Here is a 115,343-nt window from a genome sequence, read left to right as displayed (position 1 = left end):
TTGAAATAAAGACCGTCGCTAAAATAGCGACGGTCTTTATTTTTCTAAGCCAAGTGCTTTATTGTTACGATCAATAATACGTTGTAAATTCGTCTCATATAAAGGTATTTCATCTATTGTTAATTGAGATGGTGTTAACTTTGGAGCGAATTGCTGCAATGTTTTTAAAAGGCGCATCATTAAATCTTGTACTGTAATGGTTTCGCCAAGTAATTCTGAAAGTGAAGCCATCGTACTCGGTACAATTTCAGGATAAGTAAAGCGTGTTTCTTCTCCTTGAATGGCTAGGTTGTAGAAATCACGAACAAGTGCGGCACGTTCAGAGCCACTTCCTGTAGCACAGAGATAAATTTGGACAGCGACACCACCGCGAATACGGCGCTGTGAAATACCAGCAAATTTTTGGTCGCGAATACTTAAATCGTAGCTACCAGGGCAGTAAGAACCAACGATTTCTTTTGCCTCAATTGTAACATCGTAATCCTTTAACATTTCCTGAATTAAATGCCACATTGTATCGTATCCAAGATCAATATCGATACCTTTTTCCGTCTCTTGGAATAAAAGTGATACGTTTAACACACCTTCATCAAGTACGACTGCAAGCCCGCCAGAATTACGAACGATAACATTGAAGTCGTTTTCTTTTAAAAAGGAAATACCTTCTTCTAAGTGTGGTAGGCGTGAATCTTGAATGCCAAGAACAATTGTATTGTGATGAACCCAAGAGCGCATTGTTGCAGCTGATTCGCCCTTTCCAATGCTTGTGCATAATGTATCATCCATTGCGAATGATTGAAGTGCATGGAATGTTGGTCCTAAACTAGACTGATCTACAATACGCCACTCTGGCTGAGATAAAATGGAACGGGAATTGCTCATATAACTAACCCCTTATCTTTAAAATGACAATCTCTATTATAGCAAAAAATAATGAAAGTAGTTTTTAAGAGAAAACCTTACTGAATTGTAAGGTTGTTGTAAGGAAAGTGAATTGGTTAAATGATCTAAGATGGCTAAACTAAGAGATGTAATTATTGATTTTAGGAGGCATACAAATGAAAAATGTTAAATTAGGAATCGTAGCGATTATGTCAGCTGCTGTATTTAGTGGCTGTTCTATTATGGATATGATTGCACCACAAGCAACGGGTGTTGTTATGTACGGAGATGAAACAGGCGTTCAACAAACAATGGATCAATATAAAGATAAAATTGAATCTCAAAATAAATTTGAAGCTAAACTAGGTACTGTTAATGAGAAAAAGGTTTTAATCATGAATAAAACAATGGCTGAGAAGATGGTAAAGGAAAACATGCTGAAAAAAGTAGTGAAAGAAGATGTAGAACCTATTAAAGCATTGCCGGCTATTTCTGATGAAGCTGGAATTGTATTTGCTAAAGAGGAACAAAAAGATGTAGTAATTGATGGAAAGAAAATGAAGTACGAAGGCAATGTAGTAATTGGTGATGCGCGTAAATATACAGATATGTATGCAGTTGTTAGTGATGCAGAATATGCAAAAATAAGTGAACCGGTAAAAACAATTGGTTTAGCATCCTTTAAAGAGAATCCAAAGGAAAAGATTTTTCCAGATATAAAGAGGGATTCTAAAGTAGAAGAAGCACATATGGTTGAAGTGAAATAACAAAAAGGATGCATGTAATGCATCCTTTTTACTCTGCAATTTTTTCTAAATTACCGTTTCGATCCATTCGGAAAGATGTTTGAGAACGTTCTTCTTCATCCATGACTGCCAACTTACGAGCGCGGTTCATAATGTTCATAAGTGTTTCGTAATCTTCTTGTACAGTATGAGATTGTTTTTCTAATTTTTCCAGTTTCTTTTCTAGTTCTTCATTTCGAAGGATTTGTGATTTAATTTCTTGTTTCAATCTCGTATTCTCGTTTTCAAGAGCTGTCACTTTTATATTTGAAGATCCGACTGTTTGTAAAAAATAAATAACATCTTGCATTGTCATAGAGCCTTTTGCAGTAGGAACGGTAGTTTCTTGATATGGAGTAGCTTCTTTATATTGTACAATTGATTCCTCTTGTACGAACTCTTCATAATTAGTTATCGAATCTGAAGCTGGTGGTGTATAAAGTAAACGTTTTTTCGCTTGTTCACCACTTGCAGCACGCATTTTATCTTTACGATGTTTTTTTGCTAGTTGAAGAGCTTGTTCATAGCTATAGCGAACAACAGCATTCCAACGGAAACCACAGGCAGCCGATGTACGATTTAATCTGTCTCCTACTTCTTCAAATGCATTTAATTGGGTACTTCCTTCTCGAACGTGACGAAGTACAGTTTCAGCAAGTAATAAATCATCCTCATCCGTCCAAGCATCTTGTCTTACTTTCATAGATTCAACTCCCTTTCTTTTTATGAACTTCCTATTTTTATAATGGGCAAAAAAATGAGCTTTTATACAAAGCTTTTAAAAATATGGTAGATTTCGATGAGAGGTATAAAGTGAAACTTTCATCAGTGGGAGGTTCTTCATCCCCTACCTAACTTCTTTGCTTTCGCTGAATTTTAAGGTGGGGATCTTACTGCCCATTAAAGCGGGATAAATTTTGCCAAGAATGACGGAAGCTGCTGTAGGAAAACATATACATATGTAGCATTATATGTGGAAAGAGCGTCGAAAGGAAACTTGCAACGAGCTTCAAAGAGCGGTAAAATACCATTTAGTGTTTATTTTTAAATGTACTTGAGAAAAGTTTAAAATAGAGGAAGTGTTATATAATGGGAAACGAATTTCGTGTGTGTGATGATTGTCAGGCAACGAACGTTAAAACGCTGATTCCAAAGCTAAAAAAAGTAGATTCATGTGCAACGATTGAAGTTGGATGTCAGTCTTACTGTGGCCCTGGCCGTAAAAAATCATTCGCATTTGTAAATAATCGTCCAGTTGCAGCGCCAACAGAAGACGAATTAATTGTAAAAATTGAAGCAAAGTTAAATAAGTAAGGAAAAGAAGAGTGAACAGATTACTCTTCTTTTTTTATGCCCATAAGAGGAAGAATCTATTCTGAGAAAGCTTAACTGGTGATGATAATAGTTCATGATAGATAGGCATTATCTATTTATTAAGGTCTCGGCCTATATGAATTTGTATTTCAAAATAATGGTTGACAGTCTTTTGAAGCGATAGGTAGAATAGAAGGTGTCTGATTCTGAGAATCATTATCAGAAAAGGGCCGATTCATTTAATTTTTTTATTGCTATTTGAGAATAAATTTCATTTCATTAAATTAAACATATGTTGTTGGTTAGGATGGTTGAGGGATGGAAGCGAGCGCAAGGAGTATAGAACAGCAAGATGTGAATGTTAAAGAGATTAAGAGCAGGCCGCTCATTGCCTCTATTATTTTAGTAGCAGGTACAATTTTGTTAGCTTTAAGCATGGCACTGTCTATTTCGTTTGGTGCTGCAGATATTAGTTTAAAGACTGTATGGCAAGCTGTATTTCAGTTTGACGGTTCTATTACGCATCATAATGTAATTCAAGAACTTCGCATGCCTAGAGCAATAGGGGGCGTAGTAGCAGGTGCCTTTTTAGCGGTATCAGGAGCAATTATGCAAGGTATGACGCGAAATCCACTTGCATCCCCATCGTTAATGGGGATTACAGATGGGGCTGTATTTGGAATTGCAATTATGTATGCATTCTTCCCTAATTCACCTTATTTAATGTTCGTTATCGCATCTTTTATTGGTGCTGCGTTTGGAGCGAGCATTGTATATGGAATTGGATCTTCTTCACCAGGTGGATTAACGCCTGTGAAATTAGCTTTAGCGGGTGCCGCGATTAGTGCTTTATTAGGGGCCATTTCATCTGGAATTGCGCTATATTTCAATCTTGCCCAAGAGGTAAGTATGTGGAATGCAGGCGGAGTTGCTGGAGTGAAATGGGAAAGTATTAATATGTTAGTACCGATTGGTCTAGTTTGTCTCTTCATTGCAATTATGATGTCGAGGTATATTACAATTTTAAGCTTCGGTGAAGAAATTGCGATTGGACTTGGTCAAAATACGACATTAATTAAATTTATCGGGACAGTACTTGTTCTTGTGTTAACAGGTTCGGCAGTTTCTATGGCAGGATCGGTTGGATTTGTTGGTCTTGTCATCCCACATATGACTCGTTTCCTTGTAGGCTCAGACTATAGATGGGTTATTCCATGTTCTGCGGTCTTAGGCGGGCTGTTAATTGAATGTGCAGATATGTTATCTCGCGTTATTAATCCGCCGTTTGAAACGCCAATTGGAGCAATTACAGCGCTAATTGGGGTTCCATTCTTCCTCTACTTAGCACGTAACGAAGGGAGAGGAAAAATGTGAGGACAAGTGTCTTAACAAAAAAGAACGTTTCGGTTTTAACAATTTTAGTAGGATTAATCGTTACTGTATTTTTAGTGAGTTTAAATACAGGGACATTTAAAATACCGCCAATGGACGTATTAAAGTCATTGGTTGGACTCGGGGCTGAAGATCAGTCTGTTATTTTATTTGAATTCCGTATGCCGCGTATGGTCATTGCTATATTAGTTGGATCTGCTTTAGCTATGTCAGGTGCGATCTTGCAAGGGTTATCACGAAATCCACTTGCTGATCCAGGTATTATCGGTATTAACGCTGGAGCGGGATTAACAGTTGTTATCTTTGTCTACTTTTTCTTCGGGAAAGTAGGAACTGGTACATTTTTATCTGTATTCATTCTTCCGTTCTTCGCACTAGTTGGAGCGATATTAGCAGCTGTTATTATTTATTTACTAGCATGGAAAGACGGCGTTTCATCTACTCGATTGATACTTGTGGGTATCGCTGTTGCAGCCGGGTTTGGTGCTGTTAGTTTAATTTTTTCTATGAAGATGACATCTAACGATTTCCGCTTTGCTACGATTTGGTTAGCAGGAAGTCTTTGGGGCACAGATTGGAAGTTCGTGCTAAGTGTCCTTCCATGGATGGTTATTTTCTTGCCACTAGCTATTAGTAAAGCACACATACTAAATGTAATGAACCTAGGCGACTCTACAGCAGTTGGTCTTGGTGTAAACGTAGAAAAGGAAAGACGTAAATTATTATTTATTGCAGTTTGTTTAGCAGGTGCATCTGTCGCTGTTGCCGGAGGAATTGGTTTTATCGGTTTAATGGCTCCCCATTTAGCGAGGCGCCTTGTTGGTGGGAAACATCAAATTATGCTGCCTACAGCTGCACTAATAGGAACGTTTTTACTTTTATTCGCAGACGTAATTTCAAGAAGTGTGTTACCAACTTCAGAAATACCGGTCGGTCTTGTTATTTCTGTAATTGGTGCACCGTATTTTATATACTTACTTATGAGGACAAAGTAAAGGGAGGCTTTTTGTATGGCAACTTTAGCAGTTGATGCGGTATCTGTTGGCTATAATGAAGGGTTAATTATTGATGGATTAACAGTTGAAATTCCGGAAGGGAAAATTACAACAATTATTGGACCAAATGGTTGTGGAAAGTCCACATTATTAAAAACGGCTTCTCGTATTTTGAAAGCAAAAAAAGGTACTGTTTATCTTGACGGAAAAGCAATCGAGAAACAACCAACGAAAGAAATCGCAAAGAAAATGGCAATTTTACCACAGACTGCAGAAGTACCAACTGGCCTTACTGTATTTGAACTCGTTTCATATGGACGCTTTCCTCATCAAAAAGGATTTGGAACGTTGAAAGAAGAGGATTATCGCTACATTCATTGGGCACTTGAAGTGACGGGAATGACAGAATTCGCAAATCGTCCAGCAGAGGCATTATCAGGTGGGCAACGTCAACGCGTATGGATTGCGATGGCTCTTGCACAAGGGACAGAATTACTCGTATTAGATGAACCGACAACGTACTTAGATATGGCCCATCAATTAGAAGTATTAAACTTATTGAAAAAGTTAAATGAAGAAGAAGGTAGAACGATTGTTATGGTTATCCATGACTTAAACCATGCTTCTCGTTTCTCAGATCATATGATTGCATTAAAAGCTGGTAAGTTAATGAAACAAGGAACGCCAGATGAAGTGATGACGAGTGAAACACTTCGTAATGTATTTGAGATTGAAGCTCAAATTGTTCCATGTCCAGTAAACTGTAAGCCAATTTGTTTAACGTATGATTTAGCGATGATTAGTAATCAATTGCGTAAAAAAGCATAAGTAGAATCCCCCTCGTAAAGAGGGGGGGCTTCTAATGGACGTTGAGCTTCTTATTAGTAAATAGGAAGTTGAACACCCGTTAGAACGGGGGCATAAGCAACAATTAATCAATATATATTTATTAATTGTTAACCTTGTTTCTTATAGTTCACTGTAACTTATAAGAGAAATACAGCTAGAAGGAGTGGGAACATGAAGAATTTTAAAATGGCGTTATTAGCAATGGTACTAGTCGTTACTTCTGTACTATTTGCAGCTTGTTCTAACAAAGAAGAGAAGAAAGCAGATGCGAAGGATGCGAAGACTGAAGAGCGCACTGTACAACATGCAAAAGGGGAAATTAAAATCCCTGCAAATCCCAAGAAAATTGCTGACCTTAGTGGTTCAACAGAAGAATTATTAATCTTTGGTATGAAACCAATTATTACTGCTAATACATCTCAAGAAAAAATTGATGCACATATTGAAAAGAAATTAAAAGACGTAAAACCAGTTGGTTCTGCTTGGGGAGATAAAATTAACATCGAAGCAGTAGCTGCTGCAAAACCAGACTTAATTCTTGTAAATAATCGTCAAGAAAAGATTTATGATCAATTATCTAAAATTGCACCAACAGTTATGTTAAAAACTCCATTAGACCAATGGCGTCCAAAATTCGAAGAAGTAGGTCAAATCTTCGGTAAAGAGAAAGAAACAAAAGAATGGTTCAAACAGTATGACGAAAAAGCAAGCAAATTACATGACAAAATCGTTGCGAAAACTGGCGATGCTAAATTCATGAAAATGGCTGCATATCCAAATGCTTTCCGTGTATACGGTGACTACGGTTACGGTAGTGTAATCTTTAATGATTTAAAATTACCAGCAGTTAAAGGTACACCAACTGATAAACCGTTAGTACAAGTACAAAAAGAAGCTTTAATCGATTACAACCCAGATTACTTATTCGTATTTACGACTGGTGACGGTTCTCAGCGCCTAAAAGAATTCCAAGAAGAATCAATTTGGAAAAATATGAACGCTGTTAAAAACAACCACGTATTTACAATTAAAAACGAAGAATTAAACAAAGGTTACTTCCCACTAGGTAAAGAAATGATCTTAGATGAAGTTGCTGAGTTCGTTTTAGGGAAATAATATATAAAAAGAGATCACTTTTACCCCGGTAAAAGTGATTTTTTCTTTATATAAGGGCAATTAATATAGTCTTTCATTTCTTTCTGTTTCCTATTTCGTTTATAATATATAGTAAGAATGCAGTAAAGAAAGGGGGATGTCGGAAAGTGGTATATTTAAACGACAAACTCAGCGAAACAAAAGTGTTTAAAGACCCGGTACATAAATATGTGCACGTGCGCGATCGTGTTATTTGGGATTTAATCGGAACGAAAGAATTTCAACGCTTGCGCCGTATTAAGCAGCTTGGAACGACATTTTTTACATTTCACGGTGCAGAGCATAGTCGCTTTACTCATTCGTTAGGTGTATATGAAATTATTCGTCGTATGATTGATGATGTGTTTGATGGCAGACCGAATTGGAATGCTGAAGATAGATTGTTATGCTTATGTGCGGCATTGCTTCATGATGTCGGTCACGGTCCGTTTTCTCATTCGTTTGAAAAAGTATTTTCATTAGACCATGAGAAATTTACGCAAAAGATTATCGTTGGAGATACAGAAATTAATCGTGTATTAAGTCGTGTGGATAAAGATTTCCCACAAAAGGTAGCCGATGTAATTGCGAAAACATCTACTAATAAATTAGCGATTAGCATGATTTCCAGTCAAATTGATGCAGATCGCATGGACTATTTATTAAGAGATGCGTATTTCACTGGCGTAAAGTATGGAAACTTTGATATGGAACGTATACTGCGCGTTATGCGTCCGTACGGAAATCAAGTAGTTATTAAAAATAGTGGTATGCATGCTGTTGAACATTATATTATGAGTCGTTATCAAATGTACTGGCAAGTATATTTCCATCCAGTAACACGCAGTGCTGAAGTTATTTTAACGAAGATTTTACACCGTGCAAAATCATTGCACGAGAAGTACTATACATTTAAGAATCATCCGGTTCATTTCTATTCTTTATTTGAAGAAGAAGTAACAGTAGAGGATTATTTAAAGTTAGACGAGAACGTTATGTATTATTACTTCCAAGTATGGCAAGACGAAGAGGATCCAATTTTAAGTGATTTATGCCGTCGTTTTATGAATCGAAACCTATTTAAATATGTAGAGTTTACAGATAAGCACGGTTTAGATAATTGGATGGAATTAAGTAGCTTATTTAAAAAGATTGGACTCGATCCAGAATACTATTTAGTAGTTGATTCAACATCAGACTTACCGTACGACTTTTACCGTGCTGGTGAAGAAGAAGAACGTCTACCAATCTTACTTCTTATGCCAAATGGAGAACTTAGAGAGCTTTCACGTGAATCGGATATTGTTGAGGCGATTACTGGTAAGAAGAGAAGGGATCAAAAGCTATTCTACCCGCATGATTTAATCTATGAAGATGGAAGAAAAGGAAAATATAAAGAGAGAATCATCGAGTTACTCGAAGGCAAAAAATAAGAAGCAGCTAAAAGCTGCTTCTTATGAAAGAACTTGAAATTATTTGTCGCTTAAGCGTTTTCCGCCAACTGCATAATGGTTTTTAGACATTTCTTCGATGAAAACAACGATGTTTTCTTCAGGAGCACCAGTTGTTTCGCTTACTGCTGCTGTTACTTTCTCAGCAAGAGCTTTCTTTTGTTCCTCTGTGCGTCCTTCTAGCATTTTCACTGTTACGTATGGCATATATAATCGCTCCTTTTATGTAAGTTACACTCTTATTATAGCGGATTATGTGGAAGAACAATCAAAAAACAAATAATTTCTTTTTTGACATATGGAAGAGGAGATGAAGCATGGATCAGTTATTTAGATACCCGTTGCACCAAATTCCTTTGGTAGCAATGGCCATTATTATCGCATTATCAGTGCATGAATTTGCGCATGCATATGTAGCATATAAATTTGGAGACGATACAGCAAAGAGACAAGGGCGCTTAACTTTATCGCCGATGGCACATTTAGATCCTATCGGGATGATTGCTGTATTAATTCTTGGTTTTGGTTGGGCGAGACCAGTTCCTGTTAACCCATATAACTTTAAAAGACCTCGTCTTGCAGGTATATTAGTTTCAATTGCAGGACCGATTAGTAACTTAATTTTAAGCGCAATCGGTTTAATTATTTGGTATAGCTTATTAACATTTGGTGTATTAGACTCAATTCCATTTGCAGTAGCAGATACGCTAGCTCAATTTTTCCAGATTTTTATTATGTTGAATATCGTTTTACTTGTCTTTAACTTATTACCAATCCCGCCACTTGATGGATATCGCGTAGTGGAGGATTTAGCACCAACAAATATTCGTGCGAAAATGACACAGTACGAAAAATACGGGGCAATTGCTTTATTAATTCTAGTTATTACACCGCTTAGCAATTACACAATCCAACCTATTTTTAATGTTGTCATTCCATACGTATTTGCATTTTTAAACAGTATTATTGCGCCTATCTTTGGCCTTTTATAATCATTAAGTGAGGAGGAATTTACATATGACAGAGAAAAAGAAAAAAATCGGTTTTAATATCGTGAAAAATGATTCAACAGATGGACATGGTGGTTTTGGCGTTGGGGCATTAAGTCTAGAAAACATTTCACCTGTATTTGTCGATGTACTAGAGAAAACAGCATTTGTTGATATCGGTGCGATGCATGCACGTAGTACAGTAGAAAAAGGTATTAAGTTTTTAACAAATAAAGATGAAGTTCCAAACGGAAAACCATACTGGCTTGTATGGGTAACGATTGAAAGAACAGCAACAGGTGCGTATTACGCAGGTGTAACAGCTTGTGAAATGACAGTTGACCGTGAAATTCGCCGCGGATATAAGTCACTTCCAGAGCACGTAAACAAAATGGATAAATCATTGAAGCGTCACATTATGGTTGAACATATGGACGAATCATCTAAAAAAGTACTTGGTACATTCTTAAAAGAACATAATGAAGCGATTTGGAACGAGTCTAGCGAAGAATTGCGCCGTGCTTTATTAAGTGAATAAAAAATAGCTGACGGATGTCCGTCAGCTATTTTTTTTTACCAAGGAAGATATTTTTTCCACCAACTTGTTTTTTTCTTTTCTTCAGTTGTCTTTTCAAATTCCTCTTTATCATCAACGTGATCCATACAATATTCAGTTGGTTCTGTACCTTTTGCAAAATACATTTTCACTGAAATTGGACAATTTTTTGTAGCGATTTTCCCGTTTTCAGGGTTAATATCGACTGCAACGACGTCACTTGGTTGTTTAAACTCTTTTTTAGGCTGTCCATCTAAGCCTTTCTCCATCGTATCAGTCCATATTCTTTTCGCATAGCCTTGTTCTGCTACGTTTGAAATTGATTTAGGTTGATCATATCCAACCCATACGCCAGTTACGAGTTGCGGGGTAAACCCAATCATCCAACTATCTGTTTCGGTAGAACCAGATTTTCCGGCATAGGTTCTTGATAGTTTAGATAACATTGATTGACCAGTTACAGCAGCATAACTGCTTAGTTTTTTATTAAACATGCCTGTCATCATTTCTTCCATCACAAATGCTTTGCTCTTATCAAGAACTTGTTTACTCTCCAAATGAGCATCGTATAAAATATTTCCTTCATGATCCATAATGCGGCGAATGAAAATAGGTTTTACTTCTTTTCCCCCGTTTGCGAACATGCTATAAGCGTTAACCATTTCAATTGGTTTTACAGGAGATGTACCGAGCGCGAGGGAAGGGACATCTTTTAATGCACTTTTAATGCCGAATTGCTTCGCTGTCTTTGTAAGAATGTCTTCGCCTAAAAATAAATTAGTCTTCACGGCATATACGTTATCAGAGACCGCAAGAGCTTGCGCCATTGTTACAAAATCGTCTGCATAATAGTCTTTATAGTTTTTCGGTTTATACTTTGAAACACCGTCACCTAAAGTGAACACGGTGTATTCGCTTTTTAAGCGCGTAGCAGGGGTGAATCCTCGTTCTAATGCCGCATAATATAGAAATGGCTTAAATGTAGATCCAGGCTGGCGAGCGGCCTGTGTAGCCCTGTTAAATTGACTTGTATTATAATCAGTTCCACCAACAAGGGCAGCTACTTCACCTGTTTTTGGATTCATAGAGACGAGCGCAGTTTGTATGTTTGTCGTGTCAGGTATGTGGTCTTTTACAGCTTGTTCTGCAACTGATTGTAATTTTGGGTCTAGCGTTGTATAAATACGCAAGCCGCCTTTTTGTAAGGCTTGCTCATCTAATCCGACATCGCGAAGAAGAGAAGCTTGTACAGCATCTTGGAAATAAGGCGCAACCTCTGCGACTTTTTTCGTATCTAATGAAGCGAAAGTTAGTGATTCTTTCTTTGCTGAAGCTGCTTGTTTCTTCGTAATATAGCCTTGTTCTACCATTTCATCTAATATAAGAGATTGTCGTTCTTTCGCACGATCTTTTTTTAAAAAGGGAGAGTAGACACTAGGTCCTTTTGGTATACCCGCGAGCATACTAGCTTCCGCTAATGTTAATTCTTTTGCTGTTTTATCAAAATATAGACGGGACGCAGCTTCGATTCCATAAGCACCATGCCCGTAATAAATTGTATTTAAATATCCTTCTAAAATATGATTTTTATTATAATTCACTTCAAGACGGATTGTGTACATTGCTTCTAATAGTTTACGTTTCCACGTTTTATCATGATCTAAGTATAGGTTACGGGCATACTGTTGTGTAATCGTACTAGCACCTTGGACTTTTGCCATCGCTTTTAAATCAGCAACAATGGCACCAGCAATACGCTTCATATCAAAGCCATGATGTTTGTAGAATCGTTGATCTTCGATAGATAGTGTTGCCTCTTTTACATAAGGAGAAATTTCATTGAGAGATACATTGTAGCGTTTTTGTACCTGATTACTTTGTCCTATAACAGTGTCATCATTAGCGTAAAAGACACTTGTTTGCGGGACAGCAACAGGAGGAGGTCCCATAATTTTTGCAACTATAATAATAACAAAAAAGGAGAAAACGAAAAAAAGAACAGAAGAAAACATTACGGTGAAGAAAAGACGTTTATATTTTTTAAGTTTTGGATTCATAGTTTGATCCATCTTTTTCAGCCCCTCATTCATACAAACATTATTGTATTAGTATTGAGGGTTTTCGATTATTTTAAACAATGAAATTTCGAAAATAAAGAGCTCCTTCAATTAAGAAAGGAGCTCAAATGCACGTGCTGGCCAATCGGTAATAATGACATCTACGCCATAATCAATCATAGTTTGCAAATCTTTGTATTCGTTAATTGTATAAGGGCGGAAAACGTACCCTTGTTTTTGCGCTAGTTGAACAAATTCCTTTGTTAGTAGTTGAAAGTTTGGATGTAAACCAGTTGCTTCTCTAGTTTTCGCTTCAGCGATAGGATCAGCAAGAGGTGTGTCATATAAAATTGCTCTTGGGATTTCAGGAGCTATTTCTGCTAATAATGAAACAGAGTCGTGATTAAATGAAGAGAATACAATTTGATTAGAAAGATGATATTCTCGAACGAGAGCAACAACTTTTTCTTCAATGTTTGGATAGTGAATGACATCTGTCTTTAACTCAATGTTGAGCTGTAACTTTGTTGTAGATAACCAAATGAATACTTCGCGTAACGTTGGGATTTTTGCTTCATGGAAAGAAGGATCTTTATGGCTGCCGGCATCTAAAGCTTGTAACTCTTTTACCGTTTTTTCAGAGACAAGACCTACATCATTCGTTGTACGATCGACTGTTTCATCGTGAATTACGACAAGTTCACCATCTTTTGATAGGTGGACATCAAGCTCAATTCCATGGGCGCCGATGCGTTCAGCTTCTTGGAAGGCAATCATCGTATTTTCTGGATGTGTTCCTTTTACGCCGCGATGAGCGAAAATAAGTGGTTTACTCATGTGAAATTCTCCTTATCATTTCTTTTCTTTCATTATGAAACTGCTTTTGAAAAAATACAATTTAATATGACAAACATTTACAAAAGTCTAACAGTTGCACAAAAGTTAACGTTAACGTAAAATGTAATAATCGAGTGAAGGGAGGAATAAACATGTATAAGATTGATGAAGTTACAAAGCAAGTTGGTTTAACAAAACGTACACTTCGTTATTATGAGGAAATTGGTTTAATTCATCCCCCAGAACGTAGTGAGGGGAACATTCGCCTGTATACAGACGAAGATATCGCTAGAATTAAAAGAATTGTGGAAGCGAAAGAAGTGTTAGGGATTACGCTTCAAGAAATGCAACATTTTTTATCGTTAAAAGAAAGAATGGAGCAAAGAAGAAATAGTGAGAATCCCCGTGATCGTGAAGTGATTCAAGAAATTAAAGAGATGCTTGAAAAACAAGTGCAAACGCTAGACGAGAAAATGGAGAAAATGCAGCGTGTAAAGGGAGAACTTGAAGACAGCTTACATCGTGCAGTGACATTTTTAGAGAATACAAAAGGAGAGTAATCAAAATGGAGAGCAAACAAAAACTAGGGAGATTGATTACAGTGTTGGCTACTTTCCTTGCCTTTTCAGGTATAGGGGTAGTCGATCCAATTTTGCCAATTATTGCTGAAAAGATTGGTGCATCGCATTGGCAAGTAGAGATGTTATTTACAGCATATATTTTAACGATGGCAATTATGATGTTACCAGCTGGAATATTTGCATCGAGATTTGGTGATAAACGAATGATGACAATCGGTCTTGCCATCGTGACTGTATTTGCGTTTATATGCGGTATATCGCAAACGATTGCTCAGTTATCTCTTTTCCGCGCTGGATGGGGATTAGGGAATGCGATGTTCTTCGCAACGGCGATGACTTTATTGATTGCATTAAGTAAAGAAGTTCATGAAGCAGTAGGGTTATATGAAGCAGCTATCGGTTTAGGAATGGCAGGTGGACCATTATTAGGCGGGATATTAGGTGGACATTCTTGGCGTTACCCATTTTTTGCGACGAGTATTTTAATTTTCTTAGCATTTATTTTAGTTTTCTTCTTTGTGAAAGAACCAGAGCGAAAAGTGAAGCGTAAAGCGGCAGGCGTAGGAGAATTACTTAACCTGGTGAAGTATAAGCCGTTTATGCAAGGCGCCATTTCAGGAATGTTATACTACTACGGATTTTTCGTTGTGTTAGCATATTCACCACTTATTATGCATTTATCTGCTATTCAATTAGGTTTTGTATTTTGTGGATGGGGACTCGCGTTAGCTTACGGTTCTGCAATTTTAGCACATAAGCTAGAAGGGAAATATGAGCCGAAAACATTGTTGAAAGGCAGTTTACTCGTATTTGCGCTATTCTTAATTGCACTATTCTTCGTGAAAATTATGTGGTTACAAATTGTATTAATTGTTCTATCAGGATTAGCATCAGGATTAAATAATGCATTATTTACAAGTTATGTAATGGATATTTCACCTTATGAAAGATCTGTTACATCTGGTGTTTATAACTTCGTTCGTTGGTTAGGTGGCGCAATTGCTCCCATTTTATCAGGGATTATCGGCCACGCTGTTTCACCGCAAAGTCCATTTTTAGTAGGTGGGATTGTTGTATTAGTTGGTTGTGTAATGATTTTAATTCCGATTCGAAAACAGGTAGAAGTAGAGAGAAAAGCCCTTTCTTAAGAAAGGGTTTTCTTTATATGTATATGTTAGAACGCTCTGACTAAAATATATTTTCGGTATTTTTGTACTTTTAACTATACATTTTGGATGTTTTGTTTTATTTTTGTTAGGGGACATTAATGATGTCCCTATTATAAATTTGCATTGAAAGGCGTGATTGTACGATGGAACTATGGTTCACTGAAAAACAAACAAAACATTTTGGGATTACGGCGCGTATTAACCGCACATTACATACGGAGCAAACAGAATTCCAAAAACTTGATATGGTCGAAACGGAAGAGTTCGGAAACATGCTTATTTTAGATGGCATGGTTATGACAACAGAAAAAGATGAGTTCGTTTATCATGAAATGGTAGCGCACGTACCTTTATTTACACATCCAAACCCTGAAAACGTATTAGTTGTAGGTGGCGGCGATGGCGGTGTTATTCGTGAAGTGTTAAAACACCCAAGCGTAAAGAAAGCAACTCTTGTTGAAATCGATGGAAAAGTAATTGAGTACTCTAAACAGTACTTACCATCAATTGCAGGTGCATTAGATAATGAGCGTGTAGAAGTAAAAGTAGGAGACGGTTTCCTACATATCGCAGAAAGCGAAAATGAATATGACGTAATTATGGTAGATTCTACTGAGCCAGTAGGACCAGCAGTAAACCTATTTACAAAAGGCTTCTACGCTGGAATTTCAAAAGCGTTAAAAGAAGATGGTATTTTCGTTGCACAAACGGACAACCCTTGGTTTACGCCAGAACTAATTACAACTGTGTTTAAAGATGTAAAAGAGATTTTCCCAATTACTCGTTTATACACAGCGAACATTCCAACTTACCCAAGCGGTCTTTGGACGTTCACAATCGGATCTAAAAAACATGATCCATTAGAAGTAAGTGAAGAGCGTTTCCACGAAATCGAAACGAAATACTACACAAAAGAATTACACAATGCAGCATTCGCATTACCGAAATTTGTTGGCGATTTAATTAAGTAAGAGAATCGCACGGAACAAATAAAGTGTAAATAGCTCATTTAAGGTGTTTGTCCAGAAGACTTGAACATGCTAGCTATTTACACTTCTGTAAAGAAAATTGTCTTCTTTGTATGAAATAGAAGACCCGGTAAATCGAGAAAGAGGAGCAACTCGCTCCAAATTTGAGAAATAATGAAAGGTTGGGATACCTTAAGTTCCACATAAGGAGGAAAAGAATATGCGTTTTGATGAAGCTTATTCAGGTAAAGTATTTATTAAAAGTCATCCAAGTTTTGAAGAGTCGAAGGTAGTTATTTATGGGATGCCTATGGATTGGACAGTAAGTTACCGTCCGGGATCTCGTTTTGGCCCTGCACGTATTCGTGAAGTATCAATCGGTCTTGAAGAATATAGTCCGTATTTAGATCGTGAACTAGAAGAGGTAAAATATTTTGATGCGGGTGATATCCCATTACCATTCGGAAATGCACAGCGCAGCTTAGACATGATTGAAGAATATGTATCAAAACTTTTAGATGCCGATAAGTTTCCACTAGGTCTCGGCGGTGAGCACTTAGTGTCTTGGCCAATTTTTAAGGCAATGGCAAAAAAATATCCGGATTTAGCAATCATCCATATGGATGCTCATACTGATTTACGTGAATCGTATGAAGGGGAGCCTTTATCCCACTCTACACCAATTCGTAAAGTGTGTGATTTAATTGGTCCGGAAAACGTATATTCTTTCGGAATTCGTTCTGGAATGAAGGAAGAATTTGAATGGGCGAAAGAAGTAGGTATGAACTTATATAAATTTGACGTATTAGAACCGTTAAAAGAAGTATTACCGAAACTTGCAGGACGCCCAGTCTATGTCACAATCGACATTGATGTATTAGACCCAGCTCACGCTCCAGGAACAGGAACGTTAGAAGCTGGTGGTATCACATCTAAAGAATTATTAGATTCCATCGTAGCAATTGCAAATTCAAATATAAATGTAGTTGGAGCAGACTTAGTAGAAGTAGCTCCTGTCTACGACCATAGTGATCAAACACCAGTCGCAGCAAGCAAATTCGTGCGGGAAATGCTGCTCGGTTGGGTGAAATAAAAGCGGAATCCGCTGTAGCTGGATAAAATAAGAGCCCTCTATATGATTAGGGGGCTCTTATTTTGTCGTTATGTGTCGGTAAGTCGATATATTTAAAAAACCGCTGATATAATTCGAGTTACGCTGATATATTTAAAAAATCGCCGATATAATTCGAGTTGCGCCGATATAATTGAAAAACCGCTGATATAATTGTATTTACTATCACGCAACACACAAAAAAGAGCTATTCCCAAACAACGGGAATAGCTCTTTTTCTTATGCAACCTTCTCTTCCGAAGTAATGCCGCGAATGTCATCAGCAGAGCGAATTGGATATTTACGGAACACAATTGATCCGATGTATCCAACAATCGTGGTAACGATTCCACATAATATAGCAGCAATTGTTACTTTTACAACGTCATTAAATCCGAATAAAACAAGAAGTCCTGGGATTGGTGATGCTGTTCCTGGTGCATTATTAACGAGCTGGAACAGAGATGTAATAATACCAGCAAGTGCACCGCCAACGAAGTTTGTCGCATAAATTGGAATTGGATTTGCTGAAACAACATCGGCTTGTGTTAAAGGCTCGATTGCTACAGCAATTGTGTCTTTCTTTGAACAAATCTTTAGTCGTTTAAAGAAAATAAAGTTCATTGGGGCTGAGGCTGCTACGGCAAGACTACCAATTGCCATTGGTAAACCTGTTAATCCAAGCATTGCAGTGAGTGCCATAGAACTCAGTGGAGAGGTAGAAATAACTGTTATTAATCCACCAAGCATAATACCCATGATAATAGGGCTTTCTGTAGTTGCAACTGAAATCATAGAACCAATTTTACCAAGTGTTGCGTTAACGAGCGGATCCATAAGCATTGCCATTCCGCGTGAGATTGGTGCAGCGATAAATAAAATTGCTAAAAACTCTACACCAGCCGGTAATTTCTTTTCGAGAAATTTTACGACGAAGGCACAAACGTATCCAGCGAAAAATCCTGGTAAAATACCAAATCCACTAGTAGCGATACCGATTAAAACAGCATATACGGGGGAAACACCGATTGCTAATGCGACTAAAATCGCTGCTGCGACACCGCTCATACTACCGGAAGCTTCTCCTACTGATTGTAAAAAGTCATTATGAAACATTTCTCCACCTATATAACGATGAAATGCTTCAATAAGAAAACTTGCGATTGCTGCATTAGCTAAAGCACCCATTGCTTTCATGCCGTAAGGAGCACGGTAACTAAAAAGTGTAAATAGACAAAGTACAACAAGTAATAGTGCTAAACCTTGCAAGATAGCCATTTGAAAACTGTCTCCTTTGATTTTTGTAATAAAAATTTGTATCATTCAATAATAATATAAAAGTGTATGAAACGGAAAAATTTTTTCTTGGGAAATTGCTATAAGGTGAAAATGCCTTACAATAATGTAAGGAAAGTGTAAGACTTTTAGATAGAGTATAGTATGCCATTTTTCGTATAATACAAGTATAGATATATGACTAGGGAAAAAGAAGTGCAAACAGGAGGCGCATGTATGAAATTGGTAATTAAAGTTTTAGTTGTATTCGCCATCATTCTAGGTGGAACAGCGTATTATTTGAACACAAAAACAGAAGGTGTACATGCTTTTGTAGACAACTTCTTTTCAAATAAAGAAATACAAGATTATTATGCGGTTATAGATAAAGGTGAGAAAAAAGACGGAGAATACTTGTATACTTTTAAAGGGTATACAGAAGACGGAAAGTTACAGGTTATTAAAAGAATGATGAACCGTGAATTGCATACGGGGGCATTTATAAAAATTTATGCAAAAGGTATGCAAGGAAAAGGATGGGCTGAAATCCCGAAAGAATCAATTCCGCAAAAAGCGTTGGAGAAAATAGAAAAACGATAAAAGGAGCGACCCATTCGCTCCTTTTTTAGTGCGTTAAAATAGTGATAGATGTTTTTTCTTTGTTAGAAATGATTGTTGCACGTCCGCCAATTGGGAAAGTGAAAATCGGGGTTGTATGACCGAAACTTGCGTTTGCAATGATAGGGATATGTGCAAGCTCAGGCTTTGAAGCAATCATTTCTTGCACGTCTTCTATCGTACATTCTGCGCCTTTTTGCATCTTTCCTATAACGATGCCTTTTACATGTTCAAAATCTTGCTGCTGCATAAGAGAATGTAAATATCGATCAAAAGTTTTAAGAGTAGCTCCCCCAGTTAAACTATCCTCTTCAAGAAATAAAATTTTATCCTTTAAGTCTGGCATATATGGTGTACCTTGCAGTAAGTTCAATGTGCTCATATTACCACCGATAATATCTCCCGTAGCTTCTCCTTCGTGAATCGAAACGTATCCTTCATTCTTAATAAACTCTCGATTTTCCTGATCAATGTACCAAGAATCATCACTCCATGTTTCAGATGGTAGGACTTCAATCGGCTCATTAGAAGTTACGCATTTTAAAAAGTAATCTGTTGTATACTCGAGCCCTTTCTCCATTCCAAATGAAGAGAAATGGGGGCCTGAATATGTAACAAGTCCTGTTTTAGTGTAAATTGCATTATTTAGTGCAGTGATATCCGAATAGCCACAGAAAAATTTCGGGTTTTCTCGAATTAAATCGTAATCGAGATGTTTTAATAAGCCATTAGAATTGTATCCGCCAAGTGTCGTCAAAATGGCTTTTACATTCGGGTCTCTAAATGCTTCGTGAAGGTCTTGAACGCGTGAAGAAATAGAAGAGGAAGCAAATCTGTCTATCTCATCAGCATATGTTGAAAATGTAACGTGAAAGCCCATTTCGGTTAACCTTTTTACAGCAAGCTTCCTGTTTTCAGTTGAGACAATACTTAAACTACAAGATGGTGAAATCACTCTAATTTCATCACCTTTTTTCAATTTTGTTGGTAGCACTTCATTCACCTCTTTAAAAGAAAGAATATTTAGATTTAAGAAATATTTTATCATATGAAATAAAGTGAAAGTGAATTATATTTTGAAATGGAGTTTTCCTGATTTTTCAGCAGACAGACAGAGGTTTTTTTTGATATGATAGGAAAAGTGATTTATTATAAGTAGTATTTAATATCTATAACATTTGAAAGGTGTGCAAGACGTGGAGAAACAACTTGCAGGCTTGCCGGTACACGTTCATTTCGTAACAGAAATCCGTGAAGGGGCGAGGAAGGAAACCGTTGCTTTTGAAGCAAATGGTCAATACTATGTAAAAGGTCAAGGTACATATGTAACATTCCAAGAGCCGAACGAACAAGGCGAAGTGAAAACAATTATTAAAATTCAAGATGAACAAGTTCTCATTATGCGTTCAGGTGCTGTTTCGATGCGTCAGACGCATGTGAAAGGTGAATGGACAACTGGTACGTATACGAGTGAACTTGGTACGTTTGCATTGCAAACAAAGACTGATAACGTTCTTTTTAAATGGTCGGATGAAAAGAAAAAAGGACAACTCTTCTTAACGTACGCATTGCTTCTAAGTGAACAAGAAGCTGGCAGATATACAATTACGATTAATTTGAAGGAGGCAAAATAATGAATTCTTTAGAACAAGTAAAAGGATTGATTAAAGAAGAAATTCAAGCTGCTGTATTAAAGGCAGAATTAGCGACAGAAGAACAGATTCCAAATGTAGTATTAGAATCTCCAAAAGATAAAACAAATGGTGACTTCTCTACAAATATGGCAATGCAACTTGCACGTGTTGCGAAAAAAGCACCTCGTATGATTGCAGAAGAATTAGTTGCAAACTTCGATAAAGCAAAAGCTTCTATTGAAAAGATTGAAATCGCAGGTCCTGGTTTCATTAACTTCTACATGGATAATAGCTACTTAACAGACTTAATCCCAACGATCGTTAATGCTGGTGAAGCTTACGGTGAAACGAATACTGGTAAAGGTGAAAAAGTACAAGTTGAGTTCGTATCTGCGAATCCAACAGGTGACCTTCACTTAGGACATGCACGTGGTGCAGCAGTAGGTGACACGTTATGTAACTTATTAGCAAAAGCAGGATATGATGTATCTCGTGAGTACTACATTAATGATGCTGGTAACCAAATCCATAACTTAGCTCTTTCTGTTGAAGCTCGTTACATGCAAGCTTTAGGCTTAGAGAAAGAAATGCCAGAAGACGGATATCATGGTGCGGACATCATTGCAATTGGTAAACGTTTAGCAGAAGAGTTTGGCGATCGTTATGCGAAAGCTGATGAAAAAGAAAGCTATGAATTCTATCGTGAGTACGGTTTAAAATATGAGTTAGCAAAACTTCAAAAAGACTTAGAAAGTTTCCGTGTTAAATTTGATGTATGGTTCTCAGAAACATCATTATACAAAAACGGAAAAATCGATCAAGCTCTTGCTGTATTAAAAGAGCGTGACGAGATTTTTGAAGAAGACGGTGCAACTTGGTTCCGCTCAATGACTTACGGTGATGATAAAAACCGTGTATTAATTAAAAACGACGGTTCTTACACGTACTTAACGCCAGATATCGCGTATCACCGTGATAAATTAGAGCGTGGTTTCGATAAGTTAATCAACATTTGGGGTGCTGACCACCACGGTTACATTCCACGTATGAAAGCTGCTATTCAAGCGCTAGGTTACGATAAAGAAACACTTGAAGTAGAAATCATCCAAATGGTACAACTGTATCAAAATGGTGAAAAAATGAAAATGAGTAAGCGTACAGGTAAAGCAGTTACACTTCGTGAGCTTATGGAAGAAGTAGGTGTGGACGCAATGCGTTACTTCTTCGCAATGCGTAGCGGTGATTCTCATTTAGACTTCGATATGGACTTAGCTGTATCAAAATCTAACGAAAACCCAGTATACTATGCACAATACGCTCACGCTCGCGTATGCAGTATCCTTCGTCAAGGTGAAGAATTAGGATTAGCTACAGGCGGAGACGTGAACTACAAACTTGTTACTTCTGAGAAAGAAGTAGAGTTACTGAAAAAACTTGGTGAATTCCCGGCAGTAGTTGCGGATGCAGCACAAAAACGTTTACCACACCGTATTACAAACTATGCATTTGAATTAGCAGCAACATTACACAGCTTCTACAATGCAGAAAAAGTATTAAACCAAGATAACTTAGAATTAAGTAAAGCTCGCTACGAGTTAATGAAAGCAGTACGCACTACACTTCAAAACGCATTAGCAATCGTAGGAGTATCTGCGCCAGAAAAAATGTAATTAAGAAAAGCGGAGCCGACTGTTTAGTCCCGAAGGCTAAGGTTCTTTCCCACAGAAGATGCATTTTATCTTCTCGTGGGGAAGGTTCTTAGACGGAAGGGGCTAGGAGGCAGAGCTAGACATAAAGAAAAGCGGAAGCGGCTCGTTCAGAATAGGAGGGGGATGGAGCTCCTGACAGAGAGGCGTACTTTGCCTCGGAGGAAGGCGCGAAGCCACCGAGTATTCTAGCCGCTGGAGCTGGACAATAGAGAAAAGCGGAGCCGATTTTTAGCTTTCAGTAAAAGGCAATCACAAGATGTTGTGATTGCCTTTTTGTATGGAAATAATAAAAAAATAAAATTTTATCAAACAAAAGGAGAATTTGCGTCGTCTTATATAAATGACAGGAGGTTTATGATGGAAGAAAAGGTAGAAGAATTGATTGACATATATAAGCAGCAAATATATTCCTTATGCTATAAGTTAGCGAAAACGAAAGAAGATGCGGAAGATATTTTTCAAGAGACATGGATAAAAGTTTTTTCATCGCGGCACCAACTTTCTTACGTGGAAAATTATAAAAAGTGGATTACTACGATTTGTATTCGTACGTTTTATGATTTTTATCGTAAAAAGAAAAGATGGAAAGATCGTGTATTGGATTTATTTCATAAAGAAGATGGCGGAGAAATTGAGCATGCAGATGATGTGAATATATCAGAAGAATTTATTCAAAAAGTCGAAGCAGAAATGATACGAGAAGTTATACAGTTATTAAACGAAAAATATAAAACAGTGCTCGTACTCTACTACTATGAACAATATTCTTACAAAGAAATGAGTGAAATATTAAATATACCAATTGGTACGGTGAAATACCGCCTTAATTATGCGAAGAAGCAAATGCGAGAACATTTGGAGGGGTTCGTTTATGAAGGAAGACAAATTTGATCAAAAGATAAAAAGTAGTTTAGCGGAAGAGATGATTCCTAGCGAAGAGCTAATAAATAATACGAAGCAGGGCATGCGAAATGCTCGGAAATTAGAGAAGAGATGGGTTGTTTTCATTCATGCTATTTGGATGATTGTATTAACAGTCACCCTAGAGCAGTTTGTTAGTCATTTGGAGCATAAAATATCTGTCATTATAACGATAGTTATTATGATGCACCTATACATTCCGATATATGTTGTAATACATTCGTTTTTAAAGAAGGAGTATAAATTACATGATAGAGTTCGCTAACCCGTTTGTAATATTTGAAGTAGCTGGAGTGACAATGCTTTTAGCTTTTATAGCACTGTTAATATGTGTTGCATCATGGGTATATACAGATGCGAAAGCACACCAAATGAGTAAAGGGTGGAGTGTTTTAGCGGTTATATTGCCATTCTTTATTGGATTTTTATTATATATGGTAAGAAGAAGTAAAAAGAAAGTTGAAGGAGAATATAAGATGAATTTTGTTAAAAAACAGAAGGTAACATTAGTTGCGATATTGGCAAGTACAATGTTTGTATTACTTAGTGGTTTTACTTTTGCACAAACGTTAGATGATGCGTGGAGAGCAGGAGATATATATTTAGAAAATGAGAAGCAAGGGGAAACAAGTTACGAGGCAAAATTTTCATCATGGGATATTGCTGGGAAGGAAATTGAATTTGAGTATGCAAAAGATACAGAAGTAACATTTTCTTATGAGACGGATGCAAAACGTGGGAATTTATGCTTTAGCTTGTATGAAAGGAAAGGAGAAGGAGAAGGTATAAGGGAGTTAAAAGAAATCTGTGAATCAAAAAAAGGTACTTTTAAAGCTACATTGAAAGCGAATGAAAAGTATGTATTTAGTATAAGTGGTTTAATGGTGAAAGATGGTTTTGTAAAAGTGAATTGGGAAACAAAATAAAGGCCCTTGGGAAGGGCCCTTTATTTTATCGGATTGTATACGTAACCGAAAAGCTAACAGGACTATAGTAAACATAAGGTGCATGAAATTGAACGTACATATTCCCATCTGCTTTTGCAGTGAAAATTCGACCGTAGCCATCAGAATAACGTCCAATAAGGTTATGATTTGAGTCATAAACACTATAACTAGGGGTTTTGCTGTTAGGTTGAATTGTTAACTCTTGTCCCTTTTGAAGGAAAACAGGTTCTTGTTCAGAACTACTTCCAGTTTGCAAAGAATAAAATTTTGTAAAGCTTTGTTCTTGAGTAGCGGCAGCGGCCTTTGTTTCAGGAATAAACGCGGTAGCACCAGTAATTCCTGCTAAAGTTAATGCACCGGCTAAAATTATTTTTTTCATAGTAGAAAAGCCTCCTTAATTGTTGTAATCATTTTTGTTACAGTTAATATTGTATACGATAATGAGTAGGAGGAAATATGCTTTTATGCATATATGTATTTTCTCAATAAAATGTCACCACTTTAAAGTGAGTTATTTTTAATATAACTAATTATTTTTTCTTTTGGACTGACAACACAAGATAGATAAAGACTTAATTATATGTTTTTTTATTTTAATTAATTTATATTGAGAAATAGAAAAGTGAATTATTTGCATATTTTTAATGAGGATATAGATGTTATTACTTTTAAAAGAAAGGTAGGCTTTTCTGAAAAACATACATATATAATGTTTTATAAATTAAGGAGAATTCTATGAGGGTGGTCAATCTTAGCCAAAATATGATATGTAAAATAGGATAATCGGTTAACCTAAAGGTGCCTTATAATAATGAAGTAAAAATGGGGGAACAACAATTAACTATTGATTTTTGGTAACAATTCTAGAATAATAGACTATGGAAAAAATTTGTTGTTTTTTGGGGGAATTACGAAAAAAAGCATATCTGTACTATTTATTAATGAAATGCTAATAGGAAATGTTGTAATTGCTTTAAATAATGTTATTACAATTAAGGTAAGTGTACTTACATTTATAACTACCTAACAACTGAGTAGGTAATCCTCAAAACTTCTTATTTATTTAAAGAGTTAGGGATTTGGTGCTAATCAACTTGTTTTTTAGATTAGATAAAAATAATGAGGAGATATACACCTCTTATTTTTGATTCAACACCACTTATATATATATATTAATACATAAATGTATATAAGTACATATAAATATTTTATTATTCGTAAAGAAATTAAAAGTTCCTAGCGGATAGATAATATGTAGGTTTATTTTAATTTTTTGACATAGATCTAGAATCAGATCTATCAGGAGAAACCCTTTTTCCTGACACCCAGTTATATACTCCAAAAATGAAAAGACTGATTCCCGTATTTCTGCAAAATTTACATGAAATCAGTTGAAAATCACAATCGTTTTTATTTACCCCCAAACTTGTTCCACTTTATTCAGATTTGGAGAATATTTCTTTTATCTTCATAGACAAACAATACTTCGTCCGTAATATTTTAATTATATAACGCTGATATTAAAATGTTTTTTGCATCAACTTATTTCGGTATTTAACTAAATATCAAATGTTTTAATACATGGACATTATCAGCCGTACTTATGATGGCAGAAAGCTTATCTTCTAATGATATTCTGTAAAATATGAGTATTTTATAACTCGTTCCACATTTATAAGCTTTTTTGCTGGTATGCTGAATGCGACTATAATCCGTAATTTTCGTTCTTTTTTCAGAACGATAAGTATGGAAGTTGATAGGATGCATATTTGCTGTGAAGTAGTTAGTCTATATTTGCCCGCACTAAAATCTTTTACACGTAGAATAATCATTTTATAATTCCTAAGGCACAAAAAGAAGACTGGTTGTCATGAGTTTCGTCTGGAATGCGTTTTAAATCATTTTTTTCTGATTTTAAATGTATTCCAGTATCTGTCGTCTATATGTATTTATTATTTAAACTTCCTTATTAAGGTTTATCTATGTTCCTATTAAAAAATATAGGTCAAAAGTACATAATTGTAGGCGTGTTGAAAATGTTAGATACACTTATAAAAAATCAAGTTTCAAGTTGTTAAGTAGTAGTGAAGGGGGAAGAGAAATCATAATAACTATCAAAAATACGTAGGTAAAATGGTTGGATAATAGAATTTTCGACATAACATGTTTGTACCAGAAACTATTTATATTTTAAATTATGGGGAGGCTAACATAGAGTATGTATTTGAAGAGAATTACTTCGATTTTTTCGATTATAATGATTTTTATATTTACTATAGGTCAGAGTCTTTTGCCTATAGTGGCTAATGCACAAGAATTAAATACCACAGGGATTGTAGATAGCTTTACGTTCAATAAAGAAAAATTAAATTACTTTGAACGAATGGGAATAACAGTGAATTTTAGTGAGAAACCTGGAAATAAGATAAAGCCTGGAGACACACTAACGTTAACACTACCTCCAGAATTAGAAGGATTTAGGGATACGATTCAGTTGTTAAATCCTAATAAAATTACTTATGGTACTTGTGAAATAAATGCAGGTACTGTGGTATGTACATTTAATGAAAAGGTAGAAACAGAGACTAATATTAAGGGACATTTTTATTTTACAGTTCAATCCACTTATATGGAAGAAGATAAAGAGCAAAAAGTTGAAACAAATTTAGGTACAATTTTAGATAAGCAATCTGTCACGGTTACTGGTCCGAGCAGTGGTGGTACAGATCCTGGAAATGGTCCCTTTTCCTACAAAGCCGGTGAGATCCGACCAGGAAACACTAATGAAGTGAACTGGTATTTAATTGTAAATTATAACAAAGAAGTCTTAAGTAATAATATTAATTTGACTGATACCTTACAGGGAGGCCAAACGCTTAATAAGGATAGCTTCTATTTTGATTATGATAATGGTAAGCACGAAGACCGTAAAACTTTATCATTAGAAAAGTTCATAGCTGAAGGTTATGGAAAGATTCATTTTAATAGTGACGAAACCTCTTTTGACGTTGAGATTGATAAGGCTAAAGCAAGTGGTAACACAGTTACAATTGGCTATAAAGCTAACATAACTGAGAGCGGAAAGGGCCAAAAGGAACTTGAGAATAAGTATACGATTAAATACCAAGTTAAAGACGGGGAACAAATTTCCGATTCGGATAGTCGCACAGTTGAAAATATAATATCCGGAGGCGGCGCTGAAGGTAATAAGACTACATCAGTTTCAGGAACTAAAAAGTGGAATGATAATAACGCAACAGATCGACCAACGACAATCAAAGTAGACTTACTACAAAATGGTGAAGTAGTAGATACGAAAGAAGTAACAGCAGAAAAAGATTGGAAGTATGAATTCAAAGAGTTAGCAGTGTTCGATAAAAATGGAGCAGCATACGAGTATAAAGTGGAAGAACAACCGGTACTAGGATATGAATCCAAAGTAGAAGGTTATGACATTACAAATACAAAAGTAGTACAAACGACAAACATTTCGGGAACAAAGAAATGGGAAGACTACAACAATAAGTTCAACACACGTCCAGAAAGTATCACAGTACAATTGCTTCAAGGTGATAAAGTAGTACAAGACAAGACAGTGAAAGCTGATGAAAAAGGCAACTGGAACTTCAGCTTCAAAGATCTACCGAAGTATGATGGACAAGGAAATGAAATCAAGTACACAGTAAGTGAAGTGAAAGTAGACGGCTACGAGACAAAAGTAGACGGAACGACAATTACGAACACATACAAAAATACAGACAAAACCGAAGTAAGTGGTAAGAAAGTCTGGGAAGACTACAACAATAAGTTCAACACACGTCCAGAAAGTATCACAGTACAATTGCTTCAAGGTGACAAAGTAGTACAAGACAAGACAGTGAAAGCTGATGAAAAAGGCAACTGGAACTTCAGCTTCAAAGATCTACCGAAGTATGATGGACAAGGAAATGAAATCAAGTACACAGTAAGTGAAGTGAAAGTAGACGGCTACGAGACAAAAGTAGACGGAACGACAATTACGAACACATACAAAAATACAGACAAAACCGAAGTAAGTGGTAAGAAAGTCTGGGAAGACTACAACAATAAGTTCAACACACGTCCAGAAAGTATCACAGTACAATTGCTTCAAGGTGACAAAGTAGTACAAGACAAGACAGTGAAAGCTGATGAAAAAGGCAACTGGAACTTCAGCTTCAAAGATCTACCGAAGTATGATGGACAAGGAAATGAAATCAAGTACACAGTAAGTGAAGTGAAAGTAGACGGCTACGAGACAAAAGTAGACGGAACGACAATTACGAACACATACAAAAATACAGACAAAACCGAAGTAAGTGGTAAGAAAGTCTGGGAAGACTACAACAATAAGTTCAACACACGTCCAGAAAGTATCACAGTACAATTGCTTCAAGGTGATAAAGTAGTACAAGACAAGACAGTGAAAGCTGATGAAAAAGGCAACTGGAACTTCAGCTTCAAAGATCTACCGAAGTATGATGGACAAGGAAATGAAATCAAGTACACAGTAAGTGAAGTGAAAGTAGACGGCTACGAGACAAAAGTAGACGGAACGACAATTACGAACACATACAAAAATACAGACAAAACCGAAGTAAGTGGTAAGAAAGTCTGGGAAGACTACAACAATAAGTTCAACACACGTCCAGAAAGTATCACAGTACAATTGCTTCAAGGTGACAAAGTAGTACAAGACAAGACAGTGAAAGCTGATGAAAAAGGCAACTGGAACTTCAGCTTCAAAGATCTACCGAAGTATGATGGACAAGGAAATGAAATCAAGTACACAGTAAGTGAAGTGAAAGTAGACGGCTACGAGACAAAAGTAGACGGAACGACAATTACGAACACATACAAAAATACAGACAAAACCGAAGTAAGTGGTAAGAAAGTCTGGGAAGACTACAACAATAAGTTCAACACACGTCCAGAAAGTATCACAGTACAATTGCTTCAAGGTGATAAAGTAGTACAAGACAAGACAGTGAAAGCTGATGAAAAAGGCAACTGGAACTTCAGCTTCAAAGATCTACCGAAGTATGATGGACAAGGAAATGAAATCAAGTACACAGTAAGTGAAGTGAAAGTAGACGGCTACGAGACAAAAGTAGACGGAACGACAATTACGAACACATACAAAAATACAGACAAAACCGAAGTAAGTGGTAAGAAAGTCTGGGAAGACTACAACAATAAGTTCAACACACGTCCAGAAAGTATCACAGTACAATTGCTTCAAGGTGATAAAGTAGTACAAGACAAGACAGTGAAAGCTGATGAAAAAGGCAACTGGAACTTCAGCTTCAAAGATCTACCGAAGTATGATGGACAAGGAAATGAAATCAAGTACACAGTAAGTGAAGTGAAAGTAGACGGCTACGAGACAAAAGTAGACGGAACGACAATTACGAACACATACAAAAATACAGACAAAACCGAAGTAAGTGGTAAGAAAGTCTGGGAAGACTACAACAATAAGTTCAACACACGTCCAGGAAGCATCAAAGTACAACTGCTTCAAAATGGAACAGAATTTAAAACAGAAGAAGTAAAAGCAGATAAAGAAGGCAACTGGAACTTCAGCTTCAAAGATTTACCGAAGTATGATGGAGAAGGAAACGAAATCCAATATACAGTAAGTGAAGTGAAAGTAGACGGCTACGAGACAAAAGTAGACGGAACGACAATTACGAACACATACAAAAATACAGACAAAACAGAAGTAAATGGTAAGAAAGTCTGGGAAGACTACAACAATAAGTTCAACACACGTCCAGGAAGCATCAAAGTACAACTGCTTCAAAATGGAACAGAATTTAAAACAGAAGAAGTAAAAGCAGATAAAGAAGGCAACTGGAACTTCAGCTTCAAAGATTTACCGAAGTATGATGGAGAAGGAAACGAAATCCAATATACAGTAAGTGAAGTGAAAGTAGACGGCTACGAGACAAAAGTAGACGGAACGACAATTACGAACACATACAAAAATACAGACAAAACAGAAGTAAATGGTAAGAAAGTCTGGGAAGACTACAACAACAAGTTCAACACACGTCCAGGAAGCATCACAGTAAAGTTACTTCAAAATGGAACTGAGTTCCAAACAAAAGAAGTGAAGGCTGATAAGGATGGTAACTGGAGTTTCGACTTCAAAGATCTACCGAAGTATGATGAAAAAGGCAATGAAATCAAGTACACAGTAAGTGAAGTGAAAGTAGACGGCTACGAGACAAAAGTAGACGGAACGACAATTACGAACACATACAAAAATACAGACAAAACCGAAGTAAGTGGTAAGAAAGTCTGGGAAGACTACAACAATAAGTTCAACACACGTCCAGGAAGCATCAAAGTACAACTGCTTCAAAATGGAACAGAATTTAAAACAGAAGAAGTAAAAGCAGATAAAGAAGGCAACTGGAACTTCAGCTTCAAAGATTTACCGAAGTATGATGGAGAAGGAAACGAAATCCAATATACAGTAAGTGAAGTGAAAGTAGACGGCTACGAGACAAAAGTAGACGGAACGACAATTACGAACACATACAAAAATACAGACAAAACAGAAGTAAATGGTAAGAAAGTCTGGGAAGACTACAACAATAAGTTCAACACACGTCCAGGAAGCATCAAAGTACAACTGCTTCAAAATGGAACAGAATTTAAAACAGAAGAAGTAAAAGCAGATAAAGAAGGCAACTGGAACTTCAGCTTCAAAGATTTACCGAAGTATGATGGAGAAGGAAACGAAATCCAATATACAGTAAGTGAAGTGAAAGTAGACGGCTACGAGACAAAAGTAGACGGAACGACAATTACGAACACATACAAAAATACAGACAAAACAGAAGTAAATGGTAAGAAAGTCTGGGAAGACTACAACAACAAGTTCAACACACGTCCAGGAAGCATCACAGTAAAGTTACTTCAAAATGGAACTGAGTTCCAAACAAAAGAAGTGAAGGCTGATAAGGATGGTAACTGGAGTTTCGACTTCAAAGATCTACCGAAGTATGATGAAAAAGGCAATGAAATCAAGTACACAGTAAGTGAAGTGAAAGTAGACGGCTACGAGACAAAAGTAGACGGAACGACAATTACGAACACATACAAAAATACAGACAAAACAGAAGTAAGTGGTAAGAAAGTCTGGGAAGACTACAACAATAAGTTCAACACACGTCCAGAAAGTATCACAGTACAATTGCTTCAAGGTGATAAAGTAGTACAAGACAAGACAGTGAAAGCTGATGAAAAAGGCAACTGGAACTTCAGCTTCAAAGATTTACCGAAGTATGATGGAGAAGGAAACGAAATCCAATATACAGTAAGTGAAGTGAAAGTAGACGGCTACGAGACAAAAGTAGACGGAACGACAATTACGAACACATACAAAAATACAGACAAAACAGAAGTAAATGGTAAGAAAGTCTGGGAAGACTACAACAACAAGTTCAACACACGTCCAGGAAGCATCACAGTAAAGTTACTTCAAAATGGAACTGAGTTCCAAACAAAAGAAGTGAAGGCTGATAAGGATGGTAACTGGAGTTTCGACTTCAAAGATCTACCGAAGTATGATGAAAAAGGCAATGAAATCAAGTACACAGTAAGTGAAGTGAAAGTAGACGGCTACGAGACAAAAGTAGACGGAACGACAATTACGAACACATACAAAAATACAGACAAAACAGAAGTAAGTGGTAAGAAAGTCTGGGATGATAACAATGCAATAGATCGTCCGCTATCCATCAAAGTAGACTTATTACAAAATGGAAAAGTTATTGACACGAAAGAAGTAAGTGTGGCAACAAAATGGAAGTACACGTTCGAAAAACTACGAGTATACGATGCAAATGGAGTAGCATATAAGTATGAAGTGAAAGAACAACCAGTAGCGGGATACAAGTCCGAAGTAAATGGTTATGACATCACAAATACAAAAATCAAGGACGATCCAAAAGATCCAAGTACAGATCCGAAAGATCCAAGTACAGATCCGAAAGATCCAAGTACAGATCCGAAAGATCCAAGTACAGATCCGAAAGATCCAAGTACAGATCCAAAAGATCCAAGTACAGATCCGAAAGATCCAAGTACAGATCCAAAAGATCCAAAAGATCCAAGTACAAACACAAATAACAATAGCGATTCAAAAGTTCCACCTACTACAGAAAATGATAAGCAAACCTTACTTCCTAACACAGGAGGAACATCAGCAGAAATGAGTTCAATTCTTGGAGGTATGGTATTGTTCCTTTTAGGCGGAATCCTACTCACTCGTCAGCGAATTAAATAATAAAAAAGCTTTAGATTATTAATTACACTGTAATCTAAGTAGCTGACAAGTTAAAAAATTACTATTGATATTGCTCCCTTTAGGTAAGTATTCAAAAACACTTCACGATAAAGTGAAGGGAAGAATGCAGCCTGAAGGGTTTTTTTATAGAAAAAAGAGAACAATTTTAAGGTGGACCCAATCAGCGGCTCTAAAGCGATAACAAGACCGTTTTTAAGAAGCCTATTATAATTGGACCATAAACTTAGAGCAGGGTATCTCATGTAATTTAAGCTCAATGCCATGTTTCATTAAGTTTTGGATAAATGCATAGCCATTTTTATGGCTAATTTAGAAATAGCATTTTGTAAAGTTTTGTTCTTGAATAGCTGCTGCCATGTTTATTTTAGGAATGAAAGCATTAGTTTCTGCAGTTCAAGTTGACAAAACTGCAAGAGCAACCTTTTTGTAATTGAAAAATATTCTCATTAGGTGTAATCAATATTATTACAATTTTTATTCTACGTAATGCTATAAAGTTTATGTATTTTATTTATATATTACGATTTAAATTATACAGCATAATACCATGTAATAAATATGCTTTTATGCATATTTATTTTTTTCTCAATAAACAGCCACCGATTAATCGGTGGCTTGAAAATAGTATTAAGCGGCTTTTTGTCCTGTTTTTACGGTGGAATGAAGGCTGTTATAGACACCAGTACCAATGACCTCTAATGCCATTTTCATACGTTCTAGCGAAATGTTTTCTAATACGTTATCTTGAGGTGTGTGATATACCTTTTCGATATGATAGATTAATGGATTCCAACTATCGACACCCATCCAAATAAATAGAGCGGCAGGAATCCCAACTTCAGCAAATGGTACGTGATCACTAGAGCCGAATTTTCCTTGCAGTACAAGGTCATTATTTAACTGTTTACCTGCTTGCAAGGCTGCATCTGTTACAAGGTTTGGAGAACCGTTAGGCGTCATAGCATATAAATTCTTTGCTTTATCGTAATTTGTTGCGACCATGTCTGCGTTAAAGACACCTAAAATTCGATCGCGTTCTTTTTGGGATAAACTATTAACGTAATAATCGGAGCCAAGTAAGCCAGTCTCTTCAGAACCGAAAGCAATAAAACGAATTTCTTTATCAGTTTCTACATTTTGAAAAGCACGAGCTAATTCTAATACTAATCCTGTACCAGAAGCATTATCATTTGCTCCAGGTGCTCCAACGACACTATCGTAGTGTGAACTTACAACGACAGCTTTTTCATTACCTATACTGTTTTTTGGTTTCTTTTTAGCGATGACGTTTAATGATGTTAAATTAGATTCATGTCTCGCTTTTAGGGAAAGAATTGTTGTTCCTTTTTTAGCGATTTCTTCTTTAAATGCATTTCCTTGCGCATAAGCAAGACCAAAGACAGGGATAGATTGCTTTTTCGTTAGGCGAGGATTGAAGGTTTGTCCATAATTTCCGCGTCCGCCAATTAAACTGTATAAAAGAACTCCTTTTGCTCCTTTACTAACAGCATTTTCAACTTGTTTATTATAGTCAGCAACTGTTGTTCCTCTTTCAAATAGAACAATTTTTCCGTTTACTTCATTTGGGATATCCTCTAATTTTGTTCCACCTTGAACAAAGATAAGAGGGGCTGTAACAGCTTCTGTAGAAATTAGTGCGTTAGGAGCAGCACCAGCTTGCCAATTACGCTTTGTGGATAATGGTGATTCTATAAATCCAACGTATTGATCGGGTACTTGAAATGGTTGATATTCTACCTCATAGCCTATTGATTTAAGCTGCATACCAACGTAGCGAGAAGCCCATTCTTCTGATTTTGTTCCACCAGGGCGAGGACCAATTGTTTCGGATAAGAAACGGATGTGTTCGATAGCGCGGCTTGCATCAACTTGTTTTGTGATAGGTGAAGTTTGTGTGATTTCTGACGTGGAATCAGCTTTGGCTTGTCCGACTGGAGCTATGCTAACAGCGAGTGATACAGCAAGCAAAGAGCTTACTATTTTTTGTTTCAAAGATTTTTTCATTTTTTCCTCTCCTATTCTTCTATTCTCTCTGACTGACAAAAGAAGACGGATAACGACTTCATTTTACCTTTACCCTTATTAATTTTCAATATTCTGACATTGAGAAATAAAAAATAGTGTATGCATATTTGCATATTTTTGATGGAGACATGTATGCTATCATTTTAAATGAAGGTTCGCTTTCTGCTTGGAAAGCTCCTACATTGCATGAATCTAGTGTACCCAAACTTTAGATTATGTAGAGAAAAGAATCCACTGTAGGGTTTCTTTTCTCATGTTTGAATCATGTGATGATAAATATGTTTCCGCATTTCATACTTATTATCAGTGATATATGTAAGGCATCCATATGAAAATACGAGGCTGTTCAAAGGTTTTCCGTACTTTTGGACAGCCTCACCCCGTTAAAAGGACGATACTTTATGTATCGTCCTTTTTCAGGCTGTGGAGAAAATCTTTTCTACAGCCTAAAAAAGAACCGCTTCCTACTAAGAAGCGGTTCTTTTTTATACTTCTGTTAAAATAATCGGTTCGCCGCGTGTTACGACAACTGTATGTTCACATTGTGCAACAAGGCTTTTATCAGGTGTAACGAATGTCCAACCATCATCGCCACGTTCGATAATGTGATCAGCTTTCATAGAAATGAATGGCTCTACAGCGATAACAAGACCGTCTTTTAGAAGCGCATTATCCATTGGATCAAAATAGCTTAAAATGTGGTTTGGTGCTTCATGTAAGCTAAGACCAATACCGTGACCAGTTAAATTTTGAATAACATTGTATCCATTTTTATGTGCAAAGTTTGAAACGGCACGACCAATTTGGTTTTGTTTTGAACCAGCTTTCACCTTTTTCATTGCTGCCCAAAAGGCATCAACAGCTGCTTGGCAAAGCTTTTCTTTTGCTTCATCTTCTCCAAGTACAAATGAAATACCTGTATCTGCATAATAACCATCAAGTGCTGCAGATACGTCGACATTTACAAGGTCGCCTTCTTTTAATACACGATCACCTGGAATACCGTGAGCAACTTCTTCATTTACACTGATGCAAGTTACGCCAGGGAAATCATATTCTTTTTCAGGCGCAGAAATAGCACCATGCTCATCTAATACTTTTTTGCCAATCAAATCAAGCTCTTTCGTTGTCATACCTGGCTTCGCTTCTTTTTTCATTTCTTCACGTGCAAGCGCAACGATGCGGCCGATTTTTCGTAAGCCTTCTAAATCTTGTTCATTACGAATAATCATGAAAACCACTGTCCTTCCTCGAATATATATCTTACCCGATTGTATCATGTTTATTTTCGTCCTGCTACTCGCTTGCAGTATGGTGGATTGATTCCTCTCATAAAGAATACATGACAATTGTCATATCGATGTCATGACGCATCATACTGTTTCCTAAGTTTTCCAAGGAATACAATGTAAATATAAGAAACAGCGGGGGTGGAGAGATGGAAAAGATTATTGAAGTAAATAGTGTTTCTAAAACATTTAAACATAAAAAAGCAGTAAATAACGTTTCATTTCATGTGAATAAAGGAGAAATCGTAGCATTGCTTGGACCGAATGGTGCAGGGAAAACGACGACGATGTCGATGATGCTTGGATTAAAGGATCCAACGGAAGGAACGGTTTCTATATTCGGAAAGAGTCCAAAGCATAGAGATGTTCGTAATAGCCTCGGTGCGATGTTACAAGAAGTAAGTGTCATTGATAGCATTACAGTGGAAGAAGCAATTGAGTTATTCCGTAGCTATTATACGAATCCGGTAGCGAAAGAAACGTTACTACAGTTATCAAATTTAGAATCGGAGCGAAAGCAAAGATGTGAGAAATTATCAGGAGGTCAAAAGAGAAGGTTAAACTTTGCACTCGCACTTGCAGGAAATCCAGACTTGTTATTTTTAGATGAGCCGACAGTTGGAATGGATATTACGTCTCGAAGAACGTTTTGGGAAACGATTCGAAAGTTAGCAAGTGAAGGGAAAACAATTATTTTAACGACGCACTATTTAGAAGAAGCAGATGTATTGGCAAATCGTATTTTACTGTTTGCGAATGGAAAGATTATCGCAGACGGTACACCAGATGAGATGAAAGCAACGATTTCTCGAAAAACGATTTCGTTTTATTCGAAAGAAAAAATTCCTAAGAGTGTACTAAAGGAGTTGCCGAATGTAACAGAAGTACAGTCAAATGAAGGGCGTTTCATCTTAACAACTGAGGATACCGATGCAACTTTACAAGCAATTTATAAAAAGAATTTACCTGTAACAGACGTTTCCGTTGAACGTGGAAGGCTTGATGAAGCATTTGAACAGTTTGTCGCAAATCAGAAGGGAGAAATAGCATGAAAGCACTATGGATGCAATGCAAAATAGAAATTTTACGTACATTCCGTAATAAATTATTTATCTTTTTCTCATTATTAATGCCAGTTATGTTTTATTACATTTTCACAAACGTTATTCAAGTACCGCAAAACGGTGATGCATGGAAGGCGCATTATTTAATTTCAATGGCAACTTTCAGTATTGTAGGGACTGCGTTGTTTAGTTTCGGTGTAAGAATTTCTCAAGAAAAAGGGCAGGGATGGACACATCTTTTAAAAATTACGCCACTTCCAGAAGGTGCATATTTAACAGCAAAGATCATTGCTCAAACAGTAGTAAATGCTTTTTCAATATTAGTTATCTTTATTGCAGGGATATTAATTAATCATGTGGAGTTAACGGTAGGGCAGTGGATTGGTGCTGGATTATGGTTATTGTTAGGGGTAACACCATTTTTAGCATTAGGAACAGTAATAGGTTCTATTAAGAAGGCTGATGCAGCTGCTGGCTTAGCGAATATTTTAAATATGAGCTTAGCTGTAATTGGTGGGCTATGGATGCCGATTGAAGTATTTCCAAAAATATTGAGAACAATTGGTGAATGGACACCGACATATCATTTCGGAAGTGGTGCGTGGGACATTGTAGCTGGAAAATCAATTGGATGGGAAAATATCGCGGTACTAGGAGGTTATTTCCTTATATTTGTTGTAGTATCAATATATATAAGAAAAAGACAGGAAGCGGTATAAATGACAGAGAAGAAGAGGATTGAGATTTTTCCGAAACATATGGGAGTCTTTCCGTATATGTGGCTCGTTTATTTGTTATTTCCAATTTATAATTTAACACAAGTATCGGGATGGAAGCTTGTAATAGGAAGCGGTATGTTGATAGTTTTCATGATCACATACCGTCAACTTTATTTTGTTCAGAAGACGTTCATTTTGTGGGCTTGTATTCAAATGATACTTACGCTTTTATTTGCTTTATTTTATAATCCCTTCATGATATTCTTTGGCTTTTTCACAGCAAGTGCAATGGGGTTTGCACCAAGTAAGAAAGTATTTCGGATATTACTATGTTTGTTAGTTGTAATGCTTGGAATATTTGTATTTATAAATATGAATCAACTAACACCGACAAGTTTAGTAAATATCGTTCCGATGTTTATTTTAATGCTTCTTACACCATTTGGTATGCGCAATTTTAACCAGAAAAAGATGTTAAGAAATCAATTAAACGAAGCGAATGAGCAAATTAAGGACTTAGTAAAACGTGAAGAGAGGCAGCGTATTGCAAGGGATCTTCATGACACGCTCGGGCATACGCTATCTCTTATTACGTTGAAAAGTCAGCTTGTTGAAAAGCTAATCGTCAAAAATCCAGAGCGCGCAAGTACGGAAGCGAAGGAGATTACACAAACATCCCGAACTGCTTTAAAACAGCTAAGGGAATTAATTTCTGATATGCGCATGATTACGGTAGAAGAAGAGCTTGAGCAAATAAAAGCGATCTTACAAGCTGCTAATATTGAATTAGAGATCAAACAAGAAACGAGTGCAAGTTCGCTATCACCCATTGAACAAAATATTTTAGGAATGTGTTTACGTGAAGCTGTTACGAATGTTGTAAAGCATAGTAAGGCGACGCGGTGCATAGTTTCTGTACGAGAATTACAAGGTGAATTGATTTTGACAGTAGAAGATAACGGAATTGGTTTAGCGGATCAAAATCACGATGGGAATGGTATTCGTGGTATGAAGGAGCGAATCGCTCTTATTGATGGATTTGTTGAACTGGGTACGATTAATCCAGGAACACTATTAACAGTAAAAGTTCCAGTTGTTATTAGAACAGGAAAAGATGAGGTGAAGGCATGATTCGAATTATTATTGCAGAAGATCAGCGAATGCTTCGTGGTGCGTTAGGAGCCCTACTCGATCTAGAAGATGATATTGAAGTAATTGGGCAGGCTGCAAACGGGGAAGAGGCGCTAAAACTAATTGAATCGTTAAAGCCTGATGTAAGCATTATGGATATTGAAATGCCAATTCAAAGTGGATTAGATGTTGCGGAAACGTTAAAGAAAGAAAATTCAGCGTGCAAGGTAATGATTTTAACGACATTTGCGCGTCCTGGATATTTTGAACGAGCAATGAAAGCTGGTGTGCACGGATATTTATTAAAAGATAGCCCAAGCGAGGATTTAGCTGCATCGATTCGCAACGTAATGAAAGGTAAACGAGAGATTTCTCAAGATTTAATGTTCGGCTTATGGCAGGAGCAAAATCCGTTATCAGATCGTGAAAAAGAAGTATTGCTACTTGCGAAAGAGGGAAAGACGGCAAATGAAATCGCAAAGGCACTTTATCTTTCGCCAGGTACAGTACGTAATTATATTTCTGAAGTATTAACGAAGCTTGATGCGAAAAATAGAATTGAGGCAATTACAATTGCGGAAGAAAAGGGATGGATATGAAAAGAAGTTTACCTATGAATGGTAAACTTCTTTTTTCTTATAAACAAGTATTTCAATAGAGAGTTTCGTCACAGTCGCATCGCTCAGGATTTGAAGTATATCGTGTAATTTAGATTTTACTTCATTTTTCGACAAAAAATTTGTTATAGTAAGATTAGGTTGTTGATCTAAGTTTTGGACAACTTTACCACTAATAGTTGTGATTACTCCATTTTTATCTACTTTTACAATGAGATCTTGGCCATATACTTTATAGTTTTTATATGTTTGTGCAAGGCGAGCTTCGGTTTGATTTTCTTTTGTTGCTTTATTTGTAGGTTGGGAATCGATATTCATTTTAGTTGTCATTCACTTTTGTTGAGCTTCTGCCTCATTTATCTCACCTTTTAAATACTTTTTCAGTATGTTTTTTTCGTATCATTTTGAGGTTGTGTAATTTTTTAAGCGTTAAATTAGGCTAAGTAATTTCAAATTTTACTTCATTTCTGTCTAATTCTTGGGTGTGAATAACTTCTGCTACTGCTAATAAAGGAAAAAGAAGACCGAATGTAACGAAGGCACGGACGAATCTTCTATAATTTATTTATAAAACTACTAATCTATTATTATATGTGAGACGAATTGTATGAAGAATTTGCCGAATTTTATATATATTATGCATTATTTCATGTCAAAAATTGTCGAACTCACATTATTGTAGTGGTATGACAACTTAACAAATTATATTGTTATAATGGGATGGTGAGTAAGTATGCACGCAGAAAAATTAGGAAGTGAAATTAAGAAAATTAGGGTAATGCGGGGATTAACACAAAAACAGTTATCCGAGAACATATGTCATCAATCGGAAGTGAGCCGAATTGAATCAGGCGCAGTATACCCAAGTATGGATATATTGCAAGGTATTGCAGCAAAGTTACAAGTTCCCATTATTCATTTTTATGAGGTACTCATTTATTCAGATATTGAGAGAAAAAAGCAGTTTAAAGATCAAGTCATTACGCTATGTAAGCAAAAAAAATATAAAGAGATTTATAATAGAGTATGGAATGAGCTGAAAAAGGAAGAATATCATCCCGAATTCCAGCAGTTTCTTCAATGGCAATATCATGTAGCAGCTTACATGTTGAAGAAAATTGATTACGAATATTGTATTTTAGAATTGAAAAAATTGTTAAACCAACAACTAGCTGGAATAGATGTATACCAAAACCTCTATATAGAAAATGCAATCGCAAATATTTATGCTGAAAATGGCTATTTTAAGAAGAGTATTGAGTTATTTGAAGGTATATTGAAACAATTAGAGTCATTGCATGATAATGAAGAATTCGACGTGAAGGTAAGATATAATCATGCAAAAGCACTATACTTAGATAATCAATATGAACAAGCCTTATATCAAGTGAATAAGGCGATTGAAATATCTTGCCGAATTAATAGTATGGCATTAATTGGGCAGCTGTACTATCAAAGAGGTGAATGTCTAGAAAGGTTGGAGTATGATGAGGCAGAGATTGAAGATACATATAAGAAAGCAAGTTTCTTTTTTGATATATTAGAAATGCATGCATATAAAGAGGCAATCGTAAATAAAATCAATGAATGAATAAACCTAAAAAATGGATATGCATAATTGCATACGGCATGGATAAACTTTCATGATATATTAAAAGAAAAAATGTGGGTGATGGAATATGAAAAAATTACTTATTGGTAGTTTATTAACGTTAGCAATGGCATGGGGTATTTCATTAACAGATACAGCTTTAGAGAAAAGCCAAGTAATTTCTCATAATGATCAAGAGGTACAATTAGCTTCGGACCTACCTTTTGAATATTAAAAAAACAACCGTCTTACTTAGACGGTTGTTTTTTTGTGGAGTAACCTCCAAACGTCTTTACTAGAAACGGGCTTGCTAATAAAGAATCCTTGAATGTGGTCACAGTTTTGCTCATATAAAAACTTCCATTGTTCTTCGGTTTCTACACCTTCTGCGATAACTTCTAAATTTAGTTCTTTTGATAGTGTAATAATGGAAGAAATAATCGCTTCCTCTAAAGGACTAGTTGTAATTCCGCAAATAAATTCTCGAGCAATTTTTAATGTGTTAATTGGATATTTTGTTAAATAAGCTAAAGAACTATAACCAGTTCCAAAGTCATCAATTGAAATTTGAATACCGAGATTTTGAAGTTGTTCTAGTTTTGCAACTACAGATTGATTTTGGTTAATGGCGATACTTTCTGTAATTTCGATATCTAGTGCTTCTGGTTGTAACTCTGTTTCTTCTAAAACTTTTGAAATAGTTGGGATTAAATCTGCATGATTAAATTGAACTACAGATAAATTTACACCGACTTTTAAGTGAGAGAAACCTTGATTATGCCATCTTTTCGCTTCTAAGCAAGCAGTACGTAAAATCCAATTTCCAAGTTCAATAATGAATCCAGTTTCCTCTGCTAGAGGGATAAATTGGGCTGGGGATACGATACCGAGCTTTGGATGTTTCCAACGAATTAATGCTTCAAAACCAATAACTTGTTTTGTTTTTGTGCTTACTTGTGGCTGGTATTCAAGGAAAAATTCATTTTGTTGTAATGCTTTTGAAAGTTCTCCTTCTAAGAAGTTACTCTCATTTTGAGCGATACTCATTTCTTTTGAGAAGAAAACAAATCGGTTTTTTCCATTTGCTTTCGCGCGATACATAGCCATATCAGCATTTTTCATTAATGCTGTTACATCAGTTCCACAATCAGGGTACATTGCAATTCCGATACTTGGTGTAATAGACAGTTCTTCATCTTTAATGAAGAATGGTTTGTTTAAAATATTTAAAATCTGTTCAGCTATAAAGGCCGCACTTTTTTCTGAGTACATATCTGGTAATAGAATTGTAAACTCATCTCCGCCTTGGCGAGCAACGACATCTTTTGAACGTAGGCAACTGCGTAATCGTTTTGCTACTTCAATTAATAACAAGTCTCCGACGTCATGACCGAGTCTATCGTTAATTTTTTTGAATCGATCTAAATCAAGAAATATGACGGCAACATCATTTGCGCTAGCCTGAGCGGTATTTAAAATGTTTTTTAAATCTTTTTCAAACTTACGGCGATTTGGTAATCCGGTAAGTGCATCATGAAAGGCTAAATGTTCTACTTGTTTTTGTTTTTCATATAAAGTTGTAATATCACGTGCTATGCCAAACATCCCGACAACTTCCTTGTTTATGAAAGTAGGGATGAGTGTAATGTGAAGGTAATAGTAGTAACCTTCTTTTTCCTTTGTGCGAACTTCTAAAGTTTGTGGTCTACCTTCTTTCGTTAGTTGTAAAGCTTTCTTTAGTAAATCATGGTCTTTTGAGTCAATAAAGTGTAAAAGGGAATAGCTTTCTACTTCACAATAGTAGGCAGTAAATAAGCTTTCGCAAGCTGTATTAGACTGCTGGAAAATACCATACATATTTAAAGAGAAAACAGCATCCGGGTGATCTTCGAATAAAGATTTATAACGTTGTTCACTTTTTGATAAAGCAGATGCACCTTCTTCTACTTTATCTTCTAGTTGTGTAGTCAACTGCTCGTATGTATCGATTAGTGCCTGATTATCTTTCCACATATAAAGTTGTCGTAAGAATAATAAGATAAGAGATAATACTAGACCGATCAACATGAACTTATCATCCCAAGGTTGAAAGATAATAAAAGAAAAAGTAATGATTATACTAAAATAAGGTAATATAAAGCGCACATAATCAAACCGATAATATTTTGTTTTCGTTTCATGCTGTATTGGTTTATCTAAAATATATAGTATGGATGACAAACCAATTAATAAAATCGAAGCAGTATGTATTAAGTAAGAGACTTCAGAAGAAGGTTTTATCCCTGCGTTTAATTGAAACAGGTGTATATATCCGTACACGAGTATAATAGTAAAGCCAATAATTAATGAAATTCTGCTAGAAGAATATTCTTCTCTTCTATATAGACTAATTACGGCGTAGATTACTAATGATTGTGCAATAAAATATCCAATTAAAACCCAGGTATCTGTTGTTAACATACGAAAGCTTGAAATGTCCAAAATAAAAGTTAAGGTAAAATAAATATTCATAATAACGATAAAGATGCTATCGAATGAAAATTGAGCTAGTCCTCTAATAGAGTAATGCTTTATGAACTTTATAGCAAAGCCAGAAAAGAGCAAAATATATTGTACGATAAAAAAGGGCAATGCCTTATACGAGAATATGACTTGGTCATATATAGAAAGTGAATGAAGAAATAGAGTTATCTCCATTGTCAATCCACATAGGCAAGTGCATAGTACTAAAACCCAAAATAATTTGTCACCGCGCTTCATTTTCTTAATTGCTTTATATAGGCAATAGCAAGAAAAGAGTGTAGCGAAAAAAAATAAGAAGAGAATTCCAATTTCTTTTATATTTAAGTCCTTAGGGATAAGAAATATCCAAAGAGAAAATATAATTATGTACATCGTGACAAAGTGTACGTATTTTTTTTGATTAATCATATTATGACTCCGTTTCAATAAAGTTGAATCACAGGTGGAAAATGCTAATTCCAATCATAGCATATAAAATAGGGTGTTTTTTACTAAAAAAATTACTTTTTTTGAAAAAAATAGCTCAACATTACAATTTACCATTGTAATGTTGAGCTACTTATTCTTTTTACCCCTCTTATAGAGGATAATTCATGTATGAATTGCAGCATCGCTAAATCTTTCTGTTTACTTTCAATCATAATATCGAAATTATGATTGATTTTTTTTGCAACGTGTAAGAAAGGTTTAATAAACTCTAAATCAATATATTCCGCGTGAGCCCTAAATTCTTTTTTTGATTTAGGAGAGGAAATGTGAACTTTAGGAACGATATTTGTATGTGACCAAGTTTCAAAAATTGCAGGAAGTAACTCTTCTAACGGTTCTTCGCAAAGATTTGCCATGTGATGGTGATAATCAAATACGAATGGGATCTTTTCTTTTTGGCAAATAGATAAAGTTTCAGCAGTTGTATATGTTTTATCATCATTTTCAAGTGTCATTTGCCTCTTTATATGTGCAGGAAGTTTTTTTATGTTGTCATGGAAACGTTCAACCGCTTTTTCTTTATTTCCGTAGGCACCACCTACATGGATGTTAATATAAGAAGAATCTGCAATGCCTATTGCATCTAATACTTTATAATGATAGGTCATATCTGTAATAGCGTTAGTCGTAATGTGTGGTTTGTCGCTTGTAAATAGTGTAAATTGATTCGGATGAAAACTTACTCGTAAATTATGTTCTTTAATTAATGCCCCAATTGTACGCCAAAGCGGTGTGAACAATCCGATGTAATCAAACTCGACTTCGGGATGTGTTGCAAGTGGGACGATGGAAGAAGATAAGCGATATAATGGAATTTCATGCGCTATATTGTAATGAAGAATACGTATTGTATGCTCAAGATTCTGTCGCGTAACATCGTATAATTTATCTTCTCGTTCTTGTTTACTAAGCTTTTGAAAGCTTGTAAATGTCATCGTTTTAGCCGGAGAACAGTCCCAGAGTGCCATTGCATGTGAGACATATCCGAAACGCATAATCATAATGAATACATCTCCTTTATGCATTATCTTTCCTATAGGAAGAAAGCAAGTATTGTTCCTATCCATTCTTTGCCTCTATTAATGAGAGAATTCGGACTAACATCTTTCAAGGAAAGTAATGACGCATTTTCTAGATCTTCGTGGAATTTATTTTTTACTGTTTGTATAAAATGTTCATCATATAAAAGGCAGTTGATTTCATGGTTAATATATAAACTTCTCATATCAAAGTTTGCAGTTCCGATATCACAGATATAGTCATCAACTATAATAACTTTAGCGTGAAAAAAACCTTGTTGAAATGCGTAAATATTACAGCCAGCTTGTATTAACTTTCGGCAATATGGGAATTTTGCTTCTCGAACAAGGGGGTGATCCGCTTTTTCTGGAACGAGAATCGTGATTTGAACCCCGCGTTTTCGTGCTTCTAATAATGCGTTCATAATTTTTCTTCCAGGAATGAAATAGGGTGTACCGATAAAGAGTTCTTTTTTTGCACCTTCAATTAAATGTAAAAAAGTATGTTGTAAATAGGCACCATCAGTTGGAATAAATTGATGTTCGATAGTACCGGGTTGCTGTTTCGGAAAATAAAGAGAAGCGTCCAATAAATTTTGGTTTGTATCATCAAACCAGTCATGTAAAAATTGCTTTTGTAAATCTTGTACTCCTTCGCCTGTAAGACGTAAATGATAGTCCCTCCATAATCCTAACCGCTCATTATGTCCCAAATACTCTTCACCAATATTAAATCCCCCAATGTAACCAATTTTCCCGTCGATAACTGTAATTTTTCTATGGTTTCTTTGATTTGCAGAAAAGAAAGGAAAAGGAAACTTTACTTTGTGACAAAATGAAAAAGAGACACCATGTTTTTGTAGGGAGCGAACGGCCTCGTTTGATAAATGATGGCCCCCCAATCGATCGAGTAGAAGTCTTACTTCAATTCCTTCCTTTGCCTTATCAATAAGTAACTTTAAAAATTCCCGGCTGATTGTATCGTTTTTTACAATGAAAAACAAAACGTGCACATGGTGTTTCGCCTGTTTTATATCAGTAAATAGAGCGTCATACAAATCTTTTCCGTATGTATAAAGGTGAAAATCACTTTGACGTAAAGGGAAAGAACGAGAACGTACACGCCTTAAATGAACAATTCTCCCATAAGAAAGATCAATTACAATCCAGAGAGCAATACCTATTAATAAGAGAGATAAGAAGAACATGAGTAAATTCCCTCCTTCACGGTCTTTTCACCATTTGTTTTTTATAAATCAAACATTCATTTTATTCGGTTATTTGTGGGCTAATAATTAGTAGGGAGTAAATAACTTCTAATGATTAAAGTTTCACTTTATAGTTTCACCGAAATAAACAGCTTTATTAAAAAATATGTTGTTGTATAACAAAAAACTGTTGACTGAATGCTCACTCATTATATAATGAAGGTAGGGGATAAAATTCAGAAAATTATATGTTTTTGAAGATTCTAAAAAAGAAAGAGGGCTTACAAAGAGAGGGGTAGCATAAAAATGAATAGCTTACTGATCATGAATTGGCTGGCTGCCATTGCTGTTATTGCTTATGCGGGATATTTGTTTGTGTATCTTATACGAACGAGGATGGCCTACATACAGTTAGGAAAAAAGATTGAGTTTGACCGTCGTTTTAAAGAGCGTTGGGATCTCCTTAAGGTCAATGTTTTCGGTCAGAAAAAGCTGCTGAAAGATAAAAAGAGCGGCATTATTCACGTTATGTTCTTTTACGGATTTATTCTTGTCCAATTTGGAGCAATTGACTTCGTTTGGAAAGGACTCGCACCAGGATCACATCTTCCACTTGGACCACTATACCCTGCATTTACATTCTTCCAGGAAATTGTCACACTTGTTATTTTAATTGCAGTCTTTTGGGCTTTTCATCGACGTTATGTTGAGAAGCTAGTTCGTTTAAAACGTAATTTCAAATCAGGCCTTGTTCTTATCTTTATCGGTGGCTTAATGATTTCTGTGCTACTCGGTAATGGGATGGGAATTATATGGCATGGCGAGGAGCTTTCATGGAGTGAGCCAATCGCTTCTGCAATCGCTTACGTTTTCTCAGGGATAAATGAAACCGTAGCCATTTCTGTGTTCTATTTCTCTTGGTGGGTGCATTTACTAATTTTGTTAACATTTTTAGTTTATGTTCCACAATCGAAACACGCGCATTTAATTGCGGGACCAGCTAACGTTTTCTTCGGCCGTCTTTCAAATCCAGGGAAACTTGAAAAGATTGACTTTGAAGATGAAACACAAGAAACATTTGGTGTTGGTAAAATCGAAGATTTTAGACAAAATCAGCTTATTGACTTATACGCTTGCGTAGAGTGTGGTCGTTGTACAAATATGTGTCCGGCAACAGGAACAGGTAAAATGTTATCGCCGATGGATTTAATTTTAAAACTTCGCGATCATTTAACTGATAAAGGAGCTGCAGTGACATCAAAAGCACCGTGGGTTCCAGTAGTTGCTTTTAATAATACACAAGGAAATCAGTTAGCGATGATGGCAGCTGGAAAAGGGCAACAAGAATCAGCGGCTGCAACACTCGCTTACGATCCGAGTTTAATCGGAGATGTTATTACAGAAGAAGAGATTTGGGCTTGTACAACGTGTCGTAACTGTGAGGATCAGTGTCCGGTTATGAATGAGCACGTTGATAAAATTATTGATTTACGCCGCTATCTCGTTTTAACAGAAGGAAAGATGGATGCGGAAGCACAGCGTGCGATGACAAATATCGAGCGTCAGGGGAATCCGTGGGGTCTAAACCGTAAAGAGCGTGAAACTTGGCGCCAAGGTGATGATGAAGTAACGGTTCCAACTGTAAAAGAAAAATCGAAAGCTGGTGAGGAGTTCGAATATTTATTCTGGGTTGGTTCAATGGGATCATATGATAATCGTAGTCAGAAGATTGCGATATCGTTTGCGAAGTTGATGAACGAAGCAGGCATTTCATTTGCGATACTCGGTAATAAGGAAAAGAACTCTGGAGATACACCGCGCCGCCTTGGAAATGAATTTGTCTTCCAAGAGATGGCGACAAAAAATATCGAGGAATTTGAAAAAGCAGGAGTGAAGAAAATCGTTACGATTGACCCTCATGCTTATAACACATTTAAAAATGAGTATCCGGACTTTGGCTTGCAAGCAGAAGTCTATCATCATACAGAACTGTTAGCTCAGTGGGTGAAAGAAGGACGCTTAAAACCGGTTCACGCTATTGAGGAAACAGTTACGTACCATGATTCCTGCTACTTAGGAAGATACAACGAAGTATACGAAGCCCCGCGTGACATTTTGAAAGCAATTCCTGGTGTGAATCTTGTAGAAATGGCACGTAACCGTGAAACGGGAATGTGCTGTGGAGCAGGTGGTGGCTTAATGTGGATGGAGGAAACAACAGGTTCACGCATTAACGTTGCTCGTACAGAACAAGCATTAGCTGTACAGCCATCCATTATCGGTACAGGATGTCCGTATTGCTTAACGATGATTAGTGATGGGACGAAAGCGAAAGAAGTTGAAGAGAAAGTTCAAACTCTCGATGTAACAGAGATTTTAGAACGCTCAGTGATTGGACAGAAGAAAGAAGCAATCTAGTTTGTAGGAATGCATACAACTTTAGAAAGAGGTGCAATGATTGCACCTCTTCTCAACGTAGGGATACCGAGCGAGCGCTCAGTGTTAAAAAATGAAATGGGGGAAAGAAACATGAGTAAAACAGTTATTTTAAGTGCTGCAAGAACACCAGTTGGAAAATTTGGAGGATCTTTAAAAGATGTAAAAGCAACAGAACTTGGAGGGATTGCAATTAAAGCGGCGCTTGAAAGAGCAAATGTTTCTGCTAGTGATGTTGAGGAAGTTATATTCGGAACGGTTATTCAAGGTGGGCAGGGGCAAATTCCATCGCGCCAAGCGGCGAGGGCTGCTGGAATCCCTTGGGAAGTGCAGACGGAAACAGTGAATAAAGTTTGTGCATCGGGGCTTCGTGCGGTTACGTTAGCGGATCAAATTATTCGTACTGGCGATCAATCATTGATTGTAGCTGGTGGTATGGAGTCGATGAGTAACAGTCCTTACATTTTACGAGGAGCAAGATGGGGATATAGAATGGGCAACAACGAAGTCGTTGATTTAAACGTTGCTGACGGTTTAACATGCGCATTTTCAGGTATACACATGGGTGTTTATGGCGGAGAAGTTGCGAAGGAAGATGGAATTTCTCGCGAAGCGCAAGATGAATGGGCATATCGTAGCCACCAGCGTGCGGTTTCAGCACATAATGAAGGACGTTTTGAAGAGGAAATCGTGCCAGTAACGATTCCGCACAGAAAAGGCGATCCTATTGTCGTTGCAAAGGATGAGGCGCCACGCGCGGATACAACAATTGAAAAGTTAGCAAAATTAAAACCTGTATTTGATAAAACAGCGACAGTGACAGCTGGTAATGCACCAGGCTTAAACGATGGTGGTGCTGCACTTGTATTAATGAGCGAAGACAGAGCGAAGCAAGAAGGAAGAAAGCCGTTAGCGACAATTTTGGCACATACAGCAATTGCAGTGGAGTCTAAAGATTTCCCGAGAACGCCAGGTTATGCGATTAACGCATTGCTTGAAAAAACAGGCAAGACAATTGAAGACATCGATTTATTCGAGATTAATGAAGCATTTGCAGCAGTAGCAATTGCAAGTACAGAAATCGCAGGAATTGACCCAGAAAAATTGAATGTAAATGGCGGCGCAGTAGCGATGGGACATCCGATTGGAGCAAGCGGAGCGCGCATTATCGTTACACTAATCCATGCACTTAAGCAACGCGGCGGTGGAATTGGAATTGCTTCGATTTGTAGTGGTGGCGGTCAAGGCGATGCAGTGATGATTGAAGTTCACTAATTAAGATTAGAAGATATATAGTTTATTAAAAATTAAGGGGGAAGAAGAAATGGGTGTACAAAAAATTGTTGTAATTGGTGCAGGACAAATGGGATCAGGAATTGCGCAAGTATGTGCAATGGCAGGATACGATGTGAAGGTACAAGATTTAAAACAGGAGCAATTAGATAGAGGATTGGCTATTATTACGAAAAACTTAGCACGCCAAGTAGAAAAGGGGCGCATGAAGGAAGAAGAAAAGGAAGCGACATTAAACCGTCTTGCAGTAACGCTTGATTTAGATTGTGTGAAGGAAGCGGATCTTATTATCGAAGCAGCTGTCGAGAAAATGGATATTAAAAAGAAAATCTTTGCGAATTTAGATGAAATTGCTCCAGAACACGCAATTTTAGCGACAAATACGTCATCTTTGCCAATTACAGAAATTGCCGCGGTAACGAAACGTCCGGAAAAAGTAATCGGTATGCACTTTATGAATCCGGTTCCGGTTATGAAACTTGTTGAAATTATTCGTGGTTTGGCTACAGATGATGCGGTATACAAAACAATTGAAGATATTACGAAGAAAATTGGCAAAGTACCAGTTGAAGTAAATGATTTCCCAGGATTTGTATCAAATCGTATTTTATTGCCGATGATTAACGAAGCAATTTATACGTTATATGAAGGTGTAGCGACGAAAGAAGCGATTGATGAAGTAATGAAACTTGGTATGAATCACCCGATGGGTCCTTTAACGCTCGCTGATTTTATCGGTTTAGACACGTGTTTATATATTATGGAAGTGTTGCATGAAGGTTTAGGTGATAGTAAATACCGCCCATGTCCATTACTGCGTAAGTACGTAAATGCAGGATGGTTAGGACGTAAAACAGGTCGTGGTTTCTACGTTTACGAATAAATCCCCCTTTGTTACAAAATAGTGGTCTTACCAAATTATTAAAAGGATTTATAGCAAATGGAGGCGGAGTATATGAACTTTCGTTTTAATGAAGAGCAACAAATGATGAGAAAAATGGTTCGAGATTTTGCACAGAAGGAAATTGCTCCCTTTGTTCCTAGTATGGAACAAGGGGTGTTTCCAAAAGAGATTTTGCAGAAGATGGGTGAGCTTGGATTAATGGGAATTCCAGCGCCTGCAAAATACGGCGGGGCAGAAATGGATTTTATTTCTTACATTTTAGCAATTGAAGAAATTTCAAAGGTAAGCGCAACGGTTGGTGTAATTTTAGCTGTACATACGTCAGTTGGAATGAACCCGATTTTATATTTCGGAACAGAAGAACAGAAAGAGAAATACGTTTCTAAACTTGCGACTGGTGAATATTTAGGTGCATTTGCATTAACAGAACCAAATGCAGGATCGGATGCAGGAAGTTTGAAATCAAGAGCTGTGAAGAAAGGCGATCATTACATTATTAATGGATCGAAGGTGTTCATTACAAATGGTGGTGAAGCAAGTACATATATTGTATTCGCTTCTACAAATCCAGAGGCAGGAAAGAGTGGGATTTCTGCATTCATAGTAGAGAAAGATACACCAGGCTTAATTATCGGTAAAGATGAGCATAAAATGGGACTGCTCGGTTCTCGCACTGTACAACTTACGTTCGAGGATATGAAGGTACCGGCTGAGAATTTACTTGGTGAAGAAGGACAAGGATTTAAGGTAGCAATGGCGAATTTAGATGTTGGAAGAATTGGGATTGGGGCGCAAGCATTAGGGATTGCTGAAGCGGCGCTTGAATGTGCGATTGATTATGCGAAAGAACGTGAGCAATTCGGAAAGCCAATTGCGGCGCAGCAAGGGATTGGCTTCAAACTTGCAGATATGGCAACTAGTGTAGAAGCGGCGCGATTACTCGTATATAGGGCGGCATCGCTAAGAGCGCAAGGATTACCATGTGGTAAGGAAGCATCTATTGCGAAATTATTCGCTTCTAAAACAGCTGTTGAAGTTGCGATTGAAGCGGTGCAAGTATTTGGGGGATACGGTTATACGAAGGACTATCCAGTAGAAAGATTTTTCCGTGATGCGAAAATCACGCAAATATATGAAGGAACGAGCGAAATACAGAAACTTGTTATTAGCCGAGCTTTATAAAAGCACAAGGGGGAGACGGGCATGCATTTTAAACTATCAGAAGAACATGAAATGATAAGAAAAATGGTTCGAGACTTTGCTAAGAATGAAGTAGCACCGACGGCAGCTGAGCGTGATGAAGAAGAGAGATTTGATCGTGCAATATTTGATCAAATGGCCGAGCTTGGTTTAACTGGTATTCCGTGGCCTGAAGAATACGGCGGAATTGGAAGCGATTACTTAGCATATGTAATTGCTATTGAAGAATTATCGCGTGTATGTGCTTCTACAGGTGTAACATTGTCTGCACATACTTCGCTTGCTGGTTGGCCAATTTTTAAATTTGGAACAGAAGAGCAAAAGCAAACATTTTTACGACCGATGGCTGAAGGAAAGAAAATTGGTGCGTACGGCTTAACGGAGCCAGGGTCTGGATCGGATGCTGGTGGAATGAAGACGATCGCCAAAAGAGATGGAGACCATTATGTATTAAATGGATCAAAAATATTTATCACTAATGGTGGTATTGCTGATATTTATGTTGTTTTCGCATTAACTGATCCTGAATCGAAGCAGCGTGGCACGAGTGCATTTATAGTGGAAAGTGATACACCAGGATTTTCAGTTGGGAAGAAGGAGAGTAAATTAGGGATTCGCTCTTCACCAACAACTGAAATTATGTTCGAAGATTGCCGTATTCCTGTAGAGAATTTACTAGGGGAAGAAGGACAAGGGTTTAAGATAGCGATGCAAACATTAGATGGTGGCCGTAACGGTATTGCGGCGCAAGCGGTCGGTATTGCACAAGGGGCTTTAGATGCTTCCGTAGAATATGCAAGAGAGCGTCATCAGTTTGGGAAGCCGATTGCGGCGCAGCAAGGGATTGGCTTTAAACTTGCAGATATGGCAACGGATGTGGAGGCGGCGCGTCTTCTAACATATCAAGCAGCTTGGCTGGAATCGGAAGGGCTTCCGTATGGGAAAGAGTCAGCGATGTCAAAAGTATTTGCAGGTGATGCAGCGATGAAGGTGACGACGGAAGCGGTACAAGTATTTGGTGGTTACGGTTATACGAAAGATTATCCAGTAGAGCGATACATGCGAGATGCAAAGATTACACAGATATATGAAGGAACACAAGAGATTCAAAGGCTCGTAATTTCTCGTATGTTAACGAAGTAGGATCAAAGGCGTAGGTATTTTCCTACGCTTTTTCCTTCCAAAAAATAATAGAGAGGTGAAGGGGATGGTTAAACATAATGTGCATGCATCAGTGAAAGATGAAAAATTAGTTGCGTTAAGGCGTGAACAAATGATTAAAGGTGCAGTACAACTGTTTAAACAAAAAGGATTTCCGCGTACAACAACGAGAGAGATTGCAAAGGCAGCTGGATTTAGTATTGGAACGCTTTATGAATACATTCGTACAAAAGATGATGTTTTGTATTTAGTTTGTGATAGTATTTATGAACATGTAAAAGAAAGATTAGAGGAAGTAGTTTGTACGGAAAAAGGAAGTGTAGAAAGTTTAAAGATAGCAATAACGAATTATTTTAAAGTGATGGACGAATTGCAGGAAGAAGTATTAATAATGTATCAAGAGGTACGCTTTTTACCGAAAGAATCACTCCCGTACGTATTAGAAAAGGAGTTTCAAATGGTAGGAATGTTTGAGAATATTTTAGAACAGTGTACGGAAAACGGAACATTTACATTAAATAAAAAAGAAATACAGCTTCTTGCGCATAATATTTTTATACAAGGACAGATGTGGGGATTTCGACGTTGGGCGTTGCAAAAGCTATATACGCTCGAGGAATATACAGACATGCAAATTAGGTATGTATTACAAGGGGCCCATATGCTTCCGAAATAAGGAATGCACAAATTATAATTTTACTACCCTATAAAAGTTTCCCGTTTTTTTTGTAGCATATTTGTGCGACTTTTGTTTATAATGAATAGTATGGATTTTTTTAAGCAGGCCGTTATATATAAGGTTATATTTGATGAAAGGAAGTGCCGCATAAGTGGATTTTAAGCAATATTCACCAGAAGAGCTAAAAGAATGTTCAATGATTGAAGTTGTACATAGCGTTTTAGGGGATAAAAAACAAGCAACGACATTCAACGAGTTGGTTCAAGAAATCGCTCAAGTGCTGGGACTATCTCAAGAGCAAGTTAATGCGAAGATCGCACAATTTTATACAGACTTAAACATCGATGGACGTTTCATTAATTTAGGAGAAAATCGTTGGGGATTACGTAGCTGGTACCCATATGAGCAAATTGATGAAGAAATCTTGCCTCAACCAAAACCGAAGAAGAAACGTAAAGTTGAAGAAGACGGTTTTGACGACTACATTGAAGAAGATGAAGATGACTTTGATGATGTAGACGGAAATGAAGACGAAGATGATGATGTAGAAGATTTGGACAAGGTTCTTGAAGACGAAGACGGAGACGACGATGATCTTGATGATTTAGAGGACGATGAAGATGACTTCGCTGAAGAAGAACTTGAGTATGATGAAACTGAAGAAGAAGAAGAGGAAGAACTGTAGTTCTTGACTTTTCATTATCGTCCATGTAGAATCATTTTTGGGCTCTTTAAAAAAGGACGATAATACTTTTAAAGTGTAAATATAAAAGAAAATTGCTCCCTACTTATTACTTTATGTGATGAGGGGAGCAATTTTCTTTTTTGTTTTTTGTTTAGAAAATAAAAAGAGTCTAACAATAAGATGGATACAGTGTTATCTACATACGTTGCGCTTTGCAACGGTGATTATATAACAGCAAAATAGAAGGGAGCTTTTTCATGACTAAGTATATTTTTGTAACAGGCGGTGTAGTATCGTCTTTAGGTAAAGGTATTACAGCAGCATCTCTTGGAAGACTTTTAAAAAATCGTGGTTTAAACGTAACAATTCAAAAGTTTGATCCATACATTAACGTAGACCCAGGGACTATGAGCCCATACCAACACGGTGAGGTATTCGTAACAGATGATGGTGCAGAAACTGACTTAGACCTTGGTCACTATGAGCGTTTCATCGACATCAACTTAAACAAATACAGCAACGTAACAACAGGTAAAATTTACTCTTCAGTTCTTCAAAAAGAGCGTCGTGGTGAATACCTAGGAGGAACAGTTCAAGTTATTCCTCACATTACTAACGAAATTAAAGAGCGCGTATACCGTTCTGGTCGCGAAACAAACGCGGACGTTGTTATTACAGAAATCGGTGGAACTGTTGGTGACATCGAGTCTCTACCATTCTTAGAAGCAATCCGTCAAATTAAGAGCGACATCGGTCGTGACAATGTAATGTACATTCACTGTACGTTAATCCCGTACTTAAAAGCAGCGGGTGAAATGAAAACAAAACCAACGCAACATAGCGTTAAAGAGCTTCGCAGTTTAGGTATTCAACCAAATATTATCGTTGTTCGTACAGAAATGCCTGTTTCTCAAGATATGAAAGACAAGCTTGCATTATTCTGTGACATTGATACAAAAGCAGTTATTGAAGCACGCGATGCAGATACTTTATATGCAGTTCCATTATCTCTTCAAGAGCAAAATATGGACCAAATCGTTTGCGATCACTTAAAATTAGACAATCCAGCTGCAGATATGACAGAGTGGACTGCGCTAGTTGAAAAAGTGCGTAACCTTTCTAAGAAAACAAAAATCGCTCTTGTTGGTAAATACGTAGAGCTTCAAGATGCATACATTTCTGTTGTAGAAGCACTTCGTCATGCGGGTTACTCTTTCGACACAGATGTAGAAGTGAAATGGGTAAATGCTGAGCACGTAACAGCAGAGAACGTACAAGAATTAGTAGGAGACACAGATGGTATCCTTGTACCAGGTGGCTTCGGTGATCGTGGTGTAGAAGGTAAAATCGTTGCAATTCAATATGCTCGTGAAAACAAAGTTCCATTCCTAGGAATTTGCTTAGGTATGCAACTTGCATCAATCGAATTCGCACGTAACGTATTAGGATTAGAAGGAGCTAACTCTTCTGAAATCAATCCTGACACACCTTATGCAATCATCGACTTATTACCAGAACAAAAAGATGTAGAAGACTTAGGTGGTACACTTCGTCTTGGTCTATATCCATGTAAGCTTGCTGAAGAAACAAATGCATACAATGCTTACAATGAGCCGGTTGTATATGAGCGTCATCGTCATCGTTATGAGTTCAACAATCAATTCCGTCCGGATATGGAAAAAGAAGGATTTGTATTCTCTGGTACAAGCCCAGATGGCCGTCTAGTTGAAATCATTGAATTAAAAGATCACCCTTGGTTCGTGGCAGCACAGTTCCACCCAGAACTTGTTTCTCGTCCAAACCGTCCACAGCCATTGTTCCATGACTTCGTAAAAGCTTCTATTACGAATAAAGAGAGCAAGTAATAAAAAAGCGCCTGAAATAGGGCGCTTTTTTTAATATTCATTTAACATTTCATCGATTGTAAATTTGATTCCGTGATATGCAAATAAAGCTATCATTAAGCTTGGGAATCCGTAGCGATTACCTTCATCGTCTGGAATAAGCCCTTTTAACAGTTTTGTATCAATATGTACATCTGTATATTGTTCTAGTGATTCATTGCCTTCTTGAATAGCAGAGATGCCGACAATAGAGTGTCCATCTGCTTGCAGTTTTTTTGCTATTGCTACAACTTCTTCATCTGTTGAAAAACGGCTAATAAGAAGCACACGATCTGCAGAAGTTACTTCTACTTCTTTACCATTTTCAAAAAATCGTTTTGCTTGCTTCATTGGTTCAGCACCGAATAGTGCTTCAGCAACAACGCCCTCCATTTCATTTGTACCATGTAAATAAATGAAACCTTCGCCAACTAATGCTTGAGCAAGTAGACGGGCGCTATCTTCTATATTCATTTCCTCTTTTTGAGAAACTCTGGAGAAATAACCGCTTAATTGGGTTGAAAAAATTTTTAACATAATGTTACTCCCTTCGTACGTGTTTACCGGCTTTCATTATAGTTTATTTTTTTAGAAAGGTGAAATCGAAGGTGGCATAACAAAATAGGAAACGGTAAAATAAGAAAGAAATAGGAAGGAATTTGGTAAAGAATAGCGAAAATTAATCGTTAAGATATAAGAAGCTTTAAATCTTGTACTTACACAGAAAGGTTGGGAGTTATGGAAGGGAAAATTTTAATCGTTGATGATCAATATGGCATTCGTGTGTTATTACATGAAGTGTTCCAAAAAGAAGGTTATCAGACATTCCAAGCAGCGAATGGATTTCAAGCTTTAGATATCGTGAAAAAAGATAATCCAGATTTAGTTGTGTTAGATATGAAAATTCCAGGTATGGATGGTATAGAGATTTTAAAGCATGTAAAAGAAATTGATGAGAGTATTAAAGTGATTTTAATGACTGCTTATGGAGAGCTTGATATGATCCAAGAAGCAAAAGATTTAGGTGCTTTAATGCATTTTGCTAAACCATTTGATATTGATGAAATTCGTCAAGCGGTGAGAAATGAACTCGCTGTAGAGGCTTAAAAATGAATTTTTTATAAAAAATATGGAAAAAAGCGTTTACATGGACTATTGTGCAGGTGAATACGGTTGAGTTTTTGAGTACAAGTTGTTATCCTATTGAGTGTAGAAAAAAGTCCGGTATGTAGATATACATATTTTACCTTATTCTGGTCATACTACCAGCGATAAGAACTTATCGGATACAAAAAACGTTTTTTAGGAGGATTCACCATGCCTTTAGTTTCTATGAAAGAAATGCTAAACAAAGCACTAGAAGGAAAATACGCAGTTGGTCAATTCAACATGAACAACTTAGAGTGGACTCAAGCTATCTTAGCTGCTGCGGAAGAAGAAAAATCTCCTGTAATCCTAGGTGTATCTGAGGGTGCAGCTCGTCATATGACTGGTTTCAAAACAGTTGTAGCTATGGTTAAAGCTTTAATCGAAGAAATGAACATCACTGTTCCTGTAGCGATTCACCTTGACCATGGTTCAAGCTTCGAAAAATGTAAAGAAGCAATCGATGCAGGTTTCACATCTGTAATGATCGACGCTTCTCACCACCCATTCGAAGAAAACGTAGAAACTACTAAAAAAGTAGTAGAATACGCACACGCTCGTAACGTATCTGTTGAAGCTGAGCTTGGAACAGTTGGCGGACAAGAAGACGACGTAATCGCTGAAGGCGTAATTTACGCTGACCCAGCTGAGTGTAAGCACCTTGTTGAAGCAACAGGTATCGATTGCCTAGCTCCAGCTTTAGGTTCTGTACACGGTCCTTACAAAGGTGAGCCTAACTTAGGATTCGCTGAAATGGAACAAGTTCGTGACTTCACTGGCGTACCTTTAGTATTACACGGTGGTACTGGTATCCCAACTGCTGATATCGAAAAAGCTATCTCTTTAGGTACTTCAAAAATCAACGTAAACACTGAGAACCAAATTGAGTTTACAAAAGCTGTTCGTGAAGTATTAAACAAAGACCAAGAAGTTTACGATCCTCGTAAATTTATCGGACCTGGCCGCGACGCTATCAAAGCAACTGTTATTGGTAAAATTCGCGAATTCGGTTCTAACGGTAAAGCGTAAGAATAAAATTCCGTTTTGGAAACCGTCTACTCTTTTAGACGGTTTCCTTTCGTTGTATAATGAAAGCGTGAACAAGTCTAAAGATTTTATCATTTTGTTTTTGAAATAGAAAATAATGTGCATAGTCCTATTAATAAATGTGATAATGTATCTAAATTGATAAAGTAAATTCGATAAATAGTTAATCTTTATCTTTTTGTATTACAGGAGAAATGAAGATGATGGTTTCCTATTTATTGAGTGTTAGGGTGGAAAGAGTGATTGAGATTCTTAAGGGGGAGCTTTCTATAAAAATATAGAAAGTAAATACATTCACAAGAAGGGAGCTCAATATGGAAAAATTGCTAATTGAAGGCGGAAGAGCTTTAAATGGAACAATTCGTGTGAGTGGTGCAAAGAACAGCGCCGTTGCACTAATTCCAGCGACAATTTTAGCAGATACTCCAGTAACTATTGGTGGTGTCCCTAATATTTCGGACGTGAAAATGTTAGGAGACTTACTAGAGGAAATTGGAGGAAGAGTAACGTATGGACAGGAGGAAGAGATGGTAGTCGATCCTTCTAACATGGTTGCAATGCCTTTACCAAATGGAAAAGTGAAAAAATTGCGTGCTTCTTATTATTTAATGGGTGCGATGCTTGGCCGTTTTAAAAAAGCTGTTATTGGGCTTCCAGGTGGATGTCACTTAGGACCGAGGCCGATTGATCAGCACATTAAAGGATTTGAAGCGTTAGGTGCACATGTTACGAATGAACAAGGTGCTATCTATTTAAGAGCAGATGAACTACGAGGGGCACGTATTTATTTAGATGTTGTTAGTGTAGGAGCTACGATTAATATTATGCTAGCAGCTGTACGAGCGAAAGGTAGAACTGTTATTGAAAACGCAGCGAAAGAACCAGAGATTATTGATGTAGCTACATTGTTAACTAGCATGGGAGCACGCATTAAAGGTGCTGGTACAGATGTAATCCGAATTGATGGTGTGGATTCATTGCACGGTTGTCATCATACGATCATTCCAGATCGTATTGAAGCGGGTACGTATATGATTTTAGGTGCTGCGTCAGGAGGAGAAGTAACAGTTGATAATGTTATTCCTCAGCATTTGGAGTCAGTTACTGCAAAATTAAGAGAAGCTGGTGTCCAAGTTGAAACGAATGATGACCAGATTACAGTGAACGGTGATAGAAGATTAAAAGTAGTTGATATAAAAACGCTTGTATATCCAGGTTTCCCAACAGATTTACAACAGCCATTTACAACACTTTTAACAAAGGCGCATGGAACGGGTGTTGTAACGGATACGATTTATGGCGCACGTTTTAAACATATTGATGAATTACGTCGCATGAATGCGCAAATTAAAGTAGAAGGTCGGTCAGCTATCGTAACTGGTCCTGTTTTATTACAAGGTGCAAAAGTGAAAGCGAGTGATTTGCGAGCTGGAGCAGCTCTTGTTATTGCAGGATTGATGGCGGATGGAATTACAGAAGTAACCGGACTTGAGCATATTGATCGTGGCTATGAAAATATAGTAGACAAGCTTAAAGGGCTTGGTGCAAACATTTGGCGAGAACAAATGACAAAGCAAGAAATTGAAGAAATGAAGAACGCATAAGTGATACTTCCGCGAGGGGGAAGCGAAGCATCACTACTTGCGGAAGTACACTTTATAGAAAAACACGGTTCACAAAATACGGCAGAAATATAAAGACTTAAAGGAGAGGGATTATCGTGGAAAGAAGTTTATCTATGGAGTTAGTACGTGTAACAGAGGCTGCAGCTTTATCATCAGCGCGTTGGATGGGACGCGGGAAAAAGGATGAGGCAGACGGTGCAGCAACATCAGCTATGCGTGATGTATTTGATACAATTCCGATGAAAGGTACAGTTGTAATTGGTGAAGGTGAAATGGATGAAGCACCAATGCTATATATCGGAGAAAAATTAGGTACAGGATATGGTCCGCGTGTAGACGTTGCAGTTGATCCTTTAGAAGGGACAAACATTGTAGCAGCTGGTGGATGGAATGCTCTTGCTGTTATTGCAATTGCAGATCATGGTAATTTGTTACATGCTCCTGACATGTACATGGATAAAATCGCGGTTGGCCCAGAAGCAGTTGGGGCGGTCGATATTGATGCGCCTATTATCGATAACTTACGTGCAGTTGCGAAAGCGAAAAACAAAGATATTGAAGATGTTGTAGCGACAGTTTTAAACCGTCCACGTCATCAAGCAATTATTGAAGAAATTCGTAAAGCTGGTGCTCGCATTAAATTGATTAATGATGGAGACGTAGCTGGTGCAATCAACACCGCATTTGATCGTACAGGTGTAGATATTTTATTCGGCTCTGGTGGCGCGCCTGAGGGTGTGTTAGCAGCAGTTGCATTAAAATGTTTAGGTGGAGAAATTCACGGGAAATTATTACCACAAAACGAAGCTGAATTGGCGCGTTGCAAAAAGATGGGCATAGAAGACATCAACCGCATCCTTCGCATGGAGGACTTAGTAAAAGGTGACGATGCAATCTTCGCAGCAACAGGCGTAACAGACGGAGAACTACTACGCGGCGTTCAATTTAAAGGTAGCGTAGGAACAACACAATCCCTTGTTATGCGCGCAAAATCAGGCACAGTACGCTTCGTAGACGGACGTCACAGCTTAAATAAAAAACCGAACTTGGTTATTAAGTAAAAAGCGGAGGTGGCTTGCTCAGAAGGGGAAGGCATTGGAACTCCTGACGAAGAGGCGTTTTGTGCCTCGTAGGAAGAAGTGAAGCCACCGACCATTCTAGCTGCTGAAGCTGGATTAAATAAAAAGCGAAGACAAATTTTCTTGTCTTCGCTTCTTGTATTTGTGTTTCAACGTATTGATTAAAACTAGATAAAAGGGTTACAATAGTGAATATTACCCTACTTGAACTTATTGCCTTTCATTATTAATTATTTGCCTTCCGTATTTTTTCCCTTTACCCATGTGAAAAGAGAATAACGTTAAAGTGTGGTGTCTGAATGAATTTGTCAATTGCAGCATTAGAAAACATGAAATTAAAAGAGTTATACGAGCTTGCGAAAGAATTTAAAATTTCGTATTATAGCAAATTAACGAAAAAAGAGTTAATCTTCGCCATTTTAAAAGCTCGAGCAGAAAAAGAAGGTTTCTTCTTCATGGAAGGCGTATTAGAAATTATTCAATCAGAAGGATTTGGATTCCTACGTCCTATCAACTACTCTCCAAGCTCAGAAGATATTTATATCTCAGCTTCGCAAATCCGTCGTTTCGATTTACGTAATGGAGATAAGGTTTCTGGTAAAGTACGACCTCCGAAAGAAAATGAACGCTACTTTGGGTTATTACAAGTTGAAGCTGTAAACGGAGATGATCCAGAGTCAGCAAAAGAGCGTGTGCATTTCCCTGCATTAACACCATTATACCCAGATCGCCAAATGAAATTGGAAACGGAACCGAAAAAGTTACCGACACGCATCATGGATTTAATTGCACCAGTTGGATTTGGACAACGTGGTTTAATTGTCGCGCCTCCAAAGGCTGGTAAAACTAGTCTATTAAAAGAAATCGCACACAGTGTTACAACAAATCATCCGGAAGCTGAATTAATTGTCCTTTTAATTGATGAGCGTCCAGAGGAAGTAACAGATATTGAACGTTCTGTTAAAGGAGATGTTGTAAGCTCTACTTTTGATGAAGTACCAGAAAATCATATTAAAGTAGCAGAACTTGTGTTAGAACGTGCAATGCGTCTTGTAGAGCACAAAAAAGATGTTATCATTTTAATGGATAGTATTACCCGTTTAGCGCGAGCTTACAACCTTGTTATTCCGCCAAGTGGTAGAACATTATCGGGTGGTATCGACCCAGCTGCCTTCCATAGACCGAAGCGTTTCTTTGGAGCTGCACGTAATATCGAAGAAGGCGGTAGCTTAACAATTTTAGCAACAGCTCTTGTTGATACAGGATCTCGTATGGACGATGTAATTTACGAAGAATTTAAAGGAACTGGAAATATGGAACTTCATTTAGATCGTTCATTAGCTGAGCGTCGTATCTTCCCGGCAATTGATATTCGCCGTTCTGGTACACGTAAAGAGGATCTATTAATTCCGAAAGAACATTTAGACAAACTATGGGGTATTCGTAAAACAATGCGTGATACACCAGACTTTGTTGAAGGTTTCTTACGTAAACTTCGTCAAACAAAGACAAATGAAGAATTTTTACAAAACATTGTTGCAGATTCGAAAAGATATGTAACAACGAAGTAAAGGGAAAAGATTGGGACTCGCTTATTTTATGGTAAGCGAGTTTTTTATGTTTTTTAGGTGATCTTAAAGAGAGATGAGCGGCCTCCATTTTAAGATAATATCCAGCTTCAGCGGCTAGAATCTCCGGTCATTTCACTCTCTCGCTCGAAGCAAAAAGCGCTTCAAGGTCGAGAGTTCCAAATAGCCTGCGATTCTGAGCGAGCCGCTTCTGCTTTTAAATGATATCCAGTTCCGGTGGCTAGCTCTTCGCATCTAAGAACCTTCCGCCCGAAAGGTAAAAAGCACCTTTAGGGCGAAAGAACCTTAGCTGGTCAGAGCTGAGCGAGCCCCCTCCACTTTAAAGATAATATCCAGCTTCAGCGGCTAGAATGGTCGGTGGCTTCGCGTCTTCCTACGAGGCAAAAAGCGCCTCTACGTCAGAAGCTCCATCCCCCTCCCATTCTGAACGAGCCGCTTCTGCTTTTAAAATTAAAAAGACAAAAACAGGTAGTTGCAAAATGAAGTTAGCCTTGTTATAATTTCATCATATGTGTTTCATCAATATAGTTGTGTATGCAGCTGAAGATGAAAAACTCTGTTTCGAAAATGATTCAGGGCGGAAGGAGATGAAAAGAATGAAAGCAGGAATTCACCCAGATTACAAGAAAGTTGTATTCATGGACACAAACACAGGCTTCAAATTCTTAAGCGGATCTACTAGAGGATCTAACGAAACTGTTGAGTGGGAAGATGGTAACACTTATCCATTACTAAAAGTTGAGATCAGTTCTGATTCTCACCCATTCTACACTGGACGTCAGAAGTTTGCTACTGCAGACGGACGCGTTGACCGCTTCAATAAGAAATACGGTCTTAAGTAATAAAAACATAAAACAGGCAAGTGTATCTATTCGCTTGTCTGTTTTTTTTGCGAAAATATTATACCTTTACCCTACTTTTAATTAAAAAGTAGATGAAAGGAGAGCTTCATGTACTTAATAAATCAGAACGGTTGGATTGAAGTGATTTGCGGTAGTATGTTTTCTGGTAAATCAGAAGAGCTTATCCGCCGTGTGCGTCGTACGCAATTTGCGAAACAACATGCAATTGTATTTAAACCATGTATTGATAATCGCTATAGTGAAGAAGACGTTGTATCACATAACGGATTAAAGGTAAAAGCAGTTCCTGTTTCAGCTTCAAAAGATATATTTGAACATATCACTGAAGAAATGGATGTAATTGCAATCGATGAGGTGCAATTCTTTGATGGGGACATTGTGGAAGTGGTGCAAGTATTGGCAAATCGTGGCTATCGTGTCATTGTAGCTGGTTTAGACCAAGATTTCCGTGGTCTACCATTTGGACAAGTTCCTCAGCTGATGGCGATTGCTGAACATGTAACAAAACTACAAGCAGTATGTTCTGCATGTGGATCTCCGGCAAGTCGTACACAACGATTAATTGATGGAGAACCAGCGGCATTTGATGATCCGATTATTTTAGTTGGTGCTTCAGAATCGTATGAACCACGCTGTCGTCATTGTCATGCAGTTCCTACAAACAAAGATAAGTAAAACTCGCTGCGCAAGGCGGGTTTTTTTCAGAATAGAGAGTGTGAGTGGTGTGAGCCACTTGCGCTTTAAGCTGTAATATCTAGCTCCAGCGGCTAGAATCTCCGGCCATTTCACTCTCTCGCTTGAAGCAAAAAGCGCTTCAAGGTCGAGAGTTCCAATGGCCTGCGATTCTGAGCAAGCCGCTTACGCTTTTAAATATAATTTGCGTTTTTTTGAGTAAGTACCATATACTATTTGTATTAGATACTAGGATGTAGAGGTGAATGATGTGTTAGATCGTTTGCAAGCTGTAGAAAATCGTTATGAGAAGTTAAATGAATTGCTAAGCGACCCAGCAATTATTAGTGATTCAAATAAGCTTCGTGAATATTCAAAGGAACAGTCTGATATACAGGAAACGGTAGAGGTGTATCGTGAGTATAAGGATGTTCGTGAGCAATTAAAAGATGCGAAAGCAATGTTAGAAGATAAGTTAGACGCAGAAATGCGTGAAATGGTAAAAGAAGAGGTTTCTGAGTTAGAATCACAAGAAAAAACATTATCAGAGCGTCTGAAAATTTTACTTGTACCAAAAGACCCTAACGATGATAAGAACGTTATCGTTGAGGTTCGTGGAGCTGCTGGTGGCGACGAGGCCGCTTTATTTGCTGGTGACTTATATCGTATGTATAGCCGTTATGCTGAGGTGCAAGGTTGGAAAACGGAGATTATCGAGGCTAGCTATACAGAGTTAGGTGGATATAAAGAGATTATCTTTATGATTAACGGTAAAGGTGCTTTCGCGAAGCTGAAATTCGAGAATGGCGCTCACCGTGTACAACGTGTTCCTGAAACGGAATCTGGTGGACGTATCCATACATCTACAGCAACTGTAGCTGTATTACCAGAGGCAGAAGAAGTAGAAATTGATATTCATGAGAAAGATGTTCGTGTTGATACATTCGCTTCTAGTGGACCTGGTGGACAGAGCGTTAATACAACGATGTCAGCGGTACGTTTAACGCATTTACCGACTGGTGTAGTTGTATCATGTCAGGATGAGAAATCACAAATTAAGAATAAAGAAAAAGCGATGAAAGTATTACGCGCACGTGTTTATGATAAGTTTAGACAAGAAGCACAAGCTGAGTATGATCAAAACCGTAAACAAGCTGTTGGTACGGGTGATCGTTCAGAGCGTATTCGTACGTATAACTTCCCGCAAAACCGTGTTACAGACCATCGAATCGGTTTAACGATTCAAAAGTTAGATCAAATCTTACAAGGTAAGTTAGATGATTTCATCAATGCCTTAGTAATGGAAGATCAGGCTCAAAGGATGGAGGCAGCTGAGTAATGCGTGTCTATGAAGCCCTGAAATGGGCTTCTTCTTTTTTACAGGAGAATGGACGAGATGAAAATGCGGGAGAAATTGTCCTTTGTCATGTATTAAAGACGAATAGAACAGGATTATTGATGAACATGCGTGAAGAAATAACTGCGGAACAAGAAAAAAGTTTTACAGAGTTTATCCACAAGCATGTAGAAGGTATTCCTATTCAATATATGATTGGTCATGAAATGTTTTATGGAAGATCGTTCTTTGTGAATGAAGAAGTATTAATACCAAGACCAGAAACAGAAGAGCTTATAGTAGGAGTGTTAGAAAGAATCGAGCGTCATTTTGGTGATGAGAAAATACATGTAGCAGATATTGGTACAGGTAGCGGAGCAATTTCGATTACACTTGCTTTAGAAAATAAAAATCTTCATGTGTATACGGTAGATATTGCGCAGGAGTCGATTGAAGTTGCAAAAGAAAATGCGAAAACTTTGGGCGCAGAAGTAACGTTCTATCATGGTGATTTATTATCACCATTTTATGAAACGGGTCAAAAGTTAGATGTTGTTGTTTCAAATCCTCCATATATACCGGAAGAAGATTGGCGTGGTCTTTCTCCAGTGGTGAAAGAGCATGAGCCAAAGAGAGCGCTTGTTGGTGGTGAAGACGGATTAGATTTCTATCGCCGCTTTATGGAAGAGTTGCCGAATGTGTTGCAGAAGAAAGCAATTGTCGCATTTGAAATTGGAGTAGGGCAAGGTGAGGACGTGAAAGGGCTGTTACAACAAGTATTTCCACATGCTCATGTTGAGGTTGTTTTTGATATTAATGGAAAAGATCGTATGGTATTTGCGGAGATGGAGTAAGGTTTACACCTTACTCTATTTTTTTTGTGGAAAAATTCATATAGATTTTGAATTTAATAGTTTAGAAAGATGAAAGTCTGTCCACACTGTTTGTAGAAGGGACGGTGGAGGAAATGAAAAAACAAGTTATTGCTTATCTTCTTCTATTATTAATTGGTGCACAGTTACTTGTGCAGTTTGGATATATGAAAGCTGATGCGAAAGGGCCTTCAGTTATTCCGAAAGAGGCCGTTCGATTACGGATTTTAGCAAATAGTGATTCAGATAAAGACCAGGCGTTAAAGCGCAAAGTGCGTGATGAAGTAAAAGCACAAATTGATGGATGGGTAGCTGATTTAACTTCATTTGAAGAGGCACGCAAGGTCATTCAAAGTCATATTCCAGAAATCGAAAAAACAGTAGCAAATACGTTGAAAAAAGAAGGAAGTAAAGATTCATTTCAAGTGAAATTCAGTAAAAATGTAAAGTTTCCTACAAAGGTATATGGGAATTTTATTTATCCGGCAGGGGAATATGAAGCAGTCTTAATTACAATTGGGGAAGGTGAAGGGGCAAACTGGTGGTGTGTACTATTTCCACCAATGTGTTTCTTAGATTTTTCAAGTGGTACAGCTGTAAGGAAAGAAGAACATGTTGTGAAGGCTGAATCTCCTGAAGAGGAGCAAGTGAAACAAATAGATGATGAAGAAGTAGTAAATGCAGAAGAGAAAAAAGGGGATGAGGTGAAAGAAAAGAAAGTTGTAAAGCAGGAAGTCGCAAAAAAAGTAACAGCTTCTGAAAAAAAAGTAGTAAAAAATGAAACGAAAGTAGAAGAACAACCTGCAAGTAAAGAGGAAACAAAAACTGTGGAAAAAGTGGAGAAACCTGTGGAACAAAAACAAGAAAAGCGAAATGAGTATGTAAAAGTAGAAGAGGAAGAAGAAAAGCCGGAAGTTAAGTTATTTATTGTAGAAGCTTTTACATCTTTATTCTCTAAATAGTACTATTCGTAAATCCCTTCTCATATATAAAAAAGAGGAGGGATTTATTATGAAGAAGGTATATTTTGCGACGAAAGCAGATGTGGAAAGATTGCATTCTTTTTTCGGACAAGCTAATAAAAAAGATGATAAAATAAATGAGTTGTACGCACAGTTTATGATTTTGGAAGAGGCGGAAGAAATACGGGCAGTCATTGGATATGAACAAAGTGAAGAAAACGCACTTATTCGTTCTTGTTTATTCACACCTAATGTGGATAAACAGACTTTCTTATATTTTTTTGAAATGTTTTTGCAGTATATGAAAGAAAAAAATATTCGACAATTGTACTTACTAACAAATCATCCACAATCTATAACGATCTTTCAGTTTTTTGACTTTGTTACGATAGAGAAAGAGAACGTACCAGAGGGAATTCGACAGTTAGAACACTTTTGTAAAAATATAAAAGAGCCAAATGCAATAATACTAAATTGTCAGCTATTCACAAAGTTATCCACGGATTAATTAGGTTTATCCACATTTTGTGGATAAACCTTGTTTGTCTTTTGGATAAATCTCATAGTAAACTAAAAATAGACAAGTATTTCAGGGTAGAAAAGGACGTGGGAAAAAATGCATACAAATATGTGGGTTGTGGATAATGTTGTGGAAAGAAAAAAATATTATCCACAGTTACAAGAAGCAGCAAAATTATTAAGGGAAAATGAGGCGATTGCCTTCCCTACAGAAACGGTATATGGACTAGGTGCAAACGCGATGAATGATGAAGCGATTGCGAAAATTTTTGAAGCGAAAGGAAGACCGAGTGATAATCCACTTATTGTCCACATCGGTACAAAATCGCAGTTAGATGGTATTGTGAAGGAAATTCCGCCAGTTGCAGAACAGTTAATGGAGCATTTTTGGCCGGGCCCTTTAACAATTATTTTACCTAGAAAAGAAGGGATTTCAGAGAAGGTAACGGCAGGACTTAATACGGTTGGAGTAAGAATGCCTGATCATCCGGTAGCTCTTGCTCTTATTGAAGAGGCAAATGTACCTGTTGCAGCACCTAGTGCAAATCGTTCAGGTCGTCCAAGTCCGACGTTAGCATCTCACGTATATGAAGATTTAAATGAGAAAATCGCAGGTATTGTAGATGGTGGTGCAACAGGAGTCGGTGTTGAATCGACTGTAATTGATTGTACGAGCGCTGTTCCAACGATATTACGCCCAGGTGGAATTACGAAAGAACAATTGGAAGCGGTGATTGGCACGGTTTCTTTAGATCCGGCTCTAAAGGATGAGAAGGAAAAACCGAAATCACCTGGAATGAAATATACACATTATGCACCGAAAGCGCCGCTAAGTATTGTTGAAGGTTCACGTGAATTTATTCAGCTTATTGTGGATAAGAAAAAGGAAGAAGGATTCAAAGTCGGTGTATTAACGACAGAAGAGTATCAGCATGTATATAGCGCGGATGTTGTATTATCTTGTGGTGTTCGAAGTGATTTAGCTAGCGTTGCGACTAAATTATATGATGTACTTAGAACATTTGATGCAAGTGAAGTGGATGTTATTTTTAGTGAATCATTCCCGAATGAAGGAATAGGGAATGCCATTATGAATCGTTTAACAAAAGCGGCAGGACATCAAATTATTACTGAATGATAAGGTACGATTAGCAAACAGAATATTTCTCCTCGGATAAGCATATTGTGAAGTAGCACGTCCGAGGAGGGACATGAATGACGTTTGAACAGCTAATACCTTTAATAATTATGGCGTTCGCCTTAGGGATGGATGCATTTTCGGTGAGTCTTGGTATGGGAATGATGGCCTTAAAGATAAGACAGATCCTGTATATCGGTGTGACGATAGGGATATTTCATATTATCATGCCATTTATTGGGATGGTATTAGGTCGTTTTTTATCAGAGCAGTATGGAGACATTGCACATTTTGCAGGTGCTATTTTATTAATAGGACTAGGATTTTATATTGTGTATTCCTCTATTTTAGAGAATGAAGAGACTAGAACAGCCCCTATTGGAATTAGTTTATTCGTATTTGCATTTGGTGTTAGTATAGATAGTTTTTCAGTAGGGCTTAGTCTTGGTATTTACGGAGCACAGACAGTTATTACGATATTACTCTTTGGATTTATTAGTATGTTATTAGCGTGGACTGGTTTATTCATTGGTAGGCATGCGAAAGGTATGCTCGGTACATATGGTGAGATAGTAGGTGGTATCATTTTGGTTGGATTTGGATTATATCTCCTTTTTCCTATATAATTTTAGGGGGAGGGCGTTATGAACAAATTATTGGAATGGTATATTCGATTTGTAACTTTTTTTCCGAGATGGTTACGACTACTTGTTATTTGGGGTATTATTTTACAAATTTCAATTTTAGGTTGGATTAAATTAATTCGCGAATGGTAAGATAGTTCCTTTCTGTGCATAGTTTTGTTTGTACTATACTGATTGCGCTAAAAAATTAAACATATAGAAAGGATGAGATGGATGACGAGATTGAAGCAAGTTTTTGGTATTATTATTAGTTTTTTTGTTTTTTGGTTTAGTATGCTCGGTGTACAAATGTTTGCTGAGTTTTTAGATATTGAGTCATTGAAGTTTGTTGCGGGGAAAACGGAGGCAGCGCGTGCCTTTTATTCTCCGTATCCATTTATAATTGTTTTTCTTATTACATTGCTTTCCCTATATTTCTTAGTCATTAAGCTTGGGAAACCGAAAAAAGAGAAAGTACCTACTTTAGAGGAGCAGAAAGAAGAGATATAAGGGGGATACTATGTCTAACATTTCTTTGGCAGAAGCTGTAAAATTAAAAAGTGTATTATCGAAAAGAATACATGAATTAGAAGAAGAGATGAACCAAATTGGATTTGTTGAAATTGAAAAAGGTGATACACTTCCAAAACAGACGCGTACATTGGTACAAGTTGAACAGGAGCTAGATGAAGTTCGCGCTGATTTTCGTCTTTTAGATAAATTAATGTATGAAGCAAATATCCGAAATGAAGTGAATTTCAACGGAGAGAATATAACGATTGTTGAAGCGATAGAACTTGCAACGCAGTTACGTGCAAAAGCTCGAAAGTGTAAAGAGTTTGGCGTGAGTAAGAAAGAAGAACATGTATATTCGTACGGTGAAACATCGTCGCTTGTAAAAGTAGCCATGTTTGATCCTGAAGTATATCGTGTAAAAGGTTTAGAGTTAGAGAGACAAGCTAATAGGTTATCTAACTTAATTAATGTGAAAAACTACGCCATTGAACTAGACTTTGATGGTGAAAAATACTTTTAAACCTTGAAGTGGTGAGACTCCGCTTCAAGGCATAGAAGAAGACCACTTTTGTAAAAATGAGATTTGTGATGGCCAAAGGACAACCAATCATCCAATAACCAATCACACTGTTACTTTTTACCGATGACCAATAATGGGAAAAGAGGTCGATGACCAATAATGAAAAATTATTTTTCTTCTTCTATGAAAAGGGTGTACCAAATTAATTTGGTACACCCTTTTATATTATTGTTACTTCTATTCTGAACGAGCTGTTTTCGCTTTTAGTTGTTATCCAGCTCCAGCGGCTAGAATGGTCGGTGGCTTCGCGTCTTCCTGCGAGGCAAAAGGCGCCTCTACGTCAGAAGCACCATCCTCCTCCCATTCTGAACGAGCCGCTTCCGCTTTTAGTTGTTATCCAGCTCCAGCGGCTAGAATCTCCGGTCATTTCGCTCTCTCGCATGAAGCAAAAAGCGCTTCATGCGAGAGAGTTCCAAATAGCCTGCGATTCTGAGTGAGCCGCTTCCGCTTTTAGATTGGCCTCACTAATTCAAATTGTTCTCCTAGTTTTGCGTAGTTGTGTCCTGCTAGGCGGCTTACTGGTTTTAGTCCTTCGGCATGAATGCGTCCTTTTTCGTATAGGTGTTCTGCGACGTGGAAGCGAACGACGCGTCCGATTAGTAAATCGCAAGCTGGTGAGTCTTCTGTTCCGCCAAGGGGGATTGCGCGTTCTAGTACGCATTCCATTCGAATATTTGCTTCTTTTACACCTGGAACGGAGATGACATCACTTTCAATTGGTGTTAATTTTGCTAATTCAATTTCACTTTCATTTGGAGGGAGATTTGCTGCTGTTTCGTTAATTGCCGCTACATATGATTCATCAGAGATATGTACAACAAATTCTCCTTTTTCAATTGCGTTTCGAGAAGTGTCTTTTCTTTCTCCAGCTTTTCGTTGTACAGAAACTGAGATAAGTGGCGGATTAGCAGCAACAATATTGAAATAACTATATGGTGCTCCATTTAATACGCCGTCTTTTGTTACAGAAGTAACGAATGCGACAGGGCGTGGAATAATACTTCCTGTAAGTAATTTGTAATTCTCTTTTTCCGATTGTTCATTTGGATTAATGGATAACATGATTGAAATCCCCTTTCTAAATATGACGACTTATTGTTTGTTTACAAGATGTTAGTGGAAAACTCCTGCTGAAAATAATATTTTTATTACATAAAAAGAACTTACTTCAACCACAATGAAGTAAGTTCCACCTAAATAATCTCGAATTCAAGATAAAAATTATAGTAAAACGTATGCGCCAGGACCGATTAAAGCTACACCGATAGCAACAGCGATTAACATTAAGTTATATTCATATCCATTTTGAGTTACCCAGTAACCGTTTTTTCCATGAACAGTGAAGATCGCCATTAACATTGTTCCAACAATAAATAATGAACCGATTGCAGTGAAAATACCTGATGCGAATAAGAAACCACCTAATAGTTCAGTTGCACCAGCCATAAATGCCATAAATACACCAGGGCGTAAACCGATTGATTCCATCCAGCCACCTGTTCCTTTTAAACCGTAACCGCCGAACCAACCAAATAATTTTTGAGCACCATGACCCATGAATGTAATACCTATAATAAGACGAATAATAAGAAGACCGAAATCCATCATTTTTGAAAACCTCCTAAAAGTTATTAACTTACCTTACGTAAGTAATAATAAAATAGTTACTTACTTTAGTCAAGTGGATTTCGAAAAAAGTTTGAAAAAAATTTTACAAATTAACAACAAAAAATAAAATGTAGTAAAGACCTCTAGACAAGTTAGGTAAAAAAAGAGAAAATATAAGTAGAAGTTAACTTCTTATTGTTATTCAGACAATCAGAATTGACTGGAATTTTGTGAGACGCTACAATAAGAGTCTAGTAGTAATGACGTAATTTATTTCGAAAGCGTTTTTACAGTATAATATTCGAAGTATGAAGTCTTACGTTTATTCTGATCTTTAATAGAGATTGCCCTATAAACTTTTAGGTAAATTATAAGGAGGACTATCCTATGTTTAAAAAATTATTCGGTCTTGGTTCAAAAACAAATGAAGAAACAATTGTAGCTCCATTAACTGGAGCGGTGAAAAATATTGAAGAAGTACCAGATCCAGTATTCGCTGGTCGTATGATGGGTGACGGTGTTGCAATCGATCCTACTGAAGGTGTAGTTGTATCTCCAGTTGATGGCGAAATCGTACAATTATTCCACACAAAACATGCAATTGGAATTAAAGCGAAAAACGGTACAGAAATTTTAATCCACGTTGGATTAGAAACTGTAAAAATGGAAGGCGAAGGTTTTGAAGCTCACGTTTCTGAAGGACAAGCTGTAAAAGCTGGAGATAAATTAATCTCATTCGACTTAGAATTAATTCGTGAAAAAGCGAAAAGCACAATTACTCCAATCGTTATTACAAACACAGATGCAGCTGAGTCTATTAAGACAACTGTAGGTGTAACTGCTACAAAAGGTTCAACAGAAGTAATGAAAGTTACAATGAAATAATTATCACATGAAAGGAATCCGTTTCGTATGAAATGGATTCCTTATTTTGTTTTGTAGTCTGTTCCTTATATATGGTAAAATACTTTGGGCACTTGGAAATAGGGTTTCACATATATGTGGATAAGGCGCATTTTTCTTAGAAAAAATATAAGAGAAATGCGCCTTTCGTATATTCACATTTCTTTTGTTCTATTGTAATGTACGCTATGATAAAAGGAAGGAAATAGAGAAAAGGGGTGGGTTTAGATGAAACGAGTATTATTTGTTTGCACTGGAAATACATGCCGTAGTCCGATGGCTGAGGCGTTACTGCGCCATTATGGAGAAGGTAAGTTTGAAGTGCAATCTGCTGGTGTTTTCGCCTATCCTGGAAGTGATGCGTCGGTACATGCAAAGGAAGCTTTAGCTGAAAAGGGAATTGCAATCGATCATGCTTCGCAGCAGGTAAACGAAGCCTTAATTGATTGGGCAGATATTGTAGTAACAATGACGGAAAACCATAAGGAACTTATCCTTGGGCATTATCCGAGTGTTGAAGGGAAAGTAGATACATTATATGGAGTAACTGAGGGGATGAGTAAGGATATTTCAGATCCGTTCGGCGGATCTCTCTCTATTTATAAAGAAACATTAGAAGAGATGGAAAAACTTGTACAAACTTTACTGAAAAAACATTCAGAAGGTTGATGTTTCGTGTATAATACGATATTGGAGATCACTTCGTCCCATTAAAGGATTAAGTGAGAATGAAGATAATGGATTGAAACTTTGGAGGGGTAAAAATGAAAGTAGTAGTAGCATCTGATCACGGCGGTATGAATATCCGTAAAGAACTTGTAAGTTTATTAGAAGAGTTAAATATTGAATATATTGATTTAGGTTGTGAATGTGAAGCTGGTTCTGTTGATTACCCTGATTTTGCGTTTCCAGCAGCGGAAATGGTAGCAAATGGCGAAGTAGATCGTGGTATTTTAGTTTGTGGGACAGGCATCGGTATGTCAATTGCTGCAAACAAAGTAAATGGTATTCGTTGTGCGTTAGTTCATGATACTTTCAGTGCGAGAGCAACGAGAGAGCATAACGATACAAACATGTTAGCAATGGGCGAGCGTGTAATTGGTGCTGGTCTAGCACGCGACATCGCAAAAATTTGGTTAACAACTGAATTTGAAGGCGGCCGTCACGAAAACCGCGTAGGAAAAATTAAAACATACGAAGCAAAGTAATAGATTCTAACTAGAAGCAGTAGGAAATATAATTTGGTGAACCAACCTGTGAAAGGAAGAGGCGTAATGACAGAAATCGTAAAGGTAAGAGAACAGCTACAAATTTCGCTTTCTGATTTCCAAGAACAAGCTTCATTACAAAGTGGTCAAATTTTTGTAGTGGGGTGTAGTACGAGCGAAGTGCTAGGAGAAAGAATTGGGACATCAGGAACGATGGAAGTAGCAGAGGCGATTTTTTCTGAGTTAAAACAATTTCAAGAACAAACAGGTATTGAGTTGGCGTTTCAATGTTGTGAGCATTTAAACCGTGCTTTAGTAGTTGAGAAAGAGTTGGCGATGAAATATCAATTTGAAATTGTAACAGTTACGCCTGTTAGATCAGCAGGTGGTGCATTAGCAACATATGCTTATCACAATTTGAAAGATCCGGTAGTAATTGAGTTTATTAAAGCAGATGCGGGAATGGATATTGGTGATACATTTATCGGTATGCATTTAAAGCACGTAGCTGTTCCGGTTCGTACTAGTGTGAAGGAAATTGGAAGTGCACATGTAACGATGGCAACAACACGTGGAAAGCTAATTGGTGGAGCACGTGCTGTTTATGCGGCGAAGGAAGAGACTATCACTTGCCGTTAAAGTTATGAATAAGGTATGTTGTCTGACTTTATTATAGAAGAAAGAAAAGACCGATTTTCGGTCTTTTTTTTCTTTTATGATATAGAAAGTCATGTTAGAATGTAGTTGAAAACATGAAGGTTCGAAAGAATTACAACCTGAATTTTCGTTTTTTCTGAATAAATAAGAAAAAACTGTTGGGAATCGATGTAATTCGTTCAGAAAAGGGGGATTTTGGTGGATCATTTAAAACGTCAAGATGAAAAGGTATTTGCTGCAATTGAGGCAGAACTAGGGAGACAGCGTTCGAAGATTGAGTTAATTGCTTCGGAAAACTTCGTAAGTGAAGCAGTAATGGAGGCGCAAGGTTCTGTTTTAACGAATAAGTATGCTGAAGGATATCCTGGGAAACGTTACTATGGTGGTTGTGAACATGTAGACGTAGTAGAAGATATCGCACGTGATCGCGTAAAAGAAATTTTCGGCGCAGAGCACGTAAATGTTCAACCGCATTCTGGTGCACAAGCGAACATGGCAGTATACTTCACGATTTTAGAGCAAGGCGATACAGTACTTGGTATGAATTTATCTCATGGTGGTCACTTAACACACGGAAGCCCTGTTAACTTCAGTGGAGTACAATATAATTTCGTAGAATATGGCGTGGATGCTGAATCTCACCGTATTAATTACGATGATGTATTAGCAAAAGCGAAAGAACATAAACCAAAATTAATCGTTGCAGGTGCAAGTGCATACCCTCGTGTTATCGATTTCAAACGATTCCGTGAGATTGCAGATGAAGTGGGCGCATACTTAATGGTTGATATGGCACATATCGCTGGTTTAGTAGCGGCTGGTTTACATCCAAATCCAGTGCCACATGCACATTTCGTTACAACAACAACACATAAAACATTACGTGGTCCACGTGGTGGTATGATTTTATGTGAAGAGCAATTTGCAAAACAAATTGATAAATCAATCTTCCCTGGTATTCAAGGTGGTCCACTTATGCACGTAATCGCTGCAAAAGCTGTTGCGTTTGGTGAGGCACTTCAAGATGATTTTAAAACATATGCACAAAATATCATTAACAATGCGAACCGCTTAGCTGAAGGTCTTCAAAAAGAAGGACTTACACTTGTTTCTGGTGGAACAGACAATCACTTAATCCTAATTGATGTTCGTAACCTAGAAATCACAGGTAAAGTAGCAGAGCACGTATTAGACGAAGTTGGTATTACAGTGAACAAAAATACAATTCCATTTGAAACAGCAAGCCCATTTGTAACAAGTGGTGTACGTATCGGTACAGCAGCTGTAACATCTCGTGGTTTCGGTTTAGAAGAAATGGATGAAATTGCGTCACTTATTGCTTACACATTAAAAAATCATGACAATGAAGCTGCATTAGAAGAAGCACGTAAGCGTGTAGAAGCGTTAACGAGCAAATTCCCAATGTATCCAAATCTATAATAGATTGAAGAAGACTGCTGAGACATAATTGTTTTGGCAGTTTTTTTTGTGGACATATATTGTTCTTTAAGTATGTATACAAATGATGAATAAATTTTGGCGATATAATGAAGGATACAGCTCCCATAATTGGTAAAGATACTAGATAGATTCATCGGAAATCATGACTTTTCCAAATTTGCCCTTGAATATTAGTAGCGTTTTCTTTACAATCGTAAATAGTGTAAAAAAGCGTGCAAACGCATGAATATCATCTAAAGGAGAGATTCACATGGGAAAACTGTATGTATTTGATCACCCGTTAATTCAACATAAGATTACATATATTCGCGACAAGAATACAGGTACGAAAGATTTTCGTGAATTAGTGGACGAAGTAGCAAGCTTAATGGCTTTTGAAATTACTCGCGACCTTCCACTTAAAGACATTGAAATTGAGACTCCTGTAAGCAAAGCGACAACAAAAGTGATCGCTGGTAAAAAACTTGGTTTAATTCCGATTTTACGTGCAGGTTTAGGAATGGTTGATGGAATTCTGAAATTAATTCCAGCAGCAAAAGTAGGACACGTTGGCTTATACCGCGACCCTAAAACATTGCAACCGGTAGAATACTATGTGAAACTTCCAACGGATGTAGAAGAGCGTGACTTTATCGTACTAGATCCGATGCTAGCAACAGGTGGTTCTGCAGCTGAAGCAATTAACTCTCTGAAAAAGCGCGGCGCAAAACAAATTAAATTAATGTGTATCGTTGCAGCTCCAGAAGGAGTAAAAGTAGTACAAGAAGAACATCCTGATGTTGATATTTATGTAGCAGCATTAGATGAGAAATTAAATGACCACGGATATGTAGTACCAGGTCTTGGTGATGCTGGTGACCGTTTATTCGGAACGAAGTAAGACAACTGACGAGCAGGGGGATTCCTCAGCTCGTCTTTTTTTGATGTAAGCAAGTAGGGGAGGGGAGAGGATAAATATACATAGTATATACAACATAAGTTGCATACACATCACATATAATATAGAAGTCTTACGTCTAAAGAGCACTATATTATGGAAGGAAAGCGTTATATCGTAAAAATATAATAGTGACAAACTTGTGAACATTTCCTTCTATTATAAAGAGAAAACTGTTAGAAATTTCATATCTCTAACCAGTATTTAGAAGGGGAACGTTTTCATTTTTGGGAGGAAATGACTAATACTCAAATTTTTTGATTTTTTACGATTTCTCGTTGACACTGTTAATACCCTATTGTATGCTAACAACGGGGATAGATGGTAGGGCTTTCAGTGACAAAAATACATCTATTCCGTGACGAAAATGTAAACTTTTTATTTTGTATAGGATTTATGCAAAAAAATGAGTTATTATTAACACATCGTGAATGAGGGCTACATATTGGAGGGATGAATCCTTGCAAAAAAACGATCGCAGCCATATAAAAGCTTATGCTTTAATGTCAGGTATTCTTGCTCAGTTAGTCGGTTCTATTCTTGTTGGGATCTTTGGTGGGCAGTGGATTGATAATAAGGTTGGAACGTTTCCATTGTTTCTTATTATAGGGTTATTACTCGGATTAGGAACAGGGGTATACGCAATGATTCGACTCATTCGACATTACTATTCGGGAGAGCAATGATGATAGACGTACATGGACTTGTCCAAAGACAAAAGAAATATATGTACTACTTGCTTGCGCTTCTAGTGCTAGGATGGGGATTCACCTCTTACAAGGATGTATTTCTTGGACTGATTATCGGAACGATTTTCAGTTTTCTTAGTTTGCGCATCATTGCACGTAGGACAGACAAGCTGTTGGATCGCGTGACAAATGGAGAAAACGTGAAGTTTAAGGCGACAGCGGTAAGTACATATTCAAGATTCGCCACGATTGGGTTATTAATTTTATTTGCAGCCAAATATCAAGAGTTAATTGCGATGTGGGGCTTAGGTGTAGGATTGCTGACAGGATACCTTGTCATGATCATAGATTTTCTTTATTTAGAGTATAAGAGCAGGGAAGAGAGGTGAATTACTAGTGGAACACGGTAAATTAGTTGAATTTCTAGGTTTAACGTTCGATTTGTCATCAGTTATGATGGTTACTGTAGCAGCAGTTATTGTTTTCTTAATCGCTGTTATCGGAACTCGCAGCTTAGCTCTTCGCCCAACAGGAATGCAAAACTTCATGGAATGGGTGTTTGACTTCGTGAAAGGGATTATCAATAGTACGATGGACTGGAAAACAGGTGGACGTTTCTTAACGCTTGGCGTTACGCTTATCATGTTTATCATCGTATCGAACTTCCTTGGTTTACCATTCATGTATTCAGCAACTGAAGCTGGCGAACATATTGCATGGTGGAGATCACCAACGTCTGATCCAGCAGTTACATTAACATTAGCCGTGATGGTAGTTACCCTCACCCATTATTATGGAATTAAGATGAAGGGTACGAAAGAATACGTAAAAGGTTATTTCCAACCTATGAAATTCTTATTCCCATTAAAGGTTATTGAGGAGTTTGCTAACACATTAACGTTAGGTCTTCGTTTATTTGGTAACATTTATGCAGGTGAGATCTTATTAGGATTACTTGCTAAGCTGGGCGGAGCATCATTCCTTGGAGCATTAGGTGCACTTGTGCCGATGTTAGCATGGATGGGATTCAGTGTATTCGTTGGATCAATCCAAGCATTTATTTTCGTTATGTTAACGATGGTTTATATGGCTCATAAAGTAAGTCATGACCATTAATATAATTTAAGTAAGAAAAAATTTATTTTTTTATAATACAAAGGAGGACAAATTAAATGAGTTTAGGTGTAATCGCAGCTGCAATTGCAATTGGTTTATCAGCATTAGGTGCAGGTATTGGTAACGGTCTTATCGTATCACGTACAATCGAAGGTGTTGCTCGTCAACCAGAATTAAAAGGCGCACTTCAAACAATTATGTTCATCGGGGTTGCTTTAGTTGAGGCACTTCCAATCATCGGTGTAGTTATTGCATTCATCGTAATGAACAAATAAGGGAGACTCCCCTTACATAGATGGCGAAGAGTGTTTTTCCGAACTTTCTTCGCCATTGCTTTATGAACGAAACGTATGTCTTTTTTTTTCATATGATCAATTTAGATATTTTGAAGGGAGTGAATCCTTGTGCCAACTTTATTATTAGGGGCTGCCATTCCATTTGGAACGATTGCTTATACATTGTTCATTTTCTTACTTCTATTAGTAATGCTACGCAAATTCGCGTGGGGTCCTTTAATGGGGATTATGAAAGAACGTGAAGAGCATGTTACTAATGAAATCGACGCTGCAGAAAGAAGTAACGCTGAAGCGAAGAAGTTAGTAGAAGAACAACGTGAAATGTTAAAACAATCACGTGTTGAAGCACAAGAGTTAATCGAAAGAGCGAAAAAACAAGCTGTAGATCAAAAAGATGCTATTGTTGCTGCTGCGAAAGAAGAAGCAGAATCAATTAAAGCATCTGCTGTACAAGAAATTCAACGCGAAAAAGAGCAAGCGATTGCTGCTTTACAAGAACAAGTTGCTTCTTTATCTGTTCAAATTGCTTCTAAAGTAATTGAAAAAGAATTAAAAGAAGAAGATCAAGTGAAGTTAATTCGCGATTATATTAAAGAAGTAGGAGAAGCGCGATGAGCAATGGGATTGTAGCAAAACGTTATGCTGTCGCTCTTTTTAAAATTGCTAAAGAAAAACACGTATTAGAAATGTTTGAAGAGGAATTACGCCTTGTACAAAACGTTTATGTAAAGAACGGAGAACTACATAGCTTTTTAACGCAACCGAACATTTCAAAGGAACAAAAGAAAACGTTTCTTGCAAACGTATTCGGGTCTGTTTCTGAATCTATTTTAAATACGTTATATATTTTAATTGATAACAAGCGCATTGATATCTTACCTGAAATTGCAGATGAATATGTTGTTCTTGCTAATGAAGAACGTAACGTAGCGGACGCAACTGTATATTCTACTCGTCTTCTATCGGAAGAAGAGAAGCTTAACATTGCAGAAGCATTTGCAAAGAGAACAGGAAAAGATGCAATTCGCGTAAAAAATGTTGTAGATGAAGATTTACTAGGCGGCATTAAAGTACGTATTGGAAATCGCATTTATGACGGAAGTTTACAAGGAAAATTAGCACGTATTCAGCGTGAATTAATGAAGAATAGATAGGGGTGAAGCACATGAGCATCAGAGCTGAAGAAATTAGCGCACTGATAAAGCAACAAATCGAGAACTATCAGTCTGAAATCGAAGTTAGTGATGTTGGTACAGTTATCCAAGTTGGTGACGGTATCGCGCGTGCTCATGGTCTTGATAACGTTATGGCTGGTGAACTTGTAGAGTTCTCTAACGGCGTTATGGGACTAGCACAAAATTTAGAGGAAAACAACGTAGGTATTATCATTTTAGGACCTTACACAGAAATCCGTGAAGGTGACGAAGTTCGTCGTACTGGTCGCATCATGCAAGTACCAGTAGGAAAAGAACTAATTGGTCGTGTTGTAAACCCATTAGGTCAACCAGTTGATGGTTTAGGCCCAATCAATACAACAAACACTCGTCCAATCGAAAGTCCAGCACCAGGTGTAATGGATCGTAAATCTGTTCATGAGCCACTTCAAACAGGTATTAAAGCGATTGACGCTCTTGTACCAATTGGCCGTGGTCAACGTGAGTTAATCATCGGTGACCGTCAAACAGGTAAAACAGCAGTTGCACTAGATACAATCATTAACCAAAAAGATGAAGATATGATTTGTATTTACGTAGCTATCGGACAAAAAGAATCAACTGTACGTAACGTAGTAGAAACACTACGTAAGCATGGTGCATTAGAGTACACAATCGTTGTAACTGCATCTGCTTCTCAACCAGCTCCATTATTATACCTAGCTCCTTACGCTGGTGTAACAATGGGTGAAGAGTTCATGTACAATGGTAAACACGTATTAGTAGTATATGATGACTTATCAAAACAAGCAGCAGCTTACCGTGAGCTGTCATTACTATTACGTCGTCCTCCAGGTCGTGAAGCTTACCCAGGGGATGTATTCTACTTACATTCTCGCTTATTAGAGCGTGCAGCAAAATTAAGTGATGCAAAAGGCGGCGGTTCTTTAACTGCACTACCTTTCATCGAAACACAAGCAGGGGACGTATCAGCTTACATCCCAACAAACGTAATCTCAATTACGGATGGACAAATCTTCTTACAATCTGACCTATTCTTCTCTGGCGTACGTCCAGCGATCGATGCGGGTACTTCTGTATCTCGTGTAGGTGGATCTGCTCAGATTAAAGCAATGAGTAAAGTATCAGGTACACTTCGTCTTGACCTTGCATCTTACCGTGAGTTAGAAGCGTTCGCTCAGTTCGGTTCTGACCTAGATAAAGCAACTCAAGCGAAACTAAACCGTGGTGCTCGTACTGTTGAGGTATTAAAACAAGGATTACACAAACCGTTACGTGTAGAGAAACAAGTTATCATTCTTTACGCTTTAACACGTGGATTCCTAGATGATATCCCAGTAGTAGATATCACTCGTTTCGAAGAAGAATTCCATGCTTGGTTAGATTCTAATGCGACTGACTTATTAGAAGAAATCCGCACAACTAAGAAACTTGCGGATGACGACAAATTTGCAGCAGCAATTAACGGATTTAAAAAAGTATTCGTAGCTTCTGAATAATAAAAAGTGAAGCCGACTGTTTAGCCCCATCGGCTAAGAGGCGGAGCTAGATAATATATAAAGGCATCTCAATTTCTGAGATTGCTGACGGTTATGTAAAGGAAAAGAGTAGGTGCACCTATTCTTTTCCTTCAATCATGAGCAAGAATATCTTGCAACGTAGATTAGGAAGAGGATTCTTACTAATCGTGCCAACTTCCGGAAAAAAGGTGGTGAAAACCTGTGGCATCTTTACGCGATATAAAAGCGAAGATTAACTCGACAAAGAAAACGAGTCAAATTACGAAAGCGATGGAGATGGTATCTGCATCTAAGTTAAACCGTGCAGAGCAAAATGCTAAATCTTTCGTTCCGTATATGGAAAAGATTCAAGAAGTAGTAGCGAGCATTGCGCAAGGAAGTAAAGGAATTAATCATCCAATGCTAAATGCGCGTCCTGTAAAGCGTACAGGATACATCGTTATTACATCTGATCGCGGACTAGCAGGTGGTTATAACAGTAACGTATTACGTACAGTAAGTAACGTAATTCGTGAACGTCATAATATGGATTCAAACCAATATTCAATTATTGTGCTTGGACGACTAGGACGTGATTATTTAAAACGTCGCGGCTTTAACATCATTGATGAAGTAGTTGGATTATCTGACCACCCATCATTTACTGATATTAAAGACCTTGCTTCTCGAGCAATTGCGATGTTCGCAGATGGTGCTTATGATGAGCTGTATATTTACTACAACCATTACGTAAGTAAAATTTCACAAGAAGTAACGGAAAATAAAATTTTACCGCTTACTGATGTGGCGTCTGATAAACCGACGACAGCTTATGAATTCGAACCTTCTGAAGAAGAAATTTTAAAAGTACTATTGCCACAATACGCAGAAAGCTTAGTGTACGGTGCATTACTAGACGGTAAAGCAAGTGAGCACGCAGCGCGTATGACAGCAATGAAGAGTGCTACAGACAACGCAATGGAAGTTATCGATTCACTTACACTTTCATTCAACCGTGCGCGTCAGGCAGCGATTACGCAAGAAATTACGGAAATCGTTGGTGGAGCAGCAGCGTTAGAATAGTAATAAAAAGCGTAGGCGGTTCGTTCAGAATGAGAGGGGGATGGAGCTTTTGACGTAGAGGCGATTTGTGCCTCGCAGGAAAAAGCGAAGCCACCGAACATTCTAACCGCTGGAGCTAGATTCAATAAAAAGCGTAGGCGGCTCTGTCAAAAGAGTCGCGTAAGCTATAAACTAATAAAAAATGAAAAGCTAGCTGCTCGTAGAAAGTTAGCTAATTAAAAGAAAGCTAGGAGGGAACCCGATGAATAAAGGGCGCGTTACGCAAATCATGGGTCCGGTTGTAGACGTTAAGTTTGATGGCGGAAAGCTACCAGAAATCTACAACGCCCTTACGGTAAAACAGAGCAACGAAAACGGTGAACTTAACTTAACATTTGAAGTTGCACTTCATTTAGGTGATGATACAGTTCGTACAGTTGCGATGTCTTCCACAGATGGACTTGTTCGTGGCACAGAAGTAGAAGATACTGGTAAAGCAATCTCTGTACCAGTTGGTGATGCAACACTTGGTCGCGTATTTAACGTATTAGGTGATGCTATTGACTTAGATGGTGAGGTTCCTTCGGATGTACGCCGTGATCCAATTCACCGTCAAGCACCTGCATTCGAAGAATTATCTACTAAAGTAGAAATTCTTGAAACTGGTATTAAAGTAGTAGACTTACTTGCTCCTTACATTAAGGGTGGTAAGATCGGTCTATTCGGTGGTGCCGGTGTAGGTAAAACAGTATTAATTCAGGAGTTAATCAACAACATCGCACAAGAGCACGGTGGTATCTCTGTATTCGCTGGTGTAGGTGAGCGTACTCGTGAGGGTAATGACTTATACCACGAAATGAGCGATTCTGGCGTAATTAAGAAAACTGCGATGGTATTCGGACAAATGAACGAGCCACCTGGAGCACGTCAACGTGTTGCATTAACAGGCTTAACAATGGCTGAATATTTCCGTGATGAGCAAGGACAAGACGTACTTCTGTTCATCGATAATATCTTCCGTTTCACGCAAGCAGGTTCTGAAGTATCTGCCCTTCTTGGCCGTATGCCATCTGCGGTAGGTTACCAACCAACACTTGCAACAGAAATGGGTCAATTACAAGAGCGTATTACATCTACAAATAAAGGGTCTATCACGTCTATCCAAGCGGTATATGTACCAGCCGATGACTATACTGACCCAGCACCAGCTACAACGTTCGCTCACTTAGATGCAACAACAAACTTAGAGCGTCGTTTAACACAAATGGGTATTTACCCAGCCGTAGATCCATTAGCATCTACATCTCGTGCACTTTCTCCAGAAATCGTAGGAGAAGAGCATTATGAAGTGGCTCGTCAAGTACAGCAAACTTTACAACGTTACAAAGAGCTTCAAGATATCATTGCTATCTTAGGTATGGATGAGTTATCTGAAGAAGATAAGTTAGTTGTACATCGTGCTCGTCGTATTCAATTCTTCTTATCTCAAAACTTCCACGTAGCGGAGCAGTTTACAGGTCAAAAAGGTTCTTACGTACCTGTAAAAGACACAGTTCGTGGTTTCAAAGAAATTCTAGAAGGAAAATATGATGACCTTCCAGAAGATGCATTCCGCTTAGTTGGTGGCATTGAAGAAGTTATTGAAAACGCGAAGAAAATGATGGCGTAAGGCCTTAGGAGGGACGAAGTATGAAGACATTTCCAGTCAGTATTGTAACTCCTGATGGACCGGTTTACGAAAAAGAAGTAGAAATGGTAAGTGTAAAAGCAGAGAGTGGGGAAATGGGGATTTTACCAGGTCACATTCCAACTGTTGCACCATTAAAAATTAGTGCAGTTCGTCTGAAAAATGGTGGACACACTGATTATGTAGCGGTAAGTGGTGGCTTTATCGAAGTTCGTCCAGATAAAGTAACTGTATTATCATCATCTGCTGAAGAAGCAAACCATATCGATATCCATCGTGCAAATGAAGCGAAGCGTCGTGCTGAGCAACGTCTGCAAGATAAACAAGCACATGTTGACTTTAAACGTGCAGAAATGGCATTACAACGCGCTGTGAACCGTTTAAACGTTTCCGATATGAAATAAAAAAATCCGTAAAGGCAAAGCCTTTACGGATTTTTTTATGTAGTTAATGGATAATTTTACAAAAATGGTATAATTATATTGGTGCTCGTATAAGTAGAGAATGTACAACAATTTATAAAGGGGATGAATAAATGATCGGTGAAATGAAGCGAGAAGCATTGCACTCTTTAAAAGGAAAATGGGGACTAGGTGTTGGATCAACGATTTTATATCATATTGTAAGTTACGTCGTTTCAATGGCTGTAATGCTTATAGTATTAATTCCAGGAGTTATAATATTTATTTTAGCATCTATTTTAACTGGTTCAATTGAAGAAGAAACAATGGCAATTGGAGCTGCTATTACGTTTGGGGTTTTTTACTGCCTTATGATAATTTTAAGTTATGCGGCTTATGGCATTACCACATATGGTCATACGAATTTGTTTCTACAAATAAGCAAACGAGAAGATGCTAGAGTGGATTATTTATTTGAAGGATTTCGTGGCTTTAAAAGAATGATGAAAACAATGTGGGCTATGCTTGCAATTTTGTTATATACAGGTATATGGGTTCCGATGTTAGGAACGATTGTATTTGGGCTATTAGGTTTTCTTGATGAGAATGCAAATCCATCATTTATAATTGTTTTCTTTATTTTATTAGCTATTTCGTTTATTGTAATGGCTATTTTGTATTTTTCATATTCGATGACATATTATGTGATGGTTGAAAAACCGGAATACAGTGTTTCGCAAGCAATGAAAGAAAGTAAGAATCTGATGAAGGGGCATAAATTAGACCTATTTCTTTTATGGCTAAGCTTTATAGGGTGGGCTATTTTAGCGATTTTTACACTTGGAATAGGTTTTCTATGGCTTAGTCCGTACGTGAGTACAACGACAGCGCATTTTTACCGCTATATTTCAAAAGATGAATTGTAGTAGGAACATGCTATACTAATAGAGTTATTGTGTATAGGAGGTTACGTATGATTGGTGATTTAAAAGGAGAAGCATTAGATTCATTAGAAGGGAAATGGGGATTAGCTGTCGGGGCGACATTACTTATTTCAATTCTAATCATGATTTTTAGTTTTAGTATTGAGTGGGGATTTTCTTCAATTTTTGATTGGAAAGAAACGAAAAATTCAATTTCAATAAATATCCTTACATTTTTTGTTACTGGGCCTTTAACTTTAGGTGGATATTATCTTGCTTTAAATATCCTTCGTGAAAAGCAAGCTAGTATCGGTAATGTGTTCATTTGGTTTTCAGAGGGAAAGAGATTTTTAAAGTCATTTTTATTATATTTATTAGTAAATTTTTATCTTTTCTTATGGACGTTACTGTTCATTATCCCAGGCATTATTAAATCATTTTCTTATGCGATGACGTACTTTATTATAAATGATCACCCGGAGTATTCTATAAATCAAGCGATTACAGAAAGCCGTCGTATGATGGATGGACATAAGATGGAGTATTTCATTTTATGTTTGAGTTTTATTGGTTGGTTTATATTAAGTTGTATTACACTCGGGATTGGATTCTTATGGCTAATTCCATATTTTTATACGACGTCAGCAGCTTTTTATGAAGAGATTGCAGAGGAATATTACGAAAAAAAAATTCCGACATTATAAAGTGAGTCGGACACTCTGCGTCGATGAATAGCTTTGTAGTCCGCAAATAGCATGATAAAAACACCTAGTATGAGTTATTGGTTCATACTAGGTGTTTTTTGTAGAAATTTTATAAATTGATGACTAGTAAGTGGTTTACTGAAATAGTAACCTTGCATATATTTACAGTTGTTCTTTTGTAGAAACTTAAGTTGTTTTTCTGTTTCAATTCCTTCAGCAACGACAGATAGGTTTAACGTATTTGCAAGGGAAAGGATAGTGGACACGATGGCTCTCTCTTCAGGTCGATGATCAGCTAGTTGTGTAAATTCTCTCGGTACTTTTAATGTATCGATAGGGAAAATAGATAAATAAGCGAGAGAAGAATAGCCGGTGCCGAAGTCATCAATGGACGTTTGAATACCATATTCCTTTAATTGTTTTAGCTTGGATAACGTTTCCTTTTCATCGATCATTGCAATTCGTTCTGTTAATTCAAGTGTTACATCTTTTGGATCGACTTTAACGTCTGTTATTATTTGTAAAATGTTCTCGATTAAATTATTTTGCTGGAACTCTTTAGCTGATAAGTTAACACTTATTTTTAAATCTTTGTAGCCAAAAGTATGCCATATTTTTAGCTGACGACAAGATTCATTTAATACCCAATGACCAAGTGGAATGACTTGAGGAGTCTCCTCTACAATTGGAATGAACTCACATGGCGGAATGTCACCAAGGAGTGGGTGTTTCCAGCGTAGTAATGCTTCAGCACCAATAATCTTTTTCGTCGTAATATCAATTTGTGGTTGATAGACGAGATAAAATTCTTCGTTTACTAAAGCGAGTGGTAAATCTTTTTCAATTCGGGCTTTTCGTTCCGTTTTTTTATACAATTCTTTCGTGTACAGAGAGCTACCATTTTTTCCTTTATTTTTTGCTTCGTACATGGCCATATCAGCATGTTGTAAAATGGATAACGGATCTTCACCTGCTTCAGGATATATTGCAATCCCGATGCTCGGTGAGATTTGTAAATGTTGATTTTCAATTTCGAATGGTTCGTTCATAGCTGCTACAATTGTATCAGCTATTTTTTTTACGTCTGGCCTCTTTTTATAATTTTCGATAAGGATTGTGAACTCATCTCCAGCTAATCGGGCAAGCTTCATATTTGGTGTCGCTATACTTTCGAGTCTTTTTGCTACTGCAATTAATAGAAGGTCTCCTACCCTATGACCGAGGGTATCGTTAATAACTTTAAAGCGATCTAGGTCAAGAAACATAACAGCAAAAGGCATTTTTGATATTTTGGATCGCGCAATTGCTTGTTCTACATATTGATGAAATGCACGTCGATTTGCAAGCTCTGTTAGTGTATCATGATATGCTAAAAAATTAATTTGTTCTTGTTGTTGTTTGCTTTCCGTAATATCTTTAATCATTAAATAAACTCCGGAAATATGATCCTTTAAAAAGATAGGAACAGCTGTCACATGCAAGTAGTAAATATCTCTATTTTTATGATATGCCCGTATTTCTAAAGAAATAGATTTCCCCTTTTTTACGCGATGAAAGGCATTAATGATTTCTTCCAAATCTTCTTCATACGTAAGTGAATAGTAAGGCTGATTTAATAATTCATTCGTTTGATAACCGAGTAAAGTCGTACCAGCGTTATTCACGTTAAGAAAATTACCGTATAAATCTAATGTGAAGATTGGATCTGGATGATGCTCGTATAAAGATTTAAACATTTGTTGGTTATGATACAGTTCATTTTTTTGTTCTACTAAATCTTCTGTACGCAGTTCAATTTGTTTTTCGAGTTCTGAGTTGAATTGCATTTGGGCTAATAATAATATTTTATTTTGTTTTCGAACTAAACTATGGCGTATGAGAACGAAGGAGAAAGTTATCATAAGCCCAATTACTACAATAGGCGCGAAAACATATTCGACTAATATGAAAACAATAAGCATTACGACAGAAATATAAGGTAATGATAATCTGATCGCTTCCCCAAATTTAGGTGTTAATAGCACTTGTTCTTGTTTTTCAGGTTCTTTTGTATGGATAATACATGCGATTGCTACTAGTACTAAAGTTACTTGATAAAGAGGAGTAACTGTAAACATAGAATACTCGGGTATGAAGTATTTGATATAAGCATAAATCGCATCTGTAGTAGCATATAAAAGTAAAGCACTGCCAAGAAGTGCGCCAACCTTTTTGGATAATAAAGATAAAGGCTTGAATAACAGATTAATTCCTATGAGGAAAAAGAGTAAATCGGTCATTGGATAAGTAAGTTGAACAAATATGTCGATATAGGATGTTGAAGAAATGTGAATGGTTCTTTCAATAAGTAAGTAGTAACTTAAAGTGAATTGTGCTGTAACAATAATACAAATATCACATATCATAAAAAGCTTTTCTAATAAATCTCGGTTATAAATGATTTCATATAGAAAGGCGAATGCAAAGCTAATTAAAAAAAGTAAATAAAAAAAGTCGGACGGATCAACGAATGTATAGTAGTCCTTTAAAATTAAACGTTGATAGGCAACGACGATATCCCCGATGAAATAAGAGAGAGTTCCAACGCATAATATCGTCCAAAATAAACGAGGTAACCCTTCTTTCATATTTGAAAAATAAAGTATATAACTACAAGCGATAATATCAATGAATAAAGTACTCATTCCAATTAATATTTGAAAGGGAAATGAGTATTCATATAGAAAAGGCATTGCCACGTAATGAATTACTATAGATAGCAATGTAATGCTTATAAGAATACTTACATGTGTTTGTTTTTTCATCTATCTCACCCACGGTATATACATATAAATTCCTCTTTTGTATTTTTTATAGTTTCTTAAAAAACATATATAACCTATATACTTATTTTGCGCAAGTATAGCAAGTTATAAAAACAGATTTTAATAATTCTCGTTTCTGTCCCCAACATATCGACATAGGAATTTGAAGTTTGCTATAATGATTAAAATAGTTGCATTATTTAGAAAAATTTAAAAATAATAATTACTGCAACTAGGACATATTGTTTACTAAGTGAACTTGTTCTTAATTTAGGGGGGAGGGTTTCACAATGGCAAGTGTATATGAAAATAGTTATATGATCGTTTTGATTTTCTTGCTATTAGGTATATTGCTGCCGGTAGTGGCTCTTACATTAGGAAGGATGCTGCGCCCAAATAAACCAAGTGCAGCGAAAGCGACGACGTATGAGAGCGGGATTGAGCCTTTTCATGATGCGAATATTCGGTTTCATGCTCGTTATTATATTTTTGCTTTATTGTTTGTCATCTTTGATGTAGAAACTTTATTTTTATATCCATGGGCTGTTGCATATGACAACCTCGGTTTATTTGCACTGATTGAAATGCTCATCTTTGTTGTAATGTTGCTAGTTGGATTAGCGTATGCTTGGAAAAAGAAGGTGTTACAATGGTTATAAATTTTGAGGAATTACATCCAAATGAGCGAGCGGAATTAGAACGAAATATCTTTTTTTCTACATTGGAACAGTTGAAAGGATGGGCGAGAAGTAATTCTTTATGGCCGATGACATTCGGACTGGCATGCTGTGCAATTGAAATGATGGGAGTAGGTTCATCACATTATGATTTAGATCGATTTGGGTCATTTTTTCGGACTTCACCAAGGCAATCGGACGTTATGATTGTGTCGGGAACGGTAACGAAGAAGATGGCTCCTATTGTTCGGCGCTTATATGACCAAATGCCTGAACCGAAATGGGTTATTGCAATGGGATCTTGTGCGACAGCAGGTGGTCCATATGTAAATTCGTACGCTGTTGTGAAAGGTGTAGATCAAATTGTGCCAGTTGACGTGTATATCCCTGGTTGCCCACCAAATCCTGCAGCTTTAATTTATGGAATTAATAAATTAAAAGAAAAAATTCGTTACGAAGCAAAGACTGGAAAGCAGGTGACGAATAAATGAGTGATCCTAACAAAGACTTAGAGGATTTAAAAAGAGAAGCGGCTAGGCGTGCGAAAGAAGAGGCGAGAAAGCGTCTTGTTGCGAAACATGGTGTGGAAATAAGTAAACTTGAGGAAGAAAATCGCGAAAAAGAGAAAGCGCTACCAAAAAATGACGATATGACTATAGAAGAAGCAAAACGACGTGCAGCAGCGGCTGCAAAAGCAAAAGCAGCGGCGTTAGCGAAACAAAAAAGAGAAGGAACAGAAGAAGTGACGGAAGAAGAAAAGGCCAAAGCAAAAGCAGCGGCGTTAGCGAAACAAAAAAGAGAAGGAACAGAAGAAGTGACGGAAGAGGAAAAGGCCAAAGCAAAGGCGAAGGCAGCAGCGGCGGCAAAAGCGAAAGCGGCGGCGTTAGCGAAGCAAAAAAGAGAAGGAACAGAAGAAGTGACGGAAGAAGAAAAGGCCAAAGCAAAGGCGAAGGCAGCAGCAGCCGCAAAAGCGAAAGCAGCGGCGTTAGCGAAACAAAAAAGAGAAGGAACAGAAGAAGGAACAGAAGAAGAAAAGGCCAAAGCAAAGGCGAAGGCAGCAGCAGCCGCAAAAGCGAAAGCAGCGGCGTTAGCGAAGCAAAAAAGAGAAGGAACAGAAGAAGTGACGGAAGAAGAAAAGGCCAAGGCGAAAGCGAAGGCAGTCGCCGCCGCAAAGGCAAAAGCAGCGGCGTTAGCGAAGCAGAAAGCATCGCAAGGTAATGGGGATTCGGGGGATGAAAAGGCGAAGGCAATTGCAGCAGCGAAGGCAAAAGCGGCAGCGGCTGCAAGGGCGAAGATGAAGGGTGCTGAAGGTAAGAAGGAAGAAGAGACGAAGCAGGAAGAGCCATCTGTGAATCAACCGTATTTAAATCAGTATGTTGAAGTTATTAAGGGAAAAGTAGGAGAGGATGCTTTAGTAGATTGCTACATTAATAAACTTTCCAAAGATGTACCAACTCTTGTAGTGGAGCCCTCAAAATATTATGAAGTAATGGAGTTACTGCGATTCCATGAGGGACTTGCATTTGATTATATGTCAGAGCTACATGCGACGGATTTTATGACACATATGGAAGTGTATGTTCATTTATTTTCATATGGAAAGAAACAGTCAGTAGCGGTGAAGGTGAAGTTGGATAGGGAAGCACCGCAAGTGGAATCGGTGACAGCGCTTTGGAAAGGGGCAGATTGGCCAGAGCGGGAAGCGTATGATTTGCTTGGTATCGTATTTAAGGGGCATCCGAATTTATCACGTATTTTAATGCCTGATGATTGGGTAGGGCACCCGCTTAGGAAAGATTATGAACCGTATGATGTGGAGGTGTAGCTAAATGATCCGTACGGAAGAAATGCTTTTGAATGTAGGTCCTCAGCATCCGAGTACGCACGGTGTGTTCAGGCTCGTTATTAAAATTGACGGGGAAATTATTAAAGAAGCTACACCGGTTATTGGATATTTGCATCGCGGGACCGAAAAGATTGCAGAGAGCTTACAGTATACGCAAATTATCCCTTATACAGATCGGATGGATTATTTATCGGCTATGACGAATAATTACGTCATTTGCCATGCTGTAGAGACGATGATGGGGCTTGAAATCCCGGAGCGTGCCGAATACTTGCGAGTACTTGCAATGGAGCTTGGAAGGATTGCGAGCCACCTCGTTTGGTGGGGGACAAATCTTCTTGATATAGGAGCGGTTAGCCCGTTTTTGTACGCGTTTCGTGAACGAGAGATGATTATTAATTTATTAAACGAATTATGCGGTGCTCGGCTTACTTTTAACTATATGAGAGTTGGCGGTGTAAAGTGGGATGCACCGGATGGTTGGATTGAAAAAGTGGAAGAATTTGTTCCGTATATGAGAGAACAATTGGCAGGTTATCATGATCTTGTTAGTGGCAATGAGATTTTCTTAAATCGTGTAAAAGGCGTTGGTATATATAGCGCGGAGGAAGCGATTTCGTATTCTTTAAGCGGAGCGAATTTGCGGTGTACCGGAGTAAACTGGGATCTTCGCAAGGATGAACCGTACTCCATTTACGACCGTTTTGATTTCGATATTCCTGTTGGGAGCGTGGGGGATGCTTGGGATCGCTACGTTTGCCGCATGAAGGAAATTGAGGAGTCGTTAAAAATTGTCGAGCAAGCAGTCCAGCAGTTCCCGAAAGAAGGAGCAGTACTTGCGAAAGTACCGAAAATTATTAAGGCTCCTAAAGGGGAAGCATTCGTCCGTATAGAGTCGCCGCGAGGAGAGATTGGTTGCTATATTGCTAGTGACGGAAAGAAAGAGCCGTACCGCTTGAAGTTTCGCAGGCCGTCTTTTTACAATTTGCAAATTTTACCGAAGTTATTGAAAGGTGAAAACATCGCCAATTTAATTACGATTTTAGGTGGAGTGGATATTGTACTTGGGGAGGTTGATGGCTAATGATTGAAACGCTCTTACAATCACCTTCTAGCTGGACGAATTTCTTCATTTTTTTCGGATTAGCGGTGCTCCTATTATTTGCAGTCCTTGGCTTCGTTACATATGGTATTTTGGCAGAACGGAAAGTGATGGGTTTTATGCAAGGGCGGATTGGACCAAACCAAGTCGGGGGCCGGTTTGGTCTGCTGCAAACGGTAGCCGATGTTTTAAAACTATTATTGAAAGAAGATAGTATTCCGAAGGCGGCAGATAAACCGCTGTTTATATTAGCACCTGTCATTGCATTTGCACCAGCATTTATGGTTCTTGCAGTTATCCCATTTACTGATAAATTTCAGTTCGCGGATATTGGCGTAGGCTTACTGTATTACATTGCTGTTTCTGGCATTACGACGATTGGCGTCGTAACCGGAGGATGGGCATCGAATAATAAATATTCCCTTTTAGGAGGGATGCGTGCAGCGGCGCAAATGATTTCTTATGAAATTCCGCTCGTAATGAGTGTAATTGGTATCGTTTTGTTAGCTGGTAGCTTAAATTTAAATGAAATCGTAGCAGCGCAGGAAAATGTTTGGTACATTTTCGTGCAACCAATCGGTTTCATCGTATTTTTAATCGCAGCAGTAGCAGAGTTAAATAGGACGCCGTTTGATTTACCAGAAGCTGAGTCGGAGCTTGTTTCTGGATATCATACGGAATACTCAGGGTTTCGCTGGGCGTTCTTTATGCTTTCAGAGTACGTATATTTCTTCGGGATGGCATCTTTAATTACAGTGCTCTTTTTAGGCGGATGGAATCCAGTTATGTTCCTTGGATTTATCCCAGGTGCCGTATGGTTTGCTTTAAAGTTTAGCAGTGTAGTTTTTCTATTAATTTGGTTCCGCGTTACGTTTCCGCGTATAAGAGGTGATCAGTTAATGGAGTTTGGCTGGAAAGTATTATTGCCAATTGCACTTGCAAATATTTTCTTAACGGCATTGATTAAGGAGTTATTCTTCTAATCTATGAAGGGGGTGCCAGTAAGAGATGAAAGGGCTATTTAAAGGATTAAAATATACATTAAGCAATTTGAGTAAGAAGAAGGTGACGTATGATTATCCGAATCAACCGTTGCCATTGCCAGATCGTTTTCGAGGAATTCAAAAGTTTTATCCAGAAAAGTGTATCGTTTGTAACCAGTGCTCCAACATTTGTCCGACAGACTGTATTCAGTTAACGGGGAAAAAACATCCGGATCCTACGAAAAAAGGAAAAATTATTGACACGTACGATATTAATTTTGAAATTTGTATTCTTTGTGATTTATGTACAGAAGTTTGTCCGACAGAAGCGATTGTTATGACAAATAACTTTGAACTCGCGGAATATTCACGGGATGACTTATTTAAAAATTTGCAGTGGCTTGATGAAAACGACGAAAACGTCAGGAAGGAGAATAAAGCATGAATGGCGAGTTTATAGCATTCTTTATACTATCCTTGTCTGCAATTATCGGCGGCGTTCTTATGTTGAATTTAACGAAGGTCATGCATATGATGCTAGCTCTCGTTCTAACATTTCTCAGCATTGCAGGTTTGTACTTTCTTTTATCAGCTGAATTTATCGGGGTTGCACAAATTTTACTTTACTCGGGTGCGATCACAATTATTATGATTTTTGGCATTATGTTAACGAAACATAACGCAGAAAATGAATCGCGTTTTACTCTTCGAAAATGGATTATCTTCTTTGCGGTTGTAGCATTTGGGGCTGTTATGTATTTCGCTGTTAACAATATTGATTTTGCAAATGAAAGCACACAAGGAAGTTTACCTCTCCATGAAAAAAACACACTTCAAATCGGTACACTTCTCTATTCAAAATATATTATTCCATTTGAGCTAACCTCAGTTATTTTACTTGTAGCACTTGTTGGCGCAATTATTCTTGCGAAGAAGGATGAGAAAGAGGAGGATTCCAATGAGTAGCGTTCCTGCTTCTGCGTATTTAACGCTTGCGATTATTTTATTTTGCATCGGTTTGTTTGGAGCTTTAACGAAGCGAAATACAGTGATTGTATTAGTTTGTATTGAATTAATGCTGAACGCAGCCAATTTAAACTTAGTAGCGTTTAGTAAATTAGGTTTGTTCCCAAATGTAACAGGGCAAATTTTCTCTCTGTTTACGATGGCTGTAGCAGCAGCGGAGGCGGCGGTAGGACTCGCCATTTTAATTGCTTTATATCGTAATCGTACGACAGTTCATGTAGATGAAATGGATACGCTCAAAGGATAACATTGTGACCGAAAAGGGGGAAGGAAACAATGATCGATTATGCATGGCTCATACCGCTTTTCCCGCTTGTTTCGTTTTTGTTATTAATTATATTCGGGAAGAAAATTAGAGAAGGAAGCAGTGTACTTAGTATTTTCTTCGTCTTTCTCTCCTTTATATGTGCGGTACTTGTATTAATAGAAAGATTTACGACAGTACCAGTGAAGCATAAGTGGGTATGGCTTAGAGCTGGAGATATTGATATATCATTTGGCTTTGAAGTGACAGCATTAGGGGCTTTAATGTTGTTTATCGTTACACTTGTGAGTTTACTTGTACACGTGTATTCGAAAGGTTATATGAAAGGTGAGGAAAGATTACCAACCTTTTATGCCTATTTAGGACTCTTTACATTTGCGATGCTCGGGCTTGTTATATCACCGAATTTATTACAGCTTTATATATTTTGGGAGTTAGTCGGCCTTGGTTCGTTTTTACTCATCGGTTTTTATTTCTTTAAAGAAGAAGCGAAGGTTGCTGCGAAAAAAGCTTTTATTATGACACGTATTGGCGATGTCGGTTTATTTATTGGGATGATCTTAATTTTCTGGCATGCAGGTAGTTTTGAATATGACGCAATTTTTAGAGCGATTCATACGGGTGATCTGACTCCGACAATGATTACAATAACGGCGATATTAATTTTTATCGGGGCGATGGGGAAATCAGGTCAGTTCCCGCTTCATACGTGGTTACCGGATGCGATGGAAGGGCCGACGCCTGTTTCGGCACTTATTCATGCGGCGACAATGGTCGCAGCTGGCGTATATTTAGTGGCAACGATGTTTCCGCTATTTTCAGCAAGTGCGGTGGCGATGCAGACGGTAGCAATTGTTGGCGCCTTTACTGCAATCTTTGCAGCTTCCATCGGTCTTGTACAAACGGATATAAAGAGAGTACTTGCTTATTCTACAGTTAGCCAGCTCGGGTATATGATGCTTGCATTAGGATCTGCCGGTTATGTAGCTGGTGTGTTCCATTTAACGACACACGCTTTTTTTAAAGCGTTGCTATTTTTGGCGGCAGGGAGTGTCATTCATGCCGTGCATACGCAAAACATTAATAAAATGGGCGGTTTACAGAAGAAGATGAAAGTAACAGGTGCCTTATTTTTAATCGGTACTCTTGCAATTAGTGGTGTGCCACTCCTTTCCGGTTTCTTTAGTAAAGATGAAATTTTAGCGGCAGCTTGGATGAACGGCAATTATGTTTTATTCGTCTTAGCGATAATTGCAGCATTCCTAACAGCGTTCTACATGTTCCGCCTATACTTTCTTGTCTTTACTGGGGAAGCGAAGACGAAGGAAGATGTGCATGAATCGCCCCGCATCATGACGTATCCGATGATTGTCCTTGGCGTTCTTGCAGTCGTGGCAGGCTATATAAATACACCGTGGTTTGGAACGTTTCTCGGGGATTGGCTTACGAAAGATGTAGCATTTAAAGTGCGAGAGGCACACGGACCAGTTTGGATTATGATTGTTGCGACGCTCGTTTCTTTGACAGGGATTGCTCTTGCATATTTCATATATGGCAAGAAATCTATTGCTAGAGATTGGGCTGGTGGCGAGGACTCGCCTCTTTATAAACTTTTGAAAGAAAAATATTATGTGGATGAACTATACAATATGACGGTGCTTCCTATTACGAAAGGAATCGCTCATGTGCTTCGCCTATTTGAAGTGTATGTAGTCGAAGGAATTGCCGTTTTAATAGGGAGTTTAGTGAAAGGGATAAGTGCAATTGGCTCTAGACTCCAAAACGGAAATGTACAAGTGTACGGGACTGTAACAGCTGTTTCACTTGCAGTACTCTTCATTATTTTGCTCTATACGGGAGGGGATTTACGATGAATGATTTGTTATTAACGTTCTTCATTTTTTCCCCGCTTTTAGGAATTCTCTTACTTACATTAACACCGAAAAAAGAATCACGTACAGTGCGAGCGCTCGGTTTATTTGGAACGGTGCTTCCATTCGGAATGGCTATCGTCCTCGCTTGTACATATGCTTCTGGAAAGAGTTTGTCTCTATTTGATGAAAAAGTGAAATGGATTACATTTGGGGATTTTGCAGCGGTGGATAAAAGGTGGTTTTCCATTTATTACGAACTTGGTATTGATGGTTTATCGCTCGTTATGATGGTACTGACGGCCCTTCTAGCGATGCTTGCAGCAATTGCGGCATTTACGATTAAAAGGAATTTGAAAGCATTTTATATGCTGTTACTCATGTTAGAAATAGGGATGCTCGGTGTCTTCGCTGCTCAAAATTTAATGTTGTTCTTTATCTTCTTTGAAATTACATTGCCACCGATGTTTTTATTAATTGGGAAGTGGGGGAAATTGTCGAGTGAAAAGGCTGCTTATAGTTATTTAATATATAACGGTATTGGCTCCGCTATTTTGCTTATCGTTTTCTCGGTTTTATTTGCGAAAACAGGTACAACCAATATTACAGAGCTTAAAGAAATATTAACGAGTGTAGGTGCTGGCGGAGGAATGGCTGTCCCAAATAGCTTACAGTTCGGCTTGTTTCTTAGTATAATGATCGCTTTTGCGATTAAACTACCCGTTTTCCCGTTACATCGCTGGATGGTCAATGTACATATTGAAGCACATCCGGCTGTCGTTATGCTTCATGCAGGTGTTTTACTGAAGATTGGAGCATACGGTATAATCCGCTTCGGACAGGGACTATTTCCGGAATACTTTCGCGAGTTTGCAACGCTCATTGCGATTTTAGGAGTTATCAATTTATTGTACGGAGCCTTCTTAGCGCTCATTCAAACAGACTTTCGGAAGGTGCTTGCTTATTCTAGTATTTCGCATATGGGTATTGTATTAATGGGCCTTGGGGCGTTAAATGCACCAGGTACACAAGGCGCTTTATTCCAAGTTGTTTCGCACGGTTTAATTGCAGCCTTACTCTTTTTCTTACTTGGTGTTATAGAACAGCGTTTTGGAACATCAAATATTACAGCGCTTGGCGGACTTGCAAAAAGTGTACCAGTACTTAGCGGTTTCTTCTTAGCGGGAGGAATGGCATCGCTTGGATTGCCGGGAATGTCTGGATTTGTTAGCGAGTTTCTTGCCTTTCTCGGTTTATTCCAAGGGGAGCCAGTTATTGCTGCGGCCGGAGTACTTGGCATCATTTTAACTGCTGTATACGTATTAAGAGCAACCCTTCAAGTAACATTTGGTAAGAAAGAGTGGGAAGCGAAAGCTGATATACACGGATGGGAGTATGTCCCGATTTTACTACTTATCTTCTGCATTATTGCAATTGGAGTAATGCCAGAAATACTAGGGGATCCGCTTCAAAATACATTGAAAACATTGGGGGTGAAGTAGGGTGGATATGAATACGTTACTTAGCTTATCATGGCATCTCATGGTGCCAGAATTCATCATTCTCGGGGCTGCCATCCTTCTTTCCATATGTGATTTGTTTTTTAAGCTGAACCATAGGTATGTAGCGCTTGGTGCAATCGCAGCTATCGTATTAGCGATCGTATCATTAATTATGCTATACGGTGAACCAGCGGGAGATATTTTAAATGGCTCGTTTGTGTTAGATGGGTTTTCAAAAGGATTTAAAACGTTGTTATTAGGCGGAGCGGCTCTCATCTTATGCACCGCAATGAGCAATGATAAGAAAAATCCAATTGAAGATAAGGGAGAATATTATTACTTATTTTTAATGGCGCTTCTTGGGGCTATGTTTATGGCTTCTAGTGTCGACTTCATTACACTTTTCGTCAGCCTAGAATTGCTTTCACTTTCTTCTTATATTTTAGTTGGGATACGAAAAAAGAACCGTGCATCAAATGAGGCAGCAATGAAATATGTCATTAATGGAGGAATTGGAACGGCAATTACACTCTTTGGAATGAGTTACTTATACGGCATTACAGGGTCAACTAATATCGTGGATATGCAAAAAGTATTTGCCGGGGAACTGGCTGGTGGTATTCAGTTATTGCTAGCTCTCGCATTCCTACTCTTACTCGTTGGGCTCTCATTCAAAATTGCGACAGTGCCGTTTCATATGTGGGCGCCTGATGTGTATGAGGGAGCGGCTACACCTGTTACTGCTTTTCTTGGAACGATTTCTAAAATTGCTGGGTTCTTACTCATTATGCGTCTATTCCTCATGGTTTTTGCAAGTGTATCGGTGCAAGGAGACATGCAATCTTTATACGGACGTATGAGCATATACATCGCTGTGCTAGCTAGTATTACGATGATTATTGGAAATGTAGTCGCATTAAAGCAATATAACGTAAAACGCTTATTTGCTTATTCAGGAATCGCGCATGCAGGATATTTACTCGTACCGCTTGTAGCATTATCGCCATTTACAATGGATAGCATGTGGTTTTACATGCTTGCGTATATGCTTATGAATATAGGCGCGTTTGCAATTATCCACGCCTTAATCTTACAAAGCGACAAAGAAAATATGACCATTTTCACCGGATTATATAAAAGGTCGCCATTTACAGCAATCGTGATGACGATTTTTATTTTATCGCTAGCGGGGATACCAGGAACAGCTGGTTTCATTGGGAAAATTAACATCTTTTTAGGGGCCCTTCATGTAGAGCCAGCTCATTACGTACTAGCTTCTATTATGATGGGGACGACAGTCATTTCATTCGTATATTATTTCCGTATCTTACAGCAAATGTTTTTCCGTACGGGAGAAGTAGAAGAGAAAATTCGGTTGCCACTCAATATAAAGGTTGTGATGAGTCTTTGCGCAATTTCGATTGTAATACTAGGGATTATGCCGATGATTGGATACAATTTCTTTTATGAATATTTTCCATTAATGAAAGATTTCTTCTTCTTAGGGAACGTGGTACAATAGTGAAAATAAAAGGTGTGGAGTCGTTACTCTGCGCTTTTTATTTTGTGTGAATTACAATTGAAAATGCATATAAGTATACGCTTTTAAAGAGAAAAATTACGATGTAACATGTAAGATGCTTATTTGTATTTGAAAAAGTGTGGCTTCTACTTATTATGGTATCGTTTTTATAAGATTTCGTAAGTAGTAGCTAGGTAAAAAGGGGTCGGTTTTTTGGCACATCTTTTAGGGCAACAAGCACTGATTGCCATCGTTTCGCATTTATTGTTTATTACCATTACGTGGTGGGCCTTACAAGGTATTCACATTGAGCGTTTAATGAAGCCTGGAAAGGTGATGCAGACGAGAGTATTACTCATCTTAATTACAATTGCAATTGGGACATCTGTAAGTAACTTTTTCCTTGATTATTTAGGCTATTCAAAGAGTTTAACGTATTTAGTAAAGTAAGTGTATAGAACCTCAAATCTCCGTTAACAATGGGGATAGGAGGGGATGAAATTGAAGCTTAAAGCCATTCTTATTGTTGCACTTAGTGTTGTTTTATTTTTGGTTGGATATAGAGAGATGAAACCGATAAGCGATGAACAGAAGATGGAGAACATGATCGCAGCTGTAGAGAAAAATGATGCTAAAGTAGAGAAATGGTCATGGTTAGCACGAGAAACAAAAACAATTTCTAATATACATACGTTTCAAAAGTTGTTAAACGATGTGAAGGATAAGGCGAATATTCAAAAGTGGGAATTAGAGCAATCTCCAGATGGATATAAAGCTACATCCTATAAAAAATTTTCTTCCTATGAAGAACGAGTAGTAGTAACTTGGAGTAAGGAAAATACTAAAGAAAACACTTTCATTATCTTTGAAGTAAGCGGGGCAAAATGGGACCCGAAGTATATTCAGAAAACGAATAAAATTTTTAGTGAAAAACCTATAATTTACACTTGTGTTCAAGGTGTACTGAATGATAAGATTGAAGGTGTTTTGCAAAATAAAACCAATCAGGTTTTGAAAGATCTTTCAGCAAGAGCGATCGAACAGATAGAAGAAAGAGCATTTGTGTCAGTCTCCGCATACAATAAAAAGTGGGATGACGCTCTTTCAACAAATAGAGAGAAAATAAATGTGCAAATAGCAATACGTTCTACAGACAACAAAGATACAATTGTGGTTGGCACACCGATCATAACTTCTGAGTATTGAGTGAATAGATACTGAAAAAAGGACACGGAGGGGAATAATTTGGAAAAGATCATCGTCCGTGGCGGAAAGCGGTTAAACGGCACAGTGCGTGTTGAGGGCGCAAAAAATGCTGTATTACCTATAATCGCTGCAGCCCTATTAGCGAGTGATGGAAAGAATGTACTATCTGAAGTACCAGTTTTGTCTGATGTATACACAATTAATGAGGTATTACGTCATTTAAATGCTGAAGTCGTATTTGAAAATAACAAAGTAACAATCGATGCTTCTAAAGAGCTAAACATTGAAGCACCATTTGAATATGTACGTAAAATGCGTGCATCTGTTCAAGTAATGGGACCTTTATTAGCACGTAACGGTCGTGCTCGTATTGCACTTCCTGGTGGATGTGCAATTGGTTCACGTCCAATTGACCAACATTTAAAAGGCTTCGAAGCAATGGGAGCAAAAGTACAGGTTGGTAACGGTTTTGTTGAGGCATACGTTGAGGGAGAACTAAAAGGAGCTAAAATTTATTTAGACTTCCCAAGCGTGGGCGCGACAGAAAACATTATGTCTGCAGCTACATTAGCAAAAGGGACAACAATCCTTGAAAACGCAGCGAAAGAACCAGAAATCGTTGACTTAGCTAACTTCTTAAATGCGATGGGAGCGAAAGTACGCGGAGCTGGAACTGGAACGATTCGTATCGAAGGCGTTGATAAATTATATGGTGCAAACCACTCTATTATTCCTGACCGTATTGAAGCGGGAACATTCATGGTTGCAGCGGCAATTACTGGTGGAGACATCTTAATTGAAAATGCTGTGCCTGAACATTTACGCTCAATTACAGCGAAGATGGAAGAAATGGGTGTTAAAATTATTGAGGAAAATGAAGGTGTACGTGTTATCGGCCCAGATAAGTTAAAAGCGGTTGATATTAAAACTATGCCTCACCCAGGTTTCCCAACAGACATGCAATCACAAATGATGGCATTATTACTACAAGCTGATGGAACAAGTATGATTACAGAAACGGTATTTGAAAACCGCTTTATGCACGTTGAAGAATTCCGTCGTATGAATGCTGATATTAAAATCGAAGGTCGTTCTGTTATTATGAACGGTCCAAACAGCTTACAAGGTGCTGAAGTAGCAGCAACTGATTTACGTGCTGCAGCTGCATTAATCTTAGCTGGTTTAGTATCAGAAGGTTACACTCGTGTAACTGAGTTAAAACATCTTGACCGTGGCTATGTAAACTTCCATAAGAAATTAGCTGCATTAGGTGCAACTATTGAACGTGTAAACGAAAAAGTAGAAGAAGTGAAAGAACAAGAAGTTTCTGATCTTCACGCTTAATTGAAATAGTCTCTATGTCTTTTGACATAGAGGCTATTTTTTGGGCTTATTACTGTTATAGTCAAGAAATTCTATACTTATGCACGTACCAGTAAAAATATTTAGAAAATTTTTGTTTTATATGGTTCCCCTTAAGTATGTTCTAAAAGAAAGAGTTGTTCCATAAGAATGAATGGAGTAAAGCTTTTTCATATTGGGGGAAATAAGATGAAATTTTCAAAGCCACTTTTTATTACAGTAGCGCTTCTCATAGCGCTCGTTATCATTGTACCTGCTGCTCTTGTGATTCCGTTTGCGAAAGCAAAAGTAGAGGAAAAAGCAGCTTCTAAAACTCCTCCAGCGATAGAAAGTATACCAGCTCCAGGGAAAGTGGATACAGCGGTTCAAGTTGCTGTATATCGCGAGAAACAGAAAAAGGTAGAGTCATTACCTATGGAGGAGTATGTGACCGGTGTAGTAGCTTCTGAGATGAATGCCAGTTTTGAAATAGAGGCGCTAAAGGCGCAGGCATTAGCAGCGAGAACATTTGTCGTGCAGCGTATGCTAAGCGGAGGTAAGAAAAACAATGCGGACGTGACAGATACGGTGAAAGATCAAGTGTACAAAAGCAAAGAAGAATTGAAAAAACAATGGGGCAATAACTACGAAAATAATTTGAAGAAAATCGAAGAAGCTGTTTCGAAAACCGCAGGACAAGTTTTAACGTATGACGGAAAGCCAATCTCAGCATCCTTCTTCTCAACGAGTAATGGCCGGACAGAAAATGCAGCCGATTATTGGGGAAATGATTATCCGTACTTAAAGAGTGTAGATAGTCCGTGGGATCAAGCTTCTCCGAAATTTACGAGTGAGCAAACCTTTACCGTAGCTGACTTTCAAAAACGTCTCGGTGTGAAAGTGTTAGCAGACGGAAAAGTTGGCGACATTAAAGGGCGTACGGAAGGAAAACGTGTAAAAGATGTAGCATTTCAAGGGAAAACATTAACCGGAAGAGATGTGCGTGACAAATTAGATTTACGCTCCTCTGATTTCACGTGGAAACAAGAGGGAGATAAAATCGTTGTTACGACGAAGGGCTTCGGTCACGGCGTTGGCATGAGCCAATACGGCGCGAACGGCATGGCAGCAGAAGGCAAGAAATATACAGATATCGTCGCTCATTACTACAAAGGCGTTGAAATAAAGACGATGAACGATTATGAAGGTAAGTTGATGGTGAAGAAGTAGGTGTCAGGGTCTCCTGGCACCTGCTTTTTGTTTAAAATATCATAATTTTCCATTAATTGTTTGGTATAATAAGATAAAAAGTATTTGGGGGAGACAAAATGGCGTTACTGGAGTTGAAACAGTTAGGTAAGACGAACCAGTTACCGGCAGTTGAACTAAAGGTTGAGAAGGGGCAATGTGTTGTTTTGCAATGTAATAACCATACAGCTAAAGTATTGCACCGCATTATTATTGGTGCAGAAGAAGCTTCAACTGGTAATGTACTATTTGAAGGCGAAGCGATTGGAAAGAAAAATTATTCCCGCATCGGTTTTTGTTTTTTGAAAGATGAGGCATATGATCGTTTGAAGGTAAAGGAATACTTCAAGTTCTTAATAGGGCTTTATGAATCAAATATGAGTACGGAAGAAGTAGTACAATATGTCGGTCTCTTAGATAAGTTAAACGTTAAAATAGAAAAATTATCATTTTCAGAGAAACGTCGTCTTCATATTGGACGAGTTATGATTCATAATCCGGATTTAGTTATTTTGGAAGAGCCGGAGCAAAATGTAGATACAGAGAGTACGATTATGATTCGAAAAGCAATTATGAAAATGAAAGAGCAAGGAAAGGCAATTTTTATTACATCATCGTTTTTATCGGACGCCCTTTCGTTAACAGAAGATGTATACATATTAAACAATGATGGTGTGAAAAAAGTAGAAATCGAACAAGAGGAAGCAGAAGAGGTCGATGAAGAGAAAGTCGTTCAAATGATTCCGCAAATGAAGTTAGAAAGAATACCAGCGAAAGTAAACGATAAAATCATTTTATTAGACCCAATGGAAATCCATTTCATTGAAACGCAAAACGGAGTGACACATATTCATGTTCGTGAAGGGGATTTCGTATGCGCATTAACATTAAGTGAACTAGAAGTAAGATTAACAGGTTTTGGTTTCTTTAGATGTCATCGCTCTTACCTTGTGAATTTACAAAGAGTACGAGAAGTAATTACTTGGACTCGTAACAGTTTCAGCTTAATTTTAGACGACGAAAGAAAAAGTTCAATTCCGCTTTCGAAAGGACGAATGGATGAGTTGAAAGGTGTAATTGGGCTATAAGAAGTACTCCAATAAGCTCAAAATACGATTCATTCACTGGTAAAAATACTCCTTTTACCGGTATTTTACTGCGTAAACCCTTTGATTTTCATATGATGGAGTCAAGAAAAGCGAAACAAACAAACGAAAAGCGCTAAAGCGACTTTCATCTATAAAAGAAAAAAACAAAGGGGATGACGAGATGACATTGGCAATTGAAATGAAAGATGTAATGAAAAGCTTCAATGAAAAAACGGCACTTCGAAATGTAAATATTGAGGTGAAGCAAGGAGAGATTTTCGGATTCCTCGGACCGAGTGGATCTGGAAAAACAACAACAGTAAAAATTTTAACTTCTCAATTATTTCATAGTGTTGGAACGGTAAGAGTACTAGGAAAAGATATTACAGGGCCAAGTAGTATCGATTACAAACGAATTGGTATTTTAACAGACAACAGTGGCTTATATGAAAGACTTAGTATTTATGATAACTTACTATTATTTTGTGACTTATACGATTGTAAAAAAGAACGAATCGATGAAGTGCTAGCGCAAGTGAATCTATTAGATGATAAAAAAACATTAGTAAAGAAATTATCAAAAGGAATGAAGCAGCGCGTCACATTAGCTAGAGCAATACTTCATAAACCAGATATTCTCTTCTTAGACGAACCAACATCTGCACTCGATCCAGTTAACGTACAAAACATTCATAAAATCTTAAAAGATTTAAATAAAGAAGGAACGACAATTTTTTTAACGACGCACAATATGGAAGAAGCAGAGACGCTTTGTAACCGCATTGCCTTTCTATGTAGCGGAGAAATTGTAGCGCTTGATACACCAGAAAATCTTCGCTTGCAGTACGCGAAAGATCAAATACAGGTCGTATTAAAAGATAAGCAAAAAGAAGTCGTGCAAAAAGACGAATTAGGTGCAAAACGCATTTCAGAATGGATGAAAAAAGGCGAGTTACTATCGATTCATTCACACGAACCAACGCTAGGCGATATCTTTATTGAAGTTACTGGGAGGGGATTATAATGACATTTTCAATGAGACGATTTTCAGCTATTTTTCGGAAAGAGGTACAGGATATTAAAGCAAATGCATCTGTACTCGTAATGGCAGCACTGCCACTTGTATTTTCTTTTGTTTATCAACAGATGGATGGACCGAAAGAACAAATCGCTAATATGGTAACTTTAATGGCCTTAACAATGGTAGGAAGCTTTGTTCAAGCGGCTTTAATTGCGGAAGAAAAAGAAAAGCACACACTACGTGTGATGATGTTATCACCAGCATCATCGTTAGAAGTATTATTAGGGAAAAGTGCATTAACAGCTCTTATTACATTTGTAATTTGTATTAGTAACTTTGCTATTTTAGGTGTAATGAAGGGGAATATGGTTTTAATCACTCTATTTTTACTTGTTAGTATATTTTTCTTCCTTATGTTAGGTACGGCGATTGGATTAATGGCTAAAACAACGGCGTCAACATCAGTAGTAGGTATGCCGATTCTATTTGTTTTTCTTTTAGCTCCAATGTTCGGGCAATTTATTAAAAGTGATTTTGTAAAAAAAGCAATCGATTTTCTCCCAACGAAACATCTTGCAGATGCAATGCCGAAATTGCTAGCTGGAAAAGGATTTTCAACTGTTAGTGGTGATTTAATCAATATTATAATTTGGTGTGTGCTTTCAATTATTCTTTGTATTGTAATTTACAAAAAGAAACAAATGGACTAAAAACTGAGCTGAAACGCTCAGTTTTTTCTTTTTTCTATCATTTCCTCGGAAATTTTGTAATTCCTATACATATTTTTACAAATTTTGTCGAAAAGTAATTAGTTATACGTTGTATAGGATACGTGAATATTGTTCAAAATGATTGCTGAGGTGATGATGGAATGCGAGGAAGAAATAATAAAAAGTCGCAAAAGGTAGTACATTTATTTCAAAAAAGATGGGTATTTCCGGCACTATACATTGCTTGTGCAGCGGTAATTTTAATGGTTGCGCTATGGTTCCAAGGAGCTAATCCGAAGAAGACTCCGAACCAAGATCAAGCAACGCCGTATACACAAACGGAAGATCCAGCAGTACCAGTAACGAAGTCTTCAGAAGTAGTGAAAATGCCAGCTCCTGCTAATGCGGAAGTAGTTGTACAGAAGAAGTTCTATGAAGATGCAGCAACTGAGGCGGAACAAGAAAAAGCACTTGTCTTTTATAACAACACATATTCCCCGAACAAAGGAATTGACATTGCTGCGAAGAATGGAAAAGAATTCAATGTTACAGCTGCTTTAAGTGGTACAGTAACGAAAGCTGAAAAAGATTCACTTCTTGGTTATGTTGTAACAGTTGATAGCGGAAATGGTGTAGCAGCTTCTTATCAAAGCTTAGGCAGTGTAAAAGTAGAAAAAGGTGCACGAGTTGTACAAGGTGAAGTATTAGGAAAATCCGGTCTAAGTGCCATGAATAAAGAAGCAGGTTCTCACGTTCACTTTGAAGTACGTAAAGACAATGTGGCTGTGAACCCTGAGCGCTACTTAAATAAGTCGGTAGCAGAAATTAAAGCTGATGCAGGTGCTGCAAAGGCAACGAACGCTTCTGGTAAAAAAGCTGATGACAAATCTCAAAAAGAAGAAAAGTCAACGAGCACGAAACCAGAAAGTAAAACAGAAGACAAGTCTCAAAAAGAAGAGAAATCAACTAGCGGTTCAACTAGTGACAAAAAAGAAGAACCGAAGAAAGAAGAAAAATCAACAAATGGTTCTACAGAATCATCTAACAGTTCTTCTTCACAAGAATAAGAAAGTGAAAAAATCAGTTCTCACTAGGAGAGCTGATTTTTTTATTTCCATATAAAAATACTCAATTTCGAGAAAAAAGTTACAATAACAAGGAAAAATGACGAGATTCTCGAATATATATTACAAAAAGGAGGGGATACTGTGTCATTTTTGTTTGTTCTGTCGACTGCTATTATTTTATTGTTTGTTTTATTTACTTTATATTATTACATTGCCGGTAAGAAAGAGGTTCCCCACCATCAATTGTTAGAAGAAGAGTTAGAGCGAGAAGAATGACCCCTTGTATACAAGGGGTCATTTTTTTCGCCAAAATAGTCACTGTTAACGTATTTCTCACAAAAAAACGTAATTTTTCTTAACTTAGTCCGCAAAAATAGTGAACATGTAGCATATATCAGTAGTGCGGGCAATACAATGGTATAAACCAAAGCAAAGAGAGTGTTTGAGGTGAGAAATCGTGAATCATTTCATTATAAATCCAAGAATGTTTAACGCTTACAAACAGCACTCACACTTACTTCTAAGTCGTATGCAGCGAGGCTCATTTCACCCTTCTCACATCCAATTTAGGGAGGCGAGTGGTGTGCACGATTACATCAAAGAGAGAACTATCAAGATTGGTAAGTATATCGTGGAGACAAGAAAGACAGTGCGTGTCATTGCAAAGGAATTTGGGGTATCAAAGAGTACAGTCCATAAAGACTTAACGGAACGTCTACCAGAAATTAATCCAGAGCTCGCAAATGAAGTGAAAGAAATTCTTGATTATCATAAGTCTATTCGTCATTTAAGAGGCGGAGAAGCAACAAAGCAAAAGTATAGAAAAGAAGATGTAGAAAAGCCGGTACGTCAATAAGTATGCGATCGCAAACATTCCGTTTCAATTCGGTAATATTTTTCAGAAGAATTCTTTTTGCGAATATTACGTTTCTGTTAAATTTATGATAAAATCAGAAATTAGGTGTAAAAGAATTCGGGTGTAACCTGATTTTGAATATCGAGGAGGAAAAAACGGGAATGTTTGCGCGAGATATCGGAATTGACCTAGGTACGGCTAACGTATTAATCCATGTTAAAGGTAAGGGTATTGTATTAAATGAGCCATCTGTTGTTGCTATTGATCGTAACACAGGTAAAGTATTAGCAGTAGGTGAAGAAGCAAGAAGTATGGTGGGACGTACGCCTGGTAATATTGTAGCCATTCGTCCACTAAAAGATGGTGTAATCGCAGATTTCGAAATTACAGAAGCAATGTTAAAGTATTTCATTAACAAATTGGACGTAAAGAGCTTCTTTTCAAAACCTCGCATTTTAATTTGTTGTCCAACAAATATCACATCAGTAGAACAAAAAGCAATTCGTGAGGCTGCTGAACGTTCAGGTGGTAAAACAGTATTTTTAGAAGAAGAACCAAAAGTAGCCGCAGTTGGTGCTGGTATGGAAATCTTCCAACCAAGCGGTAACATGGTTGTTGATATTGGTGGAGGTACAACGGATATCGCTGTACTATCTATGGGTGATATTGTTACCTCTTCCTCTATCAAAATGGCTGGCGATAAGTTTGATATGGAGATCTTAAACTACATTAAACGTAAGTATAAGCTATTAATCGGGGAACGTACTTCAGAAGATATTAAAATTAAAGTTGGTACAGTATTCCCAGGTGCACGTAGCGAAGAACTTGAAATTCGCGGACGTGACATGGTAACAGGTTTACCACGCACAATTACAGTATGCTCAGAAGAAATTACAGAAGCATTAAAAGAAAATGCAGCTGTTATTGTACAAGCTGCAAAAGGCGTACTAGAGCGCACACCACCAGAATTATCAGCGGACATCATCGACCGCGGTGTCATTCTAACAGGCGGTGGAGCTTTACTACACGGCATTGACATGCTCCTAGCAGAAGAACTAAAAGTACCAGTATTAATTGCTGAAAACCCAATGCACTGCGTTGCGGTTGGTACAGGTATTATGTTAGAGAATATCGATAGATTACCAAAGCGTGCTTTACGATAAAGTGAAAGGAACTAAGGTGTAAACCTTAGTTCTTTTTTTGTATTTTTATTTTTTTATTTCGATTTTTTGAGAAAATAGAAGAAAAATAAAGAAAAACGAAGAATATAGGTAAAATATTCATATATATGGTTAAATTTAATATTTCCGTATTTGAAAACGTTTATAATATAATGAGTCGAATACGACATTAAGGCAAATCATGTGTTAATACATATTGCCTTTCCCTAATCTGGGCATACACTCTTTTTTACCTCCGTGTCAGTTGCAAGGATATGCAACTATTTTAAGAGAATAGAGTGTATGCATTTTTTTATAAATAGGAAGTAAAGTTTCACTTTACCCCGCATTAACGGGCAGTAAGATTCCCACCTCTAAATTTGGAGAATACAAGGGAGTTAGGTGGGAGATCAACTGCCCGTAAAAGCCCGATTGGTTCAACTAATAATCAGTGGGGGTGAATCTCCCACTGATTAAAGTTTCACTTTATAATGACAAATAATAAACAAAATGGGATAATAGACAATATGTCCAAGTGGTAAGACCAATATTACAAAAGGGGCGATTGTTATATGCTAAATATAGAACAAATTAAAGAAATCATTCCTCACCGCTATCCATTTTTACTTGTTGATAAAATATTAGAAGTAGATGAAGGGAAAAGAGCGGTTGGAATTAAAAATGTATCCGCAAACGAAGAATTCTTTAACGGGCACTTCCCTGACTACGCAGTTATGCCTGGTGTACTTATTGTAGAAGCATTGGCACAAGTTGGAGCAGTTGCTGTATTAAAGAAAGAAGAAAACCGCGGAAGACTTGCTTTCTTCGCAGGTATCGACAATTGTCGTTTCAAAAAACAAGTACGTCCAGGTGATCAACTTCGCCTAGAAGTTGAAATGACACGTGTACGTGGTCCAATCGGAAAAGGAAAAGCAATCGCAACAGTAGATGGTGAAATTGCTTGTGAAGCTGAAATTACATTTGCGATTGGTGATAAAAAAGAATAGATATAAATAAAAAAATCTTTCTGTATATTACAGAAGGATTTTTTTATTTATATATTTTTTGTTTAAAATATTAAAATACAAACTAGTCAGAAAATTTGTTTACAACTAATTTGAATTACCATATAATTACTTTATCGTTTATCTTGCTTTTGAGATAAATGATAAAGGCATAAAAGAAATGAAGCTATTGTCACATTATCACGGTCTTTATATAGGAGAAAATAGAATGGTATGAATTATGGTAAGATATGGGAGATGGTGGGCGGATTTACCAGTGGAAATAAGTAGAAAAAAAGTGTAATATATCGATCGTGAATGAATTGGGCGTGTGTATCGAACATATAGAGATAGGGAGAAGGAGTCGCGTTTAAAAAAGGAGACTAGGACATGTTCGGGAGAAAAAAAAGAAAACCATTAAAACAATTAATTACACATAAAGAGCCTAAATCGCGTATTGCAGAACAATACCGCAATATTCGTACAAATATTGAATTTACATCTGTAGATCATCATATGCGTTCTCTTATTGTCACTTCACCGGATCCGGGTGACGGAAAGACGACGACAACTGCAAACTTAGCAGCTGTTTTCGGTCAACAAGGAAAGAAAGTTTTAGTAATCGGAGCTGACCTACGTAAGCCGACGATACAAAACTTATTTGCAATTCATCATTCTAATGGATTAACGAACGTATTATTAGGGCAAGTAAAATTAATGCAATGCATTCAAAAAACAGATATAGAGAATGTATACTTAATGGCATCAGGTCCAATACCACCAAACCCAACGGAACTGTTAGGAAATCGAGTAATGGACGAGGTATTACTAGAAGCATATAACATGTTTGATATTATTTTAATAGACACACCGCCAGTTCTGGCGGTTACAGATGCGCAAATACTTGCGAACAAATGCGATGGAGTTATACTTGTCGTGCGCAGTGAAAAAACAGAAAAAGATAAAATGGTAAAAGCGAAGCAAATATTAGACAAGGCATCTGGTAAACTACTAGGTGTCGTTTTAAACGATAAGAGGGAAGAAAAGGAACGATATGGATATTATTAGAAAATAATGTATGATATAATAAATTTTGTAGCCGATAAGTGTTTTTATCGGCTTTTTTGAATTATTTTAAAATCGATTATTGTATTATACAAAAATCGTGATATAATGGAAATTTTGGAAATTTGTTGGAATGTGTTGTCAGATTTAAGATTATTTTGTAAGATTATATGTGCTTGATGTGAATAAATGTCGAACGAAATCAATCAAAATAAAAAATGTAAGATTTATATGTTATAATTTTTCTTATGTGCAAATTTTAGAAAGTTGGAGGAACTTATGGAAGAAACAATTAGTTTGAAAGAGTTATTTCATATTTTAAAAAAACGTTTAGCAATGATCCTCGTAATCGCCTTTGGTGCAGCTATTGTAAGTGCTATCATTAGCTTCTTCTTTATGACACCAATCTATCAATCTTCGACGCAAATTCTTGTTAACCAGAAGAAACAAGAGGGTGCAATGTTCCAAGCTGGTGAGATTCAAACGAATATTCAATTAACGAATACATATAAGGTTATTATTAAAAGCCCAGTAATCTTAGATCAAGTAAATGAAAAATTAAATTTAAATATGACAGCGCAAGCGTTAACAGGAAAGATTAATGTTGCGAATGAAAAAGATTCACAGGTAATCTCTGTAACAGCTGAGGACAAAGATCCAAAATTAGCTCGTGATATTGCAAATGCTACTGCAGATGTATTTAAAGGTGAAGTTGCAAAAATTATGAACGTGGATAACGTAACAGTACTATCTAAAGCAGAAGTTGCAGAAAATCAATCTCCGATTAAACCACGTCCAATGTTAAATGTGGCAATTGCTTTCGTTGTTGGCTTAATGGCTGCAGTTGGTCTTGCATTCTTACTAGAATACTTAGATAACACAGTGAAAAAAGAAGAAGATGTAGAAAACTTACTTGGTTTACCAGTGTTAGGTATTGTTGCTCGCATGGATGAAGAAACACCAAGTGTGAAATCGCACGCTCCATCATCAAGAAAAGTGAGGGGACAAACAATTGGCTCTTAATTTATTTAAAAAGAAAAAGAATCATCGTCAACGTCGTCAATTAATTGCTCATCAACAACCGAAATCACCGATTTCCGAACAATATCGTAATATTCGAACGAATGTTGAGTTTGCGTCTGTTGATACAAATTTACATTCATTAATGGTAACGTCTGCAAACCCGAGTGAAGGGAAAACAACGACGACAGCGAATATGGCAGTTGTATTTGCTCAACAAGGTAAGAAAGTATTATTAATTGATGCAGATATGCGTAAACCGGCGATGCATCAAATGTTCCAAGTTGATAATATTTTCGGATTGACGAACGTATTAACACATAGTGAACGTTTAGAAAAATGTGTACAAACTACATCTGTAGAGAATTTACACTTTTTAGCGTGTGGGCCAATCCCGCCAAATCCAGCAGAATTGTTAGGCTCAAAATCAATGCAGGAGCTTCTTGCACAAGCATACAGTACGTACGATTTAGTTATTTTCGATTTACCACCGATTTTAGCTGTTACGGATGCGCAAATTATGGCAAATGTATGTGATGCATCTATTCTTGTCGTACGTAGTGAAGCAACAGAAAAGGAAACGGCGCTAAAAGCAAAAGGATTATTGGAATCTGCAAAAGGTAAATTGTTAGGTGTTGTTCTGAACGATCGTGAACGAGAACATGGCTTATATTATTACTACGGTGCAAAGTAATGAAAAGAGTGAGATATGGGAAGAACATATCTCCTTTTTTCCCTTGAATATGAGGAATATCTCATATTCAAGGGAAAAAAGATTACTATAAGCGAGGGAGGACAAAACAAATGATTGATTTACATTGCCACATTTTATCTGGTATCGATGACGGTGCACAAACAGTAACTGATAGCTTAGCAATGGCACAGCAAGCTGTGGCAGAAGGAATACATACAATTGTCGCAACACCACATCATCAAAATGGAAAATATGTAAATGAGCGTACTTCTATTATTCATCAAGTGAAGCAATTAAATGATGAATTACAACAACATAATATTCCACTTACCATTTTACCGGGGCAAGAGGTCAGGTTATACGGTGATTTATTAGAAGACTATGAAGCTGGTAAAATCGTTACTTTAAATGAAACAAACAAATACATATTCATTGAATTTCCATCTAATCATGTACCTCGTTATACAGAACAACTATTGTATGAACTACGTGTAAAAGGAATGATCCCAATTATCGTTCATCCCGAACGTAATGCCGAGTTAATTGAGCGGCCAGATAAGTTATATAACCTCGTAAATAAGGGAGCTTTAACACAAGTGACGGCAGGTAGTTTACTAGGTAAGTTTGGTAAAAAAATCAAAAAATTTTCATTGCAGCTTGTGGAACATAATTTAACCCATATGATCGCATCAGATGCACATAACACAACAACAAGAGGATTTCATCTAGCAGAAAGCTATGAACTGATAGAGAAAGAATTCGGTGCAACTGTTATGAATGATTTAAGAGAGAATCCGTATTTAATCATTAGCGGGAAGGCAATTTACAAAGAAGATCCAGAACAAATTCGTCGTAAAAAATTGTTCGGTATTTTTTAAATAAAGAATTGGTGATGTCTCCTAACCGTTATCAACGGGGGC

114 protein-coding genes and 1 pseudogene are annotated in these 115,343 nt (G+C 37.4%); 96 read left to right on the top strand and 19 right to left on the bottom strand.

The annotated features are described in order from the left end of the window. Positions 1–36: 36 nt before the first annotated feature. Positions 37–882 (bottom strand): lipoate--protein ligase family protein, encoded by an 846-nt coding sequence (locus tag NST14_RS27385; RefSeq protein WP_000071927.1) that lies wholly within the window; start codon positions 880–882, stop codon positions 37–39. Between the two features lie 176 nt (positions 883–1,058). Here NST14_RS27385 and NST14_RS27380 point away from each other — a divergent pair, with 176 nt between their 5' ends. After that, the gene (locus tag NST14_RS27380) at positions 1,059–1,649 is read left to right on the top strand and encodes a lipoprotein BA_5634 family protein (RefSeq protein WP_095843314.1); all 591 of its coding nucleotides are present in this window, start codon (positions 1,059–1,061) and stop codon (positions 1,647–1,649) included. Positions 1,650–1,677: 28 nt separating this feature from the next. On the opposite strand, the gene NST14_RS27375 is transcribed toward NST14_RS27380, so the two are convergent. Beyond that, positions 1,678–2,370 carry an RsfA family transcriptional regulator gene (locus tag NST14_RS27375; protein ID WP_000868375.1) on the bottom strand — a complete coding sequence of 231 codons (693 nt, stop codon included), beginning with the start codon at positions 2,368–2,370 and terminating at the stop codon, positions 1,678–1,680. 386 nt (positions 2,371–2,756) lie between these two features. On the opposite strand from NST14_RS27375, the gene NST14_RS27370 reads away from it, so the two are divergent. From NST14_RS27370 to NST14_RS27345, 6 genes are all read left to right on the top strand, one after another. Beyond that, positions 2,757–2,981, top strand: coding sequence for a DUF1450 domain-containing protein (locus NST14_RS27370; protein WP_000526077.1), 225 nt, complete (start codon positions 2,757–2,759; stop codon positions 2,979–2,981). A gap of 318 nt (positions 2,982–3,299) precedes the next feature. Next, positions 3,300–4,355: a FecCD family ABC transporter permease gene (locus tag NST14_RS27365; protein ID WP_000388276.1), complete on the top strand. Its 1,056-nt coding sequence runs from the start codon at positions 3,300–3,302 to the stop codon at positions 4,353–4,355. Then, positions 4,352–5,368 (top strand): FecCD family ABC transporter permease, encoded by a 1,017-nt coding sequence (locus NST14_RS27360; RefSeq protein WP_001260776.1) that lies wholly within the window; start codon positions 4,352–4,354, stop codon positions 5,366–5,368. The genes NST14_RS27365 and NST14_RS27360 overlap by 4 nt, the downstream gene beginning before the upstream one ends. Positions 5,369–5,383: 15 nt before the next feature. Then, positions 5,384–6,196 (top strand): ABC transporter ATP-binding protein, encoded by an 813-nt coding sequence (locus NST14_RS27355; RefSeq protein WP_000212060.1) that lies wholly within the window; start codon positions 5,384–5,386, stop codon positions 6,194–6,196. A gap of 192 nt (positions 6,197–6,388) precedes the next feature. Then, a complete protein-coding gene (locus tag NST14_RS27350) occupies positions 6,389–7,333 on the top strand; it encodes an ABC transporter substrate-binding protein (RefSeq protein ID WP_000787743.1) in 945 nt (314 codons plus the stop codon). A 146-nt stretch (positions 7,334–7,479) separates the two neighbouring features. Further along, positions 7,480–8,784, top strand: coding sequence for an HD domain-containing protein (locus tag NST14_RS27345; protein ID WP_000262739.1), 1,305 nt, complete (start codon positions 7,480–7,482; stop codon positions 8,782–8,784). Between the two features lie 39 nt (positions 8,785–8,823). Here NST14_RS27345 and NST14_RS27340 read toward each other — a convergent pair whose 3' ends face one another. Continuing rightward, positions 8,824–9,009, bottom strand: a complete 186-nt coding sequence (locus NST14_RS27340; protein WP_001147171.1) for a 2-hydroxymuconate tautomerase — start codon at positions 9,007–9,009, stop codon at positions 8,824–8,826. A gap of 110 nt (positions 9,010–9,119) precedes the next feature. Here NST14_RS27340 and NST14_RS27335 point away from each other — a divergent pair, with 110 nt between their 5' ends. Next, positions 9,120–9,794, top strand: a complete 675-nt coding sequence (locus tag NST14_RS27335) for a site-2 protease family protein (protein ID WP_000372461.1) — start codon at positions 9,120–9,122, stop codon at positions 9,792–9,794. A 25-nt stretch (positions 9,795–9,819) separates the two neighbouring features. Next, entirely contained in the window at positions 9,820–10,329 is a 510-nt protein-coding gene (locus NST14_RS27330; RefSeq protein ID WP_000136688.1) for a YwhD family protein, read from the top strand. 35 nt (positions 10,330–10,364) lie between these two features. Here NST14_RS27330 and NST14_RS27325 read toward each other — a convergent pair whose 3' ends face one another. Both NST14_RS27325 and NST14_RS27320 read right to left on the bottom strand, forming a co-directional pair. Next, positions 10,365–12,416 (bottom strand): transglycosylase domain-containing protein, encoded by a 2,052-nt coding sequence (locus NST14_RS27325; protein WP_000372994.1) that lies wholly within the window; start codon positions 12,414–12,416, stop codon positions 10,365–10,367. Positions 12,417–12,515: 99 nt separating this feature from the next. Then, positions 12,516–13,241, bottom strand: coding sequence for a glycerophosphodiester phosphodiesterase (locus tag NST14_RS27320; RefSeq protein ID WP_000042763.1), 726 nt, complete (start codon positions 13,239–13,241; stop codon positions 12,516–12,518). Between the two features lie 152 nt (positions 13,242–13,393). On the opposite strand from NST14_RS27320, the gene NST14_RS27315 reads away from it, so the two are divergent. From NST14_RS27315 to speB, 4 genes are all read left to right on the top strand, one after another. Further along, entirely contained in the window at positions 13,394–13,801 is a 408-nt protein-coding gene (locus NST14_RS27315; RefSeq protein ID WP_229143358.1) for a MerR family transcriptional regulator, read from the top strand. A gap of 5 nt (positions 13,802–13,806) precedes the next feature. Then, complete coding sequence (locus NST14_RS27310) at positions 13,807–14,970, top strand: MFS transporter (RefSeq protein ID WP_000444218.1); 1,164 nt, start codon at positions 13,807–13,809, stop codon at positions 14,968–14,970. Positions 14,971–15,134: 164 nt separating this feature from the next. Next, a complete protein-coding gene (speE, locus tag NST14_RS27305; RefSeq protein ID WP_000424696.1) occupies positions 15,135–15,962 on the top strand; it encodes a polyamine aminopropyltransferase in 828 nt (275 codons plus the stop codon). 217 nt (positions 15,963–16,179) lie between these two features. Then, the gene (gene speB, locus NST14_RS27300) at positions 16,180–17,052 is read left to right on the top strand and encodes an agmatinase (RefSeq protein WP_001209831.1); all 873 of its coding nucleotides are present in this window, start codon (positions 16,180–16,182) and stop codon (positions 17,050–17,052) included. 258 nt (positions 17,053–17,310) lie between these two features. On the opposite strand, the gene NST14_RS27295 is transcribed toward speB, so the two are convergent. Next, on the bottom strand, positions 17,311–18,348 hold the full coding sequence (locus NST14_RS27295; protein ID WP_000996317.1) for a PTS sugar transporter subunit IIC: 1,038 nt from the start codon (positions 18,346–18,348) through the stop codon (positions 17,311–17,313). A 234-nt stretch (positions 18,349–18,582) separates the two neighbouring features. Between NST14_RS27295 and NST14_RS27290 the strand changes: the two genes are divergently transcribed. Then, positions 18,583–18,945 carry a YxeA family protein gene (locus NST14_RS27290; RefSeq protein WP_000779936.1) on the top strand — a complete coding sequence of 121 codons (363 nt, stop codon included), beginning with the start codon at positions 18,583–18,585 and terminating at the stop codon, positions 18,943–18,945. A gap of 25 nt (positions 18,946–18,970) precedes the next feature. Here NST14_RS27290 and NST14_RS27285 read toward each other — a convergent pair whose 3' ends face one another. Beyond that, positions 18,971–19,957, bottom strand: a complete 987-nt coding sequence (locus NST14_RS27285; RefSeq protein WP_229143360.1) for a S66 family peptidase — start codon at positions 19,955–19,957, stop codon at positions 18,971–18,973. A gap of 202 nt (positions 19,958–20,159) precedes the next feature. Here NST14_RS27285 and NST14_RS27280 point away from each other — a divergent pair, with 202 nt between their 5' ends. The 5 genes from NST14_RS27280 to NST14_RS27260 all read left to right on the top strand — a co-directional run bounded on the left by NST14_RS27280 (position 20,160) and on the right by NST14_RS27260 (position 24,153). Next, a complete protein-coding gene (locus tag NST14_RS27280) occupies positions 20,160–20,597 on the top strand; it encodes a DUF1934 domain-containing protein (RefSeq protein WP_000414867.1) in 438 nt (145 codons plus the stop codon). Further along, complete coding sequence (argS, locus tag NST14_RS27275) at positions 20,597–22,267, top strand: arginine--tRNA ligase (protein ID WP_001086449.1); 1,671 nt, start codon at positions 20,597–20,599, stop codon at positions 22,265–22,267. Before NST14_RS27280 ends, argS begins: the two co-directional genes overlap by 1 nt. Before the next feature lie 396 nt (positions 22,268–22,663). After that, the gene (locus NST14_RS27270; protein ID WP_000391651.1) at positions 22,664–23,197 is read left to right on the top strand and encodes an RNA polymerase sigma factor; all 534 of its coding nucleotides are present in this window, start codon (positions 22,664–22,666) and stop codon (positions 23,195–23,197) included. Further along, positions 23,178–23,492 (top strand): hypothetical protein, encoded by a 315-nt coding sequence (locus NST14_RS27265; RefSeq protein WP_061131887.1) that lies wholly within the window; start codon positions 23,178–23,180, stop codon positions 23,490–23,492. The genes NST14_RS27270 and NST14_RS27265 overlap by 20 nt, the downstream gene beginning before the upstream one ends. Next, complete coding sequence (locus tag NST14_RS27260; RefSeq protein WP_061131886.1) at positions 23,476–24,153, top strand: hypothetical protein; 678 nt, start codon at positions 23,476–23,478, stop codon at positions 24,151–24,153. Before NST14_RS27265 ends, NST14_RS27260 begins: the two co-directional genes overlap by 17 nt. 25 nt (positions 24,154–24,178) lie before the next feature. Here the strand turns inward: NST14_RS27260 and NST14_RS27255 are convergent, their stop codons facing one another. After that, positions 24,179–24,553 (bottom strand): hypothetical protein, encoded by a 375-nt coding sequence (locus NST14_RS27255; RefSeq protein ID WP_061185268.1) that lies wholly within the window; start codon positions 24,551–24,553, stop codon positions 24,179–24,181. A 1,920-nt stretch (positions 24,554–26,473) separates the two neighbouring features. Here NST14_RS27255 and NST14_RS27250 point away from each other — a divergent pair. Continuing rightward, positions 26,474–32,494: a Cna B-type domain-containing protein gene (locus NST14_RS27250; protein WP_341119415.1), complete on the top strand. Its 6,021-nt coding sequence runs from the start codon at positions 26,474–26,476 to the stop codon at positions 32,492–32,494. 179 nt (positions 32,495–32,673) lie between these two features. Here the strand turns inward: NST14_RS27250 and NST14_RS27245 are convergent. The 3 genes and pseudogenes from NST14_RS27245 to map form a co-directional block, all read right to left on the bottom strand. Next, a pseudogene (locus NST14_RS27245) lies at positions 32,674–32,821 on the bottom strand (type I methionyl aminopeptidase); the annotation flags it as partial. Positions 32,822–33,142: 321 nt separating this feature from the next. After that, the gene (locus tag NST14_RS27240) at positions 33,143–34,540 is read right to left on the bottom strand and encodes a M28 family metallopeptidase (protein WP_229143200.1); all 1,398 of its coding nucleotides are present in this window, start codon (positions 34,538–34,540) and stop codon (positions 33,143–33,145) included. Positions 34,541–35,046: 506 nt separating this feature from the next. After that, on the bottom strand, positions 35,047–35,841 hold the full coding sequence (gene map / locus NST14_RS27235) for a type I methionyl aminopeptidase (RefSeq protein WP_002081265.1): 795 nt from the start codon (positions 35,839–35,841) through the stop codon (positions 35,047–35,049). A 158-nt stretch (positions 35,842–35,999) separates the two neighbouring features. On the opposite strand from map, the gene NST14_RS27230 reads away from it, so the two are divergent. From NST14_RS27230 to NST14_RS27215, 4 genes are read left to right on the top strand one after another with little or no spacing between them, the layout of a single operon-like run. Continuing rightward, positions 36,000–36,902 (top strand): ABC transporter ATP-binding protein, encoded by a 903-nt coding sequence (locus tag NST14_RS27230; protein WP_000411152.1) that lies wholly within the window; start codon positions 36,000–36,002, stop codon positions 36,900–36,902. Beyond that, the gene (locus NST14_RS27225; protein ID WP_000646285.1) at positions 36,899–37,633 is read left to right on the top strand and encodes an ABC transporter permease; all 735 of its coding nucleotides are present in this window, start codon (positions 36,899–36,901) and stop codon (positions 37,631–37,633) included. The genes NST14_RS27230 and NST14_RS27225 overlap by 4 nt, the downstream gene beginning before the upstream one ends. Continuing rightward, on the top strand, positions 37,634–38,764 hold the full coding sequence (locus NST14_RS27220) for a sensor histidine kinase (RefSeq protein WP_229143198.1): 1,131 nt from the start codon (positions 37,634–37,636) through the stop codon (positions 38,762–38,764). It abuts the gene before it with no gap. Then, entirely contained in the window at positions 38,761–39,363 is a 603-nt protein-coding gene (locus NST14_RS27215; protein ID WP_000619261.1) for a response regulator transcription factor, read from the top strand. Before NST14_RS27220 ends, NST14_RS27215 begins: the two co-directional genes overlap by 4 nt. Positions 39,364–39,375: 12 nt before the next feature. Here the strand turns inward: NST14_RS27215 and NST14_RS27210 are convergent, their stop codons facing one another. Continuing rightward, positions 39,376–39,699, bottom strand: coding sequence for a bacillolysin (locus tag NST14_RS27210; RefSeq protein ID WP_033671088.1), 324 nt, complete (start codon positions 39,697–39,699; stop codon positions 39,376–39,378). Between the two features lie 415 nt (positions 39,700–40,114). On the opposite strand from NST14_RS27210, the gene plcR reads away from it, so the two are divergent. Next, positions 40,115–40,972, top strand: coding sequence for a transcriptional regulator PlcR (gene plcR, locus NST14_RS27205; protein WP_000542921.1), 858 nt, complete (start codon positions 40,115–40,117; stop codon positions 40,970–40,972). An 88-nt stretch (positions 40,973–41,060) separates the two neighbouring features. Beyond that, complete coding sequence (papR, locus tag NST14_RS27200; RefSeq protein WP_000734741.1) at positions 41,061–41,207, top strand: quorum-sensing peptide PapR; 147 nt, start codon at positions 41,061–41,063, stop codon at positions 41,205–41,207. Positions 41,208–41,224: 17 nt separating this feature from the next. Here the strand turns inward: papR and NST14_RS27195 are convergent, their stop codons facing one another. The 3 genes from NST14_RS27195 to cls all read right to left on the bottom strand — a co-directional run bounded on the left by NST14_RS27195 (position 41,225) and on the right by cls (position 46,211). After that, positions 41,225–43,903 (bottom strand): DUF4084 domain-containing protein, encoded by a 2,679-nt coding sequence (locus tag NST14_RS27195; RefSeq protein ID WP_002163455.1) that lies wholly within the window; start codon positions 43,901–43,903, stop codon positions 41,225–41,227. Positions 43,904–44,031: 128 nt separating this feature from the next. Continuing rightward, positions 44,032–44,985, bottom strand: a complete 954-nt coding sequence (gene uvsE, locus NST14_RS27190; RefSeq protein ID WP_000605890.1) for a UV DNA damage repair endonuclease UvsE — start codon at positions 44,983–44,985, stop codon at positions 44,032–44,034. 32 nt (positions 44,986–45,017) lie between these two features. Beyond that, a complete protein-coding gene (gene cls / locus NST14_RS27185; RefSeq protein ID WP_000465816.1) occupies positions 45,018–46,211 on the bottom strand; it encodes a cardiolipin synthase in 1,194 nt (397 codons plus the stop codon). A 306-nt stretch (positions 46,212–46,517) separates the two neighbouring features. Between cls and NST14_RS27180 the strand changes: the two genes are divergently transcribed. The 8 genes from NST14_RS27180 (at position 46,518) to pyrG (ending at position 56,434) form a co-directional block, all read left to right on the top strand. Further along, positions 46,518–48,629, top strand: a complete 2,112-nt coding sequence (locus tag NST14_RS27180; RefSeq protein WP_001086790.1) for a heterodisulfide reductase-related iron-sulfur binding cluster — start codon at positions 46,518–46,520, stop codon at positions 48,627–48,629. A 9-nt stretch (positions 48,630–48,638) separates the two neighbouring features. Beyond that, the gene (locus NST14_RS27175) at positions 48,639–49,922 is read left to right on the top strand and encodes an acetyl-CoA C-acetyltransferase (protein ID WP_229143196.1); all 1,284 of its coding nucleotides are present in this window, start codon (positions 48,639–48,641) and stop codon (positions 49,920–49,922) included. Between the two features lie 49 nt (positions 49,923–49,971). Then, entirely contained in the window at positions 49,972–50,823 is an 852-nt protein-coding gene (locus NST14_RS27170) for a 3-hydroxybutyryl-CoA dehydrogenase (protein WP_000538858.1), read from the top strand. A 72-nt stretch (positions 50,824–50,895) separates the two neighbouring features. Next, positions 50,896–52,026 (top strand): acyl-CoA dehydrogenase, encoded by a 1,131-nt coding sequence (locus tag NST14_RS27165; RefSeq protein WP_001011170.1) that lies wholly within the window; start codon positions 50,896–50,898, stop codon positions 52,024–52,026. A 21-nt stretch (positions 52,027–52,047) separates the two neighbouring features. Then, positions 52,048–53,187, top strand: coding sequence for an acyl-CoA dehydrogenase AcdA (gene acdA, locus NST14_RS27160; protein WP_000545521.1), 1,140 nt, complete (start codon positions 52,048–52,050; stop codon positions 53,185–53,187). A 64-nt stretch (positions 53,188–53,251) separates the two neighbouring features. Continuing rightward, positions 53,252–53,881 (top strand): TetR/AcrR family transcriptional regulator, encoded by a 630-nt coding sequence (locus NST14_RS27155; RefSeq protein WP_000238604.1) that lies wholly within the window; start codon positions 53,252–53,254, stop codon positions 53,879–53,881. Between the two features lie 154 nt (positions 53,882–54,035). Further along, on the top strand, positions 54,036–54,569 hold the full coding sequence (rpoE, locus tag NST14_RS27150) for a DNA-directed RNA polymerase subunit delta (protein WP_000346283.1): 534 nt from the start codon (positions 54,036–54,038) through the stop codon (positions 54,567–54,569). 257 nt (positions 54,570–54,826) lie between these two features. Further along, complete coding sequence (gene pyrG, locus NST14_RS27145) at positions 54,827–56,434, top strand: CTP synthase (protein ID WP_000170454.1); 1,608 nt, start codon at positions 54,827–54,829, stop codon at positions 56,432–56,434. 30 nt (positions 56,435–56,464) lie between these two features. Here pyrG and NST14_RS27140 read toward each other — a convergent pair whose 3' ends face one another. Then, complete coding sequence (locus tag NST14_RS27140; RefSeq protein WP_000912421.1) at positions 56,465–56,989, bottom strand: DUF2529 domain-containing protein; 525 nt, start codon at positions 56,987–56,989, stop codon at positions 56,465–56,467. Positions 56,990–57,190: 201 nt separating this feature from the next. Between NST14_RS27140 and spo0F the strand changes: the two genes are divergently transcribed. The 16 genes from spo0F to NST14_RS27060 all read left to right on the top strand — a co-directional run bounded on the left by spo0F (position 57,191) and on the right by NST14_RS27060 (position 70,959). After that, on the top strand, positions 57,191–57,559 hold the full coding sequence (gene spo0F / locus NST14_RS27135; protein ID WP_000398594.1) for a sporulation initiation phosphotransferase Spo0F: 369 nt from the start codon (positions 57,191–57,193) through the stop codon (positions 57,557–57,559). Positions 57,560–57,769: 210 nt separating this feature from the next. Further along, positions 57,770–58,627, top strand: a complete 858-nt coding sequence (locus tag NST14_RS27130; RefSeq protein WP_001131850.1) for a class II fructose-bisphosphate aldolase — start codon at positions 57,770–57,772, stop codon at positions 58,625–58,627. Positions 58,628–58,959: 332 nt separating this feature from the next. Next, positions 58,960–60,249, top strand: coding sequence for a UDP-N-acetylglucosamine 1-carboxyvinyltransferase (murA, locus tag NST14_RS27125; RefSeq protein ID WP_000413260.1), 1,290 nt, complete (start codon positions 58,960–58,962; stop codon positions 60,247–60,249). Between the two features lie 116 nt (positions 60,250–60,365). After that, on the top strand, positions 60,366–61,331 hold the full coding sequence (glpX, locus tag NST14_RS27120; RefSeq protein WP_000442336.1) for a class II fructose-bisphosphatase: 966 nt from the start codon (positions 60,366–60,368) through the stop codon (positions 61,329–61,331). A 317-nt stretch (positions 61,332–61,648) separates the two neighbouring features. Then, positions 61,649–62,920 carry a transcription termination factor Rho gene (gene rho, locus NST14_RS27115; RefSeq protein WP_001053898.1) on the top strand — a complete coding sequence of 424 codons (1,272 nt, stop codon included), beginning with the start codon at positions 61,649–61,651 and terminating at the stop codon, positions 62,918–62,920. A gap of 614 nt (positions 62,921–63,534) precedes the next feature. Continuing rightward, entirely contained in the window at positions 63,535–63,780 is a 246-nt protein-coding gene (locus NST14_RS27110) for a type B 50S ribosomal protein L31 (RefSeq protein WP_000643437.1), read from the top strand. Between the two features lie 108 nt (positions 63,781–63,888). Beyond that, positions 63,889–64,476: a thymidine kinase gene (locus NST14_RS27105; protein WP_000280862.1), complete on the top strand. Its 588-nt coding sequence runs from the start codon at positions 63,889–63,891 to the stop codon at positions 64,474–64,476. Positions 64,477–64,744: 268 nt separating this feature from the next. Next, positions 64,745–65,812, top strand: a complete 1,068-nt coding sequence (prfA, locus tag NST14_RS27100; RefSeq protein ID WP_000887065.1) for a peptide chain release factor 1 — start codon at positions 64,745–64,747, stop codon at positions 65,810–65,812. Further along, positions 65,812–66,663 (top strand): peptide chain release factor N(5)-glutamine methyltransferase, encoded by an 852-nt coding sequence (gene prmC, locus NST14_RS27095; RefSeq protein ID WP_229143195.1) that lies wholly within the window; start codon positions 65,812–65,814, stop codon positions 66,661–66,663. Before prfA ends, prmC begins: the two co-directional genes overlap by 1 nt. A gap of 113 nt (positions 66,664–66,776) precedes the next feature. Further along, positions 66,777–67,643 (top strand): stage II sporulation protein R, encoded by an 867-nt coding sequence (gene spoIIR, locus NST14_RS27090; protein WP_002163457.1) that lies wholly within the window; start codon positions 66,777–66,779, stop codon positions 67,641–67,643. A 49-nt stretch (positions 67,644–67,692) separates the two neighbouring features. Continuing rightward, a complete protein-coding gene (locus NST14_RS27085) occupies positions 67,693–68,151 on the top strand; it encodes a mechanosensitive ion channel protein (protein ID WP_000758435.1) in 459 nt (152 codons plus the stop codon). A 108-nt stretch (positions 68,152–68,259) separates the two neighbouring features. Further along, positions 68,260–69,300, top strand: a complete 1,041-nt coding sequence (locus NST14_RS27080) for an L-threonylcarbamoyladenylate synthase (RefSeq protein WP_000557347.1) — start codon at positions 68,260–68,262, stop codon at positions 69,298–69,300. Positions 69,301–69,377: 77 nt separating this feature from the next. After that, positions 69,378–69,926: a manganese efflux pump MntP gene (locus tag NST14_RS27075; RefSeq protein WP_000142468.1), complete on the top strand. Its 549-nt coding sequence runs from the start codon at positions 69,378–69,380 to the stop codon at positions 69,924–69,926. Between the two features lie 18 nt (positions 69,927–69,944). After that, positions 69,945–70,076, top strand: a complete 132-nt coding sequence (locus NST14_RS27070) for a hypothetical protein (protein ID WP_001037628.1) — start codon at positions 69,945–69,947, stop codon at positions 70,074–70,076. 81 nt (positions 70,077–70,157) lie between these two features. After that, positions 70,158–70,433 carry a DUF3935 domain-containing protein gene (locus tag NST14_RS27065; protein ID WP_000197468.1) on the top strand — a complete coding sequence of 92 codons (276 nt, stop codon included), beginning with the start codon at positions 70,158–70,160 and terminating at the stop codon, positions 70,431–70,433. 10 nt (positions 70,434–70,443) lie between these two features. Further along, on the top strand, positions 70,444–70,959 hold the full coding sequence (locus NST14_RS27060) for a DIP1984 family protein (RefSeq protein WP_229143194.1): 516 nt from the start codon (positions 70,444–70,446) through the stop codon (positions 70,957–70,959). 510 nt (positions 70,960–71,469) lie between these two features. Here NST14_RS27060 and NST14_RS27055 read toward each other — a convergent pair. Together NST14_RS27055 and NST14_RS27050 are read right to left on the bottom strand one after the other, a co-directional pair. After that, complete coding sequence (locus tag NST14_RS27055; protein ID WP_000949039.1) at positions 71,470–72,081, bottom strand: flavin reductase family protein; 612 nt, start codon at positions 72,079–72,081, stop codon at positions 71,470–71,472. 159 nt (positions 72,082–72,240) lie between these two features. After that, the gene (locus NST14_RS27050; RefSeq protein WP_000968618.1) at positions 72,241–72,627 is read right to left on the bottom strand and encodes a DoxX family protein; all 387 of its coding nucleotides are present in this window, start codon (positions 72,625–72,627) and stop codon (positions 72,241–72,243) included. Positions 72,628–73,014: 387 nt separating this feature from the next. Between NST14_RS27050 and NST14_RS27045 the strand changes: the two genes are divergently transcribed. From NST14_RS27045 to NST14_RS26955, 19 genes are all read left to right on the top strand, one after another. Continuing rightward, a complete protein-coding gene (locus NST14_RS27045) occupies positions 73,015–73,512 on the top strand; it encodes a PTS sugar transporter subunit IIA (protein ID WP_000473666.1) in 498 nt (165 codons plus the stop codon). Positions 73,513–73,758: 246 nt separating this feature from the next. Beyond that, the gene (locus NST14_RS27040) at positions 73,759–74,199 is read left to right on the top strand and encodes a low molecular weight protein arginine phosphatase (protein WP_000832385.1); all 441 of its coding nucleotides are present in this window, start codon (positions 73,759–73,761) and stop codon (positions 74,197–74,199) included. A 95-nt stretch (positions 74,200–74,294) separates the two neighbouring features. Continuing rightward, a complete protein-coding gene (gene rpiB, locus NST14_RS27035; protein ID WP_000869919.1) occupies positions 74,295–74,738 on the top strand; it encodes a ribose 5-phosphate isomerase B in 444 nt (147 codons plus the stop codon). A 66-nt stretch (positions 74,739–74,804) separates the two neighbouring features. Beyond that, on the top strand, positions 74,805–75,377 hold the full coding sequence (locus NST14_RS27030; protein ID WP_000136362.1) for a TIGR01440 family protein: 573 nt from the start codon (positions 74,805–74,807) through the stop codon (positions 75,375–75,377). Between the two features lie 216 nt (positions 75,378–75,593). Continuing rightward, positions 75,594–76,835 (top strand): serine hydroxymethyltransferase, encoded by a 1,242-nt coding sequence (gene glyA, locus NST14_RS27025; RefSeq protein WP_048557345.1) that lies wholly within the window; start codon positions 75,594–75,596, stop codon positions 76,833–76,835. A 271-nt stretch (positions 76,836–77,106) separates the two neighbouring features. Next, positions 77,107–77,736, top strand: coding sequence for a uracil phosphoribosyltransferase (gene upp, locus NST14_RS27020; protein ID WP_000517539.1), 630 nt, complete (start codon positions 77,107–77,109; stop codon positions 77,734–77,736). A gap of 378 nt (positions 77,737–78,114) precedes the next feature. Then, positions 78,115–78,228 (top strand): DUF4024 domain-containing protein, encoded by a 114-nt coding sequence (locus NST14_RS27015; protein WP_000232961.1) that lies wholly within the window; start codon positions 78,115–78,117, stop codon positions 78,226–78,228. A gap of 26 nt (positions 78,229–78,254) precedes the next feature. Further along, positions 78,255–78,479, top strand: coding sequence for an AtpZ/AtpI family protein (locus NST14_RS27010; protein WP_001171223.1), 225 nt, complete (start codon positions 78,255–78,257; stop codon positions 78,477–78,479). Next, positions 78,479–78,871, top strand: coding sequence for an ATP synthase subunit I (locus tag NST14_RS27005; RefSeq protein ID WP_000567600.1), 393 nt, complete (start codon positions 78,479–78,481; stop codon positions 78,869–78,871). The genes NST14_RS27010 and NST14_RS27005 overlap by 1 nt, the downstream gene beginning before the upstream one ends. Positions 78,872–78,878: 7 nt before the next feature. Further along, entirely contained in the window at positions 78,879–79,598 is a 720-nt protein-coding gene (atpB, locus tag NST14_RS27000; protein ID WP_000399870.1) for a F0F1 ATP synthase subunit A, read from the top strand. A 56-nt stretch (positions 79,599–79,654) separates the two neighbouring features. Continuing rightward, on the top strand, positions 79,655–79,873 hold the full coding sequence (gene atpE / locus NST14_RS26995; RefSeq protein ID WP_000052064.1) for a F0F1 ATP synthase subunit C: 219 nt from the start codon (positions 79,655–79,657) through the stop codon (positions 79,871–79,873). Positions 79,874–80,002: 129 nt separating this feature from the next. Beyond that, on the top strand, positions 80,003–80,509 hold the full coding sequence (gene atpF / locus NST14_RS26990; RefSeq protein WP_001142617.1) for a F0F1 ATP synthase subunit B: 507 nt from the start codon (positions 80,003–80,005) through the stop codon (positions 80,507–80,509). Beyond that, positions 80,506–81,048, top strand: a complete 543-nt coding sequence (atpH, locus tag NST14_RS26985) for a F0F1 ATP synthase subunit delta (protein WP_000064683.1) — start codon at positions 80,506–80,508, stop codon at positions 81,046–81,048. The genes atpF and atpH overlap by 4 nt, the downstream gene beginning before the upstream one ends. A gap of 11 nt (positions 81,049–81,059) precedes the next feature. Beyond that, the gene (gene atpA, locus NST14_RS26980) at positions 81,060–82,568 is read left to right on the top strand and encodes a F0F1 ATP synthase subunit alpha (protein WP_000027518.1); all 1,509 of its coding nucleotides are present in this window, start codon (positions 81,060–81,062) and stop codon (positions 82,566–82,568) included. A gap of 222 nt (positions 82,569–82,790) precedes the next feature. Beyond that, positions 82,791–83,651 carry a F0F1 ATP synthase subunit gamma gene (gene atpG / locus NST14_RS26975; protein ID WP_000157696.1) on the top strand — a complete coding sequence of 287 codons (861 nt, stop codon included), beginning with the start codon at positions 82,791–82,793 and terminating at the stop codon, positions 83,649–83,651. Between the two features lie 241 nt (positions 83,652–83,892). After that, positions 83,893–85,299 carry a F0F1 ATP synthase subunit beta gene (atpD, locus tag NST14_RS26970; protein ID WP_001032592.1) on the top strand — a complete coding sequence of 469 codons (1,407 nt, stop codon included), beginning with the start codon at positions 83,893–83,895 and terminating at the stop codon, positions 85,297–85,299. Positions 85,300–85,319: 20 nt separating this feature from the next. Beyond that, positions 85,320–85,721, top strand: a complete 402-nt coding sequence (gene atpC / locus NST14_RS26965; protein WP_000847211.1) for a F0F1 ATP synthase subunit epsilon — start codon at positions 85,320–85,322, stop codon at positions 85,719–85,721. 131 nt (positions 85,722–85,852) lie between these two features. Continuing rightward, a complete protein-coding gene (locus NST14_RS26960; RefSeq protein WP_000578798.1) occupies positions 85,853–86,644 on the top strand; it encodes a DUF975 family protein in 792 nt (263 codons plus the stop codon). Positions 86,645–86,691: 47 nt separating this feature from the next. After that, positions 86,692–87,345: a DUF975 family protein gene (locus NST14_RS26955; RefSeq protein WP_000578699.1), complete on the top strand. Its 654-nt coding sequence runs from the start codon at positions 86,692–86,694 to the stop codon at positions 87,343–87,345. A 74-nt stretch (positions 87,346–87,419) separates the two neighbouring features. Here the strand turns inward: NST14_RS26955 and NST14_RS26950 are convergent, their stop codons facing one another. Beyond that, positions 87,420–90,149 carry a putative bifunctional diguanylate cyclase/phosphodiesterase gene (locus tag NST14_RS26950; RefSeq protein ID WP_000744988.1) on the bottom strand — a complete coding sequence of 910 codons (2,730 nt, stop codon included), beginning with the start codon at positions 90,147–90,149 and terminating at the stop codon, positions 87,420–87,422. 290 nt (positions 90,150–90,439) lie between these two features. Between NST14_RS26950 and nuoA the strand changes: the two genes are divergently transcribed. The 27 genes from nuoA to NST14_RS26815 all read left to right on the top strand — a co-directional run bounded on the left by nuoA (position 90,440) and on the right by NST14_RS26815 (position 115,301). Next, positions 90,440–90,808 (top strand): NADH-quinone oxidoreductase subunit NuoA, encoded by a 369-nt coding sequence (nuoA, locus tag NST14_RS26945; RefSeq protein WP_000179275.1) that lies wholly within the window; start codon positions 90,440–90,442, stop codon positions 90,806–90,808. Beyond that, positions 90,799–91,317, top strand: a complete 519-nt coding sequence (nuoB, locus tag NST14_RS26940) for an NADH-quinone oxidoreductase subunit NuoB (protein ID WP_000236331.1) — start codon at positions 90,799–90,801, stop codon at positions 91,315–91,317. Before nuoA ends, nuoB begins: the two co-directional genes overlap by 10 nt. Continuing rightward, the gene (locus NST14_RS26935) at positions 91,314–92,651 is read left to right on the top strand and encodes an NADH-quinone oxidoreductase subunit C (RefSeq protein ID WP_341119308.1); all 1,338 of its coding nucleotides are present in this window, start codon (positions 91,314–91,316) and stop codon (positions 92,649–92,651) included. Before nuoB ends, NST14_RS26935 begins: the two co-directional genes overlap by 4 nt. A 4-nt stretch (positions 92,652–92,655) precedes the next feature. Next, a complete protein-coding gene (gene nuoD, locus NST14_RS26930; RefSeq protein WP_000621432.1) occupies positions 92,656–93,756 on the top strand; it encodes an NADH-quinone oxidoreductase subunit NuoD in 1,101 nt (366 codons plus the stop codon). Next, positions 93,756–94,757 carry an NADH-quinone oxidoreductase subunit NuoH gene (nuoH, locus tag NST14_RS26925; protein ID WP_000573429.1) on the top strand — a complete coding sequence of 334 codons (1,002 nt, stop codon included), beginning with the start codon at positions 93,756–93,758 and terminating at the stop codon, positions 94,755–94,757. Before nuoD ends, nuoH begins: the two co-directional genes overlap by 1 nt. A gap of 25 nt (positions 94,758–94,782) precedes the next feature. Next, positions 94,783–95,202, top strand: a complete 420-nt coding sequence (gene nuoI / locus NST14_RS26920) for an NADH-quinone oxidoreductase subunit NuoI (RefSeq protein ID WP_000677191.1) — start codon at positions 94,783–94,785, stop codon at positions 95,200–95,202. Continuing rightward, positions 95,199–95,723: an NADH-quinone oxidoreductase subunit J gene (locus NST14_RS26915; protein WP_229143192.1), complete on the top strand. Its 525-nt coding sequence runs from the start codon at positions 95,199–95,201 to the stop codon at positions 95,721–95,723. Before nuoI ends, NST14_RS26915 begins: the two co-directional genes overlap by 4 nt. Then, a complete protein-coding gene (nuoK, locus tag NST14_RS26910; protein ID WP_000100082.1) occupies positions 95,716–96,030 on the top strand; it encodes an NADH-quinone oxidoreductase subunit NuoK in 315 nt (104 codons plus the stop codon). The genes NST14_RS26915 and nuoK overlap by 8 nt, the downstream gene beginning before the upstream one ends. Before the next feature lie 29 nt (positions 96,031–96,059). Beyond that, a complete protein-coding gene (nuoL, locus tag NST14_RS26905) occupies positions 96,060–97,922 on the top strand; it encodes an NADH-quinone oxidoreductase subunit L (RefSeq protein ID WP_229143191.1) in 1,863 nt (620 codons plus the stop codon). Next, positions 97,919–99,421, top strand: a complete 1,503-nt coding sequence (locus NST14_RS26900) for an NADH-quinone oxidoreductase subunit M (protein ID WP_000998918.1) — start codon at positions 97,919–97,921, stop codon at positions 99,419–99,421. The genes nuoL and NST14_RS26900 overlap by 4 nt, the downstream gene beginning before the upstream one ends. Positions 99,422–99,428: 7 nt before the next feature. Beyond that, positions 99,429–100,943, top strand: a complete 1,515-nt coding sequence (gene nuoN, locus NST14_RS26895; RefSeq protein WP_229143204.1) for an NADH-quinone oxidoreductase subunit NuoN — start codon at positions 99,429–99,431, stop codon at positions 100,941–100,943. 213 nt (positions 100,944–101,156) lie between these two features. Further along, on the top strand, positions 101,157–101,393 hold the full coding sequence (locus NST14_RS26890) for a DUF1146 family protein (RefSeq protein ID WP_000940742.1): 237 nt from the start codon (positions 101,157–101,159) through the stop codon (positions 101,391–101,393). A 51-nt stretch (positions 101,394–101,444) separates the two neighbouring features. Beyond that, a complete protein-coding gene (locus NST14_RS26885; protein ID WP_000767902.1) occupies positions 101,445–102,149 on the top strand; it encodes a YwmB family TATA-box binding protein in 705 nt (234 codons plus the stop codon). Between the two features lie 39 nt (positions 102,150–102,188). Then, positions 102,189–103,493 (top strand): UDP-N-acetylglucosamine 1-carboxyvinyltransferase, encoded by a 1,305-nt coding sequence (gene murA, locus NST14_RS26880; RefSeq protein ID WP_000411259.1) that lies wholly within the window; start codon positions 102,189–102,191, stop codon positions 103,491–103,493. A 207-nt stretch (positions 103,494–103,700) separates the two neighbouring features. After that, positions 103,701–104,720, top strand: a complete 1,020-nt coding sequence (spoIID, locus tag NST14_RS26875) for a stage II sporulation protein D (protein ID WP_000672635.1) — start codon at positions 103,701–103,703, stop codon at positions 104,718–104,720. 98 nt (positions 104,721–104,818) lie between these two features. Continuing rightward, a complete protein-coding gene (locus NST14_RS26870) occupies positions 104,819–105,826 on the top strand; it encodes a LytTR family transcriptional regulator DNA-binding domain-containing protein (RefSeq protein WP_229143190.1) in 1,008 nt (335 codons plus the stop codon). A 181-nt stretch (positions 105,827–106,007) separates the two neighbouring features. After that, positions 106,008–106,850 carry an ABC transporter ATP-binding protein gene (locus NST14_RS26865; protein ID WP_229143189.1) on the top strand — a complete coding sequence of 281 codons (843 nt, stop codon included), beginning with the start codon at positions 106,008–106,010 and terminating at the stop codon, positions 106,848–106,850. Beyond that, on the top strand, positions 106,850–107,557 hold the full coding sequence (locus NST14_RS26860) for an ABC transporter permease (RefSeq protein WP_000144425.1): 708 nt from the start codon (positions 106,850–106,852) through the stop codon (positions 107,555–107,557). The genes NST14_RS26865 and NST14_RS26860 overlap by 1 nt, the downstream gene beginning before the upstream one ends. 161 nt (positions 107,558–107,718) lie before the next feature. Then, positions 107,719–108,624, top strand: a complete 906-nt coding sequence (locus NST14_RS26855) for a M23 family metallopeptidase (RefSeq protein WP_001214941.1) — start codon at positions 107,719–107,721, stop codon at positions 108,622–108,624. Positions 108,625–108,765: 141 nt separating this feature from the next. After that, on the top strand, positions 108,766–108,900 hold the full coding sequence (locus tag NST14_RS26850) for a hypothetical protein (RefSeq protein ID WP_000008903.1): 135 nt from the start codon (positions 108,766–108,768) through the stop codon (positions 108,898–108,900). A 307-nt stretch (positions 108,901–109,207) separates the two neighbouring features. After that, complete coding sequence (spoIIID, locus tag NST14_RS26845; protein ID WP_000544012.1) at positions 109,208–109,480, top strand: sporulation transcriptional regulator SpoIIID; 273 nt, start codon at positions 109,208–109,210, stop codon at positions 109,478–109,480. A gap of 161 nt (positions 109,481–109,641) precedes the next feature. Then, a complete protein-coding gene (locus NST14_RS26840; protein ID WP_000457987.1) occupies positions 109,642–110,643 on the top strand; it encodes a rod shape-determining protein in 1,002 nt (333 codons plus the stop codon). A gap of 569 nt (positions 110,644–111,212) precedes the next feature. After that, positions 111,213–111,647 (top strand): 3-hydroxyacyl-ACP dehydratase FabZ, encoded by a 435-nt coding sequence (fabZ, locus tag NST14_RS26835; protein WP_000931956.1) that lies wholly within the window; start codon positions 111,213–111,215, stop codon positions 111,645–111,647. Positions 111,648–112,034: 387 nt separating this feature from the next. Then, positions 112,035–112,712: a CpsD/CapB family tyrosine-protein kinase gene (locus tag NST14_RS26830; protein ID WP_000467919.1), complete on the top strand. Its 678-nt coding sequence runs from the start codon at positions 112,035–112,037 to the stop codon at positions 112,710–112,712. Positions 112,713–112,988: 276 nt separating this feature from the next. Continuing rightward, positions 112,989–113,732 (top strand): YveK family protein, encoded by a 744-nt coding sequence (locus NST14_RS26825; RefSeq protein WP_000393134.1) that lies wholly within the window; start codon positions 112,989–112,991, stop codon positions 113,730–113,732. Then, a complete protein-coding gene (locus tag NST14_RS26820; RefSeq protein WP_001207187.1) occupies positions 113,722–114,423 on the top strand; it encodes a CpsD/CapB family tyrosine-protein kinase in 702 nt (233 codons plus the stop codon). Before NST14_RS26825 ends, NST14_RS26820 begins: the two co-directional genes overlap by 11 nt. Positions 114,424–114,533: 110 nt before the next feature. After that, the gene (locus NST14_RS26815; protein WP_229143188.1) at positions 114,534–115,301 is read left to right on the top strand and encodes a tyrosine-protein phosphatase; all 768 of its coding nucleotides are present in this window, start codon (positions 114,534–114,536) and stop codon (positions 115,299–115,301) included. Positions 115,302–115,343: the final 42 nt, after the last annotated feature.

The sequence above is a fragment of the Bacillus sp. FSL W8-0519 genome (genome assembly GCF_038005585.1).
Taxonomy (GTDB): Bacteria; Bacillota; Bacilli; order Bacillales; family Bacillaceae_G; genus Bacillus_A; species Bacillus_A paranthracis.
This window is presented reverse-complemented; position numbering and strand designations above follow the sequence as displayed.

What these genes read in the sequence shown, in the direction of transcription:
- murA (WP_000413260.1), top strand. Translation starts at nt 58,960, where the DNA reads ATGGAAAAATTGCTAATTGAAGGCGGAAGAGCTTTAAATGGAACAATT.
- NST14_RS27195 (WP_002163455.1), bottom strand. Translation starts at nt 43,903, where the DNA reads ATGATTAATCAAAAAAAATACGTACACTTTGTCACGATGTACATAATT.
- pyrG (WP_000170454.1), top strand. Translation starts at nt 54,827, where the DNA reads ATGACTAAGTATATTTTTGTAACAGGCGGTGTAGTATCGTCTTTAGGT.
- NST14_RS27065 (WP_000197468.1), top strand. Translation starts at nt 70,158, where the DNA reads ATGACGAGATTGAAGCAAGTTTTTGGTATTATTATTAGTTTTTTTGTT.
- NST14_RS27315 (WP_229143358.1), top strand. Translation starts at nt 13,394, where the DNA reads ATGTATAAGATTGATGAAGTTACAAAGCAAGTTGGTTTAACAAAACGT.
- atpA (WP_000027518.1), top strand. Translation starts at nt 81,060, where the DNA reads ATGAGCATCAGAGCTGAAGAAATTAGCGCACTGATAAAGCAACAAATC.
- NST14_RS27105 (WP_000280862.1), top strand. Translation starts at nt 63,889, where the DNA reads ATGTACTTAATAAATCAGAACGGTTGGATTGAAGTGATTTGCGGTAGT.
- speB (WP_001209831.1), top strand. Translation starts at nt 16,180, where the DNA reads ATGCGTTTTGATGAAGCTTATTCAGGTAAAGTATTTATTAAAAGTCAT.
- nuoK (WP_000100082.1), top strand. Translation starts at nt 95,716, where the DNA reads ATGAGTAGCGTTCCTGCTTCTGCGTATTTAACGCTTGCGATTATTTTA.
- NST14_RS27230 (WP_000411152.1), top strand. Translation starts at nt 36,000, where the DNA reads ATGGAAAAGATTATTGAAGTAAATAGTGTTTCTAAAACATTTAAACAT.
- NST14_RS27270 (WP_000391651.1), top strand. Translation starts at nt 22,664, where the DNA reads ATGGAAGAAAAGGTAGAAGAATTGATTGACATATATAAGCAGCAAATA.
- plcR (WP_000542921.1), top strand. Translation starts at nt 40,115, where the DNA reads ATGCACGCAGAAAAATTAGGAAGTGAAATTAAGAAAATTAGGGTAATG.
- NST14_RS27075 (WP_000142468.1), top strand. Translation starts at nt 69,378, where the DNA reads ATGACGTTTGAACAGCTAATACCTTTAATAATTATGGCGTTCGCCTTA.
- argS (WP_001086449.1), top strand. Translation starts at nt 20,597, where the DNA reads ATGAATTCTTTAGAACAAGTAAAAGGATTGATTAAAGAAGAAATTCAA.
- NST14_RS27210 (WP_033671088.1), bottom strand. Translation starts at nt 39,699, where the DNA reads ATGAATATCGATTCCCAACCTACAAATAAAGCAACAAAAGAAAATCAA.
- NST14_RS27295 (WP_000996317.1), bottom strand. Translation starts at nt 18,348, where the DNA reads ATGGCTATCTTGCAAGGTTTAGCACTATTACTTGTTGTACTTTGTCTA.
- NST14_RS27290 (WP_000779936.1), top strand. Translation starts at nt 18,583, where the DNA reads ATGAAATTGGTAATTAAAGTTTTAGTTGTATTCGCCATCATTCTAGGT.
- nuoH (WP_000573429.1), top strand. Translation starts at nt 93,756, where the DNA reads ATGATTGAAACGCTCTTACAATCACCTTCTAGCTGGACGAATTTCTTC.
- NST14_RS27350 (WP_000787743.1), top strand. Translation starts at nt 6,389, where the DNA reads ATGAAGAATTTTAAAATGGCGTTATTAGCAATGGTACTAGTCGTTACT.
- NST14_RS27060 (WP_229143194.1), top strand. Translation starts at nt 70,444, where the DNA reads ATGTCTAACATTTCTTTGGCAGAAGCTGTAAAATTAAAAAGTGTATTA.
- NST14_RS27070 (WP_001037628.1), top strand. Translation starts at nt 69,945, where the DNA reads ATGAACAAATTATTGGAATGGTATATTCGATTTGTAACTTTTTTTCCG.
- NST14_RS27175 (WP_229143196.1), top strand. Translation starts at nt 48,639, where the DNA reads ATGCATACAACTTTAGAAAGAGGTGCAATGATTGCACCTCTTCTCAAC.
- prmC (WP_229143195.1), top strand. Translation starts at nt 65,812, where the DNA reads ATGCGTGTCTATGAAGCCCTGAAATGGGCTTCTTCTTTTTTACAGGAG.
- spoIIR (WP_002163457.1), top strand. Translation starts at nt 66,777, where the DNA reads ATGAAAAAACAAGTTATTGCTTATCTTCTTCTATTATTAATTGGTGCA.
- NST14_RS27325 (WP_000372994.1), bottom strand. Translation starts at nt 12,416, where the DNA reads ATGGATCAAACTATGAATCCAAAACTTAAAAAATATAAACGTCTTTTC.
- NST14_RS27265 (WP_061131887.1), top strand. Translation starts at nt 23,178, where the DNA reads ATGAAGGAAGACAAATTTGATCAAAAGATAAAAAGTAGTTTAGCGGAA.
- NST14_RS27165 (WP_001011170.1), top strand. Translation starts at nt 50,896, where the DNA reads ATGAACTTTCGTTTTAATGAAGAGCAACAAATGATGAGAAAAATGGTT.
- NST14_RS27220 (WP_229143198.1), top strand. Translation starts at nt 37,634, where the DNA reads ATGACAGAGAAGAAGAGGATTGAGATTTTTCCGAAACATATGGGAGTC.
- nuoB (WP_000236331.1), top strand. Translation starts at nt 90,799, where the DNA reads ATGGTTATAAATTTTGAGGAATTACATCCAAATGAGCGAGCGGAATTA.
- map (WP_002081265.1), bottom strand. Translation starts at nt 35,841, where the DNA reads ATGATACAATCGGGTAAGATATATATTCGAGGAAGGACAGTGGTTTTC.
- NST14_RS27260 (WP_061131886.1), top strand. Translation starts at nt 23,476, where the DNA reads ATGATAGAGTTCGCTAACCCGTTTGTAATATTTGAAGTAGCTGGAGTG.
- nuoI (WP_000677191.1), top strand. Translation starts at nt 94,783, where the DNA reads ATGAAAGGGCTATTTAAAGGATTAAAATATACATTAAGCAATTTGAGT.
- NST14_RS27085 (WP_000758435.1), top strand. Translation starts at nt 67,693, where the DNA reads ATGAAGAAGGTATATTTTGCGACGAAAGCAGATGTGGAAAGATTGCAT.
- nuoL (WP_229143191.1), top strand. Translation starts at nt 96,060, where the DNA reads ATGATCGATTATGCATGGCTCATACCGCTTTTCCCGCTTGTTTCGTTT.
- spo0F (WP_000398594.1), top strand. Translation starts at nt 57,191, where the DNA reads ATGGAAGGGAAAATTTTAATCGTTGATGATCAATATGGCATTCGTGTG.
- atpH (WP_000064683.1), top strand. Translation starts at nt 80,506, where the DNA reads ATGAGCAATGGGATTGTAGCAAAACGTTATGCTGTCGCTCTTTTTAAA.
- NST14_RS27320 (WP_000042763.1), bottom strand. Translation starts at nt 13,241, where the DNA reads ATGAGTAAACCACTTATTTTCGCTCATCGCGGCGTAAAAGGAACACAT.
- upp (WP_000517539.1), top strand. Translation starts at nt 77,107, where the DNA reads ATGGGAAAACTGTATGTATTTGATCACCCGTTAATTCAACATAAGATT.
- NST14_RS27215 (WP_000619261.1), top strand. Translation starts at nt 38,761, where the DNA reads ATGATTCGAATTATTATTGCAGAAGATCAGCGAATGCTTCGTGGTGCG.
- NST14_RS27180 (WP_001086790.1), top strand. Translation starts at nt 46,518, where the DNA reads ATGAATAGCTTACTGATCATGAATTGGCTGGCTGCCATTGCTGTTATT.
- NST14_RS27385 (WP_000071927.1), bottom strand. Translation starts at nt 882, where the DNA reads ATGAGCAATTCCCGTTCCATTTTATCTCAGCCAGAGTGGCGTATTGTA.
- NST14_RS27310 (WP_000444218.1), top strand. Translation starts at nt 13,807, where the DNA reads ATGGAGAGCAAACAAAAACTAGGGAGATTGATTACAGTGTTGGCTACT.
- speE (WP_000424696.1), top strand. Translation starts at nt 15,135, where the DNA reads ATGGAACTATGGTTCACTGAAAAACAAACAAAACATTTTGGGATTACG.
- papR (WP_000734741.1), top strand. Translation starts at nt 41,061, where the DNA reads ATGAAAAAATTACTTATTGGTAGTTTATTAACGTTAGCAATGGCATGG.
- NST14_RS27375 (WP_000868375.1), bottom strand. Translation starts at nt 2,370, where the DNA reads ATGAAAGTAAGACAAGATGCTTGGACGGATGAGGATGATTTATTACTT.
- atpC (WP_000847211.1), top strand. Translation starts at nt 85,320, where the DNA reads ATGAAGACATTTCCAGTCAGTATTGTAACTCCTGATGGACCGGTTTAC.
- rpiB (WP_000869919.1), top strand. Translation starts at nt 74,295, where the DNA reads ATGAAAGTAGTAGTAGCATCTGATCACGGCGGTATGAATATCCGTAAA.
- NST14_RS27040 (WP_000832385.1), top strand. Translation starts at nt 73,759, where the DNA reads ATGAAACGAGTATTATTTGTTTGCACTGGAAATACATGCCGTAGTCCG.
- rho (WP_001053898.1), top strand. Translation starts at nt 61,649, where the DNA reads ATGAATTTGTCAATTGCAGCATTAGAAAACATGAAATTAAAAGAGTTA.
- NST14_RS27330 (WP_000136688.1), top strand. Translation starts at nt 9,820, where the DNA reads ATGACAGAGAAAAAGAAAAAAATCGGTTTTAATATCGTGAAAAATGAT.
- NST14_RS27080 (WP_000557347.1), top strand. Translation starts at nt 68,260, where the DNA reads ATGCATACAAATATGTGGGTTGTGGATAATGTTGTGGAAAGAAAAAAA.
- NST14_RS27355 (WP_000212060.1), top strand. Translation starts at nt 5,384, where the DNA reads ATGGCAACTTTAGCAGTTGATGCGGTATCTGTTGGCTATAATGAAGGG.
- NST14_RS27030 (WP_000136362.1), top strand. Translation starts at nt 74,805, where the DNA reads ATGACAGAAATCGTAAAGGTAAGAGAACAGCTACAAATTTCGCTTTCT.
- NST14_RS27050 (WP_000968618.1), bottom strand. Translation starts at nt 72,627, where the DNA reads ATGATGGATTTCGGTCTTCTTATTATTCGTCTTATTATAGGTATTACA.
- NST14_RS27055 (WP_000949039.1), bottom strand. Translation starts at nt 72,081, where the DNA reads ATGTTATCCATTAATCCAAATGAACAATCGGAAAAAGAGAATTACAAA.
- fabZ (WP_000931956.1), top strand. Translation starts at nt 111,213, where the DNA reads ATGCTAAATATAGAACAAATTAAAGAAATCATTCCTCACCGCTATCCA.
- atpE (WP_000052064.1), top strand. Translation starts at nt 79,655, where the DNA reads ATGAGTTTAGGTGTAATCGCAGCTGCAATTGCAATTGGTTTATCAGCA.
- NST14_RS26955 (WP_000578699.1), top strand. Translation starts at nt 86,692, where the DNA reads ATGATTGGTGATTTAAAAGGAGAAGCATTAGATTCATTAGAAGGGAAA.
- nuoA (WP_000179275.1), top strand. Translation starts at nt 90,440, where the DNA reads ATGGCAAGTGTATATGAAAATAGTTATATGATCGTTTTGATTTTCTTG.
- acdA (WP_000545521.1), top strand. Translation starts at nt 52,048, where the DNA reads ATGCATTTTAAACTATCAGAAGAACATGAAATGATAAGAAAAATGGTT.
- NST14_RS27240 (WP_229143200.1), bottom strand. Translation starts at nt 34,540, where the DNA reads ATGAAAAAATCTTTGAAACAAAAAATAGTAAGCTCTTTGCTTGCTGTA.
- NST14_RS26815 (WP_229143188.1), top strand. Translation starts at nt 114,534, where the DNA reads ATGATTGATTTACATTGCCACATTTTATCTGGTATCGATGACGGTGCA.
- cls (WP_000465816.1), bottom strand. Translation starts at nt 46,211, where the DNA reads ATGTTCTTCTTATCTCTCTTATTAATAGGTATTGCTCTCTGGATTGTA.
- NST14_RS27225 (WP_000646285.1), top strand. Translation starts at nt 36,899, where the DNA reads ATGAAAGCACTATGGATGCAATGCAAAATAGAAATTTTACGTACATTC.
- NST14_RS27255 (WP_061185268.1), bottom strand. Translation starts at nt 24,553, where the DNA reads ATGAAAAAAATAATTTTAGCCGGTGCATTAACTTTAGCAGGAATTACT.
- NST14_RS26950 (WP_000744988.1), bottom strand. Translation starts at nt 90,149, where the DNA reads ATGAAAAAACAAACACATGTAAGTATTCTTATAAGCATTACATTGCTA.
- NST14_RS26825 (WP_000393134.1), top strand. Translation starts at nt 112,989, where the DNA reads ATGGAAGAAACAATTAGTTTGAAAGAGTTATTTCATATTTTAAAAAAA.
- atpD (WP_001032592.1), top strand. Translation starts at nt 83,893, where the DNA reads ATGAATAAAGGGCGCGTTACGCAAATCATGGGTCCGGTTGTAGACGTT.
- NST14_RS27370 (WP_000526077.1), top strand. Translation starts at nt 2,757, where the DNA reads ATGGGAAACGAATTTCGTGTGTGTGATGATTGTCAGGCAACGAACGTT.
- nuoN (WP_229143204.1), top strand. Translation starts at nt 99,429, where the DNA reads ATGAATACGTTACTTAGCTTATCATGGCATCTCATGGTGCCAGAATTC.
- NST14_RS27130 (WP_001131850.1), top strand. Translation starts at nt 57,770, where the DNA reads ATGCCTTTAGTTTCTATGAAAGAAATGCTAAACAAAGCACTAGAAGGA.
- NST14_RS27155 (WP_000238604.1), top strand. Translation starts at nt 53,252, where the DNA reads ATGGTTAAACATAATGTGCATGCATCAGTGAAAGATGAAAAATTAGTT.
- NST14_RS26900 (WP_000998918.1), top strand. Translation starts at nt 97,919, where the DNA reads ATGAATGATTTGTTATTAACGTTCTTCATTTTTTCCCCGCTTTTAGGA.
- NST14_RS27005 (WP_000567600.1), top strand. Translation starts at nt 78,479, where the DNA reads ATGATAGACGTACATGGACTTGTCCAAAGACAAAAGAAATATATGTAC.
- NST14_RS27340 (WP_001147171.1), bottom strand. Translation starts at nt 9,009, where the DNA reads ATGCCATACGTAACAGTGAAAATGCTAGAAGGACGCACAGAGGAACAA.
- nuoD (WP_000621432.1), top strand. Translation starts at nt 92,656, where the DNA reads ATGATCCGTACGGAAGAAATGCTTTTGAATGTAGGTCCTCAGCATCCG.
- NST14_RS26855 (WP_001214941.1), top strand. Translation starts at nt 107,719, where the DNA reads ATGCGAGGAAGAAATAATAAAAAGTCGCAAAAGGTAGTACATTTATTT.
- NST14_RS27170 (WP_000538858.1), top strand. Translation starts at nt 49,972, where the DNA reads ATGGGTGTACAAAAAATTGTTGTAATTGGTGCAGGACAAATGGGATCA.
- spoIID (WP_000672635.1), top strand. Translation starts at nt 103,701, where the DNA reads ATGAAATTTTCAAAGCCACTTTTTATTACAGTAGCGCTTCTCATAGCG.
- NST14_RS27335 (WP_000372461.1), top strand. Translation starts at nt 9,120, where the DNA reads ATGGATCAGTTATTTAGATACCCGTTGCACCAAATTCCTTTGGTAGCA.
- NST14_RS27140 (WP_000912421.1), bottom strand. Translation starts at nt 56,989, where the DNA reads ATGTTAAAAATTTTTTCAACCCAATTAAGCGGTTATTTCTCCAGAGTT.
- NST14_RS27045 (WP_000473666.1), top strand. Translation starts at nt 73,015, where the DNA reads ATGTTTAAAAAATTATTCGGTCTTGGTTCAAAAACAAATGAAGAAACA.
- uvsE (WP_000605890.1), bottom strand. Translation starts at nt 44,985, where the DNA reads ATGATTATGCGTTTCGGATATGTCTCACATGCAATGGCACTCTGGGAC.
- NST14_RS27365 (WP_000388276.1), top strand. Translation starts at nt 3,300, where the DNA reads ATGGAAGCGAGCGCAAGGAGTATAGAACAGCAAGATGTGAATGTTAAA.
- NST14_RS27110 (WP_000643437.1), top strand. Translation starts at nt 63,535, where the DNA reads ATGAAAGCAGGAATTCACCCAGATTACAAGAAAGTTGTATTCATGGAC.
- NST14_RS26830 (WP_000467919.1), top strand. Translation starts at nt 112,035, where the DNA reads ATGTTCGGGAGAAAAAAAAGAAAACCATTAAAACAATTAATTACACAT.
- NST14_RS26860 (WP_000144425.1), top strand. Translation starts at nt 106,850, where the DNA reads ATGACATTTTCAATGAGACGATTTTCAGCTATTTTTCGGAAAGAGGTA.
- NST14_RS26840 (WP_000457987.1), top strand. Translation starts at nt 109,642, where the DNA reads ATGTTTGCGCGAGATATCGGAATTGACCTAGGTACGGCTAACGTATTA.
- NST14_RS26870 (WP_229143190.1), top strand. Translation starts at nt 104,819, where the DNA reads ATGGCGTTACTGGAGTTGAAACAGTTAGGTAAGACGAACCAGTTACCG.
- NST14_RS26935 (WP_341119308.1), top strand. Translation starts at nt 91,314, where the DNA reads ATGAGTGATCCTAACAAAGACTTAGAGGATTTAAAAAGAGAAGCGGCT.
- NST14_RS26960 (WP_000578798.1), top strand. Translation starts at nt 85,853, where the DNA reads ATGATCGGTGAAATGAAGCGAGAAGCATTGCACTCTTTAAAAGGAAAA.
- NST14_RS26915 (WP_229143192.1), top strand. Translation starts at nt 95,199, where the DNA reads ATGAATGGCGAGTTTATAGCATTCTTTATACTATCCTTGTCTGCAATT.
- NST14_RS26865 (WP_229143189.1), top strand. Translation starts at nt 106,008, where the DNA reads ATGACATTGGCAATTGAAATGAAAGATGTAATGAAAAGCTTCAATGAA.
- NST14_RS27380 (WP_095843314.1), top strand. Translation starts at nt 1,059, where the DNA reads ATGAAAAATGTTAAATTAGGAATCGTAGCGATTATGTCAGCTGCTGTA.
- NST14_RS27015 (WP_000232961.1), top strand. Translation starts at nt 78,115, where the DNA reads ATGGTAGGGCTTTCAGTGACAAAAATACATCTATTCCGTGACGAAAAT.